Origin of the sequence: Streptomyces sp. DH10 (assembly GCF_029813805.1) — a bacterium.
Lineage (GTDB): Bacteria > Actinomycetota > Actinomycetes > Streptomycetales > Streptomycetaceae > Streptomyces > Streptomyces coeruleofuscus.
Window position 1 is genome coordinate 1 of record NZ_JARVKU010000001.1, and the last position, 115,343, is coordinate 115,343.

Here is a 115,343-nt window from a genome sequence, read left to right on the forward strand (position 1 = left end):
CCACCGGAGAGATCCGGTGGCCCGCCGCGGGCTCGTTGCGGGTCAGCAGTGGCCCATCGGGCCCATGTCCGTGTAGTAGACGTAGGTGACGCTGACCCACCCGGTGACGTTGCCCCGGTGGGCCGTCAGGTAGATCCAGTGGCCGTCGGCGTTCCAGCAGTGCGCGGTGAAGGTCTCGCGGAAGTAGCCCTGCCCGTGGATCGTGCCGTCCACCGGCCGGCTGCGGATGTTGACGCCGTCACCCAGGAAGTACCCGCCCCGGGACTGTACTTGCCGCGTGTCCGCCGCGGAAGCCGGCGCCTGCTCCTGAGCGTGGGCGGTGACGGGTGACAGGGCCAGGGCCGCGCCCGCCAGGGCGAGACACGCGGCGCGCCGGATGTGTGTGCGCATGGCTGACTCCTTCTTGTCGTCCTGCGTGGGGTGGTGCGCGAGGGGGCGGACCGGAACCCCGGCCGCCCCCTGTGGCGTGTGTGCGGCTCAGTACCAGCCGGTCTGGGTCAGGTCGTGGCCGTCGCACGAGAGCACGGCGCGCGAGACGCGGCCGTTGAGGTTGTTGCCCATCTGCGTGTAGGCGTAGGTGATGCCCGGGTCGACGCTTTCGGAGACCCAGCCGTCGACACGTCCCACGCCGTTGTTGGATCGGTGGAGTACGGCGACGCAGCCGGGCCGGGAGTTCTCGATCCGCGCGAAGGAGCCGCACTTGTCGGAGTAGAAGTACTTCAGGGCCATGCCTTCGGCGTACTTGGTGGGCCCGACCTGCCGGAACGTGCCCGAGCAGAAGGAGGTCGTGGGGTACTGCCCCTCGTTCCCGTAGGCCCCGTAGTTGCCGCCCGAGTGCGGCGCGGCCTGGGCGGAGGTGGGGAGAAGCGCCATCACCGCGGCGGCGCCCCCGGCGGCCAGCAGTGTCCTGAGCGATCGGCGGCTCATGAGCCCTCTTTCGTGTGTCGGCGGATGTTCCGGTCGTGACCGTACGGGCGTCACCACGCCTGCGACACCTGACACTTATCAGGGTCGAAAACCCCAGGTCGTCGCGTTTCGGGGGAGCCCTGACATTCGTCAGGACCGGCGGCACCGCGCGGGCTCCTAGAGTGTCGGCGCGGGACCAAGGCTTCGCCGGACACCCGTGCGACCGGGCACCGGGCACCGGCTACCAGGAAGGGCAACCATGCGCATTCTCCTGCGCGGCACCGCGGCGCTCGCGACCGTCGTCACGGTCGCTGCGCTGCCGGGCGGTGCGGGGGCACTCCCCCGGCCGGGGACGACCACTCAGGCCGCTCCGGCCGCTCAAAGCGCTCAGATCCCGGACGGCGTCACCGCCGGCGTCGCGGTCTTCGACCGCCGCACCGGCACGTTCACCGAACAGGTCGACGAGAGCGCCCGGTTCCGCTCCGCCTCGGTCGTCAAACTGCTGCTGACCCTGGACTTCCTGTGGAACCGCGGGCCCGGCTACACGATCCCCGAGGCCGACCGGGCGCGGCTGGAGCCGATGCTGCGCGGCAGCGACGACAAGGCCGCGAACCACTACTGGTCGGAGTACGGCGGCCCGGCGATCGTCGACCGGATGAGCACCCGGCTCGGTCTGCGCGACACCGCGCCGCCGCCCGCCGGATACGAGGGCTACTGGGGCTACACCGCCCTCTCGGCCCGGGACACCGTGGCGATCTACCGCTACATCCTGGACAAGGCGCCCGCCCCCGTCCGCGACTTCGTCATGGACAACCTGCGCCGCTCCACGCGCTGCGCCTCGGACCGTTTCGACCAGCACTTCGGCATCGCGGGCTCGTTCGACCGCCCCTGGGCGGTGAAGCAGGGCTGGTCCGGGGAGTACGCGAAGGGGACGTGCGGCGCCTCGGGGGCCGCGGCGGAGGCGGAACCGGCCGCCGCTCCCGCCGCCCGGGCAGCCGCCGGCGTGGACCTCACCCGTCCCGCACTGCACACCACCGGCACGGTCGGCGCGGACGACCGCACGATCGTGGCCGTACTGACGCTGCATCCGGTCGGCACGTCGTACGGGAAGGCGTACACCGACCTCGGCCGACTGACCCGCTCGCTGAACGTGCCGGGCGGGGTGCGGCCGGCGGGGACCTGGTTCGGCACCTGGGGCGAGTTCGTGAACGTACGGAAGGGCCCGGCCACGGGCGACGCCCGGGTCACTCAACTCCCTGCCGGTGTCGAGGTGCTGGTGGGGTGCCAGACCCGGGGCCAGGTGGTCAGCGTGCCGCCCTACACCAACGAGTGGTGGGCCTATCTGCCCCAGTACGGGGGCTGCATCTCCAACATCTACATCAGCTCGCCGGACAACCGGCTGCCGAACGTCCCGGAGTGCGGCTCGCCGCGGCCGTGACGGGAACGGGGGACGAGCGGTGGGCGGGGCCCTGACGGGTCCGGCCCACCGCTCGCGTACATCCGGAGGTCAGCGCTCGTACTCGGCGAGATAGCCCAGCACCTTGTCCACGTGCGGACGTACCCGTGCGGGGACGCCGCCCTCCTCGATGACCGTGCGGTCGCTCGTGCGGTAGCCGGCCGCGACCAGCGCGGGCAGGTCCTTCTTCGGCAGTCCCTCCTGTTTGAAGCGCTGGTCGAGCCAGCACACGTACAGACTCATGGTGGCGATCGCGTCCGGCGGTGACATGTGGTCCTTGTCGCCGTCGCCGTCCCCGTCCACCGCCCAGGCCCGGAACACCGACGGCGTCCACATGGCGATGCCGTACTCCTCGCTCTCCGGGCGGGCGGCCTCGGTGTCGAAGCCGCTCTCGGCCTTGAGCAGTGCGGCGAGCAGGGCCGGGGTGATCTCCTCGTCGGTGCAGCGGTGGGCGGCGCGGGCGATGACGGGGCGCAGCGCCTCGGGTACGTCGGAGTCCTCCGGGATCTCACCGGGCACCGGTCTCTGCGCGCCGGTGACGGCGGCGGAGGCGCCGCGGTCACGGTCGTCGTCCCGGGTGTCGCCGCCTCCGCCGAGGAGTGCCGCCCCGGCGAGTGCGGCGGCGGTCAGGACGACCAGCCCGCCCGCCACGGCCGGCACCAGGCGTCGCCGACGGCGGCGCGGACCGCCGGTGAGGTCCTCGACCCGGGCGGCGATGTCACGGGCCGTGTGCGGGAGCCGGGTGGTGTGGTCCGGCGCAAGGCAGTCGGCGATCAGCCGGCGCATGTCGTCGCCGAGGCCGCCGTCGAGCCGCAGCGGTGCGGTGCCGCGTGCGTAGGCCTGGGCGGCGAGGGAGCGGGCCCGGGCCGTGGCGCCCGGGAACGGGTGGAGTCCGCCGGTGAGCACCTGGTGGGCGAGGACGCCGAAGGCCCAGATGTCGGCGGTGGGCCGGACCACGGCGCCCTGGGTGCCGGTGCGCTGGGACCACCACTCGGGCGGCAGGTGGTCGAGGGTGCCGAGCGGCGGCAGATGGGCGTGCGTGCCGTCGAGTTCGGCGGCCAGCCCGAAGTCCGCCAGCCACACCTGCCCGCCCGGGCCCAGCAGGACGTTGGCGGGTTTGAGGTCGCCGTGCACCCAGCCGGCGTCGTGCATGTGGGCGAGCCCGGCGGCGACTCCGCGCAGGACGCGGTCGGCGCCGTCGATGGGCCCGCCGGTGGCAGCGGTGTCCAGGACGTCCTTCAGGCTGGCCTCGGCACGGTCCATGACCAGTGCGAACGCGCCGTCCAGGGTGGGCAGTTCCGGTGCCTCGACGGTGCACACGGCGTGGGTCCGCACGAGGTGGGGGTGATCGGCCTCGGCGCTGAACCGGACCTCACGCTCGACGAGTTCACCGAGCGCGGCGCGCTGCCCGGGCCCCAGCGCACCGGTCGGGAGCACCTTCACCGCCACGGGCGTGCCGTCGGCGACGGTATGGGCCTCGTAGACGGTCCCCCAGCCGCCGGAGCCGACGACCGCGCCCACCTCCCAGCCCTCGATCCGGAAACCCTCCGGGAGGCGGGGCGGCCCGGGTACCTCCAGGTCGTCCGGGACGTCGGCTCCCGTCATGCGTCCGCCTCCTGCGGCGTGAGGCGGCCGGCGCCACGGGACGGCAGCAGGCCGAGGTGTTCTTCGCGCACCAGGCCGAAGCGCAGGGCGACGGAGGCGAGCCGGGAGCGCTTGGCTCCGGTGCGGCCGCCGTCGGCTCCGGTCGCGGTCTCCTCGCCGAGGTCCAGGCGCAGTTTGGCGAAGGCCAGGTAGTCGATGTGGTAGTTGACGGCGGAGCGGGTCAGGTCCCGGCAGGACTCCAGGGGCCGCAGCCGCTCCACGATCTGCCCGACCCCGGGCAGCGCCGTGTCGGAGGGGTCGCGCAGCCGGGGTTCGCACAGGGCCACCAGCACGAGGAAGTACTTCGACGTCGGGTCCAGGGCGAAGGGGTGGACGGTCTGTTCACCGCCGCCCGGCGCGGACTGCTCCCCGAGGTAGGCGTGCTGGGGCGCGAACACCTTGAAGGTGGCGGTGCCGGACAGGGCCGGGAGCACCACGCGCGAGAACTCGAACGGCACGGGCGCGCCGAGCCGCCCCGGGGCGACGGTCAGGTACTCGCCGGCTCCCTCCAGGTTCTCCACGACGTACGACACGCTGCGGCTGAAGTTGGACAGCCGCCAGTAGTCCCCGGCCGCCTCCAGTTGCCCGGCCCGGCGCGAGATCCCGGGGTCGGTCAGCACGATGCGCACCCCCGCGCCGCCGGGCGTGCCGCGGCCGAAGTCGGCGATGTCCCCGGGCCCCAGATGGATCAGGTCGGGCCTGCCCGTCTCGTCCGCACCCCACTGTGTGGGCCCGGGCAACTGCACGATGATGGTTTCCACGCGGACTCCCCCGCTGATGACGCCCCCGATTTGGTCGCGAGGATTGTACGGGCGGATTCCGCTTGCGCGGAGGCGGCAGGGCCCGCTCAGCCGGCTGTTCTCGGGCACCGTGCGACGAACACGAACTCCCGGCCGGGCCGGTCGGGCGCGTCGCGCACGTCCTCCACCACATAGCCCTGCGCGACGAGTTCCGCCTCGACCTCGTCCCGCTCGCGGAAGCGCAGCGTCGACTCCGACGTCAGCACCTGCCCGTCCGAAGCGAAGACGTAGGTCCACCGGAACGTCACCAGCGGCCCGCTCACGTCGAGCAGATCGGCCCAGGACTCGACGGCGCCGGCACCGGGGACGTCCGTCACGGTGTGCGTGGCCTCGCGGTTCCACTCCTCCCAGGCGCGGCGGGCGGGAATCCGGGTCTCGAACACGAGACGGCCGCCGGGCCGCAGCGCCGCACGGACCCCTCGCAGGGTCCTCCGCCAGTCCTCGGGATCGACGACCGCCTGAGCTGCGTTGCCGGTCATCGTCGCGAGGTCGGCGGTCAGGGGCGGCAGGGCCGCCGCATCGCCGTGGATCCACCGCACTCGCTCGCCGCCCGGCTTGCCTCGCGCCACCTCCAGAGATGCCCCTGCGGGGTCGACGCCGACGACGTCGACGCCGCGTTCCGCCAGCATCAGCGCGAACACGCCCGTGCCGCAGCCGATGTCGAGCACCCGGCATGCCCCGAACTCCTCCGCCATGCGCAGATACGGTTCGAGATCGGCGCGGTCGGGGTCGAGCGGGTCGTACACCGCGGCGAGCCGGGGATGCCGGAAGCACTCGTCTGCCATGTGCCCGAAGGTACGAGGGCGGCCGCGGTGCGGCCACGGGTTTTCGGCCTCCGGTTCTCGGCCGCCGCCCGTGCGCGTCTCAGCCCAGGCAGACGACGAGCAGGCAGAGCTCCTTGGAGTCGGAGCCGGATCCGGAGTCCGAGGGAGGCGGAGGGGTGCTCGCCTCGGACGGGGGTGTCTCGGGGGACGCGGGCTGCGTGTCCGAGCCGGTGTCGGCGGCGGGCGGGTTCGTCTGCTCGGTCTCCGTGGATGTGGACTTGCCGGAGTTGCCGGTGACCGTGCCGACGGTGTTCGGGACGGTGGTCCTCGGCTGCGTCGTCTTCGGCAGCTCGCGGGGCTCGGCGGCCGCGTCCGTACGGGGGTCCGCCGGGGTGCTGCGGGGAGCGGTGGTCCGGGGCTGCTGCTCACGCTGCGAGGTGCGGTCGGTGCGCGAGGGAGCGGTGGGCTTGGGCGAGGACTGCGGAGTGTCGCGCCGGGGCGACGTCGGTCCGGTGTACGTCGGCGCCTGTCCCTCGGTGCCGCCCATGGTCGTGTCCTCGGGCGCCGTGGCCGACTGGACGCCGGGCGTCGAGTCGCCCTTCATGGCGGCGACGGTGAAACCGCCTCCGACGAGCGCGACGGCGGTCGCCACCACGGCCCGGCGCTGGCTCTTCTTCCAGCGGGCCATCTGACGACGCCGCGCCGCTCGCCCCTGCTGCGGTGCCTGGTAGCCGTCGGACGCGGTGGCACCGGCGGCCTCGTGTCCGTCGGACGGGTCCGTGTCCGGGCTCTCGTGACCGCCGGACGGTTCGGTTGCCGGGCCCAGGCTCTCGTGACCGCCGGACGGTTCGGTGCCCAGGGACTCGTGGCCGCCGGACGGGTCGGTGTACGCGAGGGGGAGCTCACGCGTGCCGGATCGGGTGGTGTCCCACACACTCCCGTCGTCCCACACGTTCCCGTCGCGCCATGCGCCGGAGGCGGCCCGGTGCTCCCATGCGGCCGGGCCGGTACGGCCGTCGGCGGCGGAGGGGTCGATGTCCGGGGCGTAGGCGCCGCACCCCGGGCAGACCAAGGCGCCGTTGAGGTGCCTACGGCACGAGGAGCAGTAGTCCATGTAGCCTTCCCGATCTTGCTGTGCCGACGGCTTGCCGGCCGCGGCCTGGTCACGTTCGCACGTGGGATCGAGCCGTAACGCTAACGAGACTTTGGAAGGGGGATGTGCAGCATGTGTGACACCCCTGAGCAGATCCTCTGCATCTCACGTGTGCCATGAGCGCCCCGTGAGTAAAGGTGACGGGGCGTGGGCATCCTGGGGCCCTTGCCGAGGCGGGGCCAGGAGCCCGGCCCTGGTTTCCGCCGCAGACGGCCGTCACGAACGGGAATCTCACGCGTTCGCTTCCCAACTCCCCGAATTTTCCTGCGAACTGACGCACAACCCTTTGAATGCCCAACGGGTCACATCATGCAGGAGCAACCACCTCGAAGAGTTGCAAGGGGGAAATATGAGATTCACCCGTTCCGTCCTGGCCGCGTCGGCCTTGGCGGCGCTGACGGTGGGGACCACGACCGCCCTGGCGTCACCCGCCTCCGCCGCGCCCAACACCACACCGCAGAAGGTCTGCGGCAGCGCCTACAAGACGGTGAACTCGGCGGCCGTCGGTTCGCTGGGCACCGTCTACCTGACGTACAACGCCGCCAACGGGCAGAACTGCGTCACGACCATCCGCAACAACCCCGGTACCGCCGTGGACATGGGCGCGTGGATCTACGTCCCCGACACCGAGGAAAGCCACGAGGACGTCGGGCGCTTCTCGTCCTTCGCCGGACCGACGTACGTCTACGGCAAGGGCCACTGCGTCGACTGGGGCGGCAGCATCAAGAACGTGTACGTGCAGGTGTTCGGCTCCAACTGCGGCGCCCTGAAGGAACACCGGGTCACGTTCACCCGCTGACCGGCCGCTTCCTCTGAACCACCGCGAAACACCCCCCTGCCGGGCCATCACGATCCCGCCGCCGTCGCGCGGGAGCCGTGGTGGCCCGGTGCCCGTTCTCGGGCGCACCGCCTGGCAGTCGTCCTGCTCACTCCTCGCCGCGTACTTTCAGCACCACCTTGTTGAGCACCCACAGCCCGATGCCGATGGCCACCAGCACGCCCGCCCGGATGTAGACCTCCGCGGGCCGGTCGGACAACGGACTGGCCAGGATCAGGGCGGTGATCGCACCGAGCACCGGCAGGGCGGTCGGTGTACGGAAGTGCTGGTGGTCGACACGGTCGCGGCGCAGGACGAGGACGGCGACGTTGACGACGGCGAAGACGCACAGCAGGAGGAAGGCCGTGGTGTCGCCGAGGCCCTCGATCTCCCCGGTGGAGACCAGGCCGATGGCGAGAAGCGAGACGAAGACGATGCCGACGACCGGGGTGCGGCGCCGGGGCAGTACGCGGCCCAGGGCTCGCGGCAGGATGCGCTCGTTGGCCATGCCGTAGCACAGGCGGGACGCCATCATGATGTTGATCAGTGCCGAGTTGGTGACCGCGAAGAGCGCGATCAGGGCGAAGAGCTTGGGCGGGAAGTCGATCCCGCCGGCCTTGACGACCTCCAGCAGCGGGCCGCTGGAGCCCTCCAGCACGCGGTAGTCGACGAGCAGCGAGGAGACCAGGGCGACCAGGACGTAGATGGTGCCGGTGACGGCGACGCCGATGAAGATGGCGCGCGGGAACGTCCGCACCGGATCCTTGGTCTCCTCGGCCATGTTGACGGAGTCCTCGAAGCCGACGAAGGCGAAGAAGCCGAGGGCCGTCGCCCCCAGCACGCTGGTGAACAGCGCGTAACCGCTGCCGTCCGCCTGGAACTCACCGAGCCGGGAGGGTTCGCCGTCACCGCTCAGGACGGCCCAGGCGCCGATCGTGAGGATGACGACCAGGCCGGTCAGTTCGACCACGGTGAGGACCACGTTGGTCTTCACGGACTCCGACACGCCTCGCAGGTTCAGGGCCGCCAGGGCGAGGATGAACAGGATCGCGACCAGGGTGGGCGGGAAGAAGTCCGTGAACTCGGACAGGTAGTCGCCGCTGAAGGCGCGGGCCGCCGCGCTCGCCGAGGAAAGACCCGAGCACATGACCATGAAGGCGACGATGAAGGTCAGGAACGGGACCTGGAACGCCTTCTGGGTGTAGAGCGCGGCTCCGGCCGCCTTCGGGTACTTGCCGACGAGCTCGACGTACGAGGCGGCGGTCAGGATCGCCACGACGAACCCGATGACGAACGGCAGCCACAGCGCCCCGCCGACCTTGCCGGCGACCTGACCGGTGGTGGCGTAGATGCCGGTGCCGAGGATGTCACCGATCACGAACAGAATCAGCAGTTTGGGGCCTATCGCACGCCGCAGCGGGGTCTCGTCGTCCCCTCTGTCCGATGCGGCGGCTGCATCCCTGTCGGTTGCGGACACGAAAGCTCCCTGAGGTGTTCGAGACGGACCGGAACAACGTCTCCCCTGCCCGGCAGACCAGTTGGTGATGCCTTGCCGCGCCAGTGCGCAAAAACGTTACGGGACAGGCGCGTTGAACACCGAGGTGGCGCGGGTGCCGACGGCAGCGGCAGGAGTGCTCCATGTGGTCCGGTCGCGCCCCTGCTCATGGCTTGTGGCCGGGTGAGCCGGACGTGTCGGATTCGGCTGGTGGGACCACTCTCGCCGACCGCACGGAGAGGCACGCATGGCACAGGCACAGCACCTCACCCTCGCGCAGACGTTGGAAAGCCTCGCCGTGAAGGAGGTGGAACTGTTCTGCCCCATCGCCCAGGCACCGCCGAGGACGGACGGAAAGGAGCTGGATCGTCATGCCGCCGGGTGGGCGGTCCGGCAAGGTCTGTGTGCCCCGGACGCACTACTCACCCGGGCGGGCCTCGGTGAACTCATCTCGGCCGGCATGCCGTTCTTCAGCCGCGAGGCGGCCGTCGCCCTGACGTGTTACACCTACTGGGCGTTCCTGTGGGACGACCACCTCGACGGTCTCGTCCATGCCCCGGACGCGGCCGTCGCGCTGACCGGGGAGGCGAACCGGGTGATGACCGAACCGGAAGCCGCCCCGCTGATCGACGACCCGTTCGTGAGGAGTCTGCGCGACATCCGCCGCACGATGGAGGAGTGCCTCGGCCCGGACGGGGTGCACGCGATGCGCGCCGAGCACACGCAGTGGCTGGGCGGACAGCTGTGGAAGCTCGCCCTGCACCGCAGGCCGGCGCCGCCGACGGTGGGAGAGTGGCTGCGGATGCGCTGGCAGAAGGCCGGCACCGGCGTCCTGGCCGCGCTGGTCCCGCCGGGCAGCGGCTACGCGCTGTCTCCGGCCGATCAGTACGACCCGCTGGTGCGCGCCTTCACCCAGGCCGTCTTCTATCCCTGCACCATCATCAACGAGCTGGGCAGCCTGCTGAAGGAGCAAGCGAGCGGCCAGGGGCACGTCAACCTGGTCGCCGCGGTGGCGGCCGAGCACGGCATCGGTCTCGCCGACGCGTTGCTGAGGGTGTGGGAGCTGTACGAAAGGTTCGTCGGGCTCATGTCGCGTATGCAGGAGCGGCTTCTGCACGACAACCGCCCCTCGGTCGCACGCTACGCCGCGGAGTTGCCGCAGTGGCTGCCCGCCACTGTCAACTGGATGTCCCGCAGCGTCCGTTACCTCACGCTCCTCGATCAGAAGAACAGCCCCGGCGGACCACCGCTGGTTCCCCCGTTGCTGTCCATGACCCGCGGCCCCCGGCTGTGGGACCCCGCCGACCTCACCCCGCCGCCGTATCCGGACATCGCCTGGTTGTGGACCCGACTGGACTGACGAGGCGGCAGCTCCCCGTGAGGCGTGAAGACCCGAGGGAGGATGGCGGCGGGAATCCCCTCGCCATCCTCCCTCGCCTCAGTCCAGGTTCTTCTCCAGCACCTTCAGGTAGCTGTCGATGAAGTGGTCCCGCACTCCGTCGCTCGCCGGGGCGAGGACATCCGCGGTCAGCCCGCTCACTCGGTCGGCCGGCCCGCCGATCAGGGGCATGGACTCGCGGATCCTGCCGTGGGAGTCGATGTACCGCAGGGCGTTCACATGCGTGTAGAAGGGCTCCGGCGGGAGCTGCGGCACGATGTCGTTGTTGTTGACGAAGCGGTAGGTCCGGTTCTTGTAGCCCTTGTTGTACGCGGCGGCCAGCGTCGGGGCGCGCGTCCGGGGCTGGCCTCCAGCGTGGCCAGGACGTCCGGGTAGATCGAGTCCAGGGCCTCGGCGAAGCCGTGGTGGACGTGCCCCTTCCTGTCCGGGCCGCGCCTCGGCGGTGCCGTGCCGTCGGTCAGCCAGTCCTTGATCTGGGTCGGTTCCGTGCCGCGGAACGCGGTGATGATCATGTGGTCGCTGTCGTTCGCCCGTTTCTCTCAGGCGTTCGCGGCGCTGCTCGGGCGGGCCCTTTTCGTGGTCTGGCGCGGCACGTCCGACCCGTCCTGAAGATCGGCGGCGAACGCCTCGGCCGTCGCCTCCGCGGCAATGTCACTCAGGTCTTCGTTGATCTCGTGGGCGACTCGCTTGGCGTCCATCGCCAGCTTTACGGAGGACTTCACAGTTCCTCGGACGACCGGCCTGATCAGCTTCTTCAGGAGGGGCGCCGACGCTACCCCCACCAAGAATACGGGAATCACAGGAAGCATTGTCAGTACAGCCCTTCTCGCAGCTTTCCGGAATTATCGGACAGTGTTCTGGAAATCCGAGCTTAGCTCCCAGGAAACTCTCTCACCAGGGCATCTCATGACGTTCACCCGTTCGTGTGCACACTGCCCGGCGTTGATCTTTTCCGTCTCCCCGTGACCTACCGTGCGAGACAGGCACGCTGTAAATTGTCCGCCTCCGCGTGAGAAAACTGAGCCGGGAGTGAATGTGGAAAAGGCAGCAACTGACGAGGCCGTTGCTGAGGCTGAGCCCACATCGGAAGAAGTGCTGTATTCCGCTGAAGTGCGCCATGCGAACGGGAAATGCATTCTCACCATCAGCGATCACCTGCACGGCGATGTGGAAGTTTACGTAGTGCCAAAAGCGGCCGTGAGGAAACTCCCCTTCTATCTCGCGATGCTCAGGAGCAAGCTTTCCTGAAAGGCACGAAAGGCGTCATGCCTGCCGCTGGGCCACCAGGGGCATGGCCGGTCGGGAGTCGGTGAGCAGGGAGTGGGCCAGGACCCCGTAGAGAGTGTCGTTGGGGCCGTCGGCGATACGGAGGCCACGAATGTCACGCAGGCGCTTCTCCATGGGGGTGCGGCGGGTGTATCCCTCGCTGCCGTGCAGTTGGAGGCCGATGTCGACGGCTCGGTAGGACACGTCCGTGGCGAGGGCCTTGGCGGCGGAGCAGGCCGCCACGTCGACATCCTCTCCGTCCCGCTCGATCCGCTCCAGCAGGGAGAAGCACCAGGCCGTGGCCGCCTGGACCTCGGCCGCGGCCGTGCCGAGCCGGGACACGACGGACGGGACGTTCGCCAGGGAGGTGCGGCCTACGCTGCGGCGGCGGGCCCGGGCCATCGTCTCCTCGATCGCCGCGGTCGCCGCACCCAGGCAGACCATCGCCATCATCAGGCGCCAGCCGGAGAAGTGGCTGTCGAAGATGCGGCGGCCGTCGCCGGGCCTGCCGAGCAGCAGTTCCTTGCCGACGCGCACGTTGTCGAAGTGCAGATGGCCCAGGCTCCAGCCGCGTAGCCCGAGGGGCACGGTGGTCTCCGTGAGCACGCCGGCGGTCGCGGTCGGCAACCACACCGCTGACAGCGGGACTTCGCGCAGCCACGCCCCGTCGGCGTCCTGCCCGGCGGCCTGTTCGGGTCCGACCACCTTGCAGAAGACGACGAACCCGGTGGCCTCCTCCACGCGACTCACCAGACCCTTCGTGCCGGAGAGCAGCAGATGGTCGCCCTGATCGACCGCTACGGTGCGCAAGCCGCGCAGATCGGAACCGGAGTGCGGTTCGCTCGACGCCACGCCCGCCAGCTCTCCGCAGCCCACGATCCTGTCATGGACCGTGCGGGCGACGAGGGGCCTGCCGTACCGCACGGCCATGGCACCGTGTCCCGAGCTGAAGATCTCCCGCGCGTCACAGTCACGGCGCCCGGCGAGAAACATGGCCAGCCCCTGGGCCACTCGTTCGAGGTGCGGGGGGACGGTCCGGGTCGCGTCCTCCCGGTCTCCCGCGACCCCGCACGCGTGCGCCGGCCCGGTCTCGGCGCGCGGTAGGTCGAACCCCGTCAGTCCGGCCTGGGCGGCGCGCTTGCGCAGATCGAGCCACGGCGGCCGGGCCGCCTCCTCCGTGACCGGCTCGGGCAGGTGCATGTCGAGGAAGTCGGTGACGGAGGAGGCGAAGTCCTTCAGGGCGGGATGGCGGGCGAGAACGGCGCAGGATTCCGAGAGAAACACGTGCGGTGTCCTAACGGCTCGTGGGATGAGGTGGGTTCGCCGGGCGGAGTCCGGGGATGGGCTCCCGGGTCGTGCGCGGTGGGGACGCGGACGCGACACCCGTCCGCGGGGAACGGACGGGTGTCGCCCGGTGGGTCTCACGCTCCGCCGTCCGTCGCTTCGGCGAGGCTGCGCGGCCGCATGTCGGTCCACACCCGGTCGACGTGGTCGAGGCACGCCCGACGTGTGTCCTCCGGGTGCGCGACGGTCCATCCTTCGGGTACGTCGGCGAAGGTTGGCCAAAGCGAGTGCTGGCCCTCGTCGTTGACGAGCACCAGGAAACGGGCGTCGTCGTCCTCGAACGGGTTGGTCGCATGCGTCATGTCGGTTCTCCTGGTTCTCGTGGCCGGGTCCGCGTGAGCGAGGCGTCGGCGGGTCGAGTGGGGAGGAACGGGCGGGCGGTCATGAGCGCGCCCGCGCGGTACAGGGCTCGGACGTGCCCGCCCCTCGATCGGGGCGGGCGCGGTGAGGGCCTCGGGTCAGGTCACCCGCACATCAGCGATGTCGAGTGACCGGTTGGCGCCGATCAGCGGACAGGCGGGGAATCAGACATCCATCTTGCCAGGTCAGCGGCGGTTTTCGGGCCGCTGTCCGCCGCTGCCACCCGAACGAATGACGAGCGGCTGAACAGGCCGTCCGTCAGGCGGGTGCGGGAGTGCCGGCCTGGAGCTGCCACAGGGTCGTGTAGGTGCCGCCGCGTGTCACGAGCTCCTCGTGCGTGCCGTGTTCGGCCACCACTCCCCCGGGTCCCATCACGTAGATCTGGTCGGCGTGCTGCACGGTGGACAGCCGGTGGGCGATGACGATCATCGTCCGGTCCGTCCCGAACACCTGGAGGGCCTGCTGGATGATGGCCTCGGTCTCGTTGTCGACGGCGGAGGTGGCCTCGTCGAGGATGATGACCGGGGGGTCGCGCAGGATGGTCCGGGCCAGCGCGATGCGCTGTTTCTGCCCGCCGGACAGCGCGGCGCCCCGTTCGCCGACCCGGGTCGCGTAGCCGTCGGGCAGGCTGTCGATGAAAGCGTCGGCGCCTGCTGTGCGGGCAGCGGTGACGAGTTGCTCGTCGGTGGCGTCGAACGTGCCGTAGCGGATGTTCTCCGCGATCGTCGCGTCGAACAGGAAGGGCTCCTGGGTGACGTATCCGATGGCGCGGCGCAGGTCGGGCAGCGCGAGGGTGCGCACATCGGCGCCGTCGAGCAACACCCGTCCGTGGTCGGGGTGGTGGAAGCGCATCAGCAGTTTGGCGACGGTGGTCTTGCCTGCGCCGCTGGTACCGACGATTCCGGTGGTGCGGCCGGGTGGGACGACCAGGGATGTGCCGCGCAGGGCCGGCGGCCGGCCGGGGTAGGCGAAGGTCACGTTCCGCAGTTCGATCTCGCCCTTGACCTGCTGTCTGGGCATCGGGCGCCCCTCGGCGAACGGTTCGAGGGGGAGGTCGTGCAGCCGCTCCACCCGGTCCAGGGCGGTGACGGCGCGCTGGTACTGGTCGGTGGTGCTGCCCAGTCGGGACAGCTTCAGCATGGCCATGCCCGGCATCTCGATGAGCGGGCCGAAGGCCGCGGTCGACAGGGTGCCCCGCAGGACGGCCCTGCCGCCCAGGAGCACCGTGCCGACCAGTGCCGAGCCACCGGCCAGCCGCAGGATCTGCGGCGGGATCGCCGAGCTGCGTCCGCCGGCGCGGTCGGCCTCGCTGCACTCGCGGTTCAGCTCGGTGATACGGGCGATCTCGTGCTCTTCGGTGACGGCGGACTTGATGGTGGTGTGGGCGTGGAGGTTCTCGGTCACCCGGCCGTTCAACCGTGCTCGGCGGGCGTCGGAGGCGGCGTGGCCGGCCACCGCGCGTTCGTGGAAGCGGAAGGACAGCCAGGCGACGAGCGGGATCGGTGCGAGGGCGATCCAGGCGATCTGCGGAGCGAGCAGCAGGAAGGCCGGGATGAGGAGCGCCAGGCTGACGCACATCTGGACGACGTCGTTCATGTTGGTGCCGACGAAGGTGCTGATCTGGCCGATGTCCTCGGACAGGACGGCGTTGACCCTGCTGACGCGTTCCTTCTCCAGGTCGGCCGGTGCCACGCGCTGGACGTGCTCGTAGGTACGGGTGCGCCAGTCGTCCTCGATGGTCTGCGCCAGTTGGCGCCAGACGACACTGGCCCCGTAGCCGAAGGCCGCCATGGCGAGGCAGGCCGTTCCGGCGGCGCCCACGAGAAGCGACAACTGGGAGGTGACTCCGGCCACTCCGTACTTGGCGAGGGTCGCGCTGCCGCCCTTGGCGACCAGCAGCACGATCGAGGGGCTGAGGGCGAACAGCGCCATCTCCGCCAGTTGGGAGAGTCCGGACAGCAGTGCGGCGAAAGCGAACTTCCGCTTGTGCGGGCCGATGATGCGGCGCAAAGGGTGGCGGCGCGCCGCGGCCTCGTCCGTCGACTGTTTCGCGCTGTCGGATCTGCGCCACGCTCTTCGGACCACGGCTGTCGTGGCGACGGTGGTCAGTCCGAGGGTGAGCAGGGGTTTGCTGAGCAGCGTCAGGAGGAAGGGCCCGCCGACGACGGCCGCCGCCACGGCGCCCGAGGCCCCGAGGATCCTCGGCAACCAGCGTCCGGCGCCGTCACCGCGGTCCTCCGGCACGCCCTCGCCGGGCTGTGCGGTGGTGTCGGGCCACGGCAGGTTCGCCGCGGTGGCGCGCAGGGCTGCCAGCGTCCGGGCGATCGCTTGCCGCAGCAACCGAGCGGCTTCGCGCGGAGTGATGGTGCGGTCGTGCCTCACCAGCACCCGGCCGGTGACCGGGCTGGCGTGCACCTCCTCGATGCCCGGGGCCTCGAGGAGTGACGTCTCGGTCAACCGCGCCGAGGCGGGTCTGCCGCGCAGGAGGTCCACCTCCCAGCGCTGACGGCCGGGAACGATCGAGCGTGGACGCATCCTCGCTCTGGTGGGGGTACGTCGTGTCGTCGGGCGGTCGCCCGGGGGACTTTCGAGCAAGGCCATCGCGTCAGTCACTGCTCTCCATGAAACTCCAGTAGCCGGAGATCGCGGCATCGTCGATCTCGGGGATCACCACGCCCAGTTTCCGCAGCCGCCGGACCGTCCTGTCGTTCCCGAACTCCAGGGTCGGCCCCTGTGCGGCCTGCCCCTTCCCGGCATGCTCCTCCAGGTAGGCCTGGTAGGGCAGGATCGGCAGTTCCTGTCCCCGTTCGGTCGCGCGACGCAGGCGTCGCAGCCAGTCGGTCAGCGGGAGTTGTTCCGAGCGCGTCCCGTGCGTGCGGTCGTAGGCGGCCATGAAGGCGCCTGGTCCGATCCTGCGCGTGTCGTGAAGGTGGTGGACGCGGCCGGTCCCGTCGCTGTCGCGCACCAGCTCCACGAGAGCGGCGGCGAGGACGTCGACGGGCAGCAGGGTCTCCTCCAGTGCGGGATCCACCGGGTGACAGCCGAGCGCCGCGCAGCTGGTGAGCAGCCGGGAGAACATGTCGTCCCGGTTGACCGCACCGGTCGAGGAATGGGCCCAGATGCGGCCGAGGCGGTGGATGCCACCGTCGGCTCCCCGTTCGAAGGCACGCTCCACCAGCCGGTCGGCCACCCACTTGCTCGCCGCATAGCCCTTCCCGAACGGGTGCCGTTCACCGTCGATCGGCGAATCCTCCGTGACCAGCCGGGACTCCTGGCCGGGTCGGAACACTCCGAGGGTGGAGAGGTGGTGGAACGCCTTCGGCCGGCCTTCGCCCGCCAGGTGCAGCAGGGTCCGGGTGCCCTCCACGTTGGCGGGCTTCAGCCGTGCGTAGGGCGAGAGGTGATGGACGTACGCGCCGCTGTGGACGATCGTGTCGATCGTCTCGCGCAGCCGCGCCCAGTGCGCCTGGCCGATACCGAGACCGGCGGCGGCCAGGTCCCCGCGCACGATGTGCAGGCGTGGATCGTCCACCGTCGCCGTGATGCCGTAGGTCCGCAGGACTCGAGCCAGCCGCTCGCGCGCCTCGGCGTCGGTCCGTGCGCGGACGAGGCAGTGCACCTGTGCGGTTGTCCTCCGCAGGAGTTCGGACAGGAGGAAGGCTCCGACGAATCCGGTGGCTCCGGTCAGCAGGACCTCGCGCGGGTCACCGGCTTGCCGGGGGTCGGAGGTGACGCGCGGGGTGGGGGCGAAGCGCAGGGCGGGAGCGAGTTTCGCCTCTGTGTCGGGCACCCACGATGTCGTGGTGTCGCCCGCACGGAGACGCCTGGCCAGGCCCGCGGGGGTCGGTGCCTCCAGGAGGGCCGACAGGCTGAAGGGGACGGCCAGGGTCTCGCCGATCCGGCTCGCCAGGCGGGTGGCGAGCAGGGAGTGGCCGCCCAGGGCGAAGAAGTCGTCGTCGGCGCCGACCGCGGGCACGGCCAGGACCTCGGCGAACAGGTCGCAAAGGGCCCGCTCCTCGGGGGTGTCGGGAGCACGGCCGCCGCCGGCGCCGGTGGTGAAGTCCGGCGCGGGGAGGGCGCGGCGGTCGAGCTTGCCGTTCGTGGTCAGCGGCAGGGCGTCGAGCACCGTGAACGCGGACGGCACCATGTGGACGGGCAAGCGCTCCCGGAGGAAGGACCGCAGTTCGGCCGGATCGATCCCGGTGCCGGCGACGGGTACGACGTAGGCGGCCAGGCGGGTCTCTCCGCGGTGGTCGTCGCGGGCGAGGACGGCCGCGTGGGCGACCCGGGGGTGCGAGGAGAGGACGGACTCGAGCTCACCGGGTTCGATGCGGTGGCCGCGGATCTTGACCTGGTCGTCCGCCCGTCCGGCGAAGACGAGTTGTCCGTCGCGGCGCCATCGGGCCAGGTCGCCGGTGCGGTACATCCTCGCCCCCGGCGGGCCGTAGGGGTCGGCGACGAACCGCTGGGCCGTCATACCAGGGCGGCGCAGATAACCGCGCGCCAGTCCGGCACCGGCCACGTACAGCTCGCCGGTCACCCCGGGCGGCACCGGTCGCAGCGCCGCGTCCAGGACGTACGCGCGGGTGCCGGGGACCGGCCGGCCGAGGACCGGGTGCGCGGCGGCGTCGAGCCGCGCCTGGAGCGAGTCGACGGTGCACTCGGTCGGCCCGTACATGTTGTGGGCCGACAGCCCGTCCACCGCCCGCAGTTCCGTCCAGAGCCGGTCCGGCAGCTCCTCGCCGCCGAGCACGGCCACGCTCGGTCGCCATCGCCGGTCGGTGAACAGGCCGCGGTCGTACAGGACGCGCATGTACGAGGGCGTGACGTCGACCGAGTCGATCCGGTGCTGGATCAGCCAGGCGATGAACCGGTCGGCATCCACCCAGGTGGCGGCGTCGGGCACATGCAGCTCGTGACCGGCCGTCAGGGCGGCGAGCTGGCTCCACGAGGCGTCGAAGGACACCGAGGCGGTCAGCGCGACCCGCAGACGCCGGTTTCCGAGGCGTTCGGCCGCCGGTCCGAAGACCTGGTCCCGGTACTGCGCCGCGACGTTGACCACGCTCGCGTGGCGCGCGACGACACCCTTGGGCAGCCCGGTCGATCCCGAGGTGTAGATCACGTAGGCCGGATGGTCGGGTGACAGCCGTGTCACCGGATCACTCTCCGGCAGGCCGTTCACCTCTTCCGCGGTCTCCGGCGCGTCCAGCAGCAGGGACGGAGTACCCGGCATCTTGGCGGTGGTGGTGTTCGTGAGCAGCAGCGCGGGCCGTGCGTCCTCGGCCATGGCCGCGAGACGCGGGGCCGGGTACTCGGGGTCGAGCGGCAGGTAGGCGGCCCCCGCCTTGAGCACGGCGAGCACGGCCACGACGAGATCGTGCGAGCGGGGCAGGGCGAGGGCGACCACGTCCTCCGGCCCGACGCCGCGCGCGCCCAGTGCGTGAGCGAGCCGGTTCGCCCGCGCGTTCAACTCCCCGTATGTCAGGGTGGCGCCGTCCGCCACGACGGCGACCGCGTCGGGCGTGGCACGCACCTGTGCCTGGAAGAGCTCCGGAATCGTGCCCGCCGCCGCGGGCCGGCCGGTGTCGCCGAGGAGGTCGCGGCGTTCGCTGCCGGACAGGACGTCGATGCGGCTGATCGGACGGTCCGGGTCCCGGACGGCCGCTTCCAGCAGGCGCACCCAGCGTGCCGCGAGGTCCTCGACCGTGCCGTGGTCGAACAGGTCGGTGGCGTAGTCGACGGTGCCGTCCAGGCCGAGGCAATCGCCCTGCGGGGAGCGCTTCTCGTAGACGCCGATGTCCAGGTCGAACTTGGCGGTCTCGGTCGGCACCGGCATTCTGGAGCTCTCCAGTCCCGGTAGCCCGAACACCGCGGCCTCGTCGGCGTCGAGGGAGAGCGCGACCTGGAACAGCGGGTGGCGGGCTGGTGACCGGGCCGGGTTCAGCGCCTCCACGACCTGCTCGAACGGCGCCTCCTGGTGGGCGTATGCGGCCAGTGCGGCGGTGCGGACACGGTCCAGCAGCCGGGTGAAGGCGGGATCGCCCGAGGTGTCGGTCCGCAGCACCAGGGTGTTGACGAAGAACCCCACCAGGTCGTCCAGGGCCTGATCCGTACGGCCGGCGATCACGGTGCCGACAGGCACGTCGGTGCCCGCGCCCAGCTTCGTCAGCAGCGCCGCCAGTCCCGCGTGCAGCACCATGAAGAGGCTCGCGCCCGACCGGCGCGCCAGCTCGCTCAGCGCCGTGTGCAGTTCCGCGTCGATCCGCAGGCGGACCCGGGCGCCGCTGTGGGAGGCGACGGCCGGGCGGGGCCGGTCGTAGGGAAGCGTGAGCTCCTCGGGGAGTCCAGCCAACGCGGCGGTCCAATGGGCCAGTTGGTGGCTGAGGAGGCTGTCGGACTCGTCGTGGTCGCCCAGGAGCCGACGCTGCCACAGGGCGTAGTCGGTGTACCTGACGGGCAGTGGCTCCCAGGCCGGCTCCTCGCCGTGGCTCCGGGCGGTGTAGGCGGTCGCCAGGTCACGGGCCAGCGGGGCCATGGACCAGCCGTCGGCGGCGATGTGGTGGACGGCGATCACCAGGACGTGCTCGGCGGGCCCCAGCGCGAACAGCTCGGCGTGCAGTGGCGTCTCGACGGCCAGGTCGAACGGGTAGCGGACGGCGTCCAGCAACCGCGCGTGCAGCGCCTCCTCGTCGTCCACCTCGGTGACGGGCAGTGGCGTACGCACCGCGGACGCGTCGAGGATCCGCTGGAAGGGCTCACCGTCGACGTCCGAGTAGACCGTGCGCAGGCTCTCGTGCCGGCCCACCACATCCCCCAGCGCGCGCTCCAGCGCTCCTCGGTCGAGCTCGCCGGTCAGGCGCTGCACCAGGGGAATGTTGTAGGTGGCGCCGGGTCCTTCGACCCGGTGCAGGAACCACAGCCGTCGCTGCGCGAACGACAGGGGCGTGAGGTCGGACCGTTCCTGGACGGTCAGCGCCGGGCGTGCCCCGTCCGTCCGGTCCAGCCGCGCCGCCAGGAGGGCGACCGTGGGAGCGTCGAACAGCTCGCCCAGGTTCAGTTCCGCCCCGAGCACGGCGCGGATCCGGGACACCAGGCGGATCGCCAGCAGCGAGTGCCCGCCCGCGTCGAAGAAGTTGGTGTCCAACCCGGCCCGCGGCAGGCCGAGCGCCTCCGCGAACAGCTCGCACAGCAGTTGTTCCCGCGGTGTGCGCGGTGCCCGCCCGGTCGACGGGCCGGTGTCGTCGTCCGGGTCCGGCAGGGCGTCGCGGTCGGTCTTTCCGTTCGGGGTCAGCGGCAGCTCGTCGAGCATCACGAACGCCGACGGCACCATGAAGTCGGGCAGCCGCTCGCGCAGGTGCTCACGCAGAGACTGCGGCCGGGCCCCGTTCCCGTCCGCCACGACGTAGGCGACGAGCCTGAGATCGCCCTGCTGCCGGTGACGGCGGGCGAGCACCGCGCCCTGCGCGACGCCCGGGCACGCGATCAGCGCGGCCTCGACCTCCTCCTGCTCGATGCGGAAGCCGCGGATCTTGACCTGGCGGTCGGCGCGGCCGACGTATTCCAGCTGCCCGTCCGCCCGCCAGCGCACCACGTCACCCGTCCGGTACATCCGTGTCCCGGGAGGCCCGTACGGGTCGGCGACGAACCGCTCGGCCGTCAGCGCCGGCCGGCGCAGATAGCCGCGTGCCAGGGACACACCGGAGAGGTACAGCTCTCCGGCCGTTCCCACGGGCACGGGTTGCAGGCTGCCGTTCAGCACGTAGGCACGACTGCCGGAGTGCGGCTCCCCGATCGGCGGGGTCGTGCCGGCGGGCGGCAGGGGCCGGCTCGTGGTCACGATCGCGGTCGTTTCCGTCGGTCCGTAGACGTTCATGAAGCGACGGCCCGGAGCCCACCGCTGCACCAGCGCCGGCGGCACCGGCTCTCCGCCCACCACGAGCGTCGAAACGGCGCTGTCCCTCTCGGCCACGACCGCCAGGGCCGACGGCGGCGCGAAGGCATGGGTGATACGGGCGTCGGGGTCGGTGAGGACCGACAGCGGATCGGTCCTGGGGGCGAGTACGAGGGTCGCCCCGGTCAGCAGGCTGACGCACATCTCCCACGTGGAGGCGTCGAAGCCGGGCGAGGCCAGCTGCGAGAACCTGCTGCCGGGTGTGATCTCCAGACGCTGCGTGTGGAAGGCGACCAGGGAGGCGATGCCCGTGTGCGGCACCATCACCCCCTTGGGCCGCCCGGTCGAGCCCGACGTGTAGATGACGTACGCCGGGTGTCGCGGGTCCAGGGCGATGCAAGGGTCGGTGTCCGGCTGCTCCTCCGACAGCTCGGCCACGGTCCGCGAATCGTCCAGGACGAAGACCGGGTGGGCGTCGGCGAGCATGAACTCCCTGCGTGCCGCCGGGTATTCGGGGTCCACCGGCAGATAGGCGGCCCCGGCCTTGAGCACGGCGAACTCGGCCACGATCAGGTCCACCGAGCGCGGCAGGACGAGGGCGACGATGTCCTCCACGCCGATCCCACGGGCCGTCAGCGCGTGCGCGAGCCGGTTCGCGCGCGCGTTCAGCTCCCCGTACGTCACGGTGATGCCGCCGGACACCACCGCGGTCGCCTCCGGTGCCCGGCGCACCTGCTCCTCGAACAGCGCCGGGATCGAGACGACGGGCGCACCTGCCGCAGTGGCGTCCCCCATCGCGAGCAGGTCATGTCGCTCGCCGGCCGTCAGAACGTCGAGCCTGCCGACCGGGAGATCAGGGTCCGAATCGGCCATGTCCGCGAGGAAGTCGAGCAACCGCCGCTGGGTTTCCGCGAGTTCAGCCGCGCCGGGCGCACCGGGTGGTGCGTGCAGCCTCATGTGCGGCCCGGAGCCGTCCCGGCGGTCCCACACCATGATCATCAGGTCGGCGGCCAGCGGGAAGGAGAGGTTGTGCGCCGTGCACGTGTGGCCCGCGAAGGAGATGTCGTAGTCGAACCCGATGAGGTTGACCATCGGCGAGAACGCCACACCCGGACCACGGGTCAGGTCGAGGTCGCGGTGCAGGTCCTCGGCGCGGTAGCGCTGGTGCTCCACCGCTTCGCGCATCCGCTCGTCGACCTGGGCGAGCAGCTCCCGCAGCGGCATGTCGGGCCGGACGGTGAGGCGTACGGGAACGCTGTTGGCCAGCATCCCCGGTGTCGCACGGGAGGCCTCCCCCACCCGGCCGGCCACGGTCAGGCCGACCACGACGTCCCGCGCGCCCGTCAGACGGTGCGTGTACAGCGCCACGGCGGCGAACACGAAACGGAAGCGGGAGACGCCCGCGCGCGTGGCCGCCGCCTTCAGCACCTGCGGGCGCGGCAGCGGAAGCAGGTCCGTTCGCGGAACGGGCCCGTGCGCCGAATCGGTGGGGGACGCCGCTTGCGGGCGCGTCCATCCCGCCAGCTCCCGCATCCAGTACGCACGATCCTCGGCACGCTCCCGGGACTCGCGGTAGTCCCGGTCGGCCTGGACCAGCGCGGACAACGGACCGAAGGGACAGGGGCCGGCCTTGTCCCCTTGGACCAGGGCCGTGTAGACCTCGGCGACCCGCCGGGCCACGAGCGCGTAGCCGAAGGCGTCCACGGCGGCGTGGTGGTAGGTGTGGTACCACCAGAACCGGTCGGGGGCCAGCCGGACCAGCGCGTAGCTGAACAGTGGTCCGGAGGCCAGGTCCATGGGCCGGGCCAGGTCGGCGGTGATCCACGCGCGGCCCGCCGCCTCCGGGTCGGGCTCGTCGCAGACGTCGACGAAGGAGAGCGACCAGGGCAGTTCGCGCTCCAGGATCTGTACCGGGCCGTCTTCGCCGGGCACGAGGCGTACCCGCAGCGCGTCGGTCTCGGCGACGACCTGACGCAGTGCCACCTCGAAGAGGGGTGGGTCGACCGGTCCGTGGATCTCCAGGTACTCGCCCAGGCGCAAGGCCGGGCTCACGTCCGGGGAATGCTGCTCGGCCAGCCAGACCTCGCGCTGTCCCGCGGTCACCGGAAGGATCTCCGCCGACGTATCGGGTGTCCGGTCCGGGGTCTGCGTCTGGTCATCGACATGCTGTGCGGGAAGCTGACGACGGGACAACGAGGAACCTCCTGTGGTGCCGGCGCCCCCTGATCACGACCGGCCTTCGCAGATCACTCATCGTGACAGCTACCAGGGCATTTCCCGCGTCCGGAGCAAAATAGCCACCCGAAGGAATGACGGGCCGCGCGCTACGCGCCATGGCCGCGATGAGTTCCGGCCGCGACTTGAGTCTGTTCCGGTGAGCGTCGTACGACGCCGTACGACGCTGCCCGGCACGAGCCACCCCGGAGGACAGCATGACCACCACGCCGAGTGACCCCACCACCGCACGGCCCGGCCGACCGCCCGTCGTCGACCTGGCCACCTGGCAGGCCGCCCGGGACGAGCTCCTGGTCCGCGAGAAGGCCCACACCCGCGAGGGCGACGCCCTCGCCGCGGCCCGCCGCCGGCTGCCGATGGTGGAGTTCGACGGGACGGTCGAGGTCGTCGGACCCGACGGTCCGGTCCCGTTCCTCGACCTGTTCCAGGGCCGCGACGAGCTCGTGGTCTACAAGCACATGTGGTACGACGGCGCGCCGCACCAGGGGCAGTGCGAGGGCTGCACCACCACGGCCTGGCATCTGAAGGACGCCGTCTACCTCAACGCCCGCGGCGTCTCCTTCGCCGTGCTGACGACGGGCCGGTGGGAGGAGGTGGCCTCCTACGTCGAGTTCATGGGCTACACACAGCCCTGGTACTCGGTGCGCGACGCGGACGCGCCGGTCGGCGACGACATGGGTCACCTCACCTGCTTCCTGCGCGACGGCGACCGCGTGTTCCTCACCTACTCCACGACGGGCCGTGGCAACGAGCGGGTCAACGGGTCCCTCGGCCTGCTCGACATGACGCCCTACGGCCGCGGCGAGGCGTGGGAGGACAACCCCGAGGGCCGGCCCGAGGGGCGCGGCCCGTGCTGGTCCTGGCGCTCGGACGCGGACGGCAATCCCACCTGGGGTCCGACCAGCCGCCCCGTACCGCAGTGGACGCGCCCCGGCGCGATCCCCGTGGAGACCCTCGGCCGGCACGGCCGCCACCACTGACGCGCGTTCGCCTCGGCGGCGACGGCCTCCTCGTACGGCCTCGGTCAGTTGGTGCGGTCGGACCAGCCCTGCGGGAGGTCTCCGGGGGCCGTGGCGATGATCGTCTCGTCGTCGGGGCCCACGTACTCGAAGAGGGTGATCTTGGCGAACTCCGGGACGACGTAGACCGGATAGGTCGGGCCCTCGTCGCGGTACCTGCGCATCTCGTCGAGGTGGTCGTTCTGGTAGAGGACGGTGCGCTCGCCGTGTTCCTCGACCCAGCGCGGGAAGAAGATCACGCCGTGCAGGCGGCGCTTGCCGGGCATGACGTTGACGGAGACCGACGTGCCGGTGGGCTCGTTCCAGGAGATCTTGTAATGGTCGTCGTCCAGCTGGACGAGGTCGACCCGCTGGTCCTTGACCCAGCGGCCGCCCACCATGCCGGAGTGGATCCGGTAGTCGATGGTGGTCGGGTTCTTCACGTACATCTCGTACTGCCAGCCGTTGGCGTAGGTGTAGATGAAGCGGTGGCCGACGATCCCGGAGAGTTCCTGCTCGGGGACAGGGCTCCGGACGGTGGTCACGTGTGCTCCGTTGACGGCCATGGCGGTACCTCCTCGCTGCCGCAGGCCGCTGCGGCGGGTCGTGCGGGTCGTACGAGTAGCCCCCTCGACGGTCGGCAACCTCTACGCTCAACATCATTACGGCCCGATGGACCTGGAAGGCGGAGACATGAGGCGTGACGAGCTCGTCCGGCCGGTGCCGGAGCACTTACGGCGGCACGCCGAAGTGGCCGCGCACCGGGTCGCCTACTCCGACTCCGCGCGGAGCGTCACCTACGCCGAGCTGGAGCGGCGCACGCGCTCGCTGGCCGGGTACCTCACCCGGACAGGACTGCGCCGCGGCGACCGCGTCGCGATCTGCCTCGGCAACTGCGTGGAGATGGTGGAGAGCTGCCTCGCCGTGCTGCGGGCCGGGATGGTCGGCGTCCCGCTCAATCCGCGGTCCTCCGACACCGAGCTGGCCCACTTCCTCCAGGACAGCGGCGCCGCGTTCGTCATCACCGACGCCGCGCACGTCGCACGGTTACGGCGCCTGGGACCGCCGTACGACCGCCTGGGCGTCCTGGTCACCGGGAGCGGCCCGGTCCCGGACGGCGCCCAGCCCTTTCGGAGCGCGGCCGAGAGCGACGGGCCCGCGGAGATCGACATGCTCGGCCTCGACGACCCGGCCTGGATGCTCTACACCTCCGGCACCACGCACCGCCCCAAAGGCGTGCTGTCCACACAGCGGGCAGCGCTGTGGTCCGTGGCCGCCTGCTACGCCCCGGTCTTCGGTCTCTCGGCCGACGACCGGCTGCTCTGGCCGCTTCCGCTCTTCCACAGCTTCAGCCACTCGCTGGCGATCCTGGGCGTGACGGCCGTGGGCGCGAGCGCCCGGATCGCCGGTGAGCTGCTGCCGCCGGGCGGTCTGCGGCGGGAACTGCTCACCGCGCACGCGGGGCTCGGCGGGCCCTTCACCATGCTGGCCGGCGTGCCCGCGACGTACCACCGGATGCTCGACTCGGACGACGAGGCCCCGCCGGCACTGCGGATGTGCGTCGTGGCCGGGGCCCCGAGCGGCCCCGCACTGCGCGCGGCCGTGGAGGAGACCCTCGGGGCCCCGCTGCTGGACGCGTACGGCAGCACCGAGACCTGCGGCATGATCGCGGTGAACCGCCCCGAGGGGCCCAGGGTCGACGGTTCCTGCGGTCCGCCCGTCCCGGGCATGGAGGTACGCCTCGTCGACCCGGGGAGCGGCGAGGACGTCCCGGACGGCGCCGAGGGCGAGGTCTGGGTACGGGGGCCGAGCCTGATGACCGGGTACCACGAGCGGCCCGAGGCGACGGCGGCCGCGCTGCGGGACGGCTGGTACCGCACCGGCGACCTCGGCCGCCGTGTCGAGCACGGCCATCTCCGGCTCACCGGCCGGGTCAGCGAGCTGATCATCCGCGGCGGCGAGAACATCCACCCGACGGAGATCGAGCAGGTCCTGGCGCAGTGTCCCGGCGTGTCCGAGGCCGTGGTCGTGGGTGTGCCGCACGACGTGCTCGGCGAGGTGCCGGTCGCCTTCGTCGTTCCAGGTCCGGACGGGATCGACGCACGGCAGGTGCTCGCCGAGTGCCGGACCCGGCTGGCCGACTACAAGGTGCCTGCCGAGATCCGCGAGATCGCCGCCGTCCCGCGCACCGCCTCCGGCAAGATCGCCCGGCACGAGCTGGCCGCCCCCGCTCCGGCCGCGGCCGACGACGCGGGTACCACCCTGAGTGAGCGGCTCCTGCCCCTCTCGCGCGACGACCAGGAGCGCGCGCTACGCGAAACGGTGCTCACCGAAACGGCCGAGGTCTGCCGGAGGACACCGGGCGATCTGCCCGGCGCGGACAGCCCGTTCGTCGATCTCGGCATGACATCGGTCGGCGTCGTCGAGCTGGTGGACCGGCTCACCGCGCTGACCGGGGTGAGCCTGCCGTCGACGCTGGTCTTCGACCACCCGACACCGGCCGAGGTGGCCCGCTACCTGCGCACGGTGCTCTTCGAGGGCGAGCCCGTACGGCGGCCGCAGGCGTACGGCGGACAGGACCCGTCCGCCGAGGACGATCCCGTCGTCATCGTCGCCATGGGCTGCCGGTATCCCGGTGACGTCGACTCTCCTGACGACTTATGGGAGTTGGTGTCGCGGGGACGGGACGCCATCTCGGAGTTCCCGGGCGACCGCGGCTGGGACCTGGACGCCCTCTACGACCCCGATCCCGACCGGATCGGCACGTCGTACACGCGACACGGCGGATTCCTGCACCGGGCCGCGGAGTTCGACGCCGGACTGTTCGGGATCTCGCCGCGCGAGGCGCTCGCGATGGATCCGCAGCAGCGGCTGCTCCTGGAGACCTCCTGGGAGGTGTGGGAGCGGGCCGGGATCGACCCGGCGTCGCTGCGCGAGAGCGACACCGGCGTGTTCGTGGGCGTGATGTTCGGCGACTACTCCGCCCGCTTCACCCGCCCCCACGAGCTGGAGGCGCACCTGGGGCTGGGCTCGGCGGGCAGCGTGGCCTCCGGGCGGATCTCGTACGTGTACGGACTGCGCGGTCCCGCGATCACGGTCGACACCGCGTGCTCCTCCTCGCTGGTGGCACTGCACTGGGCGGCGCGGGCGCTGCGTTCGGGCGAGTGCTCGCTGGCCCTGGCGGGCGGGGTCACGGTGATGGCGACACCCAAGCCGTTCCTGGCGTTCAGCCGGCAGCGCGGGCTGTCGCCGGACGGGCGCTGCAAGTCGTTCTCGGCGGCGGCCGACGGTACGGCCTGGGGCGAGGGCGTGGGCCTCGTCCTCCTGGAGCGGTTGTCCGACGCCCGGCGCAACGGTCATCCGGTCCTGGCCGTACTCCGCGGCTCCGCCGTGAACTCCGACGGCGCGTCCAACGGGCTCGCCGCGCCCCACGGGCCGGCGCAGCGGCGGCTGATCGCGCGGGCGCTGGCGGACGCGGGGCTGTGCGCCGGTGACGTGGATGTGGTGGAGGCCCACGGCACGGGCACGCGGCTGGGCGACCCCATCGAGGCGCAGGCCCTGCTGGCCACATACGGCCAGGGCCGGGAGCAGCCGCTGTGGCTCGGATCGGTCAAGTCCAACCTGGGACACACGCAGGCGGCGGCCGGTGTCGCCGGCGTCATCAAGATGGTGCAGGCCATGCGGCACGGCGAACTGCCCCGGACCCTGCACGCCGACTCGCCGACACCGCACGTCGACTGGTCCGCCGGCCGCGTGGAACTGCTGACCGCCCCACGGCCCTGGCCGGACTCCGGCCGGCCGAGGAGGGCGGGGGTCTCGGCCTTCGGGATCGGCGGGACCAACGCGCACGTGATTCTCGAAGAGGCGCCGGAGAAGGAGGCTGTGGTCTCACGGGAGTCGGCGGTCTCTCCGGAGGCGGCAACCTCGCAGGCGGTGATCTCCCAGGATGCGACGGGCTCCCCGGAGACAGCCGCGGCGCCGCCCGTTCCGTGGCTGCTCTCCGCCGCCGACGAGAGCGCCCTGCGGGCCCAGGCCCGGCGGCTCGCGGCCGAGGCAGCGAACCGGCCGGGCCTGTCGTCCACCGACGTCGCCTACTCGCTGGCGGTGTCGCGTTCCGCCCTCACCCATCGCGCACTCGTCCCCGCCGGTGACCGGACCCGGATGCTGAACGCGCTGAACGCGTTCGCGCGGGGCCGGGACACACCGGGCGTCGTACGAGGACTCGCGGACCCGGAGATCCGTACGGCCTTCCTGTTCACCGGACAAGGCGCCCAGCGCCCCCGGATGGGAGCCGAACTGCGCGCCGCCTTCCCCGTGTTCGCCGACGCCTTCGACGAGGTCTGCGGGCACCTGGACGACCGCCTCCCCCAGCCGCTGAGCGCGGTGCTGTCCGCCGAGCCGGGCTCACCGGAAGCGGCTCTCGTCGACCGTACGGACTTCACACAGGCCGGACTGTTCGCCTTCGAGGTGGCGTTGTTCCGGCTGCTCGAGTCGTGGGGCGTGCGAGCCGACCGCCTCGTGGGCCACTCCGTCGGCGAGCTGGCGGCCGCGCATGTCGCCGGTGTACTCGATCTGCCCGACGCTGCCACGCTCGTCGCCGCTCGCGGCCGGCTGATGCAGGCCTTGCCCGACGGCGGGGCGATGGTGGCGTTGGACGGGACCGAGGAAGAAGTCGTCGCGGCGCTGGGGGAGTTCGAGGCGGGGGCGGCTCAGGCGGCACAGGTGGCCGTCGCGTCCGTCAACGGGCCCCGTTCAGTGGTGATCTCGGGAGCGGAGGCCGCGGTGCTCGCGGTCGCGGCCGACTTCGAGGCGCGTGGCCGCAGGGCCGTACGACTGCGGGTGAGTCACGCCTTCCACTCACCTCTGGTGACGCCGATGCTCGACGAATTCCTTTCCGTGGCGAGGGAGTTGACCTTCCGGCCGCCGCGCATACCGATCGTCTCCACCGTGATGGGCCGGGTCGCCGAGCCCTCGGAACTGTGCTCGCCCGAGTACTGGGCGCGGCATGCCAGGATGCCCGTGCGCTTCGCCGACGCCGTGCGCCGGCTGGCGGACGACGGGGTCTCCGCCTACCTGGAGCTCGGTCCCGGGCCCGTACTCACCGCGGCTGCCACCGACTGTCTGGCCGACGCGCCCGCGAGGGGCCCCGTTCTCGCCGTGGCCACACGAAACGGTGCGTACGAACCGGAGACGCTCCTGTCGGCCGTGGCGCGGCTGCATGTGGCCGGGGCCGCGGTCGACTGGGCGGCGGTGTACGCGGGTTCCGGCGCGCGCCGCGTGGACCTGCCGACGTACGCCTTCCAGCGGCAGCGGTACTGGCTGGACGCGCCGGGACCGGCAGCGGCCGACCCCGGTCCCCTGCTGGGCCCGGCCTTCGCGGTGCCGGACACCGAGCGGACGGTGCTGACCGGGCTGTTGTCCCTCGCGGCCCACCCTTGGCTCGCGGACCATGTCGTCGCCGGGCGGATCATCGTGCCGGCGACGGTGTTCGCGGAGATGGCCCTGCGGGCGGGCGAGGAGGTGGGCTGCGACGCGGTCGACGACCTCGTGGTGCTGTCGCCGCTCGTCCTGTCCGGTTCCGCGGGGGTGCGGGTACAGGTCGTGGTGGGTGCGTGGGACGACGACTCGGGCCGGCGGCCCATGGACGTCTACTCCCGGCCGGAGGAGCCGCCGGAGAAGCCGGACGAGTCCGCCGAGGGCGCCTCGTGGACCCGGAATGTCTCCGGGCAGTTGGGCCGAGGTCGTCGCACTGCGCATGGCGATCAGACCCAGCAGGACGATCTGACCCACTGGCCGCCCCAGGGTGCCGAGGCGGTGGATCTCACCGGCGCCTACGCGGCCCTCGCCGACGCCGGGCTCGCCTATGGGCCTGCCTTCCAGGGGGTCGGCGCGGTATGGCGGCGCGGTGACGACGTCTTCGCGGAGATCCGGCTGCCCGCGTCGCACACGTTCGAAGCGGGCGGCTTCGGACTCCACCCGGCGCTGTTCGACGCCGCGTTGCACGCGCCGCTGCTGGCCGGGTCCGCCGACACGAGCACGGTCCGGGTGCCGTTCGCCTGGAGCGGGGTGAGCCTGCACGCCTCGGGAGCCACGGAGTTGCGGGTCAGGGTGACCTCATCGGGCCCGGATACGGTCGCGCTGACGCTGGCCGACCCGTCCGGCAGGCTCGTGGCACGCGTGGACTCGCTGGTCACCCGGGGGCTCCCGGCCTACCGGGCAGACAGGGCCGACCGGGCGGACAGGACGGACGGGACAGACGGGACGGACACGGCGGACGACATCGTACGTAGGGCCCTTCTGCGTCCTGAGTGGGCCGCCCTCGACCTCCCCGGAGACGGCTCCGGCGACGCCGGTGAGCGCACCTGGACGGTGTACGGGCCGGACGAGCTGAACCTCGCCGAGTTCCTCCCCGGCGGGGACAATCCCGAAGTCGTCGCCGTCACAGCCATCGCCCATGCGACGGGTTCGGATCCCCTCTCCGCCACTCACGAGTTGACGGGCCGAGTACTCAAGACGCTCCAGGGCTGGCAGGACGATCCGGGCACGGCGGGCTCACGGCTGGTGGTGGTGACGCGGGAGGCCACCGGTCCGGTGCCGGACCTCGCGGGCGCGGCGGTCTGGGGACTGGCGCGCACGGCGCAGTCGGAGCTGCCCGGTCGTGTCGTCCTGGTGGACGTCGACGGGCAGCCCGAGTCGCTTCGGATGCTGCCGACGGCTGTCGCCACCGGTGATCCGCAACTCCGGATACGGGATGGTCAGGTGACGGTGCCGCGACTGGCCGCCGCGCGTGGTATCTCTGGGGCGGGTGCAGCCTTCGACCCGGAGGGTACGGTGCTGGTCACCGGAGGCACGGGCGCGCTGGGCGCGGAGCTGGCACGCCATCTGGTCGCCGAACACGGCGTACGGCATCTGCTGCTGACCGGGCGCCGTGGGCCGCAGGCACCAGGAGCGGCGGAACTGCGCGGTGAACTCGAGGAGTTGGGGGCGCGGGTCGGCATCGTCGCCTGTGACGCGGCCGAGCGTGCCGCGCTGGCCGAGGTGGTCGAGCGCTGCGAGCCGCCACTGACCGCTGTGGTGCACGCCGCCGGGGTTCTGGACGACGGCGTGCTGGATTCGCTGACGCCCGAGCGGATGGCGGCCGTGTTGCGTCCGAAGGCCGACGCGGCCTGGAACCTGCACGAACTGACCCGGGACATGGGTCTTTCGGCCTTCGTCCTGTTCTCGTCCGTCTCCGGTCTGCTGGGCCGGCCGGGCCAGGGCAATTACGCGGCCGCGAACTCGTTCCTCGATGCCCTCGCCCACCGCCGCGCCGCCGACGGACTGCCCGCGCTGTCGCTGGCGTGGGGCCCGTGGGAGCACACCGGTGGCATGGCGGCGGGGCAGCCCCCGCAACGCCCGCAGTCACGTGATGTGCTCGTGCCGCTGTCCACGCCGCAGGGCATGGTCCTGTTCGACGCCGGGCTGCGCTCGACGGAGCCGGTCCTGGCACCGATCCTGCTGGACCGGGCGGCGCTTCGGTCCGGTGCGGGGCACCTGCCACCGCCGTTGCGCGGGCTGGTCCGGCAGCACCGGCCGCCCGCCGCGACGACGGCCTCGGGCGGCTCATCTGGCTCCCCCGGCTCCCCTGGGCAGATGCTGGAGCCGGGAGCCTGGCGGAAGCGGTTGGCCGCCATGCCCCCGGGAGAACGGGAGGCGGCTCTCGTGGAGTTGCTGCGGGCCGACGTGGCCGCGGTGCTCGGCTATCCGCACGCCGACGCGCTCCCAGCCGGCAAGTCCCTCGCCGACCTGGGATTCGACTCCCTCACGGCCGTGCAGATCCGCAACCGGCTGAGCATGGCGCTGAAGCTCCGGCTGTCGGCCGCGGTGGTGTTCGAGCACCGTACGGCCGAGGAACTGGCACGACACGTGCTCGGCCTGCTCGACGGCGAACCGGCCGCCGCGGTCGCCCCCGAGGCCACAAGGGCCGCCGAGGGTGCAGTAGCCACGGTGCCCGAGCGGCCCGCGTACAGCCTCTCCTCGCTGTTCCGATCGGTCAGTGCCGCCGGACAACCGGTGGCGGCGATGCACCTGCTCGTCACCGCGTCCTGGGCTCTGCCCACCTTCACCGCCGCCCAGGGTCGCGAGCACGCGCTGCCCCCGATCCGCCGCTCCCCCGGCCGCTCCGGCTCCAGTTCCGGCTCCGGCTCCGGCTCCGGCTTCGGAAGGCCGACGGTCGTCTACTTCCCGCCCTACCATCCGTCCCTCACGTGGGACGGCGGAGACTTCCCTCGGTTCCACCGCGCTTTCCAGGACGATCCGGAGGCCTTGGAGGTCCTGGAGTTCCCGCACCCCGGCATCGGTACCGGGGCCGCCGTTCCGCAGGACCGCGCCGCGCTGGCGCGTACGCACGCAGAGAACGTGCTGCGGTACGTCGGAGACAGGCCCTTCGTGGTCGTAGGACGGTCGGCCGGCGGCAATGTGGCGCACCTGGTGGCGCACCAGCTGGAGAACACGGGCCGGGCACCGACCGGTCTGGTGCTGCTGGACGCCTACCACATCACGCCGGACAACAGCGACAAGGACTGGCTGCTGTCCCTGGCCGCTCCACCGCCGCAGGACACCGGACAAGCCCTCTTCACCGGTGACGACGACAGCACCCTGGCCGCGATCGGCGCCTACAACCGGATCTTCCTCGGCTGGTCCCCCGAGCCGATCGTCACACCCACGCTCCTCGTGCGGGCGCAGCGGCCCACGCCCGCCATGGCGGCCGCCGCGGACGCGGACGGCTGGCGGACGTCCTGGCCCGCGGCTCACGATGTCGTGGACGTCCCCGGAGACCACCTGACGATGATGCGGGAACACGCGGAGACAACCGTGTCGGCGATCCGCACCTGGATCGACGCCCGAACGGCGAAGGGAGACCAGTGAGTTCCACCGAGCCTACTCAGGACTTCGACGTCATCGTGGTCGGCGGCGGCCCGGCCGGGGCCACCGTCTCGGCGGCCGTCGCCCTGCACGGCCATCGCGTCCTCCTGGTCGAGAAGGAGACCTTCCCCAGATACCAGATCGGCGAGTCCCTGCTCCCCTCCACGGTGCACGGCGTGTGCCGGATCCTCGGCGTGGAGGACGAGATGGCGCGTGCGGGCTTCAAACCGAAGCGCGGCGGCACGTTCCGCTGGGGCAGCAACCGGGACCCCTGGCAGTTCTCCTTCGCGCTGTCGCCCCGGCTGGCCGACCCGACGTCGTTCGCCTACCAGGTCGAGCGGTCCCGGTTCGACGCGATCCTCCTGGACAACGCCCGCCGGGTCGGCGTCGACGTACGGGAAGGCTGCCGGGTGACCGGCGTACTCGCCGACGAGGAGCGGATCCGCGGGGTGCGCTGGACCGGCCCCGACGGTGAGCTCAGAGAGGCCGCCGCCCGGTATGTCGTGGACGCCTCCGGCAACGGCAGCAGGATCCACCCGCACGTCGGAGGAAAGCGGATCTACTCCGACTTCTTCCGCAACATCGCCGTGTTCGGCTACTTCGCCGGCGGCGAGCGGCTCCCGGCACCGAACGACGGCAACATCTTCTGCGCGGCCTTCGACGAGGGCTGGATCTGGTACATCCCCCTCCGGGACGACCTGACCAGCGTCGGAGCCGTGGTCGCCCGCGAACACGCCGAAGCCGTCCAGGGGGATCCGGCGACCGCCTGGCGCCGCCTGATCGACGCCTGCCCGGAGGTACGCGGCTTCCTCGACGGCGTCCCCCGGGCTACCGAGGCGCCTTACGACCAAGTCCGCGTCCGCAAGGACTGGTCGTACTGGAAGTCACGGCTGTGGCGGCCCGGCATGGCACTCGTCGGAGACGCGGCGTGCTTCGTCGACCCGGTACTGTCCAGCGGAGTCCATCTAGCGACCTACGGCGGGCTGCTCGCCGCCCGGTCCATCAACAGCTGCCTCGCCGGAAGCCCGGACGAGACCCGCCTGTTCGCCGAGTTCGAGACCCGCTACCGGCACGAGTACAGCTTGTTCCACGAGTTCCTGGTCTCCTTCTACGACATGCACCAGGACGAACGGTCGTACTTCTGGAAGGCCCGCAAGGTCACCAACGTCGGCACGACGGAACTCGAGGCGTTCGTCGAGCTGGTGGGCGGTCTGGCGTCCGGCGACGCGTCGCTCACCGGCGCCGGGCCCGCGGGCGAACGTCTCACCGCGGCCGCCCACGACTTCGAGCGAGCCGTGCGCCGCCTCCCCGACGCCGACGACCTGCGCAACCCCCTCTACGAGTCCGAGACCTTCCGGCAGGTGTTCCAGGAGGGAACCGTCCTACAGGAACGCGGGCTGTTCGGCGGGCCGTTGGAGACCGAGGCACCACTGCGGCCCGGCGGCCTGGTGGCGTCGGAGGACGGGCTGGCCTGGGTCGAGCCCGAGCCCTAGCAGCCGCCTGCGTGTTGTCGGGACCATGCCGGCCGGGGGGTGATCGGCGAGACGCTCACTGCGGCGAGGTCCGCTGACCCCGCCTGCCCGGCTATAGCCTGCGAGCCAAACCAAGAAGGTGGTCCAGTGGACTTCGACGCAGAACGATCAGCGCGCATCGCCGCCATGCAACAAACCGCCCGGCCCATCTGGGAGGCAACCGGCGACATGGACATCGTCCAGCAGTTCCTCAAGGACAACGGATGTCACGGAGTGGAAGCCATCCACGTGACCATGGGTCTGCTGAACTGCGATCTCACCGAAGCCCAACGAGCCTTCCTCGACGCCCCATGCCGCGACGCCGAACGCCGCTTCCACAACCACGCCATGGAGCTGCTCGAACAGGCCGCCGACCACAACACCTAACTGCACCAGCGGCCCGCAGGCTCTTGACTCGGTCATTGAGACTCCGCTGAACCGGACTCACACGCGCTTGGCCGCTTCGGCAGTCTTGCGCACATGCTGTGCAGCACGCGCAACGGCTTGCCCGAATGCGGGATCGTCTCCAGATCTCGCGGCGATCGCTTCCGCCAGGGCGATGACCTCATCCCCGCCAGGCAGAAGCAGCAGCTCCGCTCCGGCCTCGATGCTCGCGAAGACCGTATCGACAAGGCTGCGGCCATGCGTGGTGCTCGGTGCGTCGAGGTCATCGCTGATGATCAGCCCGTCGAATGCGAGCGACCGGCGCAGAAGGTCCACAGTTGTCCTCGATGTGGCCGCAGGCTCGCTGGGGTCCAGAGCCTCAACGACCGCTGGGCCGAGCATGATTGCCCCCACCCCGGCCTCGATGGCCCGGCGGAAGGGGATGAGGTCACCTTCACCGGTCACCTGGGCCGCCAGAACGGTGTCCTCGAGGGCAGGGTCGAGATCCAGCTGCGGGAAGCCGGGAAAATGCTTGGCGACGGCTACCACGCCCCCTTCCTGCACACCGGTGACGACAGCCGCCGCGATCCTGCCCACCTCTTCGGGCTCCAACGCGAGTGAACGACCCTCGAGCCACGGATTGCCCCCGGTCAAGATGTCGAGTACAGGCGCAAGGAACATGTTCACTCCGACACCCGCCGCTGCGGCCGCCACCGCTTTCGAGGACGCACGGATCTCCTCGTCGGAGAGCTGCGGCAGCAGGCTGGGCTCGGGGTAGGAGGGGACGAGTCCATGCAGTCGCTGGATACCCCACGGTTCCTGGTCGACTGCCACGAGAACAGGCGCCCCCGCCAGGTCTTCGACCTCGGTGACGAACCGGGTGAAGTCCGCGGCCGTTTCAGTGGCGCGGCGCTCGGGGCTCATCCTCCGCGCCACGTACTCTTCGCGGCTCTCACCGGGCAGCACAGCGACGGTCCCGCGCTCCAGGAGCGTGCGGAGCCAGGGACTCACGGACAACTCGCCGACAACCGGCAGGAGTACCGCATACGCATCGCGCGTGTGCTGGCTCATGAGGCCTTCCTCCAGAGTTGGTGATACGAATAACCACGGACGTTCGCATACGTCGTTGGGGCCGTCAAGCTCCGAACCGGTGGTACGGAATGGGAGTGGCGATCAAGATGTTGGGAGCATGCGAAGCCAGGCACATCTGAGGCAGGGACACGCGAAGTCACCTCGGTGGATGGAAGGGAGTACTTGGATGAACGTGTTCATCATCGGAATCACGGGCAAAATCGGCCGCCTGCTGACGAAGGAGCTTCTCTCCAGGGGGGATGCCGTTCACGGACTCGTGCGCCGCGAGGAACAGCGGGCGGACCTGGCCGCGCACGGAGTCGCTGCGGTGGTCGGAGATCTGGCCGGCATGTCCGTGGAGGAGCTGGCGGAGGCACTCGGGGGCGTTGACGCCATCGTGTTCACTGCCGGATCCAACGGCGGATCCAGGGACTTCACGAAGGCGGTCGACGGTGATGGCTTCGTCAAGGCGATCGAGGCTGCCCGCCGCGCGGGGGTCGACCGCCTCGCGCATGTGTCGGTATTCCCGGAGGCCTGGCGTGAACGTGACCTGGGTGACGAGGTCGAGTACTACTTCGCCGTGAAGAAGGAAGCGGACATGGCACTCAGTCGCAGTGATCTGGACTGGCTGATCATTCGCCCGTCGTTGCTCGTCGATGATCCTGGAGTCGGCACGATCTCACTGGGGCCGGCAGAGTTCCATGGTCAGGTGGCCCGCGCTGATGTCGCCGAAACCATCGCCGAGCTGCTGCACGAGCCCGGCATCGGCCGGCAGATCCTCGAACTCAACACCGGATCCACTCCGATCCGAGATGCCGTAAGAGCCAACGCCCACCGACGTTAGCCCAACACAGCGCAGGTACATGGGCCCCGTGCCGCTGCGACGCAGGCGGGGCGTCAGCGGGAGAATCAGGATGGGGCGTCGGGCGACCGAGGCCCGCACCATCGTCGGAGGGTGGGGCAGCGCGTTGGTCACCATGAAGGACGTAGCACGCGCCGCGGGCGTCTCGCAGGCGACGGTGTCGTACGTCTACAACAATCTGGGCAGGGTTTCCGAAGCGCAGCGCGAGCATGTCTATGCCGTGGCCGCGCAGCTCGGATACGCCGGACCCAACGCCGTGGGCAGCAGTCTGCGCTCCGGGCGGGTGGGCGCGGTGGGCGTCGTCGTCATGGACTCGGTGGTCGATGCCCTGGAAGATCCTTCGACGATTCTGCTGATGAAGGGAATCGCCGAGGTCGGCGACCTCGAGGGCGTGGCCCTGACGCTTCTGACCGCCGGCGAGGACGTGAGGACCTCCAAAGCGTTGCGGGGCCTGGTCGACGGGATCGTCCTGCACAACATGCCCGAGGAACATCCCCTGGCCGGGGTGCTGGCGGCCTCGGGCATTCCCGCGGTGGCCGTGGACTCACCACGCGGCAGCGGCCTGCCGTACGTAGGCATCGATGACCGGCGTGGCGCCCGGCTGCAGATGGAACACCTGCTGGAGCTGGGCCACCGCCGCGTGGGCATCGTCGTCGACAAGCTGTTCACCCATGGTGACGGCGGCCTGGTGAGCCTTGGCCAGGCGCGCAAGGCAACCGAGCGCAACGCGAGGGAACGGCTGGCAGGTCACTTCGGAGCCTGGCGTGACGCCGGCCTGGAGCTGTCCGATCTGCGGATCGTGGACGCGGCGGGGATCGACGAGGCGGCGGGCGCTCGCGCGGCCCTGACTCTGTTCGAACACGCCGAGGTGACGGCGGTTGCCGCGCTCTCCGATGTGCACGCGGCAGCCGCGATGCGCGTTGCGCGGGACCGAGGAATGTCAGTGCCGCGTGATGTCTCGGTGATCGGTTACGACGACGCGCCCGTGGCCGCTCTGACCGACCTGTCCACGATCCATCAGCCGATCGTGGAGAAGGGCCGGCAGGCCGCGGGCATGCTGCTGGATCGCATCGCCGGGGGCAGCCGCAAGCGGACGCTGCTGCGGACGAAGCTGGTGAAGCGGGGCTCCACGGCCGCACCGCGCATGTGAAGCCGTTGCGGCCGGCGTTGGCGGGTCAGGGCGTCCGGCAGACGGGCGATGTCGACGGCGCCATGCAAATGGCTGCGCTCGGTCCGTGACGACCAGCTGCCCGACGGCCGCATCGCCAACTTCTCGCCCGACGGCCGCCGCATCAAGCACCAACTCGACGAGTTCGCCATGATGACCGGCTCGGCGGGCTGGGGCGACGCGATCGTCGCCGTCCCTTGGGAGCTGTACCGCGCGGGCCGTACGCCAAGACACCGGCCCGCCGAGCGGAGATCGTACGGGCGGCCCGCGACAGTTTCGCCGAGAACGGCTACGCCAAGGCCTCCCTGCGGGACATCGCGGAGCGGGCGGGCATCACCCACGCCGGGCTCCTCCACCACTCCCGCAACAAGGACGAGATCCTTGCCGCAGTGCTCGCCGAGCGGGATTCCGAGGAGTGGCAGCACGGCGCGGCACAGGTCGGCGGCCTGGACCAGCTCGCGCCCTACCTCGGTGAGCTCATCCGTCACCACCAGAAGGCCCCTGAGCTCATGCGCCTGTGGATGGAGCTCGCCGCCGCGGCGTCACGCACGGATCATCCCGCCCACGCCTACTTCGTGGAGCGCTACGAACGCGGGCGCACGCAGTTCGCCGAAGGCTTCCTCGACCAGGCGGCCCGCGGCCGGCTGCGCGAGGGAGTCAACCCCGAGAGCGCCGCGGCCCTCTTCCATGCCGTGCTCAACGGCCTCCAGTTGCAGTGGGTCCTCGACCAGGACCTCGACATCATCGGACCGCTCAACGATTTCGTGCGCCTGCTTCTCCACCCGGACGACCGAGACGAGGGGTAGGCGAAACCCAACCCCGACGCCCTCACCGTGACCGGCCGGCGTCGCATCAGCCCCGGCCGGTCATGGGCCAGGCCCGCATCGCCGACTCCGCCACCTTCTCCAGCACCTGCCGAGAGGCGCCGTCGCACGCCTGCTGGTTCATGCCCTGGATGACGGCCGCGTAGAAAGCCGCGAGGCCGTCCGCGTCCGTGTCTCCAGGCAGGCGCCCGGCTTCGACGTCTTGGCGGATGCGGGCGGCGATGGCCGCCTTCGAGGCCTCCCGCATGCCGCGGAGTTCCGCCTTCACGTCCTGCGAGCCGGGTCCGCAGTTCGCGGCGGCCGAGATGATCAGGCAGCCCGGGGGATGCCGGGGATCGGTGTAGTCGGCCGCCAGGTGCCGCAGCATGGCCTCGATCGACGAGCGCGCGCCCTGCCCCTCGACCGAGGGGGTCGTGGCGATGGTGCGCTGGTACAGGCGCACGGCCTCGCCGAACAACTGCCGCTTGTCGCCGAACGCCGCGTACAGACTGGGCGGATTGATCCCCATCGCCTTGGTGAGCGAGGCGATGGAGGTGGACTCGTACCCGTAGGTCCAGAACTCCCTGAGCGCCGCGGCCAGGGCCTGGTCCCGGTCGAAGGCACGACGGGTCCGCGTCGCAGCGGGCCTGCCCGGCGGGGCGGCCGGCGGGGCGCCACCCTCTCCGCTCGCGCCCGCACCGCGTCGCCCACGGCTCCGCCGTTCCTTTTCCCCGCTCTCCGTCACCTGCGCAGTCTAACTCGCCATCTTTAGCGAACGCTAAAGCAGTCCTGTTACAGTCACCCCACGCTCAGCTTTAGCGATCGCTAAAGCTGTCGCGATCGAGCACCCATGCCCACGTTCCCCGCCCGGAGGATCCAGCCATGACCACCACAGCCCCCGCCCACTACGCCCGCACCGTCCACGGCTCAGGCCCCGGCCTCCTCCTCGCCCACGGCGCCGGCGGAAGCATCGAGGCCAACTACGGCCCGATCATGAACGGGATCGCCGCCCGGCACACCGTGGTCGGCGTCGACTACCCGGGCTCCGGCAACACCCCGACCACACAGGACACCCTGGAACTCGACGAGCTGGCGGACCAGTTGGTCGCGGCGGCGGACGCCGAAGGACTCGCCACGTTCGCCGTCTCCGGGTACTCCCTCGGCGGCCCGGTCGCCATCCGCCTCGCCGCCCGCCACCCGGAACGGGTCACCTCGCTCGCCCTGAGCGCCACGTTCGCCCGCCTGGACACCCGCACCGAGCTGGCCGTCGGCATCTGGCACCAGCTCTTCACCTCCGGGCAGTCCCGGCTGCTCGCCCAGTACCTGACCCAACTGGTCCTCAGCGCCCCCGCCCTGAACTCCCTCACCCCCGCCCAGGCCCGCGCCGCCGCCGAGCAGACGGCCCTGGCCCTACCGCCGGGCACCGGCGCCCAGGTCGACCTGGTCCGCCGGGTCGACGTACGTGACGACCTCGCCGCGATCGCCGTCCCGACCCTCGTCGTCGTCACCACCGCCGATTCCCTCGTCCCCGCCACCCTGCAGCACGAGCTGGCCGCCGCCATCCCCGGCGCCCAGATCGCCGAACTGCCCACCGGGCATCTTCCGTTCGTCGAGCGGCCCACGGAATGGCTGGAGCTCATCACCGAATTCCTCGGCCGCCGGTAGGCGAGGAGCCGCAGGACCCTGCCCTACCGGGTCATGCAGTTCTCCCGGTCTCGCCGGCGCCGCCGAGGACGGGGTCGACGCCGAAGCTGTAGGACCCGGACCCGACCTCGAACACGGCGGCCCCGTCCTCCATCCGGAGGAACCGGATTCCCTTGGCGGCTTCGGCCGGCCGGCCGCCCTCGGTGACCGCCGAACGGGTCCGCGTGGGCACGTGGACTTCAGCGACGGTGTTGACCGGCACCGTCACCTTCAGTTCGACAGCGCCGTTGTCCGTGCTCCACTTCGACGAGAGGCGGCCGTAGACGGTCTTGAGGCTTCCGGAGCCCTCCGTCAGGTTCCCTCCGGGCGTCGGCGCGATGCGTGAGCGCTTGTAGCCGGGCTCGATCGCCGAGAGGCCGCCGATGTTCTGGAACATCCAGTCGCCCACGGCCCCGTAGGCGTAGTGGTTGAAGGAGTTCATGTCGACCGGGCCGAAGCTGCCGTCGGGCATGATCGAGTTCCAGCGCTCCCACATGGTGGTGGCACCGTTGACGACCTCGTAGCCCCAGGACGGGTAGTCCTTGTGCAGCAGCATCTTGTAGGCCAGGTCGTCCCGGCCGATCTTGCTCAGCGCGGGCAGCAGCAGCGGTGTGCCGATGAAGCCGGTCCGCAGGTGGTAGTCGGTGAGCGCCAGCTTGGCCACGAACTTGCTCCCGGCCTTCTCGACGAGTGCCGGTTCCGAGATCAGGTCCATGCCGAGCGCCAGCGCGTATCCGGTCTGCGAGTTGCGCTTGACCGTGCCGTCGGAGGCGACGTAGGCCTCGGTGAAGGCGTCGCGGATGTCGGCGGAGAGCTTGCCGTAGTCGGACGCCGCCCTTTCGTCGCCCAGGGCCCCGGCGACCTCGGCCATCATGCGGGCGTTCTCTGCGTAGTAGGCCGTGCCCAGGATGCCCTGCTCGGTGGGGTCGTCCAGGTGCAGCCAGTCGTTGGTGAAGAAGGTGGTGCGGCCGGGCTCGAGCAGGTCCGGTCCGGCGCTGTCGCGCACGAACTGGAAGAACCTCTGCATGGCGGGGTAGTTCTCCCGCAGGATGCGGGTGTCGCCGTAGGAGCGCCACACGGAGTACGGCACGGTGATCATCACGTCGGACCAGCCCACACCGCTCTCGCCGAACTGGCCCTGAGGGGTCGGTACGACCGCGGGCAGGTCACCGTTGGCGTACTGGGAGTTGCGCACGTCCGCCATCCAGTGGGACAGGAACGCGCGGGTGTCGACGAGGTAGTTGGCCGTCGGCGCGAACAGGCTGATGTCTCCTGTCCAGCCCAGGCGTTCGTCGCGGGCCGGGGTGTCGGTGGGGATGGAGAGGAAGTTGCCCCGCTGGCTCCAGGAGATGTTGCTCACCAGCCGGTTGAGCATGCCGTCCGAGGTCTTGAGCGTGCCGGTGGCGGGGAGGTCGGATCCCCATACGACGCCCTTGACGTCGGAGAGGGCGGGAGGCTCGGTCACCCCGGTGATCTCGATGTAGCGGAAGCCGTGCTGGGTGAAGGTGGGTTCGTAGGTGACAGTTCCCGTCTCGGCAAAGGTGTAGCGGTCGGTGACCTTGGCACTGCGGAAGTTGTCGGTGTAGAGGGTGCCGTTCTTGTTGAGCACCTCCGCGTAGCGGATCTTGACGGTCTGGTCGGCGGAGCCGGTCAGGGTCAGCCGGGACACGCCGACCATGTTCTGCCAGAGGTCGTAGACGTAGGTCCCGGCAGTGGGCTCGGTCATCTTCTTGGCCTGGAGCACCTGGGTCCGGCGCACGGGCTCGTCGCTCTGCGGGACCAGGAGGGCGGTCCGGGACTCCAGGCTCGCGGCGGGCTCCCACTGCGCGTCGTCGAACCCGGGCCGGTTCCAGCCCGACGGCTCCAGACGGGCGTCATAGGTCTCGCCGTCCTGCAGATCGGCCTTGGCGTAGGGGCCGTCGGCCGACTTCCATGAACCGTCCGTGGCGATCCACTGGACGGAGCCGTCGGTGTAGGTGACGCGCAGCTTCGCCACCAGGGCGGGGGCGTCTCCGTACTGACGGCTCCAGCCGAGGCCGACCTTGCCGGCCCACCAGCCCTCCGCCAACGACGCGCCGAGTACGTTGTCGCCGCCGTCGAGCAGCTTCGTCACGTCGTAGGTCTGGGACTGGATGCGCTTGTGGTAGTTCGTCCAGCCCGGGGCGAGGACCTGGTCGCCGACCCGCTTGCCGTTGATCTCCAGTTCGTAGAGGCCGAGTGCCGACGCGTAGACACGCGCGGAGGCGACCTTCTTGCCGGACTCGGTCGCGAATTCCTTGCGCAGCAGCGGCTGTGGGCGGGCCGCGGGTCCGTAGAGGGCGTCCGTGGTGCCGGACACGACGAGGGCGGAGTCGGCGATGTCACCGCCGGTGAACGGGTTCCGGCCGGAGGCGAAGTCGGTGTCGAGGAGTGTGCTGCCGTCGGTGCCGGTCACGACGGCGTCGTGGACCGTTCCCCGTTCGCCGCAACACGCGTGTGTGCGGAAGCCTATGTACCCCTTGGTGAACGTGGAGTCGGTGAGGGTGCTGACCGGCTTGCCGTCGAGGGTCGTCCTGATGGTGGTGCCCGTCACGTCGTAGCGGACGGTGTGCCGGCCGTCGAGGAGACCGGCGTTGGTGAAGCCGTAGGGCGCGAGATCCACCTGCTGGATCACGGTGTAGGTGCCCTTGACCTGCTTGTGCAGTCGCAGCATCGGGGTGGGGCCCGTGACGTTGAACTGCCACATGTAGCCGTTGCTCGCGTCCGAGGCACGCAGGAACATACCGAAGGCGGCACTGTCGAGCTTGAAGTCGACCGTGGCGGTGTAGTCGGTCCACTTGTCCAGCTCACTGGGAGCCGCAGGGCGGGTGATCCACTGGGCGCCGTCCCAGTCGCCGGAGTTCAGCAGGCCGGTCTCGAAGTACGCGGTCGCGCTCCACGGACTGGCGGCTCCCTTGTCGTCCCACGCCCGAACGCGCCAGAAGTACCGTGTGCCCGCCTCCAGGCCGGGGCCTTCGTACCGCACGCCGACCTGACGGCCGGACACCACCTTGCCGGACGACCACACATCGGCGGAACCCGGGCTGCGCCCGACCTGGATCTCGTAGGCCGTCTGCGACGTCGCGCGCCGGGCCGACGCCAACTGCCAGCCGAGGACCGGGTCCTCACCACCGATGCCCAGCGGGTTGACCCGGCCGTTGGCGGTCAGGGCCTTCACGGTGAACGGAGCGTCGGACACCGACGCGGCGGAGGACATGGGCGTCGGCAGGATCGCCACGCTTCCGAACACGGCGAGCACTACGAAGCCTCTGAGGAGCACGAGCAGGACCGATCGCTTTTCGCCCATGGCAACTCCGCATTGAATCGTTTCAAACATGCAGGTCGCCGGGACCGTACTGATGTGACGCCGGACACGTCAAGAGGTAGGGGCGGGTGGATCGGCGAATGTGGGGCGGCGTTCAGCCCTGTTCGTCCACGGCGGTCGACGACGGGCGTCCCCCCAGGGTCGTTGCCGTCGGCAGCGGCGTACTCCGGTCGTGGTATGCGCAGTGACCGCCGTGGGGCGACGCGGGAACCGGCCGCCTTGCAAGAGCCTTGAGGCCTCGGACAACCCGGAGGTGGATCGTGATCGAAGTGAACGACCTCAGCAAGAGGTACGGGGACAAGCTCGCGGTGGACGCGCTGAGCTTCGCCGTGCGTCCTGGTGTGGTGACGGGCTTCCTCGGGCCCAACGGCGCGGGCAAGTCGACGACGATGCGGATGATCATGGGACTGGACCGGCCGTCGTCCGGGACGGTACGTGTCGACGGCCGCCCGTACGAGCAGCACGAGGCGCCCCTGGAGACGATCGGGGCGCTGCTGGAGGCGAAGGCGATCCACCCGGGGCGCTCGGCGTATCACCACCTGCTGGCCCTCGCGGCGAGCAACGGCATCGGCAGGCGCCGGGTGCTGGAAGTGATCGACATGGTCGGCCTGACGGAGGTGTCCCGCAAGCGGGCGGGTGGGTTCTCGCTGGGCATGGGGCAGCGGCTGGGCATCGCCTCGGCACTGCTCGGCGACCCGCGGATCGTCATGCTGGACGAGCCGGTCAACGGGCTCGACCCCGAAGGCGTGCTGTGGATCCGCAACCTGTTGAAGGACCTCGCGGACCAGGGGCGGACCGTCTTCGTCTCCTCCCATCTGATGAGCGAGATGGCGTTGATCGCCGAGGACCTCATCGTGATCGGGAGGGGCCGGCTGCTGTCGGCGGGCCCGCTCGCCGACTTCGTCGCGCAGTCCTCCAGCCGCAGCGTACGGGTGCAGTCGCCGCAGGCCGGGGCCCTGCGGGACCTGCTGGTGGGTGACGGCGTCTCGGTCACCGACAGCCGGCCCGGCGTCCTGGACGTCCAGGGGCTGGAGGCCGCCGAGATCGGTGAGCGCGCCGCTGCCGCCGGGCTGGTGCTGCACGAGTTGTTCGTCCAGGAGGCGTCGCTGGAGGAGGCGTTCATGGAGCTGACCCGCGATGCCGTCGAATACCACGCCACCACCGCCGAGTTCGCCACCACCGGAGGGACGAACCGATGAGCACTGCCGCCCTCGACATACAGGGCACACAGAAGACGACCGGTACCGCCGGCCGCCCTGCGGGGGGTTTGCGGGTGACCTTTCCGCGCGTCGTCCACATGGAATGGATCAAGCTGCGGTCGCTGCGCTCGACGCTCTACACGCTGACGATCACCGTGGCCCTGGTCATCGGCCTCGGACTGCTGTTCAGCAGTCTGGTCGGCTCGGGACAGGGCCCCGGGGAGGACGATTTCAGTGACCCGACCTCGATCAGCCTGGGCGGGGTGATGCTCGCCTCGCTGGCCGTCGCGGTGCTCGGGGTCCTGATGAGTGCCGGCGAATACGCCACCGGGTCCATCCGCGCCACGCTGGCCGCGGTCCCGTCACGCCTGCCGGTGCTGTGGGGCAAGGTGATCGTCTTCGCCGTGGTCGGCTTCGTGCTGATGTTCGTGGCGGCCCTGGGGGCGTTCCTGGCCGGTCAGTCGGTGCTGTCCTCCCGTGACATGGCCACCGCCGCGCTCTCCGATCCGGGTGTGTTCCGCGCGTTGATCGGCGCGGCGGTCTACCTCACCGGTGCGGGGTTGATCGGCCTGGCGGTCGGCGTCCTGCTGCGCAACACGGCCGGGGCGATCACCACCGTGGTGGGCGCGCTGTTCGTGCTGCCGGGGGTGATCCAGCTCCTGCCGAGCAGTTGGAACGACGCCATCGGCCCGTACCTGCCGTCGAACGCGGCGAACGCGTTCATGTCCGTGCGGACGAGCGGTGACTCGCTGTCGTCCGGGTCCGGGCTGGCGGTGTTCGCCGTGTACCTCGTCGTGCTCCTGGCCGGCGCGGCCGTCCTGCTCAAGCGACGAGACGCGTGAGCCCGGCTGCCGCGGGCACGCCGCCGACCCCCTCGTACGCCTTCGGGCGTGGGGGCGGGCGGCCGCGTCCGTGCGGAGCGAGGATCCGTGCGGAGGAACGGTGAAGCCGTGACCGGACCGGAGTCGCTGCGACGGGTGACCAGCGCCCACCCGCGCCTGCTGGATGCCGCCCTCGCCACCCTCGTGGGCGGTGCGGGCATGGTGCCCCTGCTGTTGGGACGCTGGCCCGACGGCGACCGGGCGTCGGGCGCCGACGCCGTCGCCGCCGTGGCCGCGTTCCTGCTGCTGCTGGTGCGCCGCCGGGCACCGCTGCCCGTCCTGGCGCTGACCGTGCTCGGCGAGGTGGCGTTCACCGTCCTCGCGTCACAGCCGTCGCGGGCACTCAAGATCACCGTGTTGCTCGTCATCTACACCGTGGCTCGCACGGTCCCCCGGCGGACCGCGCTGACCGTCACAGCGGGCACGGCCCTCGTCCTGTACGCCGTCATCGCGTATGCGATGGGTTCGGCCTACACCCCGGAGGCCGGCGCGGTGTTCGCCTGGACCGGGATGTTCGCCGCTGTCGGAGGCACCGTGCGCACCTGGCGCGACTACGTCGCCGCGGTGGAGGAGCGAGCGCTGCGGGCAGAGGCGAGCAAGGAAGCGGAGGCCCGTCGTCGCGTCGCCGAGGAGCGGCTGCGGATCGCCCGGGAGCTGCACGACGTGATCGCCCATCACATCGCCCTGATCACCATTCAGGCGGGCGTCGCCGGGCACTTCCTGCGTGACCGGCCGGACCAGGCCGACGTGGCGCTCGGCCACATCCGCGACGGCGGCCGTACGGTGCTGGACGAACTGGGCTCCCTGCTGTACGTACTACGGCAGTCCGGTGGCGAGCCGGACGAGACGCAGCCGGCCGAACCCGTGCCCGGCCTGGCCCGGCTCGGAGGGCTCCTCGACTCGCTGACCGCCGCGGGGCTGAGCGTCCGCCACCGGCAGACCGGCCGGCCGCGTCCCCTGCCGACCGCCGTCGACCTGGCCGCCTACCGCGTCATCCAGGAGGGGCTGACCAACGCGCACAAGCACGGTGCCACCGCCGAGGCGGACCTGCTCGTCGGCTACGGGCCCGGCGCCCTGCGCATCCGGATCACCAACCTCCTGCACACTCGCCCGTCCCCGGTCCCGGCGGCGGGCACCGGACACGGGCTGACGGGCATGCGCGAGCGCGCCCACACGGTCGGCGGCAGTTTCCGTGCCGGAGCGGAACCCGACGGTCGTTTCCGCCTCGACGTGCGTCTGCCGCTGCCCGAAGCCGCACCACCGGCCGGCACCGAAGCGTCGGACGGGTCCGGCACAGCCCTGTATCCGACCGCCGCTGAGGGGAGGCAGGGATGACGATCCGCGTGCTGCTCGCCGACGACCAGGCCCTCGTCCGCGCCAGCTTCCGCATGATCATCGAGTCGGAGCCGGACCTGGAGGTCGTAGGAGAGGCGGCAACGGGCGGCGAGGCTGTCGGACTGGCCCGCAGTACCCGTGCCGATGTCGTCCTGATGGACATCCGGATGCCCGACATGGACGGCCTCGCCGCCACGCGCGCCATCTCGGCGGACGAAGACCTCGCGGGTGTACGGGTGCTGATCCTGACGACGTTCGAAGCCGACGAGTACGTCTTCCAGGCGCTGCGTGCCGGGGCCAGCGGGTTCCTCGGAAAGGGCGTGGAGCTCTCCGACCTCCTCGACGCGATCAGGCTGGTGGCCCGCGGAGAGGCACTGCTGTCACCCAGGGCGACCAAGGCACTCATCGCCCAGTACCTGACCACACCCGACCTGACGAACGCTCCCGCCCCGGTGCTGACGAGCCTGACCGAACGCGAGCGCCAAGTGCTCGTCCTCGTCGCCGCCGGCCTCTCCAACGACGCCATCGCCGAACAACTGCACGTCTCGCCCTGGACCGCCAAGACCCACGTGAACCGCACCATGACCAAGCTCGGCGTCCGCGATCGCGCCCAACTCGTCGTGATCGCCTACCAGACAGGCTTCGCCCAACCCGGCGCTTGACCGGCCCCACGGGAGTAGTCGTTGAGACCGGCCGGGCGTTTCCGCCGGCCGCGCCGCGGGGACTCGCCGTGTGTGGTCGCGTATGGAGCGGAGCGGCGCGTGCGGGTTCCCGCGCTTCGGGCCGGCTGGCTGAGGCAGACGTTCGTCCATTGGGCCTTTCCGCCGGACACGGTCCAGGCGCTGCTGCCCGAGGGACTGGTGGTGGACGAGTACGAAGGGTCGGCCTGGGTGGGGTTCACGCCCTTCGTGATGGCGGATGTGCGCCCTCCCGCGGTGCCCGCCCGGGTGCCCGGGCTCCCGACGTTCGCGGAGACCAACCTGCGGACCTACGTCCGGCACCGGGACGGGGCGGACGGGCTGTGGTTCCTGTCCATCGAGGTGGCCTGCCCGCTGATGCTGGCGGCCAGGGTCGTGGGCGCGCCGTACAACCCGGGCACGCTGAGCGTCTCCCTCGACGGGGACACCGTCGCGTACGCGGGGTCCAGGTGGGTCGGCGGGGCCTCCTACCGCCTGGTGGTCCGGCCCGGTGACCCGATCACGCCCACCGAGCGGGACGTGTGGCTGACCTCGCGCTGGCGGGCGTACACCCGTCGGCTGGGCGTGCTCTGGGAGACGCCGGTCGAACACGAGCCCTGGCCGCTGGCCCACGCCGCCGTCGACGTGCTCGAGGAGACGCTGACCAGCGCGGCAGGCCTGCCCGCGCCCGCCGCCGAGCCCCTGGTGCACTTCTCTGAGGGAGTGCGGCACGTGCGGCTCGGGGCGTCGAGGCCGCGTGTCCCGACGCCGGGTCCGTCCGGGGAGTAGCACCGTGAGCCGCGCGCGCGGCACCCGCGGAAGGCGCCCGCGGCTGCGCTTCGACGGCTGGATCGCGGGCGTGGGCACCTCCTCGGGGACGCGCTTCGTGCTGGGGCACTGGCAGCGGTCGCCGTTCGGGCCGTTCAACGACGTGATGATCGAGCGTGCCGACGGGGAACGGCTGCTGCTCGCCCCCTCGCAGCGGACCGCGGACTTCGTCAGTGGCACCTACAGCTTCGACACGGTGCGTGTCGTGCCGGTCGAGGTGAGCGTCGCGGACGACACCTGGACGGTCGCCGCGGGGCCGCTGGAGCTGCGCTTCACCGTCGGGAGACGACGGCCGTTGGGCGTTCTCCTGCGGGCCGTGCCCGGCGCACTCGCCGCCCGCCCGGCTTGGGCCGCCCTGACGAACGGGCCCGCCCACCTGCTGCCGACCCACGTGCGGACCCGCGGCCGTACGGGCGCGCGGCGCCGCGAGTGGTACGGCGTGCGGGACATGCGGCCGGTCGGCGCGGTGTCCGCGGCCTTCGAGGGCCTCGACCTCGGTGTCATGGCACCGGTCGAACCGCCCGTGCGCTTCGGCTTCGGTTCGGTGCCGCGGAAACCCACCCTCACACGGGTCACCACGACGGTGGAGCTGGGCCGGTGACCTTCGTTTCCCCGCCGGTTCGGCCGGGTACCCGGCCGAACCGCGAAGAGAGCGGAAAGGACACCGGTATGGACAGAGCGAGAGTGCCGGACCGGGCGGACACGGTCGCGGTGGCGCACGGCCTGTTCAACATCGCGGGCGGGCTGTGGCCGCTGGTGCATCTGCGCAGCTTCCAGTGGGTCTTCGGGCCGAAGACCGACGTCTGGCTCCAGATGACGACGGGCGGCTTGCTGGCCTCGGCCGGTGTCGCCCAGCTCGCGGCGGCTCCGGGACCGCAGGGGCCGGTCCAGGCCCGTCGCATCGGTCTCGGCACGGCCACCACCTTGCTGGCCATCGACCTGATCTACGTGCCCAAGGGGCGGATCCGGCCGACGTACCTCTTGGACGCCGCGATGCAGACGGGATGGATCGCCGCCTGGCTGCGTTCCGCGGCTAGTGCCAGTCGCTGATCCGGACGTCGTCGGGCGCCGGCCTGCCGCGTCCCGTCTCCACGAGGTCCTTGAGGCTCATCAGGAAGGTCGCCCACTTCGTGCTGCAGTGGTGCATGAACTCGACCGGCTCACGCCAGCCCTCGTGTGTGAACAGGACGATCGTGTAGTCGTCGCGGCGGCTGAGGCTCCAGTCGATCTCGGTGCCGATCCACTCCGCGGGGCCGTCCGTGACGCGCCACCGCACCCGGCCGACGGGGTCGAGCTCCAGGATCTCCATGTCGAAGCCGCCGACGTCGCCGAAGCGGAACACCAGCTGACCGCCGACCTCGCTCTTGCCTGTGGTGTCGGTCGTCCACCAGCCGGCGATGCCCTCGGGCGTGGCGATGGCCCGGTAGACGTCGTCCAGCGGCGCGAGGGCGCCGACGCGATGCAGGATGTCGGGCATCTTCATTCTCCTTCGGGGTGGTCGCGGCTGCGTTCGATCGCCTCCGCGATGTGCTTGATCCGGCGCAGTCGGGCGTCCCAGGACGTGCCGACCGCGGCCAGTTGGGCGGCCGCGCGGGCGAGTTGTGCCTCGTCGACCCGGTAGCGCCGCTCGCGACCGGCCGGCTCGGCACGGACCAGCCCGACCCGGTCGAGGACGGCGAGGTGTTTGGACACGGCCTGCCGGGTGAGGGGCAGGCCCGCGCTGAGCGAGGTGGCCGTTCCGGCTCCGGACGCGAGGAGCAGGTCGATCAGGGTGCGCCGGGTGGGGTCACCGATCGCCGACCACAGTTCGTCGTCGACCGGAGTGCTCATGAGGCCGACACCAGTCGCGCGATGTACGCGCCCAGCCGGGGGATGTAGTGGTCCCAGCCGCTCACGTGATCGCGGTACTGCTCCTCGAGTACGGCGATCTCCCAGCCCATCTCGCGGAACCCGGTCTCGGTCATCCGCACCCGGGTCCCCTGCTCCGCCGGCAGCAGGTCGAAGGTGACCAGCAACGAGTCCCCGCCGCGTTCGGCGTCGGTGTAGCACCATTTGAACGAGAACCGCGACGGCGGGTCGACCTCCACGACGGTGAGCGCGACGGTCATCGTGTCGCCGGTCGTCTCGTCCCGCCAGAAGAGCTCACCGGGCGCGCCCGGGACGGACTTGAACCGGGCGTCGTCCGGCCACCACTCCCGCATGTGCTCCGGCCGGCTGACGACCTCGAAGACCACCTCCGGTGGTGCGTCGACGTGGATCTCGCGCTCGATGCTGCCGTATTCCATGCCCGAACCCTTTCGCAACCTTTAGTTGCGTATCAGAGTACGGCAGCGGACATTCATGCGCAACATTTGGTTGCGCGTTGGCTCGGCGTCGTCATCACCCGTCGGCGACACCCGTACGCGGCTGCCGGTAGGGCCGCAGCGCGCGGCGCGCTATGGCGAAACGATGCGTCTCCGACGGACCGTCGTAGATGCGGAACGGCCGCACCTCTCTGAACAGGCGGGCCAGCGGGGCGTCGGCGGCCGAGATGCCGAGCGCTCCGCAGATCTGCACCGCGCGGTCGACCACTCGGTTCACCGCCTCCGCGACGAAGGTCTTGGACACCGAGGTGAGCTGCGAGGCGGCCGCGGAGCCGGTGTCCAGTTCCCAGGCGGTGCGCAGGATCAGGGCACGGCTCGCCTCGATGTCGATCTCGGAGTCGGCCAGCATCTGCTGGACCATGCCGAGGTCTCCCAGCGCCGAGCCGAACGCCATCCGGCTCCCCGCCCGCTCCAGCGCCACGTCCTGGGCACGGCGGGCGGCTCCCAGCCAGCGCATGCAGTGCGTCATCCGGGCGGGACCGAGCCTGACCTGGGCACCCTCGAAGCCGTGGTCCACCGCGCCGAGCACCTGCTCCTCCCCCACCACGCACTCCTCGAAGGCGATCTCGCTGTGCCCGGCGAAGAGCGACTCGTCGAGGGTCTCGATGGTCCGGACGAGACGCATGCCGGGATTGCCGGCGTCGACCAGGAACATGGTGGCGCCGCCCGGGTCGCCGGGACTGCCGGAGGTGCGGGCCATGACGATGGCGAAGCCGGCTCCCTCGGCACCGGTGATGAACCACTTGCGCCCGTCGATGCGCCAGCCGCCGGAGACCCGGGTCGCGGTGGTCCGCAGAGAGCGGGGATCGGCACCCGCACCAGGCGCCGGTTCGGTCATGGCGAAGCAGGACCGTGACTCCCCCGCGGCGAGCGGACGCAGATACCTCTGCTTCTGCTCTTCGGTGGCCACCTTCTCCAGCAGGTGCATGTTGCCCTCGTCCGGGGCGGCGCAGTTCAGCGCCAGCGGTCCGAGCAGGGAGTAGCCCGCCGCTTCGAACACCACCGCCTGCCCGCGCAGGTCGAGCCCGTGTCCGCCCCAGCGCGTCGGCACGTGCGGAGCGAACACCCCCGCGTCACGGGCCGCCTTTTGCAATGTCTCCCGCAGGGCTTCGGGGGCGTCGTGCACGGAGCCGCCACACTCACGCTCGGCCGGAACGACCACCTCGCGCACGAACTCGGCCGTTTGCGAGGCGAGTTGAGTGACTGTCGGGTCTACATCGAACTGGATGGGCACGGGACCTCCCGCCGACGGGCGTACGGGCATCGGGTCCCGTCGCATCTAGAAACTGTATAGCGTCTTAAGTATCTTGCCTGGAAGCACCGGGGACGGAAAGCACCCGGCGACGGGAAGCTACGACAGGAGAAGCACCCATGGGCCTTGCCGTGAGCACCGAGCCGGTCCGGATAGTCCGCCACCCCGACCGGGTCGTCGAGCTGAGACTCGACGACCCGGGGCGGGGCAACGCCCTGGACCTGAGGACGGCCGAGGCCTTGCGGGACACCGCGCGCGAGGTGGCCGCGGACCCGGGCGGCGCCGTGCTGCTGCGGGCGGCGGGCGGCAGCTTCTGCGTGGGCGGTGACCTGCGCGCCTTCGCCGGTCGCGGCACCGGGACCGGCGCCTACGTCCATGCCGTGGCGAGCGCCGCACACGCGGCGGTACAGGTCCTGTACGAGCTGCCCGTGCCGCTGGTGACCGCCGTGCGCGGCGCGGCCGCGGGTGGCGGGATCGGCCTGGCGCTGGTGGGTGACATCGTCCTGGCGGCCCGGTCCGCGCGGTTCCGGCTGGCGTACACGGCGATCGGGCTGACGCCGGACTGCGGGGCCTCCTGGTTCCTGCCGCACCTGGTGGGCCCTCGCAGGGCGGCGGACCTGATCCTCACCAACCGGGTCCTGACCGGCGACGACGCCGAACAATGGGGCCTGGTCTCGCACTCCGTGGACGACGAGGAACTGGACGACGCGGCACACCGGACAGCGGCCGGCCTGGCCGCCGGATCCGGTGACGCGCTGCGTGCCGCGAAGGATCTGCTGCGCGCCGGCACCGGCGACGAACTGGGCCGCCACCTCGCCGAAGAGGCGCGGTTGATCGCCGCCCTGGCGGACGGCCGGGAGGCGCGGGACCGCATGGCGTCGTTCCTCGCCGCGCGGCAGCGCCTTAAGGCGGGCGACGGCCGGACCGAGGCCGGCGAATCCCAAAGTGTTTCTTGAGTCCCTCTTCACTAACAGGCTCGCCGAGGCGTAACCTCCGGGCAACACAGATCCGAAAGAACCGGTCACCACAGAGCCGGGGAAAAGGTGTGGCGATGCAATCTGCTGCCGTGGGCCTTCCGGACGCTCCCGACGAGCCTCTCGGCGAAGCCTTCGTCGACCTCGTCCTGCGTGGCATGTGGCGCGGTCGGCCGGAGTCCGAACACCGTCCGCTGGTCGACGCCGGGCTGGCGATGGTGAAGGGGCCGGTGGTGCTGCCGACGGAGCGGGCCAAGGCCGCCGCCGCGCGGATCCTGCGGGTCCCCGCGGGCTCCGAGCAGGAGGCGCGGATCACCGCCGCCTACGAGGCGTTCCTGCCGGTCAACCGGAAGATCCGCGACGTGTGCACCGCATGGCAGTGCCGCCCCGACGGAACCGCGAACGACCATTCCGACGACGCCTACGACGCCGGGGTGCGCGAGTCGCTGGAAGACGTCCACGAGGCCATCCAGCCCGTGCTGCGCAGGCTGGAGCGGGTGCTCGCGGGCAGCGACCGGTACCTTCCGGCCCTGGAGGAAGCCCTCGACCGTTTCGACGACGGCGCGACGGCGTGGCTGGCCTCACCTTTGTGCGACTCGTACCACACCGTGTGGATGCGGCTGCACCAGGAGCTGCTGCTCGTGCTGGGGATCAGCCGGGCCGAGGACGAGGCCCTGGAAGAGGAACTGGTCACGAGGAGCCGGGGGTGAGCGTCGCCGACCGCGAAGCGGGACCGCTCGCACACTCCGGCGCCCCCCTCGCACCCTCCGAGGCACCGGGCCGGGTCCTGGTGCCCTACGGGCAGGGCCGGATCCGCGGCCTCGACGCCGACGAGCTGGGCGCGCACGGCGCGGCGATGGACCGGCTGGTGGCCCTCGGGCTGCCGGTCGTGCCGGGGCTCACCGTGCCCGCGGGCGCCTGCGCGTCGCTGGGGGAACCCGACACCGCCGAAGCAGCCGTCGATCTGGTCGAACAGCTCTCGGGGCGGCGGATCGGCGACGCGGGCCGGCCGCTGCTGCTGCGTCTGTCGGCGAGCGCGCCGACCGAGATCGCGGGGCTGCCGCCGGACCTGGCCTGTCTCGGCGTGACCACGGGCACCGCAGACGACCTGTGCGCCGTCATCGGGCGCGCGGAGGCCTTGCACGAAGTGTGGGCCGCCACCGTACGGATGATCGCCGAGTACGCCCTCGACGTGTCCGGTGCGGTGCTCGACGACGCCCTCCTGGACACGCCCGAGCCGCGGGCGCGTGTGGAAGCGCTGCTGTCCCTGGTGGCGCGGCACGGCTCCCAGCCCTTCCCGGACGACCCGGCGCAGCAGCTCGCGCTGGCCGCCCGCGCCCTCCTCGCCCGGTGGGACTCGCCGCGCGCGAGAAGGTCCCGCAGAGCCCAGCGGCTCCCCGCCGATCTGACCCTCGCCCTGCACGTGCAGGCGCTGCGCATCGGCCCTGCGGACCACTCGGGCTACGGCACGGCGGTCAGCCGCGATCCCGAGACCGGGCGGCTCTCCCCCCAGGGCTTCTTCTTCCGGGGTGTGCGCCGCAGCGCCCCGCCGCCGCACACCGGCGAACCGCTGGACCGGCTCGCGGGCGGGTCCGCGCTGCTGGAGCACTCCCTGCTCACCCTGGAGCGCCATCTGCGGGCACCGGTGTCGGTCGACTTCGAGGTGCGCGACGACGAGATCTCCCTGCTCGCCGCCTCGGCGCAACTCCGCCCGCCGCTCAGGGCGGCGGTGTGCCTGGCCGCGGACCTGGCCCGGGACGGGGCGCTCGGCCGCGAGGACGCCGTACGCCGGATCACCCCCGCGCAGGTGCAGGAGCTGCTGCACCCCCAGCTGCGGCTGACCGGCGGGGAGGACCTCCTGGTGACGGGGCTGCCCGCGTCCCCGGGGGCGGCGACCGGAGCGGTCGTGCTGTCCAGCGAGCGTGCCCTCGAACTGGCCGCGGACGGTACGCGGGTCGTGCTCGTGGCCGCCGAGACGACCCCGGCGGACGTCCCCGGGATGCTGGCCTCCGCTGCCGTGCTGACCGGCAGCGGCGGCATCGCCTCGCACGCCGCCGTGGTGGCGCGGGGCGCCGGCAAACCCGCGGTGTGCGGCGCCGAGGGACTGCGCGTCGACCCGGCGGCCGGGACGGTCCGCTTCGGGGAGCGGCTGGTGCGCGAGGGCGACCCGGTCTCGCTGGACGGCCGTACCGGCGCCGTCTACGCGGGGACCCTGAGCGTCAGTGTCGCCGGACCGCCGCCCGAACTGTCCACCCTGCTGGAGTGGGCCGACGGCATGCGCCGGCTGGGCGTACGGGTCAACGCCGACACCGCCGCCGAGGTGGACACGGCCCTCGCCCTGGGCGCGGAGGGTGTCGGACTGTGCCGTACGGAACACCAGTTCCTCGGCGAGCGGCTGCCGCTGATCCGCCGGGTACTCCTGGCCGCCGACCCGACCGCCCGGGACGAAGCCCTGCTGGAGCTGGAGCGCGCACAGCACGAGGACTTCCGCGCACTGCTGGCCGCCGTCGGGAACCGCCCGGTGACCGTGCGCCTGCTGGACGCCCCGCTGCACGAGTTCCTGCCCGCCCTCGGGCAGGCCCTGGACGCTGGCGAGGAGCAGCGGGCCGCCGCACTGCGCGAGGCGAACCCGATGCTCGGGCTGCGCGGCGTGCGGCTGGCGCTGCTGCACGAGCGGCTCTACCCGGCGCAGGCCGAGGCGCTCTTCACCGCCTGGGCCGATGTCGCCGCCACCGGGGTGCGTCCGGAGCTGGAGGTGATGATCCCGCTCGTCAGCATGCCGGAGGAACTCGCCGCCGCGGCCGCGTACGTGCGCGGTGCCGCCGACGCGGTCGCCGCCCGTACCGGAGTGGAGGTCCCGTACCGGCTCGGCACGATGATCGAGACCCCGCGGGCCGCGCTGCTCGCCGGCGAACTCGCCGAGCACGCCGAGTTCTTCTCCTTCGGCACCAACGACCTCACTCAGCTCACCTACGGGTTCTCCCGGGACGACGTCGAGCGCCAGGTGCTCGCCTCGTACCGGGAGCGCGGGTTCCTGACCGCCAGCCCGTTCGCCCGGCTAGACCCGCACGGGGTGGGCGCACTCGTCGCCCTGGCCGCCGAACGGGCACGGAGCGTACGGCCCGGCATCAAGCTCGGTGTGTGCGGTGAGCACGGCGGGGACCCGGAGTCGATCGCCTTCTGCGACGACGTCGGCCTCGACTACGTCTCCTGTTCCGTGCACCGCGTACCGGTGGCCCGCATGGCCGCCGCGCACAGTGCCCTGCGGCAGCGGCAGGACGAGGGCGGGAGCGCACGATGACGAGCACCACGACCGAGGGCACGGCCCTGTCGGACACCGAGCTGGACGATCTGCGCGAGACCGTGCGGTCGGTGTGCGCCGACGCCGGCGGCACCGCCGCGGTCCGCCGGATGTCCGAGGAAGCCCCCGGCATCGACGCCGAGTTGTGGGACACCCTCGGCCGGCAGGTCGGACTCGCGGCCCTCGGTCTGCCCGAGTCGGCGGGAGGCATCGGCGGGCTCGCCGAGATCACCGCCGTCTGCGAGGAGCTGGGCAGGACGCTGGCACCGGTACCGCTGCTGTCCTCCACCGTGCTGGCCGGGCAGGTGCTGGCCGGCTGCGGTACGGCCGACAAGGCGCTGGCGGAGCTGGCCGAGGGGACCGTGCACGCCCTGGCGGTGGCCGCGCCCGACGGGAGGTGGCGGCCCGGCGCCGTGCCGGTGGCCGTCTCCTGGCAGGGCGGTGTCCCGCTGCTGGACGGCACCGCGCCCTTCGTCCTCGACGGCGCCGACGCCGAGGCGCTGGTGGTGGCCGCGGCGGGGACCGACGGCGTGGACCTCTTCCTGGCCGACCCGCGCGAACCTGGCGTCATAGTGCGCCGCGTGCCCACGCTGGACCTCAGCCGGGGCCAGGCGGTGGTCACCTTCTCCGGGGCCCGGGCCAGGGCGCTGACCGCCGGCGGCGAGGGAACGGACATCGTCTCCCGCGCCCTGGACGTGGCGCTGATCGCCCTGGCCGCCGAGCAACTCGGCGGAGCCCAGACCGCGTTGGACATGACGGTGGCCCATGTGCGCGACCGCACACAGTTCGGCAGGGCGATCGGCGGCTTCCAGGCGGTCAAGCACGCATGCGCCGACATGCTGCTCCAGGTCGAGGCCGCGCGGTCGGCCGTGGTCCGCGCGGTCCTGGCGGACGGCTCGCCTCAGGCGCTGGCCGAAGCGGCGGCGGTGGCGCAGGCGTGGTGCGGGGAGGCGTTCGTCTCCGTCGCCGCCGAGTGCGTGCAGTTCCACGGCGGGATGGGCTTCACCTGGGAGCACGACGCGCACCTGTACTTCCGGCGCGCCCAGTCGGACGCGGTCCTGCTGGGCGGCGCCGCACACCATCGGGAACGGCTGGCCGGGCTGCTGGGCTGGTGACGTGGAAGGCGGGACGGCATGGCCACCAGACTCATCGACGAGTCACTGTTCGACGGGGAGTTCGGCGGGGGGCCCGGCGCCGGGGATCCACCGCGTCTCGTGGGCGCCCGCTGCTCCGCGTGCGGCACCGTCGTCTTCCCCCGGCAGGACTCCTGCCCCAGGTGTCCGGACGGGGCGATGTCCGCGCGGGTGCTGCCGATGAGCGGGCGGGTGTGGTCGTGGACGCTCCAGGCGTTCCCGCCGAAGCCGCCGTACCGGCCGCCGTCCGGCGACCACCGCGCCTACCACGTGGGCTATGTGGACCTCGGTGAGGTGCTGGTCGAGGCGCGGCTGGCGGTGCCCCGCGCGGAGATCAGGATCGGTCTGCCGGTCCGGCTCACCACCGTGACGGCGTACCAGGACGAGGACGGGACCGAGGTGCTGACCTTCGCGTTCGCACCGGACAGGGAAGGCGGACGATGAGGCGGACCGACGACGTCTATGTCGTGGGCTGCGGTATGCATCCCTTCGGCCGCGACGAGAGCGTCACCGGGATGGACATGGCCGAGCGTGCGATACGCGAGGCGCTGGCCGACGCCGGTGTCGCCTGGGAGGACATCGGGTACGCGGCCGGCGGCTCCGACGTGTCCGGCAAGCCCGACACCCTGGTGGGCCGGCTGGGCCTGACCGGAGTGCCGTTCGTCAACGTGCAGAACGGCTGCGCGACCGGCGCCTCCACCGTGCTCACGGTGGCCAACGCGCTGCGCGCGGGCGAGGCCTCCGTGGGACTGGCGGTGGGGTTCGACAAGCACGAGCGCGGCGCGTTCCACGTCTCCGCGGCCCGCTACGGCCTGGGCGACTGGTACGCCGAGACCGGCATGATGCTCACCACCCAGTTCTTCGCCCTCAAGACCCGGCGGTACCTGTACGAACACGGGATCTCGGAGGGGGCGCTGGCGATGGTGGCGGCGCGGGCCTTCCGCAACGGCTCGCACCACCCCCTGGCGTGGCGGCGCAAGCCGCTGACGGAGCAGGAGATCCTTGACTCGGCCGAGGTCAGTCCCCCGCTCACCCAGTACATGTTCTGTTCGCCCGGACAGGGCGCGGCCGCGCTGGTGCTGGCGCTCGGCGACCGCGCCTTCGACCTGTGCGAACGACCGGTCAGACTTGCGTCGCTGGCCTTCCGGACCCGGCGGTTCGGTTCGTTCGAGGTGTTCTCGCCCTGGCTGCCCCCGGGACCGCACCGCAGTCCCAGCGTGGACGCCGCGGACGCGGTCTTCCGCACGGCGGGGCTGCGTCCCGCGGACGTACAGGTGGCCCAGTTGCAGGACACCGACAGCGGCTCGGAGCTGATCCACCTGGCGGAGACCGGGCTGTGCGGCCACGGCGAGCAGGAGGCGCTGCTGGCCGCCGGGGACACCGATGCGGCGGGCCGGATACCGGTCAACACCGACGGCGGCTGTCTGGCCGGCGGGGAGCCCGTCGGGGCCTCCGGGCTGCGTCAGTTCCACGAGGTCGTACGGCAGTTGCAGGGCCGAGCGCCGGGTCTGCAGGTGCCCGGCGCGCCCCGGGTGGGCTTCACCCATGTGTACGGGGCGCCCGGGATCAGCGCCTGCTCTGTCCTCACGGTGTGAAAGGGGCGGACACCGCCATGGAGCACGACGGCAGAACCGCACTCGTCACGGGCGGGGCCCGGGGAATCGGGCTGGAGATCGGCCGGCAGCTCGCGGACCGGGGGCTGCGGGTCCTGGTCGCGGCGCGGAAACCGGAGGCCGCCGAGGAGGCGTGCCGTGCCATCGGCCCGGCGGCGGTGCCGCTGGCCCTGGACGTGACCTCCGCGAGGAGCGTCACCGAAGCGGTCCAGGAGGCGAGGGAGCTGACCGGCGGCATCGACGTGCTGGTGAACAACGCCGGAGTGTCGCTGGACGGGGACCTGCGGCCCCCTTACGTCGACGAGGACGTCCTGCGCGCCACGCTGGACACCAACTTCACCGGCGCCTGGCGAGTGGCGCAGGCCGTCGTCCCGGGCATGGTGGAAGCCGGCTACGGACGGGTCGTGAACGTCACCAGCTCCTACGGTTCGCTGACGCTGATGGACTCCGGCCGGCGTCCCGCCTACCGCATCTCCAAGACGGCGCTCAACGCCCTGACCCGCATGCTCGCCGCCGAGCTGTCCGGCACGGGCGTCCTGGTCAACGCCGCCGATCCCGGTTGGACGCGCAGCGGCATGGGCGGTCCGTCCGCCCCGCGCGGTCCGCGGGAGGGGGCGGACACCCCGGTCTGGCTGGCGACCCTGCCCGAGGGCGACGAGACGACCGGCGGGCTGTTCGCCGACCGCAGGCCACTGGCCTGGTGAACCGCCTCAGGTCCGGGACGTGACCGGCTTGGGCAGCTTCGTCGCTTTCGTCGCTTTCGTCGGTTTCGCCGTTTTCTGCTCGGTGGCGACGATGCGCAACGCCAGCTCCCTGACCGCCTCCAGCACGGAACGGGAGGGCAACTGGGACAGCGGTCCCCCCTCCGCCCGCAGCGCGGTGACGAGCATGGTCGTACTGATCAGGGTGCGGACCGCGAGCGCCTGTGACGCGTGCCGTACCTTCGCCGCCCGGGGGCTGCGGGTGGTGCCCTCGGGCAGATAGTCGTAGCCACGCTGGATGTGCCGCTGTTCGAACTCGTCCCGCAGCACCTTGACGCTGCCGTTGGCGGAGGCGACCTGGACCTGGTACAGGCGGGCCTCGTCCGGGTTCCGTTCCACCCAGTCCCACACGGCGTCGATGACGCGGATCAGCCCCTCCGCGTCACCCGGCTCGGACTCGGGACGGGCCGCCTCCACGACCGCGTTCAGCTGGTCGAACACGCGACGCATGGCGAGCTCGAGCAGCTCCTCCTTGCCGTCGAAGTGGTAGTAGACCGCCGTGGGCACCACCTGGGCCTCGTCCGCGATGTCCTGGATGCTGGTCTCCGCGAACCCGTTGCGGCCGAACACCCGCACGGCGGCGGTGATGATGTGCTGCCGCCGCGAGGGTCGGTGGGCGGGCTGCTTGCCGTTCTTCGTGCTGGCCATCATGCTCCCTGCCGGCTGCCGTGACCCCGCGTCCTCGGGTCCTGTGTACTGCCCATGCTATCCAGTAACTCCAACCGTCCGGCAGAGTAATTCCTGCTGCGCGTGGGCTTACGGGACACCCGCCGCCCGGCATACTTGACACCATGACGACCTCCGGAACCCGCGCCGCTCACCGTCCGTCGCGCAAGCAGTGGGTGATCGAAGCAGCCACCGAGCTGTTCGCCACCCAGCCGCCGGACGAGGTGACGGTGGCCGACATCGCCGCTCGCGCGGAGATGACCTCGGCGGCGGTGTACTACCACTTCTCCTCCAAGGACCAGGTCCTGGCAGAGGGGATGCGGGCGTTCGCCACCGCACTGCGCGAGCAGTTGCAGGCGCTCACGGAGGCCCACGAACCGGGCTCGGACGTCGGTGCGGCGGTCACCACGCTGCTGTCCTGGCTGGGCGAACACCGTTCCGCCGCCACGGTGTTCTTCGTGTCGTCGGCCGGCATGAGCCAGGAGGCCGAGGCGCTGCGCCAGGAGAGCCGCAGCGAGTTGCTGGACGAGCTGGTGCGGCTGATCCGCAAGGCCCGCACGTCCGTCACCGACGCCGAGGCGGCGGTGATCGGGCTGGGCCTGCTGGCGCTGCTGGAGACCGCGGCGATCTCGCAGGTCCGGGGCGACGACGTGTACCGGTCGCTGGGGCACCGCTCGTTCGTCCGCGAGGTCGGCGCTCTCGCGGAGCGGATCGCCGACCCGGCGTCCTGAAGGCCGGTCCGGCGGATCACACCAGCAGCCGGAGGGGCCTGCTCAGCAGGTCACCGACTATGCGCAGATATTCGGCTGCGGGTGCACCGTCGACGGCACGGTGGTCGAAGGTGAGGCTCAAGGTGAGCACGCGCGTCCGCAGCGGCCGGTCGTCCGCCCACTCGACGCCGTCCCTGAGCCTGCCCACCCCGAGGATCGCGACATTGCCGGGGTTGATCACCGGGGTGAAGAAGTCGACGCCGTATCCGCCGAGCGAGGTGACGGTGAAGGTGGCCCCTTCCAGTTGCGCGGGGGAGATCCGCCCCTCGCGCGCGGCCCGGGCCAGGTCCCTGGAGCGGCGGGCCATCTCGGGCAACGGCAGCTGCACGGCATCCTCGATCACGGGGACCATGAGGCCGCCCGGAACGGCCACGGCGAAGCCCAGGTGGATGCCGTCGAGCAGATGGACGCCGTCCTCCCGCACCGTCGCGTTGAGCAGCGGGTGCTCGCGCAGGGCCAGGGCCGCGGCCTTCAGCAGGAAGTCGTTGATGCTGGGCACCGGCAGATCGCTGTCGGCCCACTCCTCCTTGAGCCGGTCCCGCAGGGACACCACGGCGTCCATCCGCACCTCGTAGCCGTGCGTCAGCTGCGCCATCTCCTGGAGGCTGGCGTGCATCCTGCGGGCGATGGTGCCGCGCATCCCGGTGAGCGGGATGACGTCGCCGGGCCGAGGGGCCGCATCCCGGCGGGGAGGGGCCGTGTCCCGGCGAGGAGGTGCCGGGGTGACGGCATCGAGGTCGGAGCGGCGGATCCGGCCGCCCGGCCCGGTGCCGTTCACCTCGGAGAGGTCGATGCCCCGTTCCTTGGCCAGCTTGCGGACCAGCGGCGAGTAGGAGGTGCCGCCCGGCGCGACCGGCTCGCCGAGGTCGCCCAGGTCACCGAGGTCGCCGGGGAGGGCCGCGAGGAACTCCTCCACGTCCTCGGAGACGATCCGGCCGCCTGGCCCCGTGCCGCGTACGGCGGTGAGGTCGACGTCGGCGGCGGTGGCGACCCGCCGGGCGTTGGGTGAGGACAGAAGCCGGCCGGCGATGCCGTTGACGGAGGGCACCGCAGACTCAGCGCCGTTCGCGGAGGGCACCGCGGGAACAGCCCCGGTGCCGTTGAGCGCGGGCGGAGAAGTACCCGCACCGACCCCGGACCCTTCCGGCATCGGCGTACCCGCCGGGCCCGGCGGGTGCTCGCCCTCGGCCAGCAGCCAGCCGATGACGGACCCGGTGGGGACGGTGACGCCCGCCGGGACCACCGGGTGGAACAGTCCCCCGGCCTCCGCCTCGACGTCCACGTCGACCTTGTCGGTCGCCAGCCTCAGCAGCGCGTCGCCCTCCGCGACGGCCGCGCCGGCCGGCACGAGCCATTCGTCGATCGTGCCTTCCTGCATGGTCAGACCGATCTTCGGCAGCAGCACCTCGACCGCCATGTCGGTCACGCCCTTTCGAGGAGACGCCGGCACCCCTGGGCGATGCGGGCGCGATCGGGCACGTACGCCTTCTCCAGGACCGGGGAGAAGGGAACCGGGGAGAAGGGGGCGCCGATGCGCAGGACCGGCGCGTCCAGGTAGTCGAAGGCGGAGTCCTGGATCTGGGCGGCTATCTCCGCGCCGAGCCCGCCGAAGGTGACGGCCTCGTGCACCACGAGCACCCGGTTGGTGCGGCGGACGGAGGCGAACATCGTCTCGGTGTCCAGCGGCTGCACGCTGCGGGGGTCGATCACCTCGATCTCCACGCCCTCGGCCGCCAGTTCTTCGGCTGCCGCGAGGGCCTCCCCCACCATGCGGCCCAGGGCGATCACCGTGACGTCGGAGCCGTGCCGTGCGGTGTGCGCCTGACCCAGCGGAATGCCGTAGATCTCCTCGGGCACCTCGCTGGTGCTGCCGAGCAGGACCTTGTTGAGCATGATGACGACCGGGTTGTCGTCCCGGATGGCCGAGACGGTCAGGCCCTTGGCGGTGTACGCGTCGCTGGGCATGACCACCTTGAGGCCGGGCACGTGGGCCAGCCATGCCTCCAGGCTCTGGCTGTGCTGCGCCGCGGCGCCGAGGCCCGCGCCGGAGGCGGTGGTGATGGTGAGCGGCACGGACAGCGCGCCGCCGAACATGTACTTCATCTTGGCCGCCTGGTTGACGATCTGGTCGAGGCAGACGCCGATGAAGTCCATGAACATCAGGTCGACGACGGGCCGCAGGCCCCGGGCGGCGGCTCCCACGCCGAGGCCGACCAGGGCGGCTTCGGAGATCGGGGTGTCGATCATGCGGCGGGGGCCGAACTCGTCGAGCAGGTTGTCGAACATGCGGAAGACGCCGCCGTATCCGGCCACGTCCTCACCGGCGACGAAGACGTTCTCGTCCTCGCGCATGGCCTGTGCGAGTCCCTCGTTGAAGGCCTTGACGTAGGACAGCTTGCGGGGGGCGGCGACCGGGGTGACGGCCGGTGCCTCGGTGGTGGTGGTCATGGCGGTCATCCCGAGTAGACGTTGAGCAGCAGGTCGGCGGGGTCGGGCAGCGGGCTCGCCTCGGCGTACGCGATGGCCTCGGCGATCTCGTCGCGCGTGCGCTGCCATACGTCGTCCAGCTCCGCACGGGTGGCGGTGCCGTCGGCGACGGCCCGGGCCTCCAGCAGGTCGATGGGGTCACGCGTCTTCCACTGCGCGACCTCCTCGTCGGAGCGGTACGGGTGACGCAGTCCCTTGACTCCCTGGTGGTCGAAGAAGCGGTAGGTCTTGGCCTCGATCATCATCGGGCCCGCGCCGGCCCGGGCCCGTTCCACGGCTTCGACGGCGGCCCGGTGGACGGCGGCCGCGTCCATGCCGTCGACGATCACGCTGGGCATGCCGTAGGCGGCGGCGCGGTCGGCGACATCGGTGAGCAGCATGTGCGCGGACTGCGGGGTGAACTCCGCGTAGCCGTTGTTCTCGCAGACGAAGACCACGGGCAGGCCGAGGATCGCGGCCATGTTGGCGCCCTCGTGCCAGGCGCCGATGTTGGTGGCGCCGTCGCCGAAGAAGGTCACGGCGACGTTGTCCTCGCCCTTGTACCGGGCGGCGAAGGCCGCGCCCACGGCGATCGGGACGCCGGCCCCGACGATGCCGTTGGCGCCGAGCATGCCGCGGGTGAGGTCGTTGATGTGCATGCTGCCGCCGCGGCCGAGGCAGGCGCCGGTGACCCGGCCGTACAGCTCGGCGTACATCTCGCGGAAGCCGACGCCCTTGGCCACGGCGTGCCCGTGGCCGCGGTGGGTGGAGGTGATCTGGTCGTCGTCGCGCAGGGCCGCCATCACGCCGGCGGCGACGGCTTCCTGGCCGACATAGAGGTGCAGGAAGCCGGGCAGTTTGCCGGCCTCCATGAGTTTTCCCGCCTCGGTCTCGAACAGCCGGATGCGCACCATGCGCTCGTGCAGGTCCTTGATGACCTGCTCGCTGACCTGCGTGGTTTTCTTCGACGCCGTTGACACTCGTTGAGCCATCGTCCGCCCCTTCGTCCGAGGGAGGTTGCCAAGCAATCGGACTTACTTGTGCTGGTCTACAGTAACCAGCAGGGGCACCTTACTGAACAGTGTCTCTAATTACTATGGTCCGGACCCGGGTCACCGGCGCGTGCGTCCACCAACTCCACGACATTGCCCTCCGGATCGGCCCAGAAGCTGACGCGCCGACCGCGAGCCCGGACGACGACCGGCTCCGACAGGGGCCGGGCACCCGCGGTCGGCAGGACCGCGACCACAGGGTCCATGTCGTCCAGATGGAAGGTCAGATACGACAGCCCGAGATGCCCGGTCGGCGAGGCCACAGCGCCCGTCGGCACCGCCGCCGACCGGGGAAGGATCAACTTCACGCACCCTCCGGAGGGCACCCGTAGCCACGCGACCACCAGCTCGCCGCCGAGCCCGGCCGGGCCGCCGACGGACTCCGGTACGCCCGAGCGGCGCTCGGCGCGACAGCCGAGCACGTCGCAGTAGAAGCGCTCCATCAGCTCCAGGTCCCGCACCACCACGCCCACCTCGAACGGCAGGGTCATGACCATCACACCCACCCCCACGGGACACCGAGCGGCAACTTCGCCACTTTCTATTGACAGACCACACTAAGTCCTGTTGTCGTTTCGGACACAGCCCAGCTGTCGCATTCCGAAGCCGGTCACCGGCTCGCGGCTGGGAGGATGTGAGGACATCGTGGTCCAAACCAGTTCGCCGGAGATTCGGGGAACAGACGCCGAACCCAGGTCGCCGATCTCGGCACCGTCGGCTCCCTCGGCTGCCTCGGCCCCCTCGGCCCCCGAATACGCGTCGTGGATCAGCCAGGACCGGTCCACCGACGCCGCGTCCCTGACGATGCGGCGGGAGGCGGCCGAACTCGTCGAGCGTGTGATGACGCACTACCGCGACAACACGACGCACGAGGCGGACGGCCAGTGGACGGAACCCGTCGCCAACTACCTCGACGCCGATCGCTGGCAGCGCGAGACGGACGCCGTCCACCGCGGCGTCCCCCTGCCGCTCGCCATGTCCTGCGAGCTTCCCGGGCCGAACACCTACAAGGCGATCGACGTGCTCGGCATCCCCGTGCTGATCACCCGTGACCGCCAGGGCACCGTGCACGCGATGATCAACGCCTGCCGGCACCGGGGAGCCAAGCTCATCGAACCCGGCTGCGGGGTGTCGAAGCGGCTCACCTGCCCCTACCACTCCTGGTCGTACGACCTCGCCGGAGAGCTGCGGGGCGTGTACGCGGAGAAGACCTTCGGGGAGGTTCCGCGTGAGGGCCGCAGCCTTGTCCGGCTCCCGGCCGGGGAGCGCGCGGGCATCGTCTTCGTCTCGCTGGACCCGGCGGCCGAGCCCGACCTGGACGCCTGGCTCGGCGACCTCCAGCCCCTGCTGGAGGGCCTCCGACTGGCGGAGTGCCACCACTACGCCACCAGCGAGCTGACCAGTCCCAACTGGAAGGTCACCCTCGACGGGTATCTGGAGACGTACCACTTCGCCTCGCTGCACCCGAAGACGGTGTTCGAGACGAACCTCTCGAACATGATGGCCCACGACACCTGGGGCCCCCACCAGCGCATCGCACCGGCCCTGCGCCCCATCGCGCAGGCGGTCGAGCTGCCGCCGGACCAGCGTGACCCCGGGGACTGCGTCGGGCCCATCTACTGGCTCTTCCCCGGCCTCGCGATCGCGGGCGGCTGGCGCCAGAAGATCGCCGTCTCCCTGGTGCTCCCCCGGACGGCGACCGAGTCGGTGACCCAGCAGATCATCCTGCTGCGCGACCCGGCGGTCACCGAGGAGGAGCGCCAGGCCGCCGACCGGTTCGGCGCATGGTTCCACGAGGTGGTCCGCGACGAGGACTACGCGACCACCTACGGAGTCCAGCAGGGCCTTAAGGCCCTCGACGGGACCGACTTCGTCTTCGGACGCAACGAGCCCGGACTCCAGCACTTCCACCGCACCATCCATCAGCACCTGGACACAGCACCCCACAGAGCCGCCAGGTGAGCAACCAACAAGACTCGCGGGAGAACACCATGGTGGCTACGGGCAGCCTCGACGGACGTGTCGCGGTGATCACGGGCAGCACGCGCAGCATCGGCCGCGCCATCGCCGAGGCCTTCCTGGCCGACGGCGCCACGGTCGTCATCAGCGGCCGCAGCGAGGTCAAGGGCAAGCAGGCCCTGGAGGAGATGGACGCCGGGGACCGGGCCGTCTTCCACCCCTGCGACGCCAACAGCCAGGAGGACATCGAGGGCCTCGCCGACTTCGCCGCCGAGCGCTTCGGCAGGCTCGACATCTGGGTCAACAACGTCGGCGGCAGCTCCGGCTTCGCCCCGATCCACCAGCTCAGCGACGAGGCCTGGCACAACGCCCTCAACCTGAACGTCAACGGCTACTTCTACGGCACCCGCCGGGCCCTGCCGAAGATGCTGGAGGGCGGCTGGGGCCGCATCATCAACATCTCCTCGGTGGAGGGCAAGCAGGCCAACAAGCCCGCGATCAGCCACTACATCACCAACAAGCACGCCATCCACGGCCTGACCAAGGCGACCGCCTTCGAGTACGGCACCCAGGGCATCACCTGCAACGCCATCTGCCCCGGCGCCGTCGACACCGACCTCATGCGGGCCGCAGGTCCCACCGCCGCGGAGGCCGAGGGCATCTCCTACGAGGACTGGCTGGGCCGCTTCGCCGAGCACGCCGCCACCAAGAAGATCACCACGGTGGAGCAGATCGCGGCGGTCGCCTCACTGCTCGCGAGCGAGGCGGGGGCGGGTATCACCGGCACGCTGATCAGCGTCGACGGCGGAACAGCGCAGTGGTAGGCGCGGGTACGGACAGCGGGAGACCTCGGTCATGAAGAGCTGGATCACGGACTGGCAGCGCAGTGAGCGGCTGCCGCACTACACCCGGGCCAACGCGGGCGAGACCCTGCCGGAACCCGCCAGCCCGCTGGGCTGGACCCTGGTCTGGGGGCGAGGCCTGCAAGGCTGGCGGCACGGCTTCGTCGGGTTCGGCATCTACCGCGAGGAGGAGGTGGCCGGCCCCAGGCCGCCGTTCGTCGGCATGTTCGGCGGCCACTTCTACCTGAACCTGTCCCACATGCGGCTGTTCGGCATCCGTATGGGCCAGACGGCGGACCAGATCGACGCCGCCTTCGTCGGTCAGCGCTCCGACACGCCGGTGTACCTGGCGCACCCGGACGACCAGGACGAGGAGCTGACCGCCAAGGCGGGCGCGACGCTCCAGCGGATGCTCGGCCAGGCCGGCTTCCCGGAGGCCGACGCCGACCGGGAACGGCTGCGCGCCCTGCGCCGCTCGCGACCCGACCTGGCGAAGCTTTCGGACGCCGAACTGGTGTCGCACGTACGGTCGTTGCTGGACGAGGTGGAGACGACCTTCCAGCGGCACGTCGAGTCGTCGCTGCCCGCGTCCGTCGGGCCGGCGATCCTCGGCCCGCTGTGCGCGAGCGTGGACCGCCCCGGCGCCATGCTCGACCTGATCGGCGGTCTCGGCGACGTCGACTCCGCCTCCCCGTCGACCGGGCTGTGGACACTGTCCCGCCAGGTGGCGGCCTCGGCCGAACTGAGCGCGCTCTTCGACCAGGGTCCGGCCGCGGTGGAGCGGGCGCTCGAGGGGGCGAGCGGGGACGTGAAGGCGTTCCGTGACTCCTTCGAGGAGTTCCTCGCGGAGTCCGGCGACCGCGGTCCCAACGAGTGGGACATCCACGCGCTGTCGTGGGAGGCGGCACCCGTCCAGGCGCTGGCCCTGGTCGACCGGATCCGGCACAGCCCCGACGACGACTCCCCGGCCGCCCGCCGCACACGGCTGACCGAGGGGCGCGAGCGGACGGCGCGCGAGATCCGGGCCGTGCTGCCCGAGGAGGCGCAGCCGATGTTCGACGCCGGCATGCACGCCTCCCGGGTGTGGATCCCGGCCCGCGAGCGCACCAAGGCGAACTGCGTCACCGTCGTCAACGAGATCCGCATGGCCGTACGGGAGCTCGGCCGCCGCGGTGTCGAGGCGGGGCTCTTCGCCCGGCCCGAGGACGTGATGATGCTGCTGGACACCGAGCTCGACGACTACGTCGCCGCCCCGGAGTCCTTCGGCCCGGTGATCGCGCGGCGGCTCGAGGAGTACGCGGGCCTGCACGAGCTGGAACCGCCGTTCTTCGTCGCCGACGACGCGCAGACCGAGATCGACACCTGGCCGCGCCGTGCCGAGGAGCGGACCGAGGCGGCCGTCGAGGGCGATGTGCTCGGCGGTGTCGGCGGCAGCCACGGCACGTACACCGGCAGGGTGCGGGTGGTCACCGACCCGGCTTCGTGCGAGGCACTGGAGCCCGGCGAGGTGCTGGTCGCGCCGATCACGGACGCGGCCTGGACCCCGCTGTTCCTGGTGGCCGGGGCGGCCGTCGTGGACGTGGGCGCGCTCAACAGCCACGCCGTGGTGGTCTGCCGTGAGCTGGGCATCCCGGCCGTCATCTCCGTCGAGGGCGGAACGCGACGGCTGCGGGACGGCATGATGATCACGGTCGACGGTGAGCAGGGCACGGTCACCGTGGACAGTGTTCCCGCCCCGCTCGGCATCTGAGAACTCCGCGGGCCCGTCGCTTCCCTGCACCGGAGCGACGGGCCCGCGGGCACGACCTCGAAAGGACCACCATGGCTGAGGAACTCATCGTCTCCGGCTGGATGGACTACGAGCCCGGCGACCGCGACACCATGCTGGCGGCCCTCGTCGAGCTGGGCCGGCGCACCCGCGAGGAGGAACCCGGCTGTCTGGACTACGCGATGACCGCCGACCCCGAGGACGAGCGGCGTATCCGGGTGTACGAGCACTGGACCTCGCGGCAGGCTCTCGACGAGCACTTCGCCACCCCGCACATCAAGGACTTCCGTACGGCCGTGGCGGGGCTGACCCGGGCCGGGGCCTCGCTGACGGCCCACACCGTCGCCGCGTCACATCCCCTGCGCTGAAAACGGCGCCCCGGCCGGGGCGCCGTTTCCGGCATGCTCAGCTGGAACCGTCCAGCCGCACCAGCATCTTGCCGACGTTGCCGCCGCCCAGCAGGGACAGCAGCGCCCCCGCGGCGTTCTCCAGGCCGTCCGCGACCGTCTCGCGCGCGGTGATCCGGCCCTCGGCGAGCCAGCCCGCGACCCGCTGCTCGAATTCCGGCCGCAGGTCCTCGTGGTCGCGGACGATGAACCCGGACAAGGTCAGCCGCTTGAGGACCGCCTGGATCAACTGGTTGATGTCCACGGTCCGTCCCGCGCCGCCGAACTGCGACATCATGCCGCACAGGGCGACCCGGCCACCGGGGCGCAGCGCGTGCAGCGCGGCGGCGAGCTGCTCACCGCCGACGTTGTCGAAGTACACGTCGATGCCGTCGGGTGCCATCCGCGCCAGCGCGTCGCGCACCGGCTCGGCACGGTAGTCCGCGGCGGCGTCGTAGCCGAACTCCTTCATCAGCAGGGCGCACTTGTCCGGCCCTCCGGCGGTCCCGATGACGCGCTGCGCGCCCAGCAGACGGGCGAACTGGCCGGCGGCGGTGCCGACGGCGCCTGCCGCCGCCGACACGAAGACGGTGTCGCCCGGCCGCAGCCGCGCGACACGGGTCAGGCCGACGTACGCGGTGAATCCGGTCTGGCCGAGCAGGCCCAGCCAGGTGGGCAGCGGCGCGAGTACCGGGTCGATGCGGCCTGCTCCATCAACGGCCACCGCGTCGAGCACCGCCCGCTCCCGCCAGCCGAGCTGATGACGTACGTACGTGCCCGGCGGCACCGAGGCGCAGCGGCTCTCCTCCACGACACCGAGGGCGCGGCCGTCGAGCGGCGAGCCCGGGGTGAAGTTGTGCGTGTAGTGCTTCTCGGTGGTCGACAGCCGCCCGCGCATGGACGGGTCGACGCTCATGTAGAGGTTGCGGACGAGCAGCTGCCCCTCCCCCAGGGCCGGCAGCGGGCGCTCCTCCATGACGAAGTCAGCGGGAAGCGGTTCTCCGTCGGGCCGGCGCGCAAGGCAGACCACCCGGGTGGTGCGAGGCGTCACGGGATCACTCCTCCGGCTGCGGGGTGGTGCGCCGCTGGGCGAGGCGGCCGACCCAGCCGGCCATCTGGAGGTCGGCGTGGCGCAGTTCGCCCGACTGCCACCGGGCCTGGAAGTCGAAGACGCCCTGTACCCCTGTCCTGGGATCGGTCACCTCGACCAGGCCGTCCTCGGTGAGCCGGTACACATGGCCGGTCAGCGGGTGGATCACTTGCTTGGACATGGGGGTCTCACTCCTGCACTCGGCGGCGTACGCCGCGCTTGGTCACGGTCACCGGGCCCTCGACCCGGAGCCGGCAGGCGAGCCGGGTCAGGCCGTCCACCGGTCTGCGCAGGGCCTCGATGCCCTCGCGTTCCAGCGGGTCCACGGGGGAACAGTTCTCGGTGCCCTCCTCGACCTGGACGAAGCAGGTGCGGCAGGTGCCCTGGCCGCCGCAGACGGTGGGCCAGCGGTAGCCGAGCCGCCCGGCGGCGGTGAACAGGTCCTCACCGTCGAGGACTTCGAGCTCGACGCCGGAGGGCCTGACCGCCACCCGGTGGGTCACCTGCTCATCCACTGGTCGAGCGTCTGGTTGAAGTGGCGGATACGGCTCTCCTGGTAGTTCGCCAGGGTGATGCCCGGCTTGCGCATCGCCTTCAGGCCCTGCTGGACGTAGGGCAGGTTCTCGCAGTCCTGGTCGAAGACGGGCCCGAGGACGCCGAGTTCGGGGATGTCGGCGAAGAGCGTGTCCTGAGGCACCCAGCGGATCTTCGCCGGGGGCGGCGTCTGGCCGGGCTGCTTCGGGGACGACATGAAGATGATCTCGGCGGTGCAGGAGTCGGGGTCGAGGCCGTTGGGCCGGAACCGGTAGATGATGTTCGACTTGGCGCCGCCCCAGGGGTTGAAATTGGGGAACAACAAGTAGTTGATGGCGTCCAGCAGCTCGGTGTCGGGTGTCTCCGAGAAGTCCTGCTGCGAGGTGGCCGCCAGTTGTTCGCGCATCCGCGCGGCGAGGACCTGACGGGCCGTGCCGCCGGGCGGGATCGCCGGCAGCTCGTCACCCTCCTGCATCACCAGGTCACGTCCCTGGGCGGCGGCGTAGAACGAGCGCGAGTCGTAGAAGGTCTCCAGGACGTCCTCCTCCGTGACGGAGTCCGCCACGTGCGGGCTGGGCGCGCCCTGGATGTTGATCATCCGGTTCCAGTTCGGCTGGTCCGCCATGACGTCGTACTGCGAGTTGGCGTCGGCGAGCCACGTCAGCATCTGCGGATGGGTGGCGATCACGTGGAAGGACTCGATGAACGCGTCCTGCGCGACCTTCCAGTTGCAGGGCAGCACCTTGGCGATGTGCAGCGACTTGTAGCGGTTCTCCAGCGGCCAGATGTAGTAGTCGTCGAAGGTGCCGCGGTAGCTGTCGAAGGACTCGGCGTACGGGTCCATGTTGATGAAGACGAAGCCGCGCCAGGTGGCCACCTGGGCCTCGGGGAGGGCGAACTTCTCCGGGGTGACGTGCGGGAAGTCCCAGGCACAGGGCGGGGTCCGCATCGTGCCGTCGAGGTTCCAGGCGAAGCCGTGGAACGAGCAGCGGAACTCGCTGACGTTGCCGCCGCCGGTGCGCAGTTTGCGGCCGCGGTGCAGACAGACATTGACGTAGGCGCGGATCTCGTCGGGAGCCGTGCGGACGACGATGAGGGAGTCGTCGCCGATCTCGTAGACCTCGTGGTCGCCGACCTCGGGGATCTCGCTCTCCAGGCAGGCGAACTGCCACACGCGCCGCCAGACCTGCCGCATCTCGCGTTCGGCCCACTCGCGGGAGGTGAAACGGGCGGTGTCGATGTCCTCGCTGCCGAGGTAGTCGTTGCGCTCGTACCTCAGGGCGGGGGGAACGGGGCGGCTGTCCTGGTCGAGGTAGTCCTGGACGCTGGGCCCGGGGCACCGTGCCGTGGCCGGTTCCGACGTTTCGTCCATCATCTCTCCTCCGGCAGAAACTTTAGATTGAGTGTAGTTACCGGTTGCCGCCCGGAGCAACACTCGTGCCGGTGGACGATCTCCTCACCTGACGAGGTCACCGCACTTTCGCACCGTTCTTCCGGAATTTCTTGCGGCAACCCTCTCCCCAAGCCCGCTGGGGCATGTCACACTCCGACCCACTTGAGGCTGTAGTGCCTCTTAAGTTTCTCCGTCTCACCACGGGAGCACTCAACGATGAGTTCCAGACCCCGTCGCGCGGTCCGCCGCGCCATCACCGCGACCCTCCCCGTCACCGCCCTGCTCGCCCTCGCGGCATGCGGCACCGGGACCACTCCGGCCGCCGACTCGACTCAGGCGGGGGCGCCCGCCTCCCCCGGCCTGACGGCGGCCCGCGCAGCCCTGGCGAAGTACTCCGAGCGCCCGGCCACGATCTCCGTGACCGAGCCGGTGGGCAAGGCGATCCCCAAGGGCAAGAAGATCGACTTCATCCTCTGTGGCGTCCAGTCCTGCAAGGACCTCGCCGGCTTCTTCACCGAGGCCGCGAAGGAACTCGGCTGGGAGGTCAAGCAGATCGCCACCCAGGGCACTCCGGAGTCCGTCCAGGCCGCCTACGAGCAGGCCGTACGCGACAAGCCGGACGCCGTCGTCGCCTCCGGTTTCCCCCGTGCCGTCTACGCCAAGCAGCTGGCACAGCTGAAGGCGGCCGGTATCCCCGTCATCCAGTCGAACGCCGACGACGTGACGGGCGACGGCATCTCCCTGCTGAAGAACGGCCCGAAGGACGTCGGCGTCCAGGGCGAGATGCTCGCCTCATGGGTGGTGTCGAACAGCGGCGCCAAGGCGGACACCGTCTACTTCGACCTGCCGGCCTACACGATCCTCAAGCCCGTCAAGGACTCCTTCGCGGCCAAGTACAAGGAATGGTGCGACGGTTGCGCGCTCGACAACGTCGACGTGCCGATCACCGCGGTGGGCAAGGACATGCCGGACCGCGTGGTGTCGTACCTCCGGTCGCACCCGAAGGTGACCCATGTCGTCTTCTCCCTGGGCCTGCTCAACGTGGGCGTGCCGGCCGCGCTGAAGACCGCCGGGGTCACCGGCAAGCACATCGTCGTCAACGTCGGTGACGCGCAGAATTACCAGTACATCCAGGGCGGTCTCACCGACGGCGCGATGGCGCTGAACTCGCACGAGACGGCCTGGATCCAGGCCGACGCGCTGGCCCGGCACTTCACCGGCCAGCCCATGGCGGTGGACCAGAAGGCGGCGCTGCCCAACATGCTCGTCACCAAGGACAACCTGCCCTCCGCCGACGGCGACTTCCCGATCGTCGAGGACTACGAGAAGCAGTTCAAGGCGCTGTGGGGACTGAGTTGACCGGGCCGGTGCTACGGGTGGCCGCCCTGTCGAAGAGATTCGGCGGCACCCAGGCGCTGAGGGACGTCGGCCTCGAGGTCATGCCCGGCGAGATCCACGCCCTGATCGGTCCCAACGGCTCCGGCAAGTCCACCCTGATCAAGATCCTCGCCGGCTACCACCATGCGGAGCCGGGTGCGGTGGCCGAACTCGACGGCGAGCCGTTCGGCCTCGGCCAGGTCTCGGCTTCCCGCCACGACCGGCTCCGCTTCGTCCACCAGGAGCTGGGGCTGGTGGGAGAGTTGAGCGCCATCGACAACCTCGCGCTCAGCCATGGCTTCGCCCGCACGGCGTTCGGCAACATCCGCTGGCCGGAGATGGAGCGGAGGACGAACGCCCTCGTCGAACGGTTCGGCCTCGGCATCGACGTACGCAGGCCCCTGATGACGGCCACCCCCGTCCAGCGCACGGTGGTGGCCATCGCCGCCGCACTTCAGGGCTGGGAGGGCCGCCGCGGGGTCCTGGTGCTCGACGAACCCACCGCGGTACTGCCGCCCGGCGAGGTGGCCCGTCTCTTCGACATCGTGCGGGAGGTCCGCGACGCCGGGGCCGGTGTCCTGTATGTCTCCCACCGGATGGACGAGATCTTCGCGCTCGCCGACCGGGTCACCGTGATCCGCGGCGGGCGCCGGATCGCCACCCGCCCGGTCGCCGAGCTCACTCCGCGCCTGCTGGCGGAGCTGATGGCGGGCGAGGAGATGGAGACCGCGCACCGTCCGGCGCCCCCTTCCGCTCCTGCCGACCCGGTGCTGGAGGTCCGCGACCTGTGGGCCGGGCCGTTGCGGGGGGTCGACTTCGACCTGGCCGGGGGCGAGCGCCTGGGCATCACCGGTCTGGTCGGCTCCGGCCACGAGGTCGTGCCGTACGCGGTGTGCGGGGCCCACGCCGGGCGGGTGAGCGGCAGGATGCGGCTGCCGGGACGCTCCGAGCGGTGGACCGAGGCGCGTGACGCGAGCGGCCTGGGTCTTCCCCTGGTCCCGGCGGACCGGGCGGGCGAGGGAGTGATCGGCGATTTCTCGGTCGGCGAGAACCTCACCCTGCCGCTCCTGGACCGGCTGCGCTCCCGGTCCGGGCGGCTGCGCCGGCGCCGCGAGTCCGCCCTGGCGCAGGACTGGATCCGGCGGGTCGGGGTGCGAACGGCCGGACACGGGGCCCGGATCACCACGCTGAGCGGCGGCAACCAGCAAAAGGTCGTCATGGCCCGCTGCCTGGCCGGGCGGCCGCCGGTGCTGGCGCTGTGCGAACCCACGGCGGGCGTGGACATCGCCACCCGCCTTCAGCTGTACGACCTGATAGAGCGTCAGGCAGACGAGGGCATGGGCGTCATCGTGTCCTCCTCCGACACGCAGGACCTGCTCGCGCTGTGCACCCGCGTCCTGGTGGTGCGGGACGGCCGGATCGCACGGGAGATCAGCGGCCGGGACATCACCGAGCCCGCGCTCGTGCACGCCATGGAAGGAACCGAGTGACATGAGCCCTGGAAGGAACCGAGTGACATGACGTCCACCCCGACCCGGGCGGCGGAGGTCCCGCCGTCCGCACCGGAGAGATCCGCGGTGTACGTACCGGGGACATGGGCCCGACGGGCGGTGGCCGCCCTGTCGTTCCGCAACATCGGCGCCGTGTACGTGTGGCTGGTCATCGTCGTGCTCTTCACCGTGTGGGCGCCGGACACGTTCCCGACCATGATCACGGTCAAGCAGGTACTGAACGGCAACGCCGTGGCGGGCCTGGTCGCACTCAGCGTCGTACCGCCGCTGGCCGCGCGCGTCTTCGACCTCTCCATCGCCTTCACCATGTCGCTCACCAGCGTGCTGACCGCCCACTTCATGGTCTCCGCCGGCTTCGGGCCCGGCACGGCCATCGCGCTGGCGATGACCGCCGCGCTGCTGGTCGGGGTCGTCAACGGCATCGTGGTGGTGGTCCTGCGCGTCGACTCGTTCATCGCCACCCTGGCCACCGGCGCGCTGATCCAGTCCCTGATCACCATGGTCACCAACGACAGCTCGATCACCGGTGTGCGGCTGCTCGCCGAGCCGTTCGCGAGCATCGCCCAGCTGGACGCCGGCGGCGTCACCCTGCCGGTGCTGTATCTGCTGCTCGCCGCCCTCGCCATCTGGTTCCTGCTGGAACACACCGCCACCGGGCGCCGGTTGTACGCGACCGGGTTCAACGCCGACGCGGCCCGGCTGCAAGGGGTGCGCACTGACCGGCTGCGCTTTCTGACCCTGGTGGCCTCCGCTCTCCTGTCCGGTTTCGCCGGCGTCGTCTTCACGGCCTCGGTCGGCTCCGGATCGCCGACCGCGGGCACCCCGTACCTGCTGTCGGCCTACGCCGCCGCCTTCGTCGGGGCGACCCAGTTGCGGGCGGGCCGCTTCAACGCCTGGGGCACGGTCCTCGCGGTGCTCCTGCTCGGCACCGGCATCACGGGCCTCGGGCTCGCCACCAGCGCGCAGTGGGCCGCGAGCCTGTTCACCGGCTCGGTCCTCATCGTGGCGCTGGTGCTCACCGGTGGCCGCATCGCCCTGCCGACCGTCCTGCGCCGCCGGGCGAGAACCCGGCCGGACTCGGCCACCGGCAAGGAGCTCTGATGATGAAGGCACTTCAGTACCGGCGGGTGGGGCACGCTCCCGAGGTCGTGGAAGTCCCGGTCCCCGAACCCGGCCCGGGCCAGGTGCTGTTGAAGGTGACGGCGGCCGGGCTCTGCCACTCCGATCTGGCGGTGATGGGCTGGCCCGAGGAGCGGTTCCCCTACGCCCTGCCGATGACACTCGGTCACGAGGGCGTCGGCACGGTGGCGGCGCTGGGTGCCGGTGTCACCGCCGTGACGGAGGGCGAGGCGGTGGCGGTGTACGGCCCGTGGGGCTGCGGGCGCTGCCACCAGTGCGCCGAAGGCAAGGAGAACTGCTGTCCGCACGCCGCCGGGCTAGGCATCCTGCCGCCGGGGCTCGGCTCACCCGGTGCCCTGGCGGAGTACGTACTGGTGGACTCGCCCCGGCACCTGGTGCCCCTGAACGGACTCGACCCGGTGCAGGCCGCGCCCCTCACGGACGCCGGGCTGACCCCGTATCACGCGATCCGCGGGTCGTTGCCGAAGCTGCTGCCCGGCAGCACGGCGGTGGTGATCGGCGTCGGCGGCCTGGGGCATCTCGCCGTGCAGCTGCTGCGCGCGCTGACCCCGGCCCGGGTGGTCGCCCTCGACGTGAGCAAGGAGAAACTGGAGCTGGCCCGCGAAGTCGGCGCCCACGAGACGCTCCTCTCCGACGGCGAGGCGGCCGCACGGATCCGCGGACTCACCGGCGGTACGGGAGCGCAGGTCGTCCTGGACTTCGTCGGGGCCGAGGCGACCCTGGCCGTGGCCGCCGCGTCGGTGGCGGTGGCGGGCGATGTCACGGTCGTCGGCCTCGGCGGGGGCACACTGGCCGTCGGCTTCGGCGGCGGCCTGCCGTTCGAGGTGTCGGCCTCCTTCCCCTACTGGGGCAGCCGGACGGAACTCATGGAGGTCCTGGAGCTCGCACGCCAGGGTCTCGTGTCGTCCCACGTGGAGACCTTCACACTGGATCAGGCACCAGAGGCGTACGAGCGCCTGCACGCCGGGGAGATCGACGGCCGCGCGGTGGTCTTGCCGCACGCCTCGTCGCCTCACGCGCGGTAAGGGCTGCTTGCCGTCGCCTTCAGCCAGTGCATGGACGTCAGGCGGACGGCGAAGTACACCGCGGCCACGGCAGCGGCCAGGTCCAGGACGTCCGCTGCCATGTACTGCATCACCGCGGCCCGAGTCTCCGTGAGGGTCTCTGCGCTCTCATATCGCGACTCGGCGTACAGGCCGTACAGCGAGCTGGAAACGAGCAGGCCCCACCACAGGTTCACGGGCCAGATCCCTGCCCGGTACGGTTCCCCGTCGGCGGGCAGGGGTGACGCGGCACCCCACATGTCGACGGCGATGCGGTACGGCAGCCAGAAGTTCGCCAGTGGGATGAGCCAGCCCCCGATGGCCCAGCCCGGGCCCCTACGGAACCGATCGGGTGCCAGCAGCCCGGTGTTGCGGCGCGTCCAGAAGAACCATGCGACGAAGAGGACCGCGCAGGGCAGGAACACGATGCCCTGAATGTTGCCGGCTGTCTGGTACAGCGAGTACGCGGCGTCCAGCCCTTGCTGGGGAGCAACGGCGAATTCCTGGTCCTCGTCGATGAGCAGGTAGATCCGCGCTCCGGCGAAGACGGCGAGGAGATCGCTCAGGGCGACGATCGCGAGCGACACCGACGCCGCTGCCAGCAGGCCGCGCACCGAGCGTGGTGTTCCGTTCGGCAGCATGCGCCGCGGACGGAGTTCATTGGATGCAGACATGACGGTGGCCCCCCACGGGCAGAGTACGCAAAGGCCCGCGATAGAGCGCGTGCGGAGGCACGGTACGCCTGCTGCGAGGCCCCGTCCATAACAATCCGCAGGTCGGACAGCCACTCCACGGCCCGCGTTTCACCGAGCCGGGCTTCGCCCGCCCACCGTCCGCTCCACACAGCGCCGGAGCACGGTCAGGAACTCCGGTGTCTCCCAGGGCCCCACGTCCACGCGCCCGGTGTCGTCCACGCCGAGGTCCTGCACGTCGTAGCGGCCCCGGCAGTGGCCGAGGGTGAAGTAGCAGACCTCGCCGCGGCCGTGCCGTTTGAGGTACAGCACCGGCCGGGGCGCGCGGTCGAGGGCCGCCGTGTCGCCCTCGGCGAAACCGCGGCACGGCCCCGTGTACTCGGCGTGCAGCAGCACCTCCAGCTCGCCGTGCATCTCGCTCACGTACAGCTCGTCGGTGACCGTGAACGGTTCGATCCCGGCGACCAGCGGATGGCCGGGCCGGGTCACCAGCACCTCGTACGGCTCGATCGGCGGGTGGGCCAGGAACTGACTGCCGAGCACCTCCGCCACTTCCCCGAGGAGCCGCGGAGTGGTGAACACCCGCGAGCCGCCGCCCGCCGACGGCTCGATCACCGCGTTGGTGCCGTGCAGGGCGAGCCAGCGCCCGCCCCGCTCGACGAACCGTGCCAGCGCCGCCCGTTGCGCCGGGCGGGGCCGGACGTCACAGGTATAGGTGACCAGCAGGTCCGCCCTGTCGAGGGCGGCCAGGCAGTCGTAGTCCTGGTACACCGTGGTGCGCACCCGGGGATGCTCGGCGAGCAGCTCCAGCAGCCGCAGCCGCGCGTGGTCGAAGTCGTGCCACCGTCCGCCGCAGACCAGTACGGCGTCCAGGCGGCCGGCCGGGCCCGCCACGGCTCAGTACTGGACGCGGGTGAGCAGCCCGCCGTCCACCACGAGGTTGACCCCGACGCAGAAGGAGCCGGTCCGCCCGAGAAGGAACGCCACCGCCGCGGCCACGTCCTCGGCGGTGCCGTAGCGGCCGATCGGCAGCTTGGCGAGGACCTCCTCGTACACCTCCGGGCGGCTGGTGCGGATGGTCTCCCAGGCACCACCGGGGAAGTCGATCGGGCCGGGCGAGACGGTGTTGACTCGGATGCCCTTCGGCGCGAGGGAGTGCGCGAGCGCCGAGGCGTGCTGGACGACGGCCGCCTTGAGCGCGGAGTAGGAGTTCGCTCCGGCCGGGCGCGCGGTGTCGGAGGCGTTGGTGGTGCCGATGGCCACGACGGCGGCCCGGTCGGAGGCCTCCAGATGCGGAAGAGCCGCCTCTACGAGGCCCGCGAACGGGATCAGGTCGCCGCGCAGGCTGGCTTCCCAGGACTCGGGGCCCTTCACGTTGCCCGCCGACACGTTGGACACCAGCAGGTCCAGCCCGCCGAGTTCACCGGCCGCCCGCTCCACGAATCCCGCCAGGGCGGCCGGGTCGGTGACGTCGACCGGCTCCGCGAACACTGTGGCCCCCTCACCGCGCAGTTCGGCGGCGGCCTTGGCCAGCCCTTCCTCGCCCCGGGCGCACAGGGCCAGCGCGCAGCCCTCGGCCGCGAGGGTTCCGGCGATCGCCCGGCCGATGCCCCGGCTCGCGCCGGTCACCAGCGCCTTCGCGCCTGTCAGTCCCAGATCCATCGATGTCACTCCTTTGTGATTGCCTAAACCGTCCGGTGGCTCAGTTGCCGGGAAGCTGCGAGAACGGCGCCCGGTCCTCCCGCGGCTCCGGCGGCAGCTTCAGCACCCGCTCGCCGATCAGGTTGCGCTGGATCTGGTCGGTGCCTCCGGCCAGCCGGTAGCCGGGGGCGCCGAGCAGGTGCTGCGTCCAGGCGAACGTGCCCGGTTCCCCGGTGTCGGCGCTGATGCGCGCCCCCATCAGCTCGGCGGCGACCTGTCCCGTGCGGGTGAGCAGGTCGGAGGCCATGAGCTTGGTCAACGACGCCTCGGGACCCGGCCGGCCGCCGGCCGCACTCGTCCTGGCGACGCGGTCCACGGTGGCCGCGCGCAGGGCGGCACGCACGTACAGGTCGGCGAGGCGCTGGCGGACCAGCGGATCCGAGGTGCGGTCGAGAGAGCGGGCGAGCGCGAGCACGTCCGGAAAGGTGCCGCCCTTGCGGCGGTTGCCGCTGCCGGAGGCGGTCCGTTCGAAGGCGAGGGTGGTGGTGGCGACCTCCCAGCCCTGGCCCGGCCGCCCGATCCGGAGCCGGTCCGGGACGCGTACGCCGCTGAGGAACACCTCGTTGAAGGAGGCGCCGCCGCTCATCTGCCGGATGGGGCGGATCTCCACGCCCGGGGCGTCCATCGGGACCAGGAAGGCGGTGATGCCGGCCTGTTTGACGACGTCCGGGTCGGTGCGGGCGAGCAGCAGGCCGTAGTCGGCGAACTGGGCGCCCGAGGTCCACACCTTCTGGCCGTCGATCACCCACTCGCCCCCGTCTGCCTGCCGGGCGCGGGTGCGCAGGGCGGCGAGGTCGGAACCGGCACCCGGCTCGCTGAAGAGCTGGCAGGCCAGCAGGTCGGTGCGCAGGAACGCGCGGGCGTGGCCGTGGAGTTGCTCGGCCGTCCCGAACAGGGAGACGGCCATCGCGACCAGGCGCACGGTGACGCTGATCAGCTCGGTGGAGGGCGGCACCTCGAAGGCGGACTCCTCCTCGGCGAAGGCGGCCACGTGGGCGGCGGTCAGGCCCGCGCCGCCCCTGTCCGCGGGGAGGGTCAGCGCCTGGTAGCCGGCGTCGAAGCGGGCCCGCTGGTAGGCGCGGCAGCGTTCCAGCAGCAGGCGTTCCTCGTCCTCGGGCAGGTTGTGGAACACGGCGAGGTCGGCGTCATCTCCGGCGGACTCCGGCGCCCGCGCCGGTTCGAGCACGCCGGCCAGCCACTGGCGTACTTGCGTGCGCCACGCGTCCGGATCGGGCTGGGGCATGACTCCTCCTCGGACAGTTACCAGACGAAAGATTCAGTAACGGTGGCGGCAAAGCGTGCTTGCCAGACCCTTTGAGCTTGCGGGAACGCCTCCGCTTGGGATCTGAGTGTTCCGTACTTTCTTGATAAACGCTACAGTCTACGCATCACCTCTCCCCTCGAATCGGGAGAGGCCCCAGGAGCCGCCGGAGGAGCCATGTCGCTGCTGCCACTCGACCGTCGCGCCCAGGAGACACCCGAGGAACCCGCCCTGGTGGACGACCTGGGCGTGCTGTCCTGGTCCGGCCTCGCCGACCAGGTGGCGCGGGCGGCGGCACGGCTGCTGGAGTTCGCACCCGGCCCCGACGACCGGATCGCCGTCCTCGGTGACAACGCCATCCCGACGCTGGTGGCCCACCTGGCCGGCCTGCGCGCCGGGGTCGGGACCGTGGCCACGTCCCGGAACCTCACCTCGGGCGAACTCGTCGACCAGATCATCGACGCGGGCGTGACCGCGATCGTCGCCGGTCCCGCAGGGGCGGGCGCCGCCCTGGACGCGGCCCGGGAACTGGGCCTGCCGCTGGTGACGCACGGAACGCCGGCCGCCGGGCACGCCTTCGACTGGGACCTGTGGCTGGCGGCCGCGCCGGCCGGACGCTCCGTCCCGGCGGACCGGCCCGCCCGGCCTCCGCTCGTCTACACCTCGGGCACCACCGGACGGGCGCGCGGCACCGAGGTGCGCTGGGTGAGCGGCCCGGTCGCCGACAGCGCCGCCTACCTCACCGCGATGTCCGCCCGGCCCGGGTTCCCGCCGGGACCGCACCTGGTGTGCGGCCCGCTCCAGCACAACGCGCCGCTGACCTCGCTGCGCCACCTGGCGGCCGGTCAGCCCGTGGTCGTCCTCGGCAGATACGACGGGGAGACGTTCCTCAGCCGGGTGCAGAGGTGGCGGGTCTCCTCGACGGTGATGGTGCCCACCCACTTCCAGCGGCTGCTCGCCCTCCCGGAGGAGGTCCGCGCCCGGTACGACGTCTCCAGCCTGCGGCAGGTGTCCCACACCGGCTCCGCGTGCCCGCCGGACGTGAAGCGAGCCATGATCGAGTGGTTCGGTCCGGTGCTGACCGAGTCGTACGGCGCCAGCGAGGCGGGGACCGTGGCCCGCATCAGCAGCTCCGAGTGGCTGGCGCACCCGGGCTCGGTCGGACGCGTCCGGGCCCCGTTCGAGGTCCTGGTCACCGATGACGAAGGCCGGCGGCTGCCGCCCGGAGAACGCGGACTGCTCGCCTTCCGGGCCCCCGACGACCAGGGCGTCCGCTACCACGCGGACCCGGACAAGACCAGGTCCGCCTATCTCTCCCCCGGCGTCTTCACGCTCGGCGACATCGGCTACGTCGACGCGGACGGCTACATCTTCATCACCGACCGGGCCGCGGACGTGGTGGTCTCCGGCGGCGTGAACCTGTACCCGGCCGAGAGCGAGGCGGTCCTGCGGCGGCACCCGGCGGTCGCCGAGGTCGCGGTCGTCGGCGTGCCCGACCCGGACTTCGGCGAGTCCCTGCGGGCGCTGGTCGTGGTGGCGGCGGACGAGCCGCCGGCCGATGAGCTGGACCGGTTCTGCCGCGAGCACCTCGCCGCCCACAAGTGCCCGAAGTCGTACGAGTTCGTCCCCGAGCTGCTGCGCAACGCGATGGGCAAGCTCGACAAGCGTGCGATGCGCCGCCCGTACTGGCACTCCGAACGCACCATCGCCGGCTGAGCCGGGCTCACCCAGTAAGGACCACCCATGACCGAACTCCTCCTCATCCGGCACGGCCTCCCCCAGGCGGGCGTGTTCGACCCCCGGCTGTCACCGGAGGGCACCGCACAGGCCGAGCGCCTCGCCTCCTGGCTCGTGCACGAGGACGTCGACGCGCTGTACTCCAGCCCGTACCGGCGTGCCCGCGAGACCGTGGCGCCCCTGGAGCGCCTCACCGGCATGACCGCCACCGTCCTCGACGATCTGCGCGAGTGGGACACCGACGTGACTCAGCCCTACATGCCGCCGGAGCAGATCGGCGCGGACGATCCCCGGGCGGCGGCGCTCGCCGAGGGACGCTACGAGGACTTCGTGCCCGAGCTGGACTGGGACGCCTTCCGCGCCCGTGCCGGGCGGGCCATGGACACCATCCTCGACGCCCATCCCGGAGGCCGGGTCGCGGTCGTGTGCCACGGCGGCATCACCAACACCTATCTGGCGACGGTGCTCGGCCTGCCCACGATGTTCTGGTTCCACCCCGACTACACGTCCGTCAGCCGGGTGCGGCGCATGCCCGGCGGCCGGATCGTCCTGCACTCGGTGAACGAGACGGCCCACATGGTCGCCGAACGCGCCGTCGACGCGGTCGCCTGACCCGCCCCAACCCCAGGAGGTCCCGGCATGCCCGGATCCGTCATCGTCGCCGGAGCAAGGACGCCCATCGGCAGGCTGGCGGGTGCCCTGAGCACCGTGCCCGCGGTCGACCTCGGCGCCCACGCCATCGGCGCGGCACTGGCCGCCGCCCGTCTGGACCCGGCGGCGGTGGAAGCCGTCGTCATGGGTCATGTCGTGCAGGCCGGGGCCGGCCCGAACCCGGCACGGCAGGCTGCGGTCCGCGCCGGCATTCCGTTCTCCGTCCCCGCGAGCACCGTCAACAAGCTCTGCCTGTCCGGTCTGCACGCCATCGCCCTGGCCGACCTCATGATCGCCTCCGGCCGCCACGAGGTGGTCCTCGCCGGTGGCATGGAGTCCATGTCGGGCGCCCCGCACCTGCTGCGCGGAGCTCGCACCGGCTGGAAGTACGGCTCGGCCGCGGCGGAGGACGCCCTCGACCGCGACGCCCTGGTCTGCGCCTTCGACGGCGTCTCCATGGGCGCGGCCACCGAGCGCTACCAGCGGCCGTACGCCCTGACCCGCGAGGAGCAGGACGAGTACAGCGCACTGTCCCATCAACGGGCCGCCCACGCCCAGCAGTCGGGCGCGCTGTCCGGGGAGATCGCTCCCGTCACCGTGGCCGGACGGCGGGGCGAGACGGTGGTGGACACCGACGAGGGCGTACGGCCGGGAAGCACCGCCGAGAGCCTGGGGCGCCTGAGGCCGGCCTTCTCCGGCACGGGCACCATCACCGCGGGCAACTCCTCACAGCTCTCCGACGGCGCCGCGGCCGTCGTCGTGATGAGCGCGGAGCGCGCCCGGTTCGAGGGCCTGACCCCGCTCGCCGAGATCGGCGCCTACGGAACGGTCGCCGGCCCCGACCCCTCACTGCTCGTCCAGCCGGCCGGCGCGGTCCGCGACGCCCTGTCCCGGGACGGCCGCCTTAAGACCGCCGACCTGGACCTGTTCGAGATCAACGAGGCGTTCGCCGGAGTGGCCCTGGCATCCGTACGGGAGCTGGACCTCCCTCTCGACAAGGTGAACGTCAATGGCGGAGCGATCGCGCTGGGGCACCCGGTCGGCATGACCGGAGCCCGGCTGGTGCTGACTCTCGCGGCCGAACTGCGGCGACGCGGAGGCGGCAGCGGAGCGGCGGCCCTGTGCGGGGGCGGCGGCCAGGGCGACGCGCTGTTGCTGCATGTGCCGACCCAGGACTGAACCCGGAGCCGAACCATCATGAACGTCCAGCTGACCTCGGTCGACACGACCCTTGCCGTGGCGGCCCGTACCCCCGCCGCCGACGGCGTCGTCTCCCTCACCCTGCGCCGCCCCGACGGCGGGATGCTCCCCGCCTGGACACCGGGCGCCCACATCGACGTACTCCTGGCCGGCGCCGACGGCGAGAACGGGGATCTGATCCGTCAGTACTCCCTGTGCGGAGATCCGGCCGCGCGCGACTCCTGGCAGATCGCCGTGCTGCGCGAGCCGCACGGCCGCGGGGGCTCCGCGTACGTCCACGACCATCTGCGCGAAGGCGCTACCGTGCGGGTCCGCGGACCGCGGAACAACTTCCCGCTGCGGCCCGCCGCTCGCCACCTGTTCATCGCCGGCGGCGTCGGCATCACGCCCATCCTTCCGATGGTGGAGGCCGCCGAGGCCGCGGGGGCCGACTGGCGTCTGTTGTACGGCGGGCGCACCCGTACCTCCATGGCGTTCCTGGACCGCCTCGCCCCGCACGGGGACCGGGTCCTCGTGCGTCCGCAGGACGAATACGGCCTGCTGGACCTCGCGGCCCACCTCGGCGTACCCGAGGAGGGCACGCTGGTGCACGCCTGCGGTCCCGAGCCCCTGTTGCGGGCGGTGCAGGAACACTGCGGGGACTGGCCTGCGGGCACGCTGGGCGTCGAACGGTTCTCCCCGGTGCGGACGGACGCGGCCGGCCAGGCCGAGGCCTTCGAGGTGGAGCTCGCACGATCCGGTCTCACCCTCACTGTGCCGGCGGACCGCTCGGTGCTCGAAACCGTGGAGCAGGCCGGTGTCGCGGTCGACTTCTCCTGCCGGGAAGGCACGTGCGGCACCTGCGAGACCGACGTACTCGACGGCAAGCCCGACCACCGCGACTCGCTGCTGACCGAGGACGAGCGGGCCGCCGGCGACACCATGCTGATCTGCGTCTCCCGCTCGTGCGGGACCCGCCTCGTCCTCGATCTGTGACGGCGATCACCCCCAGGAATTTACTAGGACGTCCTAGTATCTCTTCTGTCGGCAGTACCCCCGCCCCGTCCGGGAAGGCCCCCATGAGTGATCTGCACCGGCCCGTGCACCCCGTCCGCCTGGTGACGGCTTCGGCTCTGTTCGACGGGCATGACGCGTCGATCAACATCATGCGGCGCATCTTCCAGTCCCAGGGCGCCGAGGTGATCCACCTGGGGCACAACCGGTCGGTGCGGGAGGTCGTGGACGCCGCCCTGGAGGAGGACGCACACGGTGTCGCCGTCTCGTCGTATCAGGGCGGGCACGTGGAGTACTTCGAGTACCTGGTCGAGTCGCTGCGCGAGCGGGGAGCCGACCACATCCGTGTGGTGGGCGGCGGAGGCGGCGTCATCGTGCCCGAGGAGATCGCCCGGCTGCGCGGCAGCGGGGTGACCATCTTCTCGCCCGAGGACGGGCAGCGGATGGGCCTGGCCGGCATGGTCAACTCGGTCGTGAAGGACTGCGACTTCGACCTCTGGGACGGCAAGCCGGCCGACGCGTCCGCCGTGCTCGCCGGTGACCGGTTCGCGATCGCCCGCGCCATCACCGGCGCCGAACTGGGCAAGCTGCCCCCGGATCTCCTGGAGCGGCTGCGGGCCGCCGCCGCGGCACGGGTCATGCCGGTGCTCGGCATCACCGGCACGGGCGGCTCGGGCAAGTCGTCACTGACGGACGAACTGGTGCGCCGCTTCCGCCTCGACCAGCAGGACAAGCTGCGGATCGCCGTGATCGCGGTCGACCCGACCCGCCGCCGCGGCGGCGGGGCACTGCTCGGTGACCGGATCCGCATGAACTCCCTGGACGGGAACCGGATCTTCTTCCGCAGCCTGGCCACCCGTGGCAGTCGCGAACTGCCCGAGCACCTGACCGACGTCATCGACGTGGTCAAGGCCGCCGGGTTCGACCTGGTGATCGTGGAGACGCCGGGCATCGGCCAGGGCGACGCGGCGATCGTGCCGTTCGTCGACACCTCGCTGTACGTGATGACACCGGAGTTCGGTGCCGCCTCGCAGCTGGAGAAGATCGACATGCTCGACTTCGCCGACGTCGTGGCGATCAACAAGTTCGAGCGGCGCGGCGCACAGGACGCGCTGCGCGACGTGGGCCGCCAACTGGTCCGCAACCGCGAGGCGTTCGGCATGCGGCCCGAGGACATGCCGGTGTACGGCACGTCGGCGGCGACGTTCAACGACGACGGTGTCACCGCGCTCTACCAGCACCTGAGGACTGGCCTGGCCGAGAAGGGCCTGCCGCTGTCCGAGGGGGCGCTGGCACCGGTCGGGGTACGCCACTCCTCCGGCATCCGGCAGGTGGTCCCGGCGGGCCGGGTGCGCTACCTCGCCGAGATCACCGACACGGTCCGCGCATACCACGCCGAGACCACGCGCCTGGCCGAGGCGGCCAGGCGGGCGCAGTACCTGGAGGCGGTCAGGGCGGAACTCGCCGAGGCGGGCTCCGACTCGGCGAACGTGCAGTCGCTCCTCGACGACGCCCGCAGGCGGCTCCCGCACCAGATCGCGGAGCAGATCGGGAGCTGGCCCGCCGTCATCGCCTCCTACTCCGGGGACGAGCAGGTGGTGAAGGTCCGGGACAGGGAGATCCGCACCAAGCTGACCCGCGAGTCCCTGTCCGGCAACCAGGTCCCGCGCGTCGCCCTGCCCCGCTTCTCCGACCACGGGGAGCTGGTGCGGTTCTGGCGCGGGGAGAACCTGCCCGGCTACTTCCCCTTCACGGCAGGTGTGTTCCCCTTCAAGCGCGACGGCGAGGACCCGGCGCGGATGTTCGCCGGTGAGGGCGATCCGTTCCGCACGAACCGGCGCTTCAAGCTGCTCTCCGAGGGCCAGCCGGCCACCCGCCTGTCCACCGCCTTCGACTCGGTCACGCTCTACGGCCGCGACCCGGACGAACGCCCCGACATCTACGGCAAGGTCGGCACGTCCGGGGTGTCGGTGGCAACACTCGCGGACATGAAGGCCCTCTACGACGGCTTCGACCTGACCTCACCCACGACCTCGGTCTCCATGACCATCAACGGACCCGCGCCGACGATCCTGGCGTTCTTCCTCAACACCGCCATCGATCAGCAGCTGGAGAAGTTCCGAGCCGCCGAGGGCCGTGACCCGTCGCCCAAGGAGGCGGCCGAGCTGCGGGCCCACGCGCTCGCGAGCGTACGCGGCACGGTGCAGGCCGACATCCTGAAGGAGGACCAGGGCCAGAACACCTGCCTGTTCTCCACCGAGTTCTCGCTGCGGATGATGGCCGACATCCAGGAGTGGTTCATCGCCCACAAGGTCCGCAACTTCTACTCCGTCTCCATATCCGGCTACCACATCGCCGAAGCCGGCGCGAACCCCATCAGCCAGCTCGCCTTCACCCTCGCCAACGGCTTCACCTACGTCGAGGCCTACCTCGCCAGGGGCATGCACATCGACGACTTCGCCCCGAACCTGTCGTTCTTCTTCTCCAACGGCATGGACCCCGAGTACTCCGTCCTCGGCCGGGTCGCCCGCCGGGTCTGGGCCGTCGCGATGAAGGAGAAGTACGGGGCCAACGAACGCAGTCAGAAGCTGAAGTACCACGTCCAGACCTCGGGACGCTCCCTGCACGCCCAGGAGATGGACTTCAACGACATCCGCACCACCCTCCAGGCCCTCACCGCCATCTACGACAACGCGAACTCGCTGCACACCAACGCCTACGACGAGGCCGTCACCACCCCGTCCGAGGAGTCGGTGCGGCGGGCGCTGGCGATCCAGCTCGTCATCAACCGCGAGTGGGGCCTGGCGATGAACGAGAACCCCCTCCAGGGATCGTTCATCATCGACGAACTCACGGACCTGGTGGAGGAGGCAGTCCTCCAGGAGTTCGAGCGGATCAGCGAGCGCGGTGGCGTACTGGGCGCGATGGAGACCGGCTACCAGCGCGGCCGCATCCAGGACGAGTCGATGCTGTACGAGCAGCGCAAGCACGACGGCACCCTGCCCATCATCGGCGTCAACACCTTCCTCCGCCCCGGCGGCGACAGCCGGCCTCAGGAGCTGGAACTCGCCCGGGCCACCGAAAAGGAGAAGCAGTCCCAGCTGGAGCGCGTGCGCGACTTCCACACCGGCCACCGCGACCAGGCCCACGACGCCCTCGCCGCTCTCAAGGACGCGGCGACGAACGGCGACAACGTCTTCGCCGTCCTCATGGACGCCACCCGGGTCTGCTCGCTTCAGCAGATCACCGAGGCCTTCTTCGAGGTGGGCGGCCAGTACCGCCGCAACGTCTGACCCAGCCCCGTAGCCCGGAAACCACCCCGCAGCGCCTCACCAGATAGGACCTCAGATGGATCCCGTTACTCGTCTCGGCGTGGTCGGATGCGGCCTCATGGGCTCCGGCATCGCCGAAGTCGCGGCCCGCAGCGGCATCGACGTCCGAGTCGCCGAGGCCACGCCGGACGCGCTGGAGGCAGGCCGCCGCCGGCTCACCGCCTCACTCGACCGAGGCCTGCGGCGCGGCAAGCTCAGCGAGGAGCAGCGGGACCAGGCCGTCGCCAGGCTCTCGTTCACCCACGACCTCAGCGACATGGCCGACCGCCAGTTCGTCGTCGAGGCGGTCGCCGAGAACCGCGACATCAAGACGGACGTCCTGCGCACCCTGGACAAGGCGGTCGAAGACCCCGCGGCGGTCCTGGCCACCAACACCTCCTCGATCCCCATCGTCGATCTCGCCGTCGTCACCGAGCGGCCCGCGCAGGTCATCGGCATGCACTTCTTCAACCCCGTGCCCGTGCAGCAGCTGGTGGAGCTCATTCCCGCCCTCACCACCAGCGCGGACACCGTGCTGCGCACCCGCGGCTTCGCCGAGCAACTGGGCAAACAGGCCATCCAGGCGCCCGACCGCTCCGGCTTCGTCGTCAACGCCCTCCTCGTGCCCTACCTGCTCAGCGCGGTACGGATGGTGGAGTCGGGCTCCGCACAGCCGGAGGACATCGACCGGGGCATGGAACTGGGATGCGCCCACCCCATGGGGCCGCTGCGGCTGCTCGACCTCATCGGCCTCGACACCGCCCAGGCCGTGGCCGAGTCGATGTACGAGGAGTTCAAGGAGCCGCTGTACGCACCGCCGGCCCTCCTGCGCCGCATGGTCGCCGCGGGGCACCTCGGCCGCAAGAGCGGCAGAGGCTTCCACGTCTACGACGTCTGAGCGAGCATGCCCACCTGGAGCGGAGCTCCAGGTGGCGTGACCGTCTAGGCGCCCATCGCCTCCCGCACCAGCGCGGTGTCGACGAACTGCTCGAAGCGGACGATGAGCCCGCCGCGTACGACGAAGTGATGGGCGACACGCACGGCGAGCGGCTTGCCGGTGGCCTTGTTGACGGCCGTGTAGCGGGCCAGGACGACGACGTTCTCGCCATCGACGACGTAGGTGTCGTCGTGGGCGGCCCAGTCGTCCCACTCCTTGGCGAGTTCCTCCATGACGTGGGAGGTGACGCCGCCGGGAGTGCGGTAGGTGCCCGCGAGCGGGAAGCCGGCCATCTCGGTCCACTCCACGTCGGGGGCGAGGGTGGCGCGCAGCGCTTCCAGGTCACCGGCGGCAGAGGCCAGGTACTGACGGCGTACGACGTCGGCGGGGGCGGTGGAGGTGGCGAAGTCCGTCATGTCAGCCCCACTTCATCTCGCCCTTGGCGACCTTGGCGCCGATCTGTGCGGCGATCAGCATGCCGTGGTCCGGGTACCGCTTCACGAGCGCCTCGGTGAGCGCCGCGCCGTCGGCCGCCTTGCCCAGCTCCTCCTCGAAGGCGAGCAGGTAGTCGCGAGTGGCGGTGATGGCGGAGGCGTCGGCCGCGGTGCCGGGCAGGCGGTGGCCGGGGACGACCAGCTCCGGGTCGAGGGAGGCCATCTCGTCCAGCAGGTCGATCCAGGCCGCGCGGTCGCCCGGGGTGGCTGTGTCGGCGACCCAGACGTGCTCCTGCTGGAAGAGCAGGACACCGCCGAGGACCGCGCGCTGCTCGGCCTGCCACAGGTAGTGGCGGTCGGGCAGACCGGCCGGGCCGCCCTTGAGCTCGAAGCGGTGGCCCTCCAGGGTGAGGTCGCCGGTCAGCGGCTGGAGGCCGACCAGGCGGGTGGGCAGGTTCGGGCCGAGCGCGGCCCACGCCTTGAGCTTGCCCTCGTACGAGTGCTGGATGTGCTCGATGACGATCGGGGTGGCGACGAGGACGGCGTCCGGGAAGGCGTCGGCGAGGACCTCCGCGCCGAAGTAGAAGTCGGGGTCGCCGTGGCTGACGAAGACGGTGGTCAGCTTCTTGCCCGAGTCGAGGATCTCGGCGGCCAGCCGGTGGCCGTCGGCGCGGGTGAAGCTGGCGTCCACCAGCAGGGCTTCGTTCTCGCCGGTGACGAGCGTGGCGGTCTTGTTCTTGCTGCCGGCCGGGAAGTCGAGGTCCAGGACCTTGAAGTCGAGCGTACTCATGTGGAGCCTCCTTGAGGGTGATGAATGGGGACAGAAGACGGAAGTCAGGCGGTGGCCAGGGCTGCGATCCGCTGGTCGACCTCGTCGGCGGTGGCGTGGCCACGGGCCAGGGAAGTGACGGCGTCGCCGTTCACCGCCAGCAAGGTGGGGAAGCCGCTGACGCCCAGTCCGGCCGCGCGGTGGAAGTCCTCCGCAGCCGCATTCGACGCCTCGGGGGCCTGGAAGGCGGAGACCACGGCGTCGGGGTCGAGCCCGGCCGCCTGGGCGACCGCACGATAGGTGGCCGCCTCCGACAGGCTGAGGCCGTCGACGTAGAAGGCGTGCTGGACGGCCGCGGCGAGCTCCGGCGCGCGGCCGGGGGCGGTCCGGCGCAGGGCCGCGACACCGCGGGCGGCGGCCTCGGAGTCCATCACGAACGAGCCGTCGGCGATCAGCCGCTCGTACGCCTCCCCGAATTCGGCGCCGGTCAGCTCGGCGATCCGGGCATTCGCGCCCTGGACGTAGCCGAACTCCCGGATCCGCACCCGGCGCGGCCCGGTGAACAGACCGCCGGAGATCACCTCGACGGGCGTCCCGGGGCGGCGGGCGACGACCTCGTGCAGCGTGGCGGAGAATCCGTGCGACCAGCCGCAGTAGGCGTCGAAGACGTAGACGAGCTTCACGAAGACCTCGGCAGGGATGTGTGCCCGCCGGTTGCGAGCGATTCACCTGACGAAACAGTAACTGACGCGTCAGATATTCCGGGGGCCGCGTGGGCTGGGACACATGCGGGTGGCCGAGGCCTTTACACCCGCGCTGCCGTCGGGCCGCAGGTCAGGGCAGCCGGGGCAACACGTCCCGGGCCGTATGACTGAGGATCCGCAGATTCTCGGCGAACCGCTCGCGGTCCGCCGCGGGGAGCGGCTCCACGAAGTACCGCTTGATGTTCTCCAGGTGCACCGAAGACGCGCGTACGACCGTCTCCTCGCCCAGCGGCGTCAGTCGCACGAGCTTCCCGCGCCGGTCGCCGGGGGCTTCCCCGCGCGTCACATACCCCGCCGTCTCCATGCGATCCACCAGCCGGGTGGCGCCGCCGGTGGTCAGCACCTGCTCCTGGGCGATGGCCCGCATCGAGAGCCCCGGCTCGCCCGCCCGGCCGAGGATCAGCAGCACCTCGAAGACCAGATGGCTGATGCCGCACTCCACCTCGAGCGCCCGGCCGAGGATGTACTCCAGCCGGTTGGCCGCCCCCTGCAACCGCCCGAACGCCAGGATCAGCTCGTGGTCGGCGGCCTCCTTCGCCGTCCTGATCTCCGCTTCCTCGCCCACGGCCTCGCCGCCCCTCTCATCGCCGCCCCGGTACCACCGTACCGATCATGTCGGCACGCCCAGCCGGGCGCGGCCTGCGGCACAGGACGACCAGCCGGAATCACGGATGGCTGACGGGAGGAATCCTCAGCTCACTCGGACGACCTCATGCGAAAGGCCGGCCCGGGGACGCTCTCGATGTCAGTCGCTTGCACCGGGTGGCCTCGTTCGCAGCGAATCCGGACGTCGACGCGCGCGCCGCACTCGCGGTGTCGCGCCAGTACCGCAGGCCCCTCCGGGTCGGCGCGGTAACGGTCGCCCCACTGCAACAGCCCCATCACGGCCGGCACCAGATCCATGCCCTTGGGGGTGATCACATACTTCGGCCGACTCCGCGCACCGGGTTCCTTGTACGTCTCGGTCGCCAGGATCCCTTCCTCCACCAGCATCCGGAGCCGCGTCGCCAGCAGGTTGCGAGGACAGCCCAGAACACGCTCGAAGTCACTGAACCGGGACGAGCCGTACCACACCTCACGCAGGATCAGGATGGTCCACTTCTCGCCCACGATCTCAAGGGTCCGCGCGATGGAGCAGTTGGACGTGTCCCGGTCGAGCCGGGGGTCCATGCCGGTGTCTTGAAGAACCTCGGTCCACGCATCCATGGGAGCGATCCTAACCGAGCTTGAGTTTAATTTTAGATACTCAGCAATCGGCGCCGTGACCTGCCACTCGACCTGACGGGAGGTCCCGCGTACCGCCCGCCCCTGACACCCACTACCGCTCGAGGAAGTCGAGGGCTTCCGCCACGAACCGCTCGTGGAACTGGAAGATGCCTCCGTGGCCGGCGTCGGGATAGACGACCAGGTCGGCGTTCGGCAGTCGCCGGGCCAGCTCGAACGAGTTCTTCGTCGGCACCATCCTGTCACTCTCGCCATTGGCGACCAGCACGGGCTGATGAATGACGGAGAGGTCCTGGGGCTGCGCGAGTCCCCAGCGGTGGATGGCCTTGAGCTGGGCGAAGTACGACGTGAGGGAGATGGCCTTGTCCCGGTCGTGCGTGCGCTCCTTGAGACGGGCCAGGAACTGCTTTCCGGCTCGGCGCCCGCCCGCGGTGCGGGTGAAGAAGAGGAACTGCTTCGGGTCCTGGAGGGTGAACAGGGCCCGGACGGTGTCGAGATGGGACAGTCGGGTCACGTTCTTGATGCCCTCGCCGCCCGCGGGGCCGGTGCCCGTGAGGATCAGCTTGCGCACGAGCTGCGGCTCGTCCTGCGCGATCACCTGGGCGATCATGCCGCCCATCGAGAAGCCGTGGATGTCGACGCGATCGAGCCCGAGTCCCCGGATGAAGGTGACGGCATCCTTCGCCATCTCCTCGATGGTCTTCGGCGTCGAGCCGCTGGAAGCGCCGATTCCTCTGTTGTCGAAGGCGATGACGCGACGCCTGGCGGCGATGCCGTCGACGACCCGGGGGTCCCAGTTGTCGAGGACCGCGGCAAGGTGGGTGATGAAAACCACCGGGACGCCGGCCTTCGGGCCGAGGTCGCGGTAGGCGAAGGTCACTCCCCCGGCGGCGAGCGTGCGGGTGGGCGCCTTCTTGTACGACGTCACCACGTCACCTCGTACTCCTTGTGCGTCGTTCACGGCCGTGCCCTTCTGCATGGGGGTCTGGACTGCGGTCGCAGCCAGTTCGGTCGACGGCAGAAGGCCCATAGGAGTGGGAACCCGGTTCGGTCGAGTCCTTCAGCATCACGTCACTATTGAATTATGGCCATAATTTAATGAGCTTTGCAAGACCCGGGCCACGGCGATCACTGGCATTCGCCGCGCAGCCGAGACCGACGGCAGCACCCACGTACGAGCCTGCCCCGGCAGCCCGGGGCCGGGAATGCGGAGCGTCAGACGCGCTGCCCGGCATCCAGCAGGGCGAGGGCGTTCCTCACTCCCTGATCGAGGAGTTCGTCGGCGAGTTGGTCGTCGGTCAAGGCACGGGCGAGTTGCAGTGTCCCTGCCATCAGACCGAGGAGGCTGAGCGCCTTCACTCGTGCGGAGGCGGGTGCCTCGGGTGCCATGCGGTCGGCGATGCCGTCGATGAGGATCAGCACGCCGTCGGTGTACGCCTGCCTGGTCGCATCGGTGCAGCGCCCGATCTCGTCGAGCAGAGCGGCGTTGGGGCAGCCGTCGCCAAGGCTGTCGCGGTGCCGGGGTGACAAGTACCCGCGCACAATCTGCTCGAGTCCGGCACGGCCGGGCGCAGCCCGCGCGACGACGTTCTCGGCCTGCGCCTTCAACTGCTCGGCGATCGCCGTGGTGACGAGGTCATCTTTGGATTCGAAGTGGGCGTAGAAGGCTCCATTGGTCAGCCCCGCGTCCTTCATGAGCGTCGAGACCCCGGAGCCGTCGATACCGTCTTGCTTGAACCGGCGGCCCGCCGTCTCGATGATCCGCCGCCTCGTCTCCGCCTTGTGCTCTTTTCCGTACCGCGCCACAGCGCACGCCCCTTCGCCGACCGGAAGGACCGGCTGCCCTTCACCGACTTCGCCAGCCTATGGTATTGCGAACGTAATCCAAAGAGTCGGCAGCGGCGATTCACACCCGAGGGGCGGGCACCGGGAAGAGCATGCAGCTGCTGGTGGCGTGCGCGAGCAGTCGGTCTTTCGCGTCGACCAACTGGGCCTGGGCGAGAGCGGTCTGGCGGCCCTTGTTGACGACCGTGCCGATGGCGCGCACCGGGCCCGTGTCCACGGTGATCGGCCGGAGGAACTTCACGGTCAGATCGAGCGAGGTGTACGCCACACCCTGCGGGAGGGTCGACTGGACGGCACAGCCCGCCGCCGAGTCGAGCAGAGTGGCGAAGACGCCGCCGTGGACGCTGCCGATCGGGTTGTAGTGCTCCTCGCCCGGTATCAGCGAGAAGACCGCCCTGCCGGGCTCCACCTCGTCCAGGGCGAAGTCGACGGTGTGGCTGATCGGCGCCCTCGGCAGCCGCCCCGCCTGTACCTCACGCAGGAAGTCGATACCGGCCATGCGTCCGGCGGCCTCCGCCGAGATCGCGGGATCGTCCCAGTGATACGTACGCGTTCGCCCCACGGTCCGGCGTCCTTCCCTCTGACTGTCAGCTGACTTTCCCAAGTGAAGCTAGGCTTTCGTTCACCTGACTGTCAATGGCGAAGTCAGCTCGCTTACGATGGCGGGATGGAGTGGCTTGAGGCGAGCACGGAGAACTGCCCCGTCCAGCGCACGCTCGACGTGATCGGGGAGAAGTGGACACTGCTGATCCTGCGGGACGCCGTCAACGGCGTGCGCCGCTTCGACGACTTCCACCGCCACATCGGCCTGTCGGAAGCCGTCCTCAGTGACCGCCTCCGCAAGCTGACCTCGGCCGACATCCTGAAGACCGTCCCCTACCGCGAGCCCGGCAGCCGCTCCCGCAACGAATACCGCCTGACCCGTAAGGGCTGGGACCTCTGGCCCGTTCTCATGGCACTGACCCAGTGGGGCGAGGCATACGCCCTCGGCTCCGAGGGTCCTGTACTGGACGTCCGTCACACCGAGTGCGACGCCCCGGTGCGCGTCGTCGTCGAGTGCTCAGCGGAGCACTCGCCCCTCACTCCCCGTGAAGTCACAGCCCGGCTGGGAACAGGCGCCCGCCTCCGGTCGTGAGCCATCGGCCTCGCGGCCGCCGCAGCTGAACACACCGTAGCGAGGAACAGGAAGCAGGCTGGTGGTTGGTCGCGATGTCGACGGGGAGGCTCGTCGGCCGGACTGCGATCTCGGCGCCGGCCGCCCGCAGCACGGTGAGTATGTCGTCGACGGCTGCGGAGACGTCACTGCCGACCCGCCGCGACGGATCCTCGCCCGGACGGCGAGCCGGGAGTCGGCGATCTCGGCCGCGTGCGAGCGGCGGCCCGAGAGCCGCCGAGCTTGTTCGTGCGCGGCGGTGCGCGCGTATCGGCGGCTTGTTCGTGCGCGGCGGTGCGCACACGGCTGAAGTCACCCTCGTGACCGGCCGTCCGGACCGTCGCCCGCCGGACCGGGACGGCGGCGCCGCAGCCGTCCCCGACATACTCCCCGTTCCGCTCCGGCACGCGCGCGGATCTCGCGACAGCCGCACCCGAACCGCCCGGTCAGATCTTGGTCTTCTCCCGGACCCAGGCGCCGATCCGGGCGATGGCGGCGTCGGTCTCCGGAATCCGGCCCGCGCCGTAGACGTAGGAGTGCTGGCCGCCGGGGACCACCACGGTCGCCGTGTCGATTCCGGCGTCCTTGACGCGGGCGGCGAACTCCTCGTCCTCGCCGGCCAGGACCTCGTACGTTCCCCAGGAGACGAGGGTCGGGGGCAGACCGCTCAGGTCCGCCCGGTTCAGATTGATCCGGGTGTCCGTGACCTCGATGCCCGTGCCGCCGATCCAGGCGTCCCGGAAGAACTCCAGCAGATCCTTGCTGAGTATCTTGTCCGTCTCGTCGTTGGCCGCGATGGTCTTGTTGGCGATCTCCAGGTCGCACCAGGGGGAGATCGACACGATGGCGCCGGGCAGGGGCTGCTTCTTGTCGCGGAGGCGAAGCGCCAGGGCGACGGCGATGAACCCGCCGATCGAGTGGCCGATCGTGATGATGTTCCCCGGCTCGTACCCCTCGGCGAGCAGCCAGTTGAAGGCCGCCTCCGCGTCGTCCACCTGGGCCGGGTACTTGTGTTCCGGTGCTCGCCGGAAGTCCAGGACCAGTACGGGAGCTCCCGCGGCCTTGGCGATATGGCCGGCGAGCTTGCGGTCGACGTGTGCTGAGGCCAGGACGGAGCCCCCGGCGTGAGCGTGCAGGAGGACGTGGTCGGTGTCGGCGTCGACGGGTTCGCACCAGATGCCCAGCACGCCACCCGCGTCCACCTCCCGATAGGTGACGCCTTCCGGCTCCCGGGCCGCGAGATGGACTTGCTCCGCCTGGATGCGCGCCGCATCCAACTCGGACGGGGGCTTCTGCCCTGCGGTCAGCCATTCCTCGAAATGGATCGCTTCCGGGCTCAGTTCTACAGCGGTGTGCTCAGACACGTGGTACCTCCATGGGGCCATGTGGCATACCGGCCCGCCAGGACCGGTACGGCCGGGGTTTGTCGGGCGGTGTGGGCGGGCTTGTCAGGCGGAGAGGGCGGGGTAGTCGGTGTAGCCGGCCTCGCCGCCGCCGTAGAACGTGGCGGGGTCGGGGGTGTTCAGCGGCGCGCCGATGCGTACGCGCTCGACCAGGTCGGGGTTGGCGAGTGCCATCACGCCGACGGTGACGACGTCGGCCAGGCCGTCTTCGACGTCCTTGGCGCGGGTGGCGATATCGGTGCCGGCCCGGTTGAGAACCAGGGTGTTCGGCCACAACTGGCGCAGGGTGTGCAGGAGTTCGTCGTCGCCGCCATGGCCGATGTGCAGGTAGGCGAGGCCGAGCGGGGCGAGGGCGCGCACGAGTGCCGGGTACAGCTCGTGGGTGTCGCTCTCGGCGATGTCGTTGAACGGGTTGCCGGGAGAGATCCGGAAGCCCGTGCGGCCGGGGCCGATCTCCTCGGCCACGGCGGTGGCGACCTCGACGGCGAAGCGGATGCGGTTGTCGAGGGAGCCGCCGTAGCGGTCGGTGCGCTGGTTGGTGTTGGTGGCGAGGAACTGGTGCACGAGGTAGCCGTTGGCGCCGTGGATCTCGACGCCGTCGGCGCCGGCCGCGACGGCGGCCGCCGCGGCGCGCCGGAAGTCCTCGACCGTCGCGGCGACTTCCTCGGTGGACAGTTCGCGCGGTACCGGCATGTCCTGAGGGCCGGACGGGGTGAACATGGTGCCCGCAGGCTGGACCGGGGACGGGGCGACCGGCTGCCGGTGGTGGGGGGTGTTGTCGGGGTGGGACATCCGTCCCGCGTGCATGAGTTGGATGACGATGCGCCCGTCGGCGCCGTGCACGGCATCGGTGACCTTGCGCCACCCGGCGATGTGCTCCTCGGAGTAGATACCGGGGGTGAGCAGGTAGCCCTGCCCGTCGGCGTTGGGCTGAGTTCCCTCGGTGATGACGAGGGCGTGCGAGGCCCGCTGGGCGTAGTACTCGGCGTTCAGCTCGGTCGGTACGCCTTCCGGGGTGGACCGGTCTCGCGTCATCGGGGCCATCGCCAGTCGGTGCGGCAGGGAGATCTCCCCGGCGACGATCGGGTTCCACAGGGCATTCAGCATGGATGGGTCCTCAAATAAGGGGTGAGAGAGCTGCGGGCCGGCGGGCTGCCTGCCTCGCGGAGAGCGCGTAGGCGGTGAGCGGCTGGATGGTCCGGTGCCCCGTCGGCCTCGCTTTAGATTACGATAGGTATCTAAAGCTGTCCCGTCAACGGTCCCCCGATTCCGTCGGTCGCAACCCACGGCCGGAGGCGGCTTGACGCGCACGCGGGGCTACAGGACCGGCGGCCGATCAAGTCCGGATGAAGACCCGTTGGGCGCATGGCCGAAGCGGACGGTTTCGCGTGCGGCGCACCGGCGACGACCATCGCGGCGTGATCTCCGGCTCGACAGCCTGTCGGCTCGCCGCGCTGAAGAGAGAGCACCGCGGCCGACCGCCCGGCACTTCGCGTATGATAGATACGCTTCACTATCTATCGCGGGCAGGTGACCGATGAGTCGCGTTTCGCAAGCACAAGCGCTCGAGAACCGCAGGCGCGCGGTCGCCGCGGCCTCACAGCTCTTCCGGGAGCGCGGCGTGAACGGCGTCAGCGTCGCCGACCTGATGAAGTCCATCGGGCTGACCACGGGCGGCTTTTACAAGCAGTTCTCCTCCAAGGAGGCCCTGATCGCCGAGGCGGCTCAAACCGCTTTCGGGGATCTCGACCTACTCCTGGCGACGTTCGAAGCGACCCACAGCGATCACGACACCGCGCGCGGCGCCCTCATCGACTTCTATCTGTCGGCCGAGCACCGCGACCAGCCCGGCACCGGTTGCCCCACCGCGGGATTCGCAGGGGACGTGGCTCGCCGGCCCACACCCGAGGAGGTGCGCGAAACGTACGCAGCCGGAGTCGAGGAATTCGCCTCGTGGCTGTCCACCGACACCGATGACGGCCTGCCCATGGTGGCCACTCTGGTCGGCGCGATCCTGCTCGCCCGGGCCACGACGGGCACAGAACTGTCGGAGAAGATCCTGGAGTCGACCCACAAAGCCCTGACCGAACCACAGGCGGCCCGACCGGAATCCTGAACGCGGGCTACGCGGCTGCCCCAGCGCGCCCGACGTTCCACTCCCGCCCGCCACAAGCTCCTGACGCAACCGCGCTCAGTCGACTCGGCGCGCCTCACCCGGAATGCAGGGGCCGGGCCACGTCTGAAGCCTTCCGCCTGTACGGCACGGCTCCGTTCGTGCGCGCCACGCCCGTTCCTTGCAGGTCTCGGCAGCCAGGCTCCTTTCCCATGACGCCCCGTGCCGACGCCCGCGCCGGACCCCGCAAAGCTTCGACCTCACGTCCACAGCGTGACCCTGACCTCACCTGAGTTTACTTTTATATACTCAGAGCGTAGCGTCGTGACCAGCACATCAACCCGGCCGCACGCGAGAAACGGGCGCGCAGGGGGCCCTGCGCGAAGAATCAGATCGACCACCCGGATACCCACGCGAAACGGAAAGGCGGCCGGCATGAAGGCATTCGTCGTCCAGAAGTACGGCAAGGACGGCGCCCGCGCCGCTGAGGTGCCCGAGCCCACGGTCGGAGACCGAGACGTCCTGGTCAGAGTGAGCGCCGCCAGTATCAACCCGCTGGACAAAATGGTCCGCAACGGGGAGTTCAAGCAGGTCCTGAAGTACAAGCTCCCGTTCGTACTCGGCCACGACGTGGCCGGCGTCGTGACGCGGGTCGGCTCAGCCGTGCGCGGCTTCGACGTCGGCGACGAGGTCTACGCCCGTCCGCGCGACTTGCGGATCGGGAGCTTCGCGGAGTTCATCGCGATCGACATGGACGATGTCGCGCCCAAGCCGGCCTCCCTCACCCTCCAAGAGGCCGCCGCGGTGCCACTGGTGGCCCTGGCCGCCTGGCAGAGTCTCATCGACCGTGCCCACGTGCAGCCGGGTCAGAAGGTGCTCATCCACGCCGGTGCCGGCGGCCTCGGCTCGACAGTCATCCAGCTCGCCAAGCACCTCGGCGCCACAGTGGCGACGACCACGAACACCGACACCGAGCAGTTGGTCAGGAGCCTCGGCGCCGACGTCGTCGTCGACTACACCAAGGAAGACTTCTCGAAGGTGCTGTCCGGCTACGACCTGGTGCTGGACTCCCTGGGCGGAGCGAACCTGGAGAAGTCGCTGACCGCGCTGAAGCCCGGCGGCCTGGCCATCAGTGTCGTCGGCCCACCGGACGCCGGCTTCGCCAAGCAGCTCGGCGCCCCGTCGTTCATGGGCTTGATCATGAATGCGCTCAGTCGCAAGGTCCGCAAACGGGCCAAGGCGCTGGGCGTGCGCTACGAGTTCCTGTTCATGCGGGCCAACGGCTCCCAGTTGCGCGAGCTCGGCGCACTCTACGACCGCGGGAAGCTCCGCCCGGTCATCGACAGCACCTTCCCGTTCGACCAGACCCTGGAGGCGATGGCGCACGTCGAGCAGGGGCGCACCAAGGCCGGCAAGGTCGTGGTCTCGATGGTGTCCGACAGCGACTGAGACCGTGCCGGCCACCGACCCTCCGTCCGTGCCCGCCCGGGTCGGGCGAGACGCACCGACGGCTCGCGGCTCTCGACGCTCACGGCGGACACGGCGACACAGCGGATACGGCGGATACGGCGGATACGGCGGCCATGCTCAGAACGGCGATGTCCGTCCGCCCAGCGACGCACGTTGCCAGTCGGGATTGCGGTCCTTGTCGACCAGGGCCGCGCGGACGCCTTCCAGGAAGTCCGGAGTGCGGATGGTCGTGCGTGTGAGGGCGAGTTCGGCGCCGAGGCACTCGCGCAACGTGCGCTGCCTGCCCCGGGCCAGCAGGGCGTGAGTGATCTCCAGGCTGTGCGGCGAGGCGGACTCCAGGGCGGCCAGCGCCTCTGCCGCCCAGGCGGTGTCGAGGTGGCGCAGGCGTTTCTCGATCTCGCCGAGGGTCGGCGCGCCGAACGCCCAGTCCACGTCCCCGCGTACCTCCGCCAGCCCGCTGCCCGCCACCGGGGAACGGCCGGCTAGACGGTTCAGAACCACGTCCACCGGGTCGCCGGGGTTGTCGGCCAGCGCATCGCCGACCGCCTCGATCCCGTCCGCGGGGACGAAGTGTGTGGCCAGCCCCGTGTACAGGGCGTCGGCGGCGTCGAGCCGGTGCCCGGTCAGTCCGAGGTACATGCCGATCGCGCCGGGCAACCGCGGCAGAAAGTAGCTGGCCCCGACGTCCGGGAAGAACCCGATGCCGGTCTCGGGCATCGCCAGCACCGCGCCTTCGGTGACGACCCGGAAGCCGCCGTGGACGGACAGACCGAGACCGCCGCCCATGCACAGGCCGTCGATGAGCGACACGACCGGGACGGGATACTCGGCGATCCGGGCGTTGAGCCGGTACTCGGAGGCGAAGAACCGCTCACTGGCCTCGGCGTCCCCGGCGAGGCTGTGCTCGCGGATCGTCCGGATGTCTCCACCGGCACAGAACGCCTTCGGGCTGGTACTGGCGAGCACCACAGCGGACAGCGGTGCGTCCTCCCACCCGGCGAGCACGCGGTCGATGGCGACGACCATGCCCGTCGTCAGGGCGTTGAGCGCCTGGGGCCGGTTCAGGAGGATGCGGCCGACGCCCCGGTGGACGTCGGCGATGATCTCGACGGCGTCGGTATCAGTCATCAGTCGTCATCTCGTCTCTGCGCGGGCCTGCTGTCGCACCTCAAGATCCTCGCACGAGGGCTCGGAGCGCCTCCACGAGCCTATCGGCGGGCTTGTAGGCGTCTTCGGCCGGCTCAAAGCCAACCAGCAGGCCGCCGCACCACCGCCATGCCGGTGACCGGTCCGCCGGTCTCAGCCTTCCGGCTCGACCATGCCGGTCGGCATACGGTAGTTGTGTCCGACACCGTTCCGCACGCAGCCCACCACCGTCCCCCGAAGCCACAAAGGAGTGCGCGATGGGAACGTACGAGGATGTCTTCCGCGCCAGTACCGAGGACCCGGAGAGCTTCTGGCTGAAGGCGGCAGAGGCCATCGACTGGGACGTCACTCCCCAGCACGCCCTCGACTTCTCCGGCGCGCCTTTCTACCGCTGGTTTCCCGACGGACGGCTCAACGTCTGTTTCAACGCGCTCGACCGGCACGTCGACGCCGGCCGCGGTGAACAGCCCGCGCTCGTCTACGACTCCCCCGTGACCGACACCCGCCGCACCTACACCTACGCGCAGCTGAGGAACGAGGTGGCGGCCTTCGCCGGAGCGCTCGCGCAGCTCGGCGTGGGACACGGTGACCGGGTGGTCATCTATATGCCGATGGTCCCCGAGGCCGCCGTCGCGATGCTGGCCTGCGCACGGATCGGCGCGGTCCACTCGGTCGTCTTCGGCGGGTTCGCCCCGCGCGAACTCGCCCTCCGTATCGACGACGCCGCCCCCAAGGTGGTCGTCTCCGCCTCCTGCGGCATCGAGGGCAAGCGGGTCATCCCCTACAAGCCCCTGCTCGACCGCGCCATCGAACTCGCCGTCCACAAGCCGGAGAAGAGCGTGATCCTGCAACGCCCGCAGGAGCCGGCCACGTTGGGACCGGAGGATCTCGACTGGGCCGACCTGGTCGCCGCCGCGCCGCCGATCGATTGCGTTCCCGTCGCCGCCACCGACCCCCTGTACATCCTCTACACGTCCGGAACGACCGGAAAGCCCAAGGGAGTCGTGCGTGACTGCGGTGGCTACGCGGTCGCCCTGCACTGGTCGATGGGTGCCGTGTACGACGTGGGTCCGGGCGAGACGATGTTCACCGGCTCCGACGTCGGCTGGGTCGTCGGGCACTCCTACATCGTCTACGCTCCCCTGCTGGCCGGCGCGACGACGGTCCTGTACGAGGGCAAGCCGGTCGGCACCCCGGACGCGGGCCAGTTCTGGCGCGTCGCCGCCGAGTACCGGGTCAAGACCATGTTCACGGCACCCACCGCCTTCCGGGCCATCCGCAAGGAGGACCCGAAGGGCGCGCTCACCGCGGACCACGACCTGTCCCACCTGCGCTATCTCTTCCTGGCCGGTGAGCGCCTCGACCCCGAGACCTACCACTGGGCGAGCGCCCTCCTGGGCGTTCCGGTGATCGACCACTGGTGGCAGACCGAGACCGGCTGGCCCATCGTCGCCAACCCGGTCGGCATCGAAGCCGCTCCCGTCAAGCCCGGCTCCCCGACCCGCCCGCTGCCGGGCTGGGACGTCCGGGTCCTCGACCCTTCGGGCGAGCCGGCGCCCGCGGGCGTCGACGGCGCGATCGTCGTGAAGCTCCCCCTGCCGCCCGGCGCACTCCCCACGCTCTGGAACGACGACGACCGCTACGTCGCCTCCTACCTCTCCGCCTACGACGGCTACTACCTCACCGGCGACAGCGGCCACATCGACGACGACGGCTACGTCTTCGTCATGGGCCGCACCGACGACGTCATCAACGTCGCCGGACACCGGCTGTCCACCGGCAGCATGGAAGAAGCCCTGGCCGCCCACCCCGACGTCGCCGAATGCGCCGTCATCGGCGTCGCCGACGAACTCAAGGGCCAGATCCCGCGCGGCTTCGTCGTCCTGAAGGCCGGCAGCAACCGTGAACCGAGCGAGGTCGAGGCCGAACTGGTCCAGCTCGTACGCGAGCGCATCGGCGCCGTCGCCTCCCTCAAGGACGTCACGGTCGTGGCCGCCCTGCCCAAGACCCGATCGGGCAAGATCCTGCGCAAGACCATGCGCGGCATCGCAGACGGCCGCGACGAACCCATCCCGTCCACCGTGGACGACCCGGACGTCATCGAGGTCCTGCGCCCGGTTCTCCGCCGCACCGGTCACACCCCGTGAACCGCTGACGGCGCCCTGGCCGACGGTGGGCGAGCGCGCCCACCGGACAGTCAGCCGGCCATGCGATTGTTCTTGCGGATCTGCTTGTCGAACGCCCCGGCGGGAACGAGGCGCCGTGCCGTGGTGACGCGTGAGGCCAGCGGGCCGGCGGTGTAGCGCAGCTTCGGCTTCTTGTCGGTGGCCGCGGTGACGATCACTTCGGCGACGACGGCGGGGTCGTCGCCCGCCTTCATCGCTTCCGCCATCACCTCGTAGAAGACGCGCCGCCGCTCCGCGTACAGGGGCAGCGGGGTGTCGGGCTGCGCGGCATTGGTGTCGAAGCTGGTCTTGGTGTAGGCGGGCTGGACGAGCAGGACCCGGACACCGTGCTCGCGGACCTCGTGGTCCAGCGACTCGGAGTAGCCCTCGACGGCGTGCTTCGACGCGACGTAGAGGGCCATGAAGGGCTGGGGAGCGACCCCGAGGACGGACGAGATGTTGATGACGCGTCCGCCGCCCTGGGCGCGCATGTGCGGCAGGACGGCCTTGGTCATCCGGATGACACCCAGGACGTTGACGTTCAGGATGCTCTGGGCCTGGGAGACGGAGTTCTCCTCGACGGCGCCCGCAGAGCCGACGCCCGCGTTGTTGACCAGGACGTCGATGCGTCCGAACCGGGCGATCACCTCTCCGACCGCGGCGGTGACCGAGTCGTCGCTGGCCACGTCGAGGTCGAGGTACGTCACACCGGCGGGCGGGGTGAGTCCGGAGGTCTTGCGACCGGTTCCGATCAGGTCGAACCCCTCCGCGACGAGGGCGCGGGCTGTTTCCTTGCCGATCCCTGATGTGGCTCCTGTCACGAGCGCCACCGGCCGAGTTGTCGCCATCACGAGCTCCCTTGATTTTATATTACGTTCGTACGCCTTACGCTCGTACGACCATATGGGGACAGCCCGTCGATGGCAAGTGGCGGTGACGGCAGGCACCCGGTGTCGGACGCAGCACGCGCACGGCCGCGGGTCGGCAACCGGCGCAGCGGGCACGGACCCGCCGGACGCACCCTCGTGCCCGAAGCACCACCCACCTGTGGTTGTCCACGCGCCCGAGTCGAGCTCAGCGAGGCACCGGAGCTTCGGAGGCCGGCAGCGGTTCCGCGGTCTTCGGGACCAGCGCGCGAATGGAGGGAGTGGCGACCATGGCCAGGGTCGCGAGGAGGATGAGCGCGGCCGCCGCGTAGAGGGTTGCATGGAGGCCGAGCAGGAGTACGGCGGGTCCCGCGGCGAACTGGGCGAGCGGGAGCGCGAGGTAGGAGCCGAGGTCGTCGTAGGCGTAGACGCGGGCAAGGCGGTCCTCGGGGATCTGCTCGTTGAGGGTCGAGTACCAGGCGACGCCTGCCTGCTCGACGCCCACGCCCGCCACGAAGTTGGCCACGACCAGCACCCAGGTGTACGGGGCGAGCGCAAGCAGCAGCGGGGTCATCGCCGTCAGACTCATGAGCGCGCAGCCGACCAGGATCGCGCGCCGGGGCCGCCACCTCAGCGACAGTACGCCGCCGGCGACCGCGCCGAGCGAGCCCGCGGCGAGGGCCAGGCCCCAGCCGCTGCGGCCGATCCCGGTGGTGTCGGCGACGGCCGGGCCGAGGACGGTGAACGAGGCGGTGACACCGGCGTTGAGGAAGCAGAAGGCCACCACGATCACCCACACCCAGCTGCGGGAGGTGAACTCCTTCCAGCCGACGCGCAGTTCATGCACCAGGCCGGGGCTTGGCGCGGGCGGTGCGACCTGGACGCGGACCAGCGAAAAGGACGCGGCGGCCAGCGCGAAGCTGAGCGCGTCGACGGCCAGGCCCCAGCCGGGGCCGACCGCGGCGACCAGGACGCCGCCCAGCGAGGCGCCCACGATCGTCGCGCTGCTGCCCGCGATCCGGGAGAGCGCGAGGGCGGCGCGGCGGGACTCGGCCGGAACGGCCTGCGGCAGCAGGGCCTGGGCGGCGGGCTGGTAGCAGGAACTTGACGCCCCGTTGACCGCGGCGAGCACCATGAGCAGGGGGATGGCGGCGCCGTGGGTGAGGACCAGGGCGGCGACCACCGCCTGGCTCGCGGCGCTGACCACGCTGCTGCCGACCAGCAGCGGCCCGCGCGGCAACCGGTCCGCCAACACCCCGCCGAGCAGCAGGAACAGGATGCTGGTGACGGAGTGCGCGCCGACCACCAACCCGAGCGAACCGACCGAGCCCGTGGCGTCGAGCACGGCGAAGGCCAGAGCGATCGGCGCCACCCCGTTGCCGAGCAGATTGGCCGTCGTACCGACGAAGAGGTGACGGAACGGGCGGTGGCGAAGAGGCGCCAGGGCGGCAGACATGCGCCTGATCGTTGGGGCCGGGCGGCGCGCCCGTCAACGGATTAAAGGACTGTCATCGGGCAACCCGGCGGTCGAGCAGGGCGCTGAATACGGCTGATTCCGCAGGCCCGTTGGAGTGCGCCGCCCTTTTCGATGGCCCCCGCCCCGGGCTCGCCCCCGCTCAGGCCAGCAGAACATCCTCGCCCGCCGTCACGGGGACGGTCTGCGTGGCCGACGGCGCCTCGGCCTTCACCGGCGTTCCGAAGTCCGAGAGCGTCAGCGTCGTCACGGCCTTCACGCCGCCGAAGGAGGACAGCCGGGCCTGGACGGCGCGCCCCGTCCCGTCGACCCACACGTCCGCGTAGACGGGCATGTCGTCGCCCAGCTTCTCGCGCAGGTCGTCCAGCCCCTGTTTCGTCTTGGCCGTCATCCGGAGCGTCGCGGTGGCGTGGTCGATCGTGCCCCGGTAGTGCACCGCAGGGACGTCGTTCACCTGCTCCTTGCCCTCGTTCGACACCTGCCGCATCGCCTTCACCTGACGGAGCAGGTGCTCGGGGTCGTTCAGCGGCGCCCGCAGGAAGTAGCGGGTCATGGCCTCGCTCCGGACGGCCGAGGCCCACTTGCCCTCACCCACCGCCCGCGAGCCCCGCACGTAAACGGTGTCGCCAACGAAGACCTCCTCGACGGGGTCCATGCCACTGTCCTCGAGCTCCACCGTCAGCCGGCCCCTGTCACCCGCCAGGTCGAAGGCGCCGGTGATCGAGAACACGTACGTCGTGGGACTGTCGGCGGACCGCAGCTCGATCTTCTCGTCCACGCGGGCGCTGTCCGCGCTCGTCCTCTCGATCGCGGCGCGCACGGCTGCCCCGTGATCCACGGCTTTCTCCGCGCTCTTCCCCGAGTCATGGTCCGGACCGCCGGAACAGGCGGTGCAGAGCAGGAGGACAGCAGCGGAAAGCACATAGGCGCGGCGCATGGACTCTCCGAGGAATCGTTTACTGCGGCAGGGTGGGGCCCGAGAGGGCCTGAAGATCTTCGCATGAAACCGGTGAGGGGACCGGGGCGATGCGGCAGACGGCGTCGATCGGGTCCCGGTCGACGAGGTCACGGGCGCGAGCGGCGATCCGCAGCCGGCATCGGGAGCGCGGAGGTCGGAGGTCGGAGGTCGGAGGTCGGCCACAGCACGCGCACCGACACGCCCGCCGTCCACTGCCATGCCTCAAGCGCGTGCTCGCCGACCGGAGTTCCCGGCCCGCGGAGCCGGTGAAGGCGCAGGGGCCGCGCGCTCGCGCCGTACGTCGCACCGGGTGCCTCTTGCCTCCGGCGGGACGGCACCGTACGCTCACCGCTCGTACCGACTGGCCGGTATGCCAGGCGGACGTGTCGGTACGCGACTACGGCGGCCCGCACGGCCGCGCTGACCGCCGTCCCACGCGACCGTCGAAGGAGCCGCCGGAGATGAGCAGAATCAACCACCAGGTGCGTCTGGCCGCACGTCCCGTGGGCGAGCCGCGGCCCACCGACTGGGAGCACGTCGAGGAGCCGGCCGGGGAGCCGGGCGACGGGGAGTTCCTGGTGCAGGTGCTCTGCCTGTCGATCGACCCGGCGATGCGCGGCTGGATGAACGCGGGCCGGTCCTACATCCGTCCGGTGGAGATCGGCGAGGTGATGCGCGCCGGCGCGGTGGGGAGGGTGATCGCCTCCAGGCATTCCGGGTTCGCGGTCGGTGACCATGTGTCGGGCTCGTTCGGCGTGCAGGAGTACTGCGTGTCGGACGGCCGCGACGTGACCAAGGTCGACCCGGAGGCCGCCCCTCTGCCGACCCATCTCGGCGCTCTCGGCATGTCGGGCCTGACGGCCTACTTCGGTCTGATCGACATCGGGCGTCCCGAGCCCGGTCAGACCGTCGTCGTCTCCGGAGCGGCGGGGGCGGTCGGCAGTGTCGTCGGGCAGATCGCCAAGATCCTGGGCTGCCGGGTCATCGGCATCGCCGGCGGCGAGTCCAAGTGCCGACTGGTGGTCGACGAGTTCGGCTTCGACGCCGCGATCGACTACCAGAAGGAGGACGTTCGCAAGGCACTGCGCGAACACGCCCCCGGCGGCGTCGACGTCTACTTCGACAACGTCGGCGGTGACGTTCTGGACGCCGTGCTGCTGCGGCTGGCGCGCGGTGCCCGCATCGTCGTGTGCGGTGCGATCTCCCAGTACAACAGCACAACACCGCAGGGACCCGGCAACTACCTGTCGCTGCTGGTGAACCGTGCCTCCATGACGGGCATGGTGGTGTTCGACTACGCCGACCGCTACGCCGAAGGCGTCGCGCAACTGGCCGCATGGCGGGCAGAGGGCCGGCTGAAGTCCCTGGAGGACGTGGTGACCGGCGGCGTGGCGGCGTTCCCCGAAACCCTGATGCGGCTCTTCCGTGGTGAGAACCACGGCAAGCTGGTGCTGAAGATCGCGGACTGACCGGGCAGGAGGAGGGAGGAATCCGGTGAAAGCACTGAGCTACCACGGACGTCATGACATCCGCTACGGGGACGTCCCCGAGCCTGCCGTCACCCACCCCACCGATGCGGTCATCCGGGTCACCACGGCCGGCATCTGCGGCAGCGACCTGCACATCTACCACGGCCACCCGTTCAGCCCGGAGCTGGGCTACACACCGGGACACGAGTGTGTCGGCGTGGTGGCCGACACCGGCGACCAGGTCACCCGCTTCAAGCCCGGCGACCGCGTCCTGGTGCCCGCCTCGGTCGGCTGTGCCGAGTGCCGGTCGTGCGCGGCCGGATTCACTGCCCGGTGTGAGCGCGCCAAGTCCAGCACGGAACTCTGCTACGGGGTGAGCCCGCAGCTCCAGGGCAGCCAGGCCCAGGCCCTCGCGGTGCCGTACGCCGATGTCAATCTGGTGCACCTGCCCGAGGACATCTCCGACGAAGCCGCGGTCGTCCTGACGGACAACGCCCCCACGGCCTGGTACGGCTGCCGCCGTGCCCGCATCCAGCCCGGTGAGACGGTCCTGGTCATCGGCCTCGGCCCGGTGGGCCTCATGGCAGCCCAGGGCGCCTTCGCGATGGGCGCCGCGCGGGTGCTGGGCGCGGACCTGGTCGCGGAACGCCGCGCTTTCGCCGCCACCCTGGGCGTCGAACCGGTCGAGGGCGAGGACACGCGGACGGCCATTCGGGACATGACCGGCGGACGCGGGCCGGACGCCGTGGTGGAGGCCGTGGGCTCGGACGCCACCATCGAGCTCGCCCTCAAGGCCGTCCGGCAAGCCGGCCGGGTCAGCGTCATCGGGGTCAGCCAGAACAAGGCCTTCCCTTTCCACATGGGGCTGGCGCAGGTCAAGGAACTGGAGTTCACCATCGGGCTGTGCTCGGTGCACTACGAGCTCCCTCCCCTGATCGCCCTCACACGGGCCGGCCGGATCAATCCGGAGGTGGTCGTCTCCCACCGCTACGGCCTCTCCGAAGGTCCGGCGGCGTACGAACTGTTCGCGGACCGCTCCGACGGCGTGCGCAAGATCCTCCTCGATCCCACCCGCTGACCCTGTTCACGAGGGCAGACAGAGTGTTGTCGCGTCTTCCGGGCGCGGGTGATCCGCCCAATGTGCGGCCGGCGCCGTGGATCCTGTCGCCACGGAACGCCGGTCGCCGGGTGAGGAGCCGGCGGCTGCTCGTTCGACGGGCCGGCGTCGCCGGCACGCCCTTGAGATGGCCGTTCGCGCCGCCGCTGTCCACTGATGCGGTGCCGCTCGACGGGCGAGCGCCGGCCGGCCTGATGCCCATCCCGCACGCCGCGCCCAGCTGATGGCCGCCCTCGGTGGCCCAGACCGTCGGAGTCACATCAACTCCGAAATGTGACCTACGGCAGACTTACAGGCATTCCAACCAGTCGGTATGGTGCGCCGCCTGAAGCGTCCTTTCCCGTTCACCTCACGGATCCGAGCCGTAGCGGAAGGCCAGGCGATGACATACGCCGACGAGAACAGGTACCCACCCTCAGCGCAGCCCTATGGAATCCCCCCTCGACACGAGACGTACGGACAGAACCCGTGGCCGGAGTCGTACGGACACGACGCCCCGCGATACGACCCGTACGGGCGGCAGACCCCTTGGGACGCCGCTTGGGACGACCCCTGGGACGCCCCCTACGCTCACCGGACTCATCGAGACGACCCCGGCCTCGCCGCCCTCCGCTCGGCCTACCGCCTGCTCCGCCGGATCTCCACGCTCACCGTACTCGGCTCCTTCGTGGTGTATGTCGTGCTGTCCTGCTACGCGCCCGGCCTGATGGGATCCAAGGTCACCGGGGAACTGAGCCTGGGCATGGCCTTGGGCATCCTCCAGCTCGTCGTCACCTTCGCGGCGGTCTTCTGGTACGGACGCAGCGCACAACGCTCTGTGGATCCGCTGGCCCGCGCCGTCAGGGAGCGGGCGGTCCCCGCCGCCGGGAGCGCGGGGACGGCGAGATGAACGACTTCAGCTCCGGGACACAGGCCCTCGTCCTGGTTCTGTTCACCACGCTGGTCACCGTCACGCTGCTGATGTGCGTCATGGCGGGACCGGACCGCGACGACCTGGCGAACTTCTACACCGGCTACCTGTCGCTCACCCCGCTCAAGAACGGCCTGGCGATCGCGGGCGACTACATCTCCGCCGCCACGGTGCTGAGCACCACCGGGATCATCGCGCTCTCCGGATACGACGGCTACGTCCTCGCGGTCAGCACCGCCCTGTCCCTGGTGCTGCTGATGTTCCTGCTGGCCGAACCCCTGCGCAACGCCGGCAAGTTCACCATGGGCGACGTCCTGGCCCGCAACATGTCCGGACGGTCCGTGCGTATCGCGGCCTGTGTCGTGACACTCTCGGCGACCCTGCCGTTTCTGGTCGTCCAGCTCTCCGGAGCCGGGTCGCTGCTCACCTTCATCCTGGACATTCCTTACGCCACGGGCGCCAGGACGGCGTGCATCGTCATCGTCGGCACTCTGATGATCATCTACGCGGCGATCGGCGGTATGCGGGGCACCGCGCTCATCCAGATGATCAAGATCGTGCTCCTGCTCGGCACCAGCATCGTCGTCGCCGCTCTCGTACTCAACCGCTTCGACTGGAGCCCCGGCGGCATCCTCAGGGCAGCCCAGCACGGCAGCGGCGCGGGCCCCGCCTACCTTCAGCAGGGCCTGCAACTCGGCACTTCCACCGGTGGCCGGCTGGACTTCGTCAGTCTCCAGATCACCGTCATCCTCGGCGTCGCCTGCCTGCCACACATCACGATGCGCCTGTACTCCGCACAGGACGTACCGGCCGTGCGCCGCTCCATGTCATGGGCCGTCGGCACGGTCACCACGTTCTGCCTGCTCGTGATCATCATGGGTACGGGCGCGGCGGCCCTGGTGGGATCGCAGCACATCACCGCGGCCGACCCGCACGGCAGAACATCGGTGCTCATGCTGTCCCAGGTGCTCGGCGGGGCCCCCGGCTCCGCGGGCGCGACGATCCTGTACTCGGCCGTGGCGGGCATGGTGTTCATCACCCTGCTGTCGTCGGTCGCGGGGATGACCCTGGCCGCGGCTTCGTCACTCGCCCACGACCTGTTCGCCCACACGGTGCGGCGGGGACGGGCCGAGCCCCGTACCGAGATGACGGTGGCGGCGTGGACGAGCGTGGCCGTGGGGATCGTCGCCATCGGGCTCGCCACCATGGTGCAGAACTGGGACGTCGGCGTGCTGACCACCGCGGCCATCTGCATCGGGGCGTCGGCGGTGGCACCCGCACTCACCTACTCCCTGTTCTGGCGAGGGTTCACGCGCACCGGCCTGCTCGCCACCCTCTACGGCGGCGCGGCCTGCGCGTTGCTCCTCATGGTCTTCTCCAAGGCCGTTTCGGGCACGCCGTCCGCCGTCTTCCCGGACGCCGACTTCGACCTGTTCCCCATGCAGTCGACCGGGCTGGTCTCCATACCGTTCGGCTACCTCGCGGGCTGGCTGGGCAGCCGTCTGGACCACCGTCGCCGGGCAGCCGACAGCCGTGAGCAGCGGCGCCTGTACGAGGAGAGCGAGGCACGGCTTCTCGCCGCAGCCGAATGACCACGGCGGCGCGGGCGGTCCGGCTCCGGGCGGCCTCCCGCGCCGGCCGCGGCCCGATACGGTCAAACGGGCGTGCCGGTCAGCGGTTGCTCGGTCCACACGGTCTTGCCCTCGCGGGTGTAGCGGGTGCCCCAGCGTTCGGTCATCTGGGCCACCAGGAACAGACCGCGCCCGCCCTCGTCGGTCGTACGGGCGCGGCGCAGGTGTGGTGAGGTGTGGCTGGTGTCGCTGACCTCGCACACCAGACACTGCTCACGGATCAGCCGTAGGGTCGCGGGGCCGCCGGCGTAGCGGTAGACGTTGGTGACCAGTTCGCTGGCGATCAACTCGGTGGTGAACGCCAGGTGCTCCAGACCCCACTCGCTCAGCTTGGCCGAGGCCAACGCCCTGGCCCGGCCGGCGCTGGCAGGCTCCGGTGGCAGACGCCAGGAGGCGACATTGTCCGGTGGCAGCACGCGGGTGCGGGCGATCAGCAGGACGACGTCGTCGCTGGGACGCGAGGGCACCAGCGCGTCGACCACCGCTTGGCAGGTGCGCTCCAGCGCGCCCGCAGGGCGTGCGAGCGCTGCGCACAGCTTCGTCAGGCCGGCGTCGGCATCGATGTGGCGCTCGCCGATGATTCCGTTGGTGTACAGGCACAGCAGGCTTCCCTCGGCCAGTTCGATGTCCCGGGCCTCGAACGGCAGGCCGCCCAGGCCGAGCGGTGGGCCGGCGGGCAGGTCGAGCAGAGCCACCTGTCCGTCCGGAGCGGTCACCACCGGCGGCGGATGACCGGCGCGGGCCACGGAGCAGCGCCCGGAGACCGGGTCGTACACGGCGTACAGGCAGGTGGCGCCGACGACCTGCTCGCCCAGGGGCCGCTCGCCGACCGCTTCTTGTTCGGCCGCCAGCAGGTTGACCAGGTCGTCGAGGCGGGAGAGGACCTCGTCGGGTTCCAGGTCGAGGCTGGCGAGCGTATGGACGGCGGTGCGCAGCCGGCCCATGGTGGCGGCGGCGTGGATGCCGCGTCCCACCACGTCGCCGACGACGAGGGCGACCCGGGCCCCGGACAGGGGAATGACGTCGAACCAGTCGCCGCCCAGCCCCGGGCCCGCGCTGGCCGGCAGGTAGCGAAGGGCCACCTCGACGGCCGACTGGTCCGGAACCGCCCGGGGCAGAAGGCTGCTCTGCAGGGTGAACGCGGTCTGCTGCTGCTGAGTGAAGCGCCGGGCGTTGTCGATGGCGACGGCGGCGCGCGAGGCGAGTTCTTGGGCGAGAGTGAGATCGTCCGTCTCGAAGGCGTCGGGGCGGCGCGAGCGCCACAGGGTCATCACACCGAGCACCAGGCCGCGCGCGGCGAGAGGTACCACGATCAGGGAGTGGGCGCTCAGGTCCGGAGCCTGGGCCCCCTGACGGCCCGCCGCCGAGACCCAGTCGG

General features: G+C 71.0%; 98 protein-coding genes and 2 pseudogenes (1 of these 100 running past the window's edge). 50 read left to right on the plus strand and 50 right to left on the minus strand.

Going from position 1 to position 115,343, the window contains the following annotated elements:
* Positions 1-42: 42 nt before the first annotated feature.
* Both QC385_RS00005 and QC385_RS00010 read right to left on the minus strand, forming a co-directional pair.
* Positions 43-390 carry an SH3 domain-containing protein gene (locus tag QC385_RS00005; protein ID WP_279539133.1) on the minus strand — a complete coding sequence of 116 codons (348 nt, stop codon included), beginning with the start codon at positions 388-390 and terminating at the stop codon, positions 43-45.
* A gap of 87 nt (positions 391-477) precedes the next feature.
* Positions 478-927, minus strand: a complete 450-nt coding sequence (locus QC385_RS00010) for a hypothetical protein (RefSeq protein ID WP_279539134.1) — start codon at positions 925-927, stop codon at positions 478-480.
* A gap of 238 nt (positions 928-1,165) precedes the next feature.
* On the opposite strand from QC385_RS00010, the gene QC385_RS00015 reads away from it, so the two are divergent.
* Positions 1,166-2,344 carry a hypothetical protein gene (locus QC385_RS00015; RefSeq protein ID WP_279539135.1) on the plus strand — a complete coding sequence of 393 codons (1,179 nt, stop codon included), beginning with the start codon at positions 1,166-1,168 and terminating at the stop codon, positions 2,342-2,344.
* A 69-nt stretch (positions 2,345-2,413) separates the two neighbouring features.
* On the opposite strand, the gene QC385_RS00020 is transcribed toward QC385_RS00015, so the two are convergent.
* The 4 genes from QC385_RS00020 to QC385_RS00035 all read right to left on the minus strand — a co-directional run bounded on the left by QC385_RS00020 (position 2,414) and on the right by QC385_RS00035 (position 6,684).
* Entirely contained in the window at positions 2,414-3,967 is a 1,554-nt protein-coding gene (locus tag QC385_RS00020) for a serine/threonine-protein kinase (protein ID WP_279539136.1), read from the minus strand.
* Positions 3,964-4,767 (minus strand): serine/threonine protein kinase, encoded by an 804-nt coding sequence (locus tag QC385_RS00025; RefSeq protein WP_150478966.1) that lies wholly within the window; start codon positions 4,765-4,767, stop codon positions 3,964-3,966. Before QC385_RS00025 ends, QC385_RS00020 begins: the two co-directional genes overlap by 4 nt.
* An 86-nt stretch (positions 4,768-4,853) precedes the next feature.
* Entirely contained in the window at positions 4,854-5,591 is a 738-nt protein-coding gene (locus tag QC385_RS00030) for a class I SAM-dependent methyltransferase (RefSeq protein ID WP_279539137.1), read from the minus strand.
* A 79-nt stretch (positions 5,592-5,670) separates the two neighbouring features.
* Positions 5,671-6,684, minus strand: a complete 1,014-nt coding sequence (locus QC385_RS00035; RefSeq protein WP_279539138.1) for an SCO2400 family protein — start codon at positions 6,682-6,684, stop codon at positions 5,671-5,673.
* 388 nt (positions 6,685-7,072) lie between these two features.
* On the opposite strand from QC385_RS00035, the gene QC385_RS00040 reads away from it, so the two are divergent.
* A complete protein-coding gene (locus QC385_RS00040; protein WP_279539139.1) occupies positions 7,073-7,522 on the plus strand; it encodes a spore-associated protein in 450 nt (149 codons plus the stop codon).
* A 127-nt stretch (positions 7,523-7,649) separates the two neighbouring features.
* On the opposite strand, the gene QC385_RS00045 is transcribed toward QC385_RS00040, so the two are convergent.
* Positions 7,650-9,017, minus strand: coding sequence for an APC family permease (locus QC385_RS00045; protein WP_279539140.1), 1,368 nt, complete (start codon positions 9,015-9,017; stop codon positions 7,650-7,652).
* 265 nt (positions 9,018-9,282) lie between these two features.
* On the opposite strand from QC385_RS00045, the gene QC385_RS00050 reads away from it, so the two are divergent.
* On the plus strand, positions 9,283-10,395 hold the full coding sequence (locus QC385_RS00050) for a terpene synthase family protein (RefSeq protein ID WP_279539141.1): 1,113 nt from the start codon (positions 9,283-9,285) through the stop codon (positions 10,393-10,395).
* A 78-nt stretch (positions 10,396-10,473) separates the two neighbouring features.
* Here QC385_RS00050 and QC385_RS44150 read toward each other — a convergent pair whose 3' ends face one another.
* The 3 genes and pseudogenes from QC385_RS44150 to QC385_RS00060 form a co-directional block, all read right to left on the minus strand.
* Positions 10,474-10,689, minus strand: a complete 216-nt coding sequence (locus tag QC385_RS44150) for a hypothetical protein (protein WP_443032816.1) — start codon at positions 10,687-10,689, stop codon at positions 10,474-10,476.
* Between the two features lie 33 nt (positions 10,690-10,722).
* Positions 10,723-10,977 (minus strand): annotated as a pseudogene (locus tag QC385_RS44155) (hypothetical protein); the annotation flags it as partial.
* Entirely contained in the window at positions 10,974-11,216 is a 243-nt protein-coding gene (locus tag QC385_RS00060; protein ID WP_443032829.1) for a DUF5132 domain-containing protein, read from the minus strand. The pseudogene QC385_RS44155 and the gene QC385_RS00060, both read right to left, overlap by 4 nt.
* Positions 11,217-11,469: 253 nt before the next feature.
* On the opposite strand from QC385_RS00060, the gene QC385_RS00065 reads away from it, so the two are divergent.
* Positions 11,470-11,682: a hypothetical protein gene (locus QC385_RS00065; RefSeq protein ID WP_279539143.1), complete on the plus strand. Its 213-nt coding sequence runs from the start codon at positions 11,470-11,472 to the stop codon at positions 11,680-11,682.
* A 15-nt stretch (positions 11,683-11,697) separates the two neighbouring features.
* On the opposite strand, the gene QC385_RS00070 is transcribed toward QC385_RS00065, so the two are convergent.
* From QC385_RS00070 to QC385_RS00085, 4 genes are all read right to left on the minus strand, one after another.
* A complete protein-coding gene (locus QC385_RS00070) occupies positions 11,698-12,984 on the minus strand; it encodes an acyl-CoA dehydrogenase family protein (RefSeq protein ID WP_279539144.1) in 1,287 nt (428 codons plus the stop codon).
* Between the two features lie 137 nt (positions 12,985-13,121).
* Positions 13,122-13,346: an MbtH family protein gene (locus tag QC385_RS00075; protein WP_279539145.1), complete on the minus strand. Its 225-nt coding sequence runs from the start codon at positions 13,344-13,346 to the stop codon at positions 13,122-13,124.
* A gap of 316 nt (positions 13,347-13,662) precedes the next feature.
* Entirely contained in the window at positions 13,663-15,939 is a 2,277-nt protein-coding gene (locus QC385_RS00080) for an ABC transporter ATP-binding protein/permease (RefSeq protein ID WP_279539146.1), read from the minus strand.
* A gap of 70 nt (positions 15,940-16,009) precedes the next feature.
* Positions 16,010-23,398 carry a non-ribosomal peptide synthetase gene (locus tag QC385_RS00085; RefSeq protein WP_279539147.1) on the minus strand — a complete coding sequence of 2,463 codons (7,389 nt, stop codon included), beginning with the start codon at positions 23,396-23,398 and terminating at the stop codon, positions 16,010-16,012.
* A 329-nt stretch (positions 23,399-23,727) separates the two neighbouring features.
* Between QC385_RS00085 and QC385_RS00090 the strand changes: the two genes are divergently transcribed.
* Positions 23,728-24,510: a DUF899 domain-containing protein gene (locus QC385_RS00090; protein ID WP_279539148.1), complete on the plus strand. Its 783-nt coding sequence runs from the start codon at positions 23,728-23,730 to the stop codon at positions 24,508-24,510.
* A gap of 44 nt (positions 24,511-24,554) precedes the next feature.
* On the opposite strand, the gene QC385_RS00095 is transcribed toward QC385_RS00090, so the two are convergent.
* Entirely contained in the window at positions 24,555-25,094 is a 540-nt protein-coding gene (locus QC385_RS00095) for a phenolic acid decarboxylase (RefSeq protein ID WP_279539149.1), read from the minus strand.
* Positions 25,095-25,221: 127 nt separating this feature from the next.
* On the opposite strand from QC385_RS00095, the gene QC385_RS00100 reads away from it, so the two are divergent.
* The 3 genes from QC385_RS00100 (at position 25,222) to QC385_RS00110 (ending at position 35,330) form a co-directional block, all read left to right on the plus strand.
* A complete protein-coding gene (locus QC385_RS00100) occupies positions 25,222-33,435 on the plus strand; it encodes a type I polyketide synthase (protein WP_279539150.1) in 8,214 nt (2,737 codons plus the stop codon).
* Entirely contained in the window at positions 33,432-34,925 is a 1,494-nt protein-coding gene (locus tag QC385_RS00105; protein ID WP_279539151.1) for a tryptophan 7-halogenase, read from the plus strand. The genes QC385_RS00100 and QC385_RS00105 overlap by 4 nt, the downstream gene beginning before the upstream one ends.
* 126 nt (positions 34,926-35,051) lie before the next feature.
* Positions 35,052-35,330: a hypothetical protein gene (locus QC385_RS00110; protein WP_279539152.1), complete on the plus strand. Its 279-nt coding sequence runs from the start codon at positions 35,052-35,054 to the stop codon at positions 35,328-35,330.
* 57 nt (positions 35,331-35,387) lie between these two features.
* Here the strand turns inward: QC385_RS00110 and QC385_RS00115 are convergent, their stop codons facing one another.
* Positions 35,388-36,398 (minus strand): glycoside hydrolase family 3 N-terminal domain-containing protein, encoded by a 1,011-nt coding sequence (locus tag QC385_RS00115; RefSeq protein WP_279539153.1) that lies wholly within the window; start codon positions 36,396-36,398, stop codon positions 35,388-35,390.
* A 187-nt stretch (positions 36,399-36,585) separates the two neighbouring features.
* On the opposite strand from QC385_RS00115, the gene QC385_RS00120 reads away from it, so the two are divergent.
* From QC385_RS00120 to QC385_RS00135, 4 genes and pseudogenes are all read left to right on the plus strand, one after another.
* Positions 36,586-37,242 carry an SDR family oxidoreductase gene (locus QC385_RS00120; protein ID WP_279539154.1) on the plus strand — a complete coding sequence of 219 codons (657 nt, stop codon included), beginning with the start codon at positions 36,586-36,588 and terminating at the stop codon, positions 37,240-37,242.
* 133 nt (positions 37,243-37,375) lie between these two features.
* The gene (locus QC385_RS00125) at positions 37,376-38,410 is read left to right on the plus strand and encodes a LacI family DNA-binding transcriptional regulator (RefSeq protein ID WP_279539738.1); all 1,035 of its coding nucleotides are present in this window, start codon (positions 37,376-37,378) and stop codon (positions 38,408-38,410) included.
* Between the two features lie 48 nt (positions 38,411-38,458).
* A pseudogene (locus QC385_RS00130) lies at positions 38,459-38,581 on the plus strand (hypothetical protein); the annotation flags it as partial.
* 44 nt (positions 38,582-38,625) lie between these two features.
* Positions 38,626-39,234, plus strand: a complete 609-nt coding sequence (locus QC385_RS00135) for a TetR/AcrR family transcriptional regulator (protein WP_279539155.1) — start codon at positions 38,626-38,628, stop codon at positions 39,232-39,234.
* 46 nt (positions 39,235-39,280) lie between these two features.
* Here the strand turns inward: QC385_RS00135 and QC385_RS00140 are convergent, their stop codons facing one another.
* On the minus strand, positions 39,281-39,976 hold the full coding sequence (locus tag QC385_RS00140) for a TetR/AcrR family transcriptional regulator (protein ID WP_279539156.1): 696 nt from the start codon (positions 39,974-39,976) through the stop codon (positions 39,281-39,283).
* Positions 39,977-40,113: 137 nt separating this feature from the next.
* Here QC385_RS00140 and QC385_RS00145 point away from each other — a divergent pair, with 137 nt between their 5' ends.
* Positions 40,114-40,896, plus strand: a complete 783-nt coding sequence (locus QC385_RS00145) for an alpha/beta fold hydrolase (RefSeq protein WP_279539157.1) — start codon at positions 40,114-40,116, stop codon at positions 40,894-40,896.
* A gap of 31 nt (positions 40,897-40,927) precedes the next feature.
* On the opposite strand, the gene QC385_RS00150 is transcribed toward QC385_RS00145, so the two are convergent.
* A complete protein-coding gene (locus QC385_RS00150) occupies positions 40,928-44,239 on the minus strand; it encodes a family 78 glycoside hydrolase catalytic domain (RefSeq protein ID WP_279539158.1) in 3,312 nt (1,103 codons plus the stop codon).
* A gap of 278 nt (positions 44,240-44,517) precedes the next feature.
* On the opposite strand from QC385_RS00150, the gene QC385_RS00155 reads away from it, so the two are divergent.
* The 7 genes from QC385_RS00155 to QC385_RS00185 all read left to right on the plus strand — a co-directional run bounded on the left by QC385_RS00155 (position 44,518) and on the right by QC385_RS00185 (position 50,227).
* Complete coding sequence (locus QC385_RS00155) at positions 44,518-45,456, plus strand: ATP-binding cassette domain-containing protein (RefSeq protein WP_279539159.1); 939 nt, start codon at positions 44,518-44,520, stop codon at positions 45,454-45,456.
* Positions 45,453-46,298 carry an ABC transporter permease subunit gene (locus tag QC385_RS00160; RefSeq protein WP_279539160.1) on the plus strand — a complete coding sequence of 282 codons (846 nt, stop codon included), beginning with the start codon at positions 45,453-45,455 and terminating at the stop codon, positions 46,296-46,298. Before QC385_RS00155 ends, QC385_RS00160 begins: the two co-directional genes overlap by 4 nt.
* Before the next feature lie 108 nt (positions 46,299-46,406).
* Positions 46,407-47,672 (plus strand): sensor histidine kinase, encoded by a 1,266-nt coding sequence (locus QC385_RS00165; RefSeq protein WP_279539161.1) that lies wholly within the window; start codon positions 46,407-46,409, stop codon positions 47,670-47,672.
* The gene (locus QC385_RS00170) at positions 47,669-48,334 is read left to right on the plus strand and encodes a response regulator transcription factor (RefSeq protein ID WP_279539162.1); all 666 of its coding nucleotides are present in this window, start codon (positions 47,669-47,671) and stop codon (positions 48,332-48,334) included. The genes QC385_RS00165 and QC385_RS00170 overlap by 4 nt, the downstream gene beginning before the upstream one ends.
* A 99-nt stretch (positions 48,335-48,433) precedes the next feature.
* Positions 48,434-49,138, plus strand: a complete 705-nt coding sequence (locus tag QC385_RS00175; RefSeq protein ID WP_279539163.1) for a YqjF family protein — start codon at positions 48,434-48,436, stop codon at positions 49,136-49,138.
* 4 nt (positions 49,139-49,142) lie between these two features.
* Entirely contained in the window at positions 49,143-49,778 is a 636-nt protein-coding gene (locus tag QC385_RS00180; RefSeq protein WP_279539164.1) for a hypothetical protein, read from the plus strand.
* Positions 49,779-49,846: 68 nt separating this feature from the next.
* Positions 49,847-50,227, plus strand: coding sequence for a hypothetical protein (locus QC385_RS00185; RefSeq protein WP_279539165.1), 381 nt, complete (start codon positions 49,847-49,849; stop codon positions 50,225-50,227).
* On the opposite strand, the gene QC385_RS00190 is transcribed toward QC385_RS00185, so the two are convergent.
* From QC385_RS00190 to QC385_RS00205, 4 genes are all read right to left on the minus strand, one after another.
* Positions 50,211-50,654 carry an SRPBCC family protein gene (locus QC385_RS00190; protein WP_279539166.1) on the minus strand — a complete coding sequence of 148 codons (444 nt, stop codon included), beginning with the start codon at positions 50,652-50,654 and terminating at the stop codon, positions 50,211-50,213. The two genes, QC385_RS00185 and QC385_RS00190, sit on opposite strands and share 17 nt — an antisense overlap.
* A 2-nt stretch (positions 50,655-50,656) precedes the next feature.
* Complete coding sequence (locus QC385_RS00195) at positions 50,657-51,007, minus strand: ArsR/SmtB family transcription factor (RefSeq protein WP_279539167.1); 351 nt, start codon at positions 51,005-51,007, stop codon at positions 50,657-50,659.
* A complete protein-coding gene (locus QC385_RS00200; RefSeq protein WP_279539168.1) occupies positions 51,004-51,462 on the minus strand; it encodes an SRPBCC domain-containing protein in 459 nt (152 codons plus the stop codon). Before QC385_RS00200 ends, QC385_RS00195 begins: the two co-directional genes overlap by 4 nt.
* Before the next feature lie 94 nt (positions 51,463-51,556).
* The gene (locus QC385_RS00205; RefSeq protein ID WP_279539169.1) at positions 51,557-52,774 is read right to left on the minus strand and encodes an acyl-CoA dehydrogenase family protein; all 1,218 of its coding nucleotides are present in this window, start codon (positions 52,772-52,774) and stop codon (positions 51,557-51,559) included.
* Between the two features lie 137 nt (positions 52,775-52,911).
* Between QC385_RS00205 and QC385_RS00210 the strand changes: the two genes are divergently transcribed.
* The 7 genes from QC385_RS00210 to QC385_RS00240 all read left to right on the plus strand — a co-directional run bounded on the left by QC385_RS00210 (position 52,912) and on the right by QC385_RS00240 (position 60,517).
* Positions 52,912-53,748, plus strand: coding sequence for an enoyl-CoA hydratase/isomerase family protein (locus QC385_RS00210; RefSeq protein WP_279539170.1), 837 nt, complete (start codon positions 52,912-52,914; stop codon positions 53,746-53,748).
* 95 nt (positions 53,749-53,843) lie between these two features.
* Complete coding sequence (locus tag QC385_RS00215) at positions 53,844-54,476, plus strand: hypothetical protein (protein WP_279539171.1); 633 nt, start codon at positions 53,844-53,846, stop codon at positions 54,474-54,476.
* Positions 54,473-57,067 (plus strand): putative PEP-binding protein, encoded by a 2,595-nt coding sequence (locus tag QC385_RS00220; RefSeq protein ID WP_279539172.1) that lies wholly within the window; start codon positions 54,473-54,475, stop codon positions 57,065-57,067. Before QC385_RS00215 ends, QC385_RS00220 begins: the two co-directional genes overlap by 4 nt.
* Positions 57,064-58,182: an acyl-CoA dehydrogenase family protein gene (locus QC385_RS00225; RefSeq protein ID WP_279539173.1), complete on the plus strand. Its 1,119-nt coding sequence runs from the start codon at positions 57,064-57,066 to the stop codon at positions 58,180-58,182. The genes QC385_RS00220 and QC385_RS00225 overlap by 4 nt, the downstream gene beginning before the upstream one ends.
* A gap of 18 nt (positions 58,183-58,200) precedes the next feature.
* Positions 58,201-58,644, plus strand: a complete 444-nt coding sequence (locus QC385_RS00230) for a Zn-ribbon domain-containing OB-fold protein (RefSeq protein ID WP_279539174.1) — start codon at positions 58,201-58,203, stop codon at positions 58,642-58,644.
* The gene (locus tag QC385_RS00235) at positions 58,641-59,795 is read left to right on the plus strand and encodes a thiolase family protein (RefSeq protein ID WP_279539175.1); all 1,155 of its coding nucleotides are present in this window, start codon (positions 58,641-58,643) and stop codon (positions 59,793-59,795) included. The genes QC385_RS00230 and QC385_RS00235 overlap by 4 nt, the downstream gene beginning before the upstream one ends.
* Before the next feature lie 17 nt (positions 59,796-59,812).
* Positions 59,813-60,517 (plus strand): SDR family NAD(P)-dependent oxidoreductase, encoded by a 705-nt coding sequence (locus tag QC385_RS00240; RefSeq protein ID WP_279539176.1) that lies wholly within the window; start codon positions 59,813-59,815, stop codon positions 60,515-60,517.
* Between the two features lie 6 nt (positions 60,518-60,523).
* Here QC385_RS00240 and QC385_RS00245 read toward each other — a convergent pair whose 3' ends face one another.
* The gene (locus QC385_RS00245; RefSeq protein WP_279539177.1) at positions 60,524-61,222 is read right to left on the minus strand and encodes a TetR/AcrR family transcriptional regulator; all 699 of its coding nucleotides are present in this window, start codon (positions 61,220-61,222) and stop codon (positions 60,524-60,526) included.
* Positions 61,223-61,365: 143 nt separating this feature from the next.
* Between QC385_RS00245 and QC385_RS00250 the strand changes: the two genes are divergently transcribed.
* Positions 61,366-61,971, plus strand: coding sequence for a TetR/AcrR family transcriptional regulator (locus QC385_RS00250; protein ID WP_279539178.1), 606 nt, complete (start codon positions 61,366-61,368; stop codon positions 61,969-61,971).
* A gap of 16 nt (positions 61,972-61,987) precedes the next feature.
* Here QC385_RS00250 and QC385_RS00255 read toward each other — a convergent pair whose 3' ends face one another.
* The 4 genes from QC385_RS00255 to QC385_RS00270 form a co-directional block, all read right to left on the minus strand.
* On the minus strand, positions 61,988-63,427 hold the full coding sequence (locus QC385_RS00255; RefSeq protein ID WP_279539739.1) for a 2-oxo acid dehydrogenase subunit E2: 1,440 nt from the start codon (positions 63,425-63,427) through the stop codon (positions 61,988-61,990).
* Between the two features lie 5 nt (positions 63,428-63,432).
* Positions 63,433-64,458, minus strand: a complete 1,026-nt coding sequence (locus tag QC385_RS00260) for an alpha-ketoacid dehydrogenase subunit beta (protein WP_279539179.1) — start codon at positions 64,456-64,458, stop codon at positions 63,433-63,435.
* Between the two features lie 5 nt (positions 64,459-64,463).
* Complete coding sequence (locus QC385_RS00265) at positions 64,464-65,468, minus strand: thiamine pyrophosphate-dependent dehydrogenase E1 component subunit alpha (protein WP_279539180.1); 1,005 nt, start codon at positions 65,466-65,468, stop codon at positions 64,464-64,466.
* Positions 65,469-65,563: 95 nt separating this feature from the next.
* Positions 65,564-66,019 carry a VOC family protein gene (locus QC385_RS00270; RefSeq protein ID WP_279539181.1) on the minus strand — a complete coding sequence of 152 codons (456 nt, stop codon included), beginning with the start codon at positions 66,017-66,019 and terminating at the stop codon, positions 65,564-65,566.
* Between the two features lie 154 nt (positions 66,020-66,173).
* Between QC385_RS00270 and QC385_RS00275 the strand changes: the two genes are divergently transcribed.
* From QC385_RS00275 to QC385_RS00290, 4 genes are all read left to right on the plus strand, one after another.
* Positions 66,174-67,490, plus strand: a complete 1,317-nt coding sequence (locus QC385_RS00275) for an aromatic ring-hydroxylating oxygenase subunit alpha (RefSeq protein WP_279539182.1) — start codon at positions 66,174-66,176, stop codon at positions 67,488-67,490.
* Positions 67,487-68,311 carry an SDR family NAD(P)-dependent oxidoreductase gene (locus QC385_RS00280; protein ID WP_279539183.1) on the plus strand — a complete coding sequence of 275 codons (825 nt, stop codon included), beginning with the start codon at positions 67,487-67,489 and terminating at the stop codon, positions 68,309-68,311. The genes QC385_RS00275 and QC385_RS00280 overlap by 4 nt, the downstream gene beginning before the upstream one ends.
* A 31-nt stretch (positions 68,312-68,342) precedes the next feature.
* Positions 68,343-70,079 carry a PEP-utilizing enzyme gene (locus QC385_RS00285; RefSeq protein WP_279539184.1) on the plus strand — a complete coding sequence of 579 codons (1,737 nt, stop codon included), beginning with the start codon at positions 68,343-68,345 and terminating at the stop codon, positions 70,077-70,079.
* A gap of 71 nt (positions 70,080-70,150) precedes the next feature.
* Entirely contained in the window at positions 70,151-70,465 is a 315-nt protein-coding gene (locus tag QC385_RS00290; protein ID WP_279539185.1) for a putative quinol monooxygenase, read from the plus strand.
* 37 nt (positions 70,466-70,502) lie between these two features.
* On the opposite strand, the gene QC385_RS00295 is transcribed toward QC385_RS00290, so the two are convergent.
* Genes QC385_RS00295 through QC385_RS00310 form a run of 4 tightly spaced genes read right to left on the minus strand, consistent with a single transcriptional unit; the run spans position 70,503 to position 73,479 of the window.
* A complete protein-coding gene (locus QC385_RS00295; RefSeq protein WP_279539186.1) occupies positions 70,503-71,534 on the minus strand; it encodes an NADP-dependent oxidoreductase in 1,032 nt (343 codons plus the stop codon).
* Positions 71,535-71,538: 4 nt separating this feature from the next.
* A complete protein-coding gene (locus QC385_RS00300; protein ID WP_193478837.1) occupies positions 71,539-71,754 on the minus strand; it encodes a transposase in 216 nt (71 codons plus the stop codon).
* 7 nt (positions 71,755-71,761) lie between these two features.
* Positions 71,762-72,088: a 2Fe-2S iron-sulfur cluster binding domain-containing protein gene (locus QC385_RS00305; protein WP_279539187.1), complete on the minus strand. Its 327-nt coding sequence runs from the start codon at positions 72,086-72,088 to the stop codon at positions 71,762-71,764.
* Positions 72,073-73,479: an aromatic ring-hydroxylating oxygenase subunit alpha gene (locus QC385_RS00310; protein WP_279539188.1), complete on the minus strand. Its 1,407-nt coding sequence runs from the start codon at positions 73,477-73,479 to the stop codon at positions 72,073-72,075. The genes QC385_RS00305 and QC385_RS00310 overlap by 16 nt, the downstream gene beginning before the upstream one ends.
* Positions 73,480-73,716: 237 nt before the next feature.
* Between QC385_RS00310 and QC385_RS00315 the strand changes: the two genes are divergently transcribed.
* The 4 genes from QC385_RS00315 to QC385_RS00330 are packed head-to-tail and all read left to right on the plus strand — an operon-like array spanning position 73,717 to position 78,553.
* Positions 73,717-74,859: a substrate-binding domain-containing protein gene (locus QC385_RS00315; RefSeq protein ID WP_279539189.1), complete on the plus strand. Its 1,143-nt coding sequence runs from the start codon at positions 73,717-73,719 to the stop codon at positions 74,857-74,859.
* Positions 74,844-76,367, plus strand: coding sequence for a sugar ABC transporter ATP-binding protein (locus QC385_RS00320; RefSeq protein WP_279539190.1), 1,524 nt, complete (start codon positions 74,844-74,846; stop codon positions 76,365-76,367). Before QC385_RS00315 ends, QC385_RS00320 begins: the two co-directional genes overlap by 16 nt.
* 27 nt (positions 76,368-76,394) lie before the next feature.
* Positions 76,395-77,489, plus strand: a complete 1,095-nt coding sequence (locus QC385_RS00325; RefSeq protein WP_279539191.1) for an ABC transporter permease — start codon at positions 76,395-76,397, stop codon at positions 77,487-77,489.
* A 2-nt stretch (positions 77,490-77,491) separates the two neighbouring features.
* A complete protein-coding gene (locus QC385_RS00330) occupies positions 77,492-78,553 on the plus strand; it encodes an NAD(P)-dependent alcohol dehydrogenase (RefSeq protein ID WP_279539740.1) in 1,062 nt (353 codons plus the stop codon).
* Here the strand turns inward: QC385_RS00330 and QC385_RS00335 are convergent.
* The 4 genes from QC385_RS00335 to QC385_RS00350 all read right to left on the minus strand — a co-directional run bounded on the left by QC385_RS00335 (position 78,541) and on the right by QC385_RS00350 (position 82,207).
* Positions 78,541-79,245 (minus strand): DUF4328 domain-containing protein, encoded by a 705-nt coding sequence (locus tag QC385_RS00335; RefSeq protein WP_279539192.1) that lies wholly within the window; start codon positions 79,243-79,245, stop codon positions 78,541-78,543. The two genes, QC385_RS00330 and QC385_RS00335, sit on opposite strands and share 13 nt — an antisense overlap.
* 129 nt (positions 79,246-79,374) lie before the next feature.
* Entirely contained in the window at positions 79,375-80,157 is a 783-nt protein-coding gene (locus tag QC385_RS00340) for a ThuA domain-containing protein (RefSeq protein WP_279539193.1), read from the minus strand.
* A 3-nt stretch (positions 80,158-80,160) separates the two neighbouring features.
* Entirely contained in the window at positions 80,161-80,925 is a 765-nt protein-coding gene (locus QC385_RS00345) for an SDR family NAD(P)-dependent oxidoreductase (RefSeq protein ID WP_086847906.1), read from the minus strand.
* 40 nt (positions 80,926-80,965) lie between these two features.
* Positions 80,966-82,207, minus strand: coding sequence for an acyl-CoA dehydrogenase family protein (locus QC385_RS00350; protein WP_279539194.1), 1,242 nt, complete (start codon positions 82,205-82,207; stop codon positions 80,966-80,968).
* A 195-nt stretch (positions 82,208-82,402) separates the two neighbouring features.
* Between QC385_RS00350 and QC385_RS00355 the strand changes: the two genes are divergently transcribed.
* The 6 genes from QC385_RS00355 to QC385_RS00380 all read left to right on the plus strand — a co-directional run bounded on the left by QC385_RS00355 (position 82,403) and on the right by QC385_RS00380 (position 91,015).
* Entirely contained in the window at positions 82,403-83,941 is a 1,539-nt protein-coding gene (locus QC385_RS00355) for an AMP-binding protein (protein WP_279539195.1), read from the plus strand.
* A gap of 27 nt (positions 83,942-83,968) precedes the next feature.
* Positions 83,969-84,574, plus strand: coding sequence for a histidine phosphatase family protein (locus tag QC385_RS00360; RefSeq protein ID WP_279539196.1), 606 nt, complete (start codon positions 83,969-83,971; stop codon positions 84,572-84,574).
* Positions 84,575-84,601: 27 nt separating this feature from the next.
* The gene (locus QC385_RS00365) at positions 84,602-85,792 is read left to right on the plus strand and encodes an acetyl-CoA C-acyltransferase (RefSeq protein ID WP_279539197.1); all 1,191 of its coding nucleotides are present in this window, start codon (positions 84,602-84,604) and stop codon (positions 85,790-85,792) included.
* A gap of 18 nt (positions 85,793-85,810) precedes the next feature.
* Positions 85,811-86,788 (plus strand): PDR/VanB family oxidoreductase, encoded by a 978-nt coding sequence (locus QC385_RS00370; protein ID WP_279539198.1) that lies wholly within the window; start codon positions 85,811-85,813, stop codon positions 86,786-86,788.
* Positions 86,789-86,871: 83 nt separating this feature from the next.
* On the plus strand, positions 86,872-90,099 hold the full coding sequence (icmF, locus tag QC385_RS00375; RefSeq protein WP_279539199.1) for a fused isobutyryl-CoA mutase/GTPase IcmF: 3,228 nt from the start codon (positions 86,872-86,874) through the stop codon (positions 90,097-90,099).
* A 55-nt stretch (positions 90,100-90,154) separates the two neighbouring features.
* A complete protein-coding gene (locus QC385_RS00380) occupies positions 90,155-91,015 on the plus strand; it encodes a 3-hydroxybutyryl-CoA dehydrogenase (protein ID WP_279539200.1) in 861 nt (286 codons plus the stop codon).
* 44 nt (positions 91,016-91,059) lie between these two features.
* On the opposite strand, the gene QC385_RS00385 is transcribed toward QC385_RS00380, so the two are convergent.
* The 8 genes from QC385_RS00385 to QC385_RS00420 form a co-directional block, all read right to left on the minus strand.
* Complete coding sequence (locus tag QC385_RS00385) at positions 91,060-91,470, minus strand: nuclear transport factor 2 family protein (protein ID WP_279539201.1); 411 nt, start codon at positions 91,468-91,470, stop codon at positions 91,060-91,062.
* Position 91,471: 1 nt separating this feature from the next.
* On the minus strand, positions 91,472-92,278 hold the full coding sequence (locus QC385_RS00390; RefSeq protein WP_279539202.1) for an MBL fold metallo-hydrolase: 807 nt from the start codon (positions 92,276-92,278) through the stop codon (positions 91,472-91,474).
* A 44-nt stretch (positions 92,279-92,322) separates the two neighbouring features.
* A complete protein-coding gene (locus tag QC385_RS00395; RefSeq protein ID WP_279539203.1) occupies positions 92,323-92,940 on the minus strand; it encodes a DsbA family protein in 618 nt (205 codons plus the stop codon).
* 151 nt (positions 92,941-93,091) lie between these two features.
* Positions 93,092-93,586: a MarR family winged helix-turn-helix transcriptional regulator gene (locus tag QC385_RS00400; RefSeq protein ID WP_279539204.1), complete on the minus strand. Its 495-nt coding sequence runs from the start codon at positions 93,584-93,586 to the stop codon at positions 93,092-93,094.
* Between the two features lie 131 nt (positions 93,587-93,717).
* Positions 93,718-94,191 carry a winged helix-turn-helix transcriptional regulator gene (locus tag QC385_RS00405; protein WP_336621269.1) on the minus strand — a complete coding sequence of 158 codons (474 nt, stop codon included), beginning with the start codon at positions 94,189-94,191 and terminating at the stop codon, positions 93,718-93,720.
* A 148-nt stretch (positions 94,192-94,339) separates the two neighbouring features.
* Positions 94,340-95,206, minus strand: coding sequence for an alpha/beta fold hydrolase (locus tag QC385_RS00410; RefSeq protein WP_279539206.1), 867 nt, complete (start codon positions 95,204-95,206; stop codon positions 94,340-94,342).
* A 254-nt stretch (positions 95,207-95,460) separates the two neighbouring features.
* Positions 95,461-96,051 (minus strand): TetR/AcrR family transcriptional regulator, encoded by a 591-nt coding sequence (locus QC385_RS00415; RefSeq protein WP_279539207.1) that lies wholly within the window; start codon positions 96,049-96,051, stop codon positions 95,461-95,463.
* Between the two features lie 100 nt (positions 96,052-96,151).
* A complete protein-coding gene (locus QC385_RS00420) occupies positions 96,152-96,652 on the minus strand; it encodes a PaaI family thioesterase (RefSeq protein WP_279539208.1) in 501 nt (166 codons plus the stop codon).
* A 105-nt stretch (positions 96,653-96,757) separates the two neighbouring features.
* Here QC385_RS00420 and QC385_RS00425 point away from each other — a divergent pair, with 105 nt between their 5' ends.
* Complete coding sequence (locus QC385_RS00425) at positions 96,758-97,225, plus strand: winged helix-turn-helix transcriptional regulator (RefSeq protein WP_279539209.1); 468 nt, start codon at positions 96,758-96,760, stop codon at positions 97,223-97,225.
* Positions 97,226-97,689: 464 nt separating this feature from the next.
* Here the strand turns inward: QC385_RS00425 and QC385_RS00430 are convergent, their stop codons facing one another.
* Positions 97,690-98,607 (minus strand): alpha/beta hydrolase, encoded by a 918-nt coding sequence (locus tag QC385_RS00430; RefSeq protein WP_279539210.1) that lies wholly within the window; start codon positions 98,605-98,607, stop codon positions 97,690-97,692.
* An 84-nt stretch (positions 98,608-98,691) separates the two neighbouring features.
* Positions 98,692-99,753 carry an alkene reductase gene (locus QC385_RS00435; RefSeq protein WP_279539211.1) on the minus strand — a complete coding sequence of 354 codons (1,062 nt, stop codon included), beginning with the start codon at positions 99,751-99,753 and terminating at the stop codon, positions 98,692-98,694.
* Positions 99,754-100,183: 430 nt separating this feature from the next.
* On the opposite strand from QC385_RS00435, the gene QC385_RS00440 reads away from it, so the two are divergent.
* Positions 100,184-100,762, plus strand: a complete 579-nt coding sequence (locus tag QC385_RS00440; protein ID WP_279539212.1) for a TetR/AcrR family transcriptional regulator — start codon at positions 100,184-100,186, stop codon at positions 100,760-100,762.
* Positions 100,763-101,194: 432 nt separating this feature from the next.
* Positions 101,195-102,208, plus strand: coding sequence for an NADP-dependent oxidoreductase (locus tag QC385_RS00445; protein ID WP_279539213.1), 1,014 nt, complete (start codon positions 101,195-101,197; stop codon positions 102,206-102,208).
* 138 nt (positions 102,209-102,346) lie between these two features.
* Here the strand turns inward: QC385_RS00445 and QC385_RS00450 are convergent, their stop codons facing one another.
* Positions 102,347-103,357: an enoyl-CoA hydratase/isomerase family protein gene (locus QC385_RS00450; RefSeq protein ID WP_279539214.1), complete on the minus strand. Its 1,011-nt coding sequence runs from the start codon at positions 103,355-103,357 to the stop codon at positions 102,347-102,349.
* 275 nt (positions 103,358-103,632) lie between these two features.
* Here QC385_RS00450 and QC385_RS00455 point away from each other — a divergent pair, with 275 nt between their 5' ends.
* A complete protein-coding gene (locus tag QC385_RS00455; RefSeq protein ID WP_279539215.1) occupies positions 103,633-105,522 on the plus strand; it encodes a propionyl-CoA synthetase in 1,890 nt (629 codons plus the stop codon).
* 50 nt (positions 105,523-105,572) lie between these two features.
* Here QC385_RS00455 and QC385_RS00460 read toward each other — a convergent pair whose 3' ends face one another.
* The 3 genes from QC385_RS00460 to QC385_RS00470 form a co-directional block, all read right to left on the minus strand.
* Complete coding sequence (locus QC385_RS00460) at positions 105,573-106,388, minus strand: oxidoreductase (protein WP_279539216.1); 816 nt, start codon at positions 106,386-106,388, stop codon at positions 105,573-105,575.
* A gap of 226 nt (positions 106,389-106,614) precedes the next feature.
* On the minus strand, positions 106,615-107,862 hold the full coding sequence (locus tag QC385_RS00465; RefSeq protein ID WP_279539217.1) for an MFS transporter: 1,248 nt from the start codon (positions 107,860-107,862) through the stop codon (positions 106,615-106,617).
* 160 nt (positions 107,863-108,022) lie between these two features.
* Positions 108,023-108,718: a hypothetical protein gene (locus tag QC385_RS00470; RefSeq protein ID WP_279539218.1), complete on the minus strand. Its 696-nt coding sequence runs from the start codon at positions 108,716-108,718 to the stop codon at positions 108,023-108,025.
* Between the two features lie 581 nt (positions 108,719-109,299).
* Here QC385_RS00470 and QC385_RS00475 point away from each other — a divergent pair.
* From QC385_RS00475 to QC385_RS00490, 4 genes are all read left to right on the plus strand, one after another.
* Positions 109,300-110,307 carry an NADP-dependent oxidoreductase gene (locus QC385_RS00475; RefSeq protein WP_279539219.1) on the plus strand — a complete coding sequence of 336 codons (1,008 nt, stop codon included), beginning with the start codon at positions 109,300-109,302 and terminating at the stop codon, positions 110,305-110,307.
* 25 nt (positions 110,308-110,332) lie between these two features.
* A complete protein-coding gene (locus tag QC385_RS00480; protein WP_279539220.1) occupies positions 110,333-111,385 on the plus strand; it encodes an alcohol dehydrogenase catalytic domain-containing protein in 1,053 nt (350 codons plus the stop codon).
* A 421-nt stretch (positions 111,386-111,806) separates the two neighbouring features.
* Positions 111,807-112,313 (plus strand): DUF485 domain-containing protein, encoded by a 507-nt coding sequence (locus QC385_RS00485; protein WP_279539221.1) that lies wholly within the window; start codon positions 111,807-111,809, stop codon positions 112,311-112,313.
* A complete protein-coding gene (locus QC385_RS00490; protein WP_279539222.1) occupies positions 112,310-113,926 on the plus strand; it encodes a sodium/solute symporter in 1,617 nt (538 codons plus the stop codon). Before QC385_RS00485 ends, QC385_RS00490 begins: the two co-directional genes overlap by 4 nt.
* Positions 113,927-113,988: 62 nt before the next feature.
* On the opposite strand, the gene QC385_RS00495 is transcribed toward QC385_RS00490, so the two are convergent.
* Positions 113,989-115,343, minus strand: partial view of a SpoIIE family protein phosphatase gene (locus QC385_RS00495; protein WP_279539223.1) — the 3' portion only. The gene runs 1,066 nt beyond the window's last position; only the last 1,355 of its 2,421 coding nucleotides appear in the window; the start codon falls outside the window, past its right edge — the gene reads right to left on this strand; the stop codon is at positions 113,989-113,991.

Coding starts and splice junctions, on each gene's coding strand:
- QC385_RS00445 (WP_279539213.1), top strand. CDS start 101,195: ATGAAGGCATTCGTCGTCCAGAAGTACGGCAAGGACGGCGCCCGCGCC.
- QC385_RS00380 (WP_279539200.1), top strand. CDS start 90,155: ATGGATCCCGTTACTCGTCTCGGCGTGGTCGGATGCGGCCTCATGGGC.
- QC385_RS00160 (WP_279539160.1), top strand. CDS start 45,453: ATGAGCACTGCCGCCCTCGACATACAGGGCACACAGAAGACGACCGGT.
- QC385_RS00345 (WP_086847906.1), bottom strand. CDS start 80,925: ATGGATCTGGGACTGACAGGCGCGAAGGCGCTGGTGACCGGCGCGAGC.
- QC385_RS00405 (WP_336621269.1), bottom strand. CDS start 94,191: ATGGACCCCCGGCTCGACCGGGACACGTCCAACTGCTCCATCGCGCGG.
- QC385_RS00450 (WP_279539214.1), bottom strand. CDS start 103,357: ATGACTGATACCGACGCCGTCGAGATCATCGCCGACGTCCACCGGGGC.
- QC385_RS00075 (WP_279539145.1), bottom strand. CDS start 13,346: ATGACGCATGCGACCAACCCGTTCGAGGACGACGACGCCCGTTTCCTG.
- QC385_RS00190 (WP_279539166.1), bottom strand. CDS start 50,654: ATGCCCGACATCCTGCATCGCGTCGGCGCCCTCGCGCCGCTGGACGAC.
- QC385_RS00095 (WP_279539149.1), bottom strand. CDS start 25,094: ATGGCCGTCAACGGAGCACACGTGACCACCGTCCGGAGCCCTGTCCCC.
- QC385_RS00260 (WP_279539179.1), bottom strand. CDS start 64,458: ATGACCACCACCACCGAGGCACCGGCCGTCACCCCGGTCGCCGCCCCC.
- QC385_RS00485 (WP_279539221.1), top strand. CDS start 111,807: ATGACATACGCCGACGAGAACAGGTACCCACCCTCAGCGCAGCCCTAT.
- QC385_RS00145 (WP_279539157.1), top strand. CDS start 40,114: ATGACCACCACAGCCCCCGCCCACTACGCCCGCACCGTCCACGGCTCA.
- QC385_RS00040 (WP_279539139.1), top strand. CDS start 7,073: ATGAGATTCACCCGTTCCGTCCTGGCCGCGTCGGCCTTGGCGGCGCTG.
- QC385_RS00235 (WP_279539175.1), top strand. CDS start 58,641: ATGAGGCGGACCGACGACGTCTATGTCGTGGGCTGCGGTATGCATCCC.
- QC385_RS00200 (WP_279539168.1), bottom strand. CDS start 51,462: ATGGAATACGGCAGCATCGAGCGCGAGATCCACGTCGACGCACCACCG.
- QC385_RS00490 (WP_279539222.1), top strand. CDS start 112,310: ATGAACGACTTCAGCTCCGGGACACAGGCCCTCGTCCTGGTTCTGTTC.
- QC385_RS00120 (WP_279539154.1), top strand. CDS start 36,586: ATGAACGTGTTCATCATCGGAATCACGGGCAAAATCGGCCGCCTGCTG.
- QC385_RS00080 (WP_279539146.1), bottom strand. CDS start 15,939: ATGCGTCCACGCTCGATCGTTCCCGGCCGTCAGCGCTGGGAGGTGGAC.
- QC385_RS00465 (WP_279539217.1), bottom strand. CDS start 107,862: ATGTCTGCCGCCCTGGCGCCTCTTCGCCACCGCCCGTTCCGTCACCTC.
- QC385_RS00185 (WP_279539165.1), top strand. CDS start 49,847: ATGGACAGAGCGAGAGTGCCGGACCGGGCGGACACGGTCGCGGTGGCG.
- QC385_RS00150 (WP_279539158.1), bottom strand. CDS start 44,239: ATGGGCGAAAAGCGATCGGTCCTGCTCGTGCTCCTCAGAGGCTTCGTA.
- QC385_RS00265 (WP_279539180.1), bottom strand. CDS start 65,468: ATGGCTCAACGAGTGTCAACGGCGTCGAAGAAAACCACGCAGGTCAGC.
- QC385_RS00230 (WP_279539174.1), top strand. CDS start 58,201: ATGGCCACCAGACTCATCGACGAGTCACTGTTCGACGGGGAGTTCGGC.
- QC385_RS00290 (WP_279539185.1), top strand. CDS start 70,151: ATGGCTGAGGAACTCATCGTCTCCGGCTGGATGGACTACGAGCCCGGC.
- QC385_RS00310 (WP_279539188.1), bottom strand. CDS start 73,479: ATGGACGAAACGTCGGAACCGGCCACGGCACGGTGCCCCGGGCCCAGC.
- QC385_RS00050 (WP_279539141.1), top strand. CDS start 9,283: ATGGCACAGGCACAGCACCTCACCCTCGCGCAGACGTTGGAAAGCCTC.
- QC385_RS00245 (WP_279539177.1), bottom strand. CDS start 61,222: ATGGCCAGCACGAAGAACGGCAAGCAGCCCGCCCACCGACCCTCGCGG.
- QC385_RS00355 (WP_279539195.1), top strand. CDS start 82,403: ATGTCGCTGCTGCCACTCGACCGTCGCGCCCAGGAGACACCCGAGGAA.
- QC385_RS00090 (WP_279539148.1), top strand. CDS start 23,728: ATGACCACCACGCCGAGTGACCCCACCACCGCACGGCCCGGCCGACCG.
- QC385_RS00255 (WP_279539739.1), bottom strand. CDS start 63,427: ATGGCGGTCGAGGTGCTGCTGCCGAAGATCGGTCTGACCATGCAGGAA.
- QC385_RS00020 (WP_279539136.1), bottom strand. CDS start 3,967: ATGACGGGAGCCGACGTCCCGGACGACCTGGAGGTACCCGGGCCGCCC.
- icmF (WP_279539199.1), top strand. CDS start 86,872: ATGAGTGATCTGCACCGGCCCGTGCACCCCGTCCGCCTGGTGACGGCT.
- QC385_RS00005 (WP_279539133.1), bottom strand. CDS start 390: ATGCGCACACACATCCGGCGCGCCGCGTGTCTCGCCCTGGCGGGCGCG.
- QC385_RS00250 (WP_279539178.1), top strand. CDS start 61,366: ATGACGACCTCCGGAACCCGCGCCGCTCACCGTCCGTCGCGCAAGCAG.
- QC385_RS00225 (WP_279539173.1), top strand. CDS start 57,064: ATGACGAGCACCACGACCGAGGGCACGGCCCTGTCGGACACCGAGCTG.
- QC385_RS00315 (WP_279539189.1), top strand. CDS start 73,717: ATGAGTTCCAGACCCCGTCGCGCGGTCCGCCGCGCCATCACCGCGACC.
- QC385_RS00460 (WP_279539216.1), bottom strand. CDS start 106,388: ATGGCGACAACTCGGCCGGTGGCGCTCGTGACAGGAGCCACATCAGGG.
- QC385_RS00360 (WP_279539196.1), top strand. CDS start 83,969: ATGACCGAACTCCTCCTCATCCGGCACGGCCTCCCCCAGGCGGGCGTG.
- QC385_RS00115 (WP_279539153.1), bottom strand. CDS start 36,398: ATGAGCCAGCACACGCGCGATGCGTATGCGGTACTCCTGCCGGTTGTC.
- QC385_RS00325 (WP_279539191.1), top strand. CDS start 76,395: ATGACGTCCACCCCGACCCGGGCGGCGGAGGTCCCGCCGTCCGCACCG.
- QC385_RS00035 (WP_279539138.1), bottom strand. CDS start 6,684: ATGGACTACTGCTCCTCGTGCCGTAGGCACCTCAACGGCGCCTTGGTC.
- QC385_RS00030 (WP_279539137.1), bottom strand. CDS start 5,591: ATGGCAGACGAGTGCTTCCGGCATCCCCGGCTCGCCGCGGTGTACGAC.
- QC385_RS00440 (WP_279539212.1), top strand. CDS start 100,184: ATGAGTCGCGTTTCGCAAGCACAAGCGCTCGAGAACCGCAGGCGCGCG.
- QC385_RS00285 (WP_279539184.1), top strand. CDS start 68,343: ATGAAGAGCTGGATCACGGACTGGCAGCGCAGTGAGCGGCTGCCGCAC.
- QC385_RS00425 (WP_279539209.1), top strand. CDS start 96,758: ATGGAGTGGCTTGAGGCGAGCACGGAGAACTGCCCCGTCCAGCGCACG.
- QC385_RS00370 (WP_279539198.1), top strand. CDS start 85,811: ATGAACGTCCAGCTGACCTCGGTCGACACGACCCTTGCCGTGGCGGCC.
- QC385_RS00435 (WP_279539211.1), bottom strand. CDS start 99,753: ATGCTGAATGCCCTGTGGAACCCGATCGTCGCCGGGGAGATCTCCCTG.
- QC385_RS00330 (WP_279539740.1), top strand. CDS start 77,492: ATGAAGGCACTTCAGTACCGGCGGGTGGGGCACGCTCCCGAGGTCGTG.
- QC385_RS00125 (WP_279539738.1), top strand. CDS start 37,376: ATGAAGGACGTAGCACGCGCCGCGGGCGTCTCGCAGGCGACGGTGTCG.
- QC385_RS00475 (WP_279539219.1), top strand. CDS start 109,300: ATGAGCAGAATCAACCACCAGGTGCGTCTGGCCGCACGTCCCGTGGGC.
- QC385_RS00010 (WP_279539134.1), bottom strand. CDS start 927: ATGAGCCGCCGATCGCTCAGGACACTGCTGGCCGCCGGGGGCGCCGCC.
- QC385_RS00455 (WP_279539215.1), top strand. CDS start 103,633: ATGGGAACGTACGAGGATGTCTTCCGCGCCAGTACCGAGGACCCGGAG.
- QC385_RS00365 (WP_279539197.1), top strand. CDS start 84,602: ATGCCCGGATCCGTCATCGTCGCCGGAGCAAGGACGCCCATCGGCAGG.
- QC385_RS00385 (WP_279539201.1), bottom strand. CDS start 91,470: ATGACGGACTTCGCCACCTCCACCGCCCCCGCCGACGTCGTACGCCGT.
- QC385_RS00170 (WP_279539162.1), top strand. CDS start 47,669: ATGACGATCCGCGTGCTGCTCGCCGACGACCAGGCCCTCGTCCGCGCC.
- QC385_RS00195 (WP_279539167.1), bottom strand. CDS start 51,007: ATGAGCACTCCGGTCGACGACGAACTGTGGTCGGCGATCGGTGACCCC.
- QC385_RS00240 (WP_279539176.1), top strand. CDS start 59,813: ATGGAGCACGACGGCAGAACCGCACTCGTCACGGGCGGGGCCCGGGGA.
- QC385_RS00300 (WP_193478837.1), bottom strand. CDS start 71,754: ATGTCCAAGCAAGTGATCCACCCGCTGACCGGCCATGTGTACCGGCTC.
- QC385_RS00215 (WP_279539171.1), top strand. CDS start 53,844: ATGCAATCTGCTGCCGTGGGCCTTCCGGACGCTCCCGACGAGCCTCTC.
- QC385_RS00390 (WP_279539202.1), bottom strand. CDS start 92,278: ATGAGTACGCTCGACTTCAAGGTCCTGGACCTCGACTTCCCGGCCGGC.
- QC385_RS00335 (WP_279539192.1), bottom strand. CDS start 79,245: ATGTCTGCATCCAATGAACTCCGTCCGCGGCGCATGCTGCCGAACGGA.
- QC385_RS00270 (WP_279539181.1), bottom strand. CDS start 66,019: ATGACCCTGCCGTTCGAGGTGGGCGTGGTGGTGCGGGACCTGGAGCTG.
- QC385_RS00015 (WP_279539135.1), top strand. CDS start 1,166: ATGCGCATTCTCCTGCGCGGCACCGCGGCGCTCGCGACCGTCGTCACG.
- QC385_RS00100 (WP_279539150.1), top strand. CDS start 25,222: ATGAGGCGTGACGAGCTCGTCCGGCCGGTGCCGGAGCACTTACGGCGG.
- QC385_RS00350 (WP_279539194.1), bottom strand. CDS start 82,207: ATGCCCCAGCCCGATCCGGACGCGTGGCGCACGCAAGTACGCCAGTGG.
- QC385_RS00210 (WP_279539170.1), top strand. CDS start 52,912: ATGGGCCTTGCCGTGAGCACCGAGCCGGTCCGGATAGTCCGCCACCCC.